This is a genomic window from Herbiconiux sp. VKM Ac-1786 (genome assembly GCF_015350805.1).
Classification (GTDB): domain Bacteria; phylum Actinomycetota; class Actinomycetes; order Actinomycetales; family Microbacteriaceae; genus Herbiconiux.
On sequence record NZ_JADKSG010000001.1, the window covers coordinates 1227675 to 1340427 of the forward strand.

A 112753-nucleotide genomic window follows, 5' to 3' on the forward strand; every position below is an offset into this window, starting at 1 on the left:
GAGCGACCTGCAGATCGAGGTGATCGCGGTCGACGCCGACGACGTCTACCGCATCACGCAGGCGCTGATGGAGTGCCGGGGCATCCGCCGCACCTCGACCGCCATCGTGCTGCGCGAGTTGCTGGGGCGACGGATGCACCAGCTGCTCTAGCCCGCGAGGCGACCCCGCGCGCAGACCGGTGCGCACAGCGCGAGGCCGACGCCGGGGTGTGGGGCCCCGGCGCCGGCGTTCGCGGGGCGCTACTTCGTCGCGGCGGCCAGGGCGTCGACCAGCTGGTCGAGGCCCCAGGGCAGCGACAGCGCGGTGGGCGGCGAGACGGCGGCGATGTACTGCGTGCCCACGAGCTGCGCCACGTTCCCGGCCTGCACGGCGGGGATGACCGAGGTCTGCGGGGCGGTCAGGAACGCGTCGGCCTCGGCCTGCGTGTCGGCGTAGCTCAGCACCACGTCGGCCTTCAGCTGGTCGAGCTGCTCGTAGCTGAGCGTGTAGAAGAAGGTCGAGTCGCCGTTCGCCAGCTCGTCGACCGACGGGGCGCTCTCGAAGCCGAGGTCGAGCATGAACTCGACCCGCGGGTCCTCCTTCTTGTAGACGTAGAAGGTGCCGGCGACGTCCCAGACGGCGGCGATCGTCTTGCCCTCGAACTCCGGATGCGCGGCGGCGGCCTCGGCCAGCTGGTCGTCGATGCCCTGCAGCACCTCGGTGGCCTGCTCGTCCTTGCCGAGCGCCTTGCCGACCGTGGTGACGACGTCGCGCCACGGGGTGCTCCACGCCTGGTCGGGGTAGGCGACCGTGGGGGCGATCTGGCTGAGCGTCTCGTACTGCTCCTCGGTGATGCCCGAGTAGACGGCGAGGATGACGTCGGGGTCGGCCGCCGCGATCGCCTCGTAGGGCGGCTCGTCGTCGGTGGTCTCGGGCAGGACCTCGGGCATCTCGGCGCCGGCCTTCTCGACGGCCTCCTTCACCCAGGGCAGCACGCCCTGGTCGTCGCCCGCGTAGGAGTCGAAGGGGATGGCGACCGGGATGGTGCCGAGCGCGATCGCCGCGTCGGTGCTGCCCCAGCCGAGGGTGACCACGTTCTGCGGGTCGGCGGGCACGGTGGTCTCGCCGAAAGCGTGCTCGATGGTGACGTCGCCGCCGGTCGCGGCGGAGTCGGAGGCGGGGGCGTCACCCGCGGCGCCGGTCGAGCATCCGGCCAGCACCAGGGCTGTGGCGAGGGCGGATGCGGTGAGGGCTGCGAGCTTCAGTCGGCGGGGCACGGGTGTCTCCAGTCGGGGTCTTCAGGATGCTGTGGAGTAAGGCTTGGCTTACCTAACCACCATAGGCCATCGACCCGGCCGCGCAAACAGCTCAGTCGACGCCGCCGTGGAACCGTCCCTTGGGTACGACCATCGGCGATCCGCTCACCGGATCGGGGACGACCAGCGAATCGAGGCCGAACGCGGTGCGCACCGTCTCGGGCGTGATCACGTCGGCGGGCGCGCCCTCGGCGACGATGCGGCCGGCCGACATCACGATCAGGTGGTCGGCGTAGCGGGCGGCGAGGTTGAGGTCGTGCAGCACCATCACGACGGTGATGCCCTGCGTGCGATTGCGCTCGAGCAGCAGGTCGAGCACCTCGATCTGGTGGGTGACGTCGAGGAAGGTCGTGGGCTCGTCGAGCAGTAGCACGTCGGTCTGCTGGGCGAGGGCCATGGCGATCCAGACGCGCTGGCGCTGGCCGCCCGAGAGCTCCTCGACCCGGCGTTCGGCGATGGCGAGGGTGTCGGTGGCGCGCAGGGCCTCGTCGACGGCGCGGTCGTCGTCGGCGGTCCACTGCCGGAACAGGCCCTGGCGTGGGAAGCGGCCCCGGCCGATGAGGTCGGCGACCGTGATGCCCTCAGGCGCGACCGGTTGCTGCGGCAGCAGGCCGAGGCGGGTGGCGAGGCGGCGGCTGGGGAAGCGGTGCACCTCGGTGCCGTCGAGGGTGACGGTTCCGCTCTCGGGGCGCAGCAGGCGCGCGAAGGAGCGCAGCAGAGTGGACTTGCCGCAGGCGTTCGGGCCGACGACGACGGTGACGCGGCCGTCGGGGATCACGACGTCGAGGCCCTCGACGACGCGGCGGCCGTCGTAGGCGAGGGTGAGGGCGTCGGCGCGCAGCTCGTGCGGCTCGGGCAGCGGATGCGCGGCGGCGGGGTCGGGCCCGGTGACGTCGGCGGCGCGGTCGGGCTCCGGATGCGCGGCGGCGGCGGGCGGGAGGGAGGTCATGCGGCTCCTCGGGTGCGGTTGCCCCGCGCGAGCAGGGTGAGCAGGATGGGCGCGCCGACGATGCCGGTCACGATGCCGACGGGCACCTGGAGGCCGGCGACGGCGTGCTGGGCGAGCACGTCGGCGCCGCCGACGACGACCGCCCCGACCAGGGCGCTCGCGACGAGCGCGGGGCCGAGTCCGCCCACGAGGCGCCGGGCGATCGGCGCCGAGACGAACGCCACGAAGGCCACCGGGCCCGCGGCCGCCGTCGCGACCGCGGCGAACGCCACGGCGACGAGGAGCAGCAGCAGGCGCACCGGGGTGACGCGAACCCCGAGGGCGGTGGCGGCCTCGTCGCCGAGCTGGAGCATCCGGAGCCGCGGCGCGAGCAGGGCGAGCGCCACCGACAGGAGCAGCGCCGAGACCGCCGTGACGACGAGCTCCGGCACCTGCACCGTGCCGATGCTGCCGACCAGCCAGAGCAGCGCGCCCTGGGCGTCGCGCACGTCGGCGCGGGTGAGGAGGTAGCCGATCAGGGCCTGGGCGAGGAAGGCGAGGGCGATCCCGATCAGCACGAAGCGCGATCCGGCGGCGCCGCCCGACCCCACCGCGCCCGAGCGGCCGACGCGACCGGCCAGCAGCAGGATGAGGCCGGCGGCGAGCACCGCCCCGCCGAAGGCCGCGCCCGAGACCGCGAGACCGCTCGCGCCGAACAGCAGCACCGCGGTCACGGCGGCGGCGCTCGCCCCCTGGGAGATGCCGATGATGTCGGGGCTCGCGAGCGGGTTGCCGAGCAGGCTCTGGAACACGGCTCCGGCGAGACCGAAACATGCGCCCACGAGCAGCGACAGGGCGAGCCGAGGTGCTCGCAGACCAAGGATGACGAAGCGGTCGCCTCCCGAGCCCTGGCCGACGGCGGCGGCGAGCACGTCCTGCGGGGCCACGACGCGGTCGCCGAGCATCAGCGCCAGCACCGCGATCGCGAGGAGCAGCAGGGCCAGGAGCCCGCACACCACGACGAGCCGGTGCAGGCCGGCAGCGCGCACACGGCGCAGCGCGCCGCCCACGGGCGCGCCGCCCACCGCCGCGCCGCCAGCCGCCGCGCCGCCCGTCGCGTTCCCGCTCACCGCGTCACCGCCCGGTCGCGGCGCACCAGCGCGATCAGCACCGGCGCCCCGATCAGCGCCACCACGATGCCGGCCTCGAGCTCCGCGGGCTGCGCGATCAGCCGCCCCACGGTGTCGGCGAGCACGAGCAGCATGGCACCGAGCGGCACCGAGTACGCCAGGATCCACCGGTAGTCGGTGCCGATCATCCGCCTCGCCAGGTGCGGCACGACCAGCCCGACGAACACCAGCGGCCCGGCCAGCGAGGTCGCCGAGCCGCAGAGCAGGATGATCGCGACCCCCGCCACGACCCGGGTGAGCCCGACCCGCTGCCCCAGCCCGCGCGCCACGTCGTCGCCGAGGGCGAGCCCGTTCAGCCCGCGCCCGAGCACCAGGGCGAGCACCGCGCCGACCACGAGGAACGGGATGAGCGGCAGCACCGTCGACGCGTCGCGGCCGACCAGCGAGCCGACCGACCAGAACCGGTACTGGCCGAGGGTGTCGAGGTCGCGCAGCAGCACGAGGGTGATCAGCGAGGTGAGCACGGCGGTCACGGCGGCGCCGGCGAGGGTGAGGCTGAGCGGCGTCGGCCCGGTGCGCCCCGAGGCGACGGCGTAGACGACGACCGCGGCGACGGCGGCGCCCGCGAAGGCGAACCAGATGTAGCCGATCGGGCTCGCGACGCCGAACACCGAGATCGCGACGACGACCGCCAGCGACGCCCCCGAGTTCACGCCGAGCAGTCCAGGGTCGGCGAGCGGGTTGCGCGTGAGCCCCTGCATCAGTGCTCCGGCCAGGCCGAGCGCCGCGCCCGCGACGAGACCGATGATCGTGCGCGGCACGCGCAGGTCGAGCACGACCATCTGCTCGGTCGACCCATCCGACCCGCTGCCACCCCCGCTCGTCAAGGCGCCCAGCACCGCACCGAAGTCGATCGACCGCGACCCGAGCAGCAGGCTCAGCGCCACCGCCACCACGACCCCGAGCAGCAGCCCGACCAGCCCGAGCACGCGCACCGGCCGGCCCCGCCGTCCCGGTCGGGCAGGGCGAGCGGATGCGGCCGCCGGAGCGGCCCGCGTCATGACCCCTCGGCCTTGCCGAGTCTCCAGTACCCCATGAACGCCACCTTCCGGCGGTCGACCCCGACCTCGCTCACGAGCAGCCGGCGCAGCCCCTTGATGGTCGCCGACTCCCCGGCGAGCCAGGCGTAGAACCGCCCGTGCACGTCGACGGGCGAGTCCCAGAGCATGTCGACGTCCACGTCGATCTCGGCGAGCTCCTGCACGCCGGCGGCCAGGGCCGGCGCGATGGCCTCGCGGTGGGTGTCGAGCCAGCCGCGCACCGCATCCTGCAGCCGGCCGCCCCGGTCGCGGGCGATCCAGGTGACCGACCCCTCGGCGGCGGTCTCGACCGGCTGCTCGTCGGCCGAGCAGGGCACCTCGATGAACGCGTGCGCCCGGGTGCCGGCGGGCAGCGACTCGAGGATGGCGCAGATCGCCGGGGCGGCGGTCTCGTCACCCGCGAGCAGGTAGTCGATGGCCTCGCCGGGCCGCCAGTCGAGGCCCAGGGCGTAGTCGCGGCTGCGGTCGTCGGGGCCGACGATGATCAGCTCGTCGCCCGCGCTCGCACCGGCGAGCCAGGCGGCGGCGGGGCCGTCGGCTCCGGGATGCGCGGCATCCGTGTGCACGACGAAGTCGACGTCGAGCTCCCGCTCGGCCGGGCGGATCGCGCGCACCGTGTAGGTGCGGATGGGGTTCCGCGCCGCCTCCGGCAGCGTGCGCCAGCGCTCGTACCAGGTGCCGTCGGTGAGCACCTCCGGGTCGTCCCAGCCGCAGTCGCCGTAGCTGCCGTCGGCGTGCGGGAGCACGAGCTTGATGCGCTGGTCGAGGCCCGCGGTGCCGAAGTCGCCGAAGTCGGGGCCGGTGAAGGTCACCCGGCGGAAGCAGGGGCTGAGCTCGACGATGCGCACGACCTCGGCCCGGAACGGACGGTACGAGGGGCGGCCGTCGCGGTCCGATTCGGCGCGGGGCACATAGGTAAGCATTACCTAATTATGCACGCTGCTCCCGAGGGCGCGACGGTAGACGGCGGCGTGCGCCTCTCCGATCGAGATCTGCTCGGCGTGCCGCCGGGCCTTCCGCCGGGCGACGACCGCGCGGCGCTCGGGCGATCCGGGCGGGGTCGCGAGCGCGAGGGCGCGGGCGAGGAGCGCCGCCGGCGCCTCCCCCGGAGCGCCCACCACGACGCCGTCGGGCAGCTGCTCGGCGATGAAGCCGTGCCCGTCGTCGACCACGACGGCGCCGAGGTCCCAGCAGAGCTCGGCCCAGCCCGAGTGGGTGCCGTGCGAGTAGGGCATCACGGCGACGTCGAGCCCTGCGATCCAGCGCTCGAGCTCGACGTCGCCCTGGCGGGGGCCGCGCTCGAGGGTGAGGCCGCCGCCGTCCCGCACGAAGCGCTCGAGCTCGGCGGCCGTCGCGGCGTCACGCACCCGCTCGTCGAGCCGCAGCACCGCGTCGACCGGTCGCCCCGCCGCGGCGAGCGCCCGGGCGCCGGCGGCCAGCGAGCGTGCCACCGCGAGCGCGTCGATGTTCGGGCGGAGGTCGCGGAGGTGCGCGCCGAGGCGCGGGCGCGCATCCGGAACCAGGTCGACGAGGGGGTCGTGCTCGGCGATGCGCGGGTGCGGCACGACCGTCGCGGCCCGGCCCCAGCGCTCGCGGATGACGGCGGCGGCACCCGGCGTCAGTGTGATCAGCTCATCGGCGGCGGCGACCATCACGTCGAGCTGCGCCCGGTGCACGGCCTGGTCGGTGAGCTGGGGGTTCTCGAGGTCGTGCACGGTGAAGACGATCGGATGCCCGGCGGCACGCACGAGCGCGAGCGCCTCGACCAGCTGAGCGGTGGGCACCGACTCGAGGCCGAAGTGCACGTGCAGCAGGTCGAAGCCGTCGAGGTTCGCGCGGAGCCAGGACGGGTCGAACTGCGCCGGCGGCCACCACTGCCCCGGCGGCCGGCCGAGCTCGGGGTCGGGCAGCAGACGGGCGACCTCGGGCCCCGGCGCGACGGACCGCACGTACGGATGCCCGGCCGGGACACTGGCCACGCGGATCGGGTTCGGGCGCGCACTCATGTCGGGTTCGACGCTAGGCCGAAGCGGGGGGTTCCGCTCGTGCGGGGCGCTGCCTTTCGGTGGAGAGTGGAGAGAGTGAACCCGACCCTTGACGATGCGCGCCGTCGGCACTACGGCACGTTCTACGCGGCACCCGCGGTCGGCGCCTCCGACACCGTGCTGCTCGCGCTCGGCAACTGCCAGGCCGAGTCGCTGCGTCTCGTGGTGCCGGCCGATACGGCGACGACCGTGCGCATCCCGCCGGTGCACGAGCTCGTCGCCGATGACCTGCCGTTCCTCGCGGCCTGGCTCGAGCGGGCGGATGCGGTGGTCGCCCAGCCGATCCGCGACGGCTACCGCGAGCTGCCGCTGGGCACCCGCGAGCTGTTCGCGCAGACGCGGCCCGGAACGCGGCGGGCCGTGCTGCCGGTCATCCGCTTCGCCGGGTTGTACCCGCGGCACCTGATCATCCGACCGCCCGAGGACCCGTCGGCGACCCCGCCGATCGTCGCGTACCACGACGCCGGAGTGCTGGCTGAGGCGGCGGGGCTGCGGCTGCCCGCCCTGACGCCGGACGCCGTGCGCGCGGTCGCCGCCGAGTCGGTCGCCGCCCTGCGCTCGCGGGAGGAGCGGCACGGGACGGTCGTGGCCTCCGACCTGTTCGCGGCGCCGACGTTCGACCTCATGCGCACGATCAACCACCCGGGCAACCCGGTCTGGGCGGCGCTCGGGGAGCGGGTGCTGGCGCAGCTGGGGCTGCCGGGGCCGGCGGCCGATCCGGGCCTGCCGCTGCTCGACTCGGTGCACGCGCCGCGGGATTCCGCGGTGATCGAGGCGTTCGGGCTGGCCGATCCGCCCGTGGCGGACTGGGTCGTCGAGGGGCGGACCGTCTCGGTGGAGGAGGTGCGGGCGGCGCACCTCGAGTGGTACGCGGGGCATCCGGGGGCGGTCGCTGCCGGGCTGGCGCGGCACGCGTCGACGTTGGGGTTGCTCGGGGTGCGCGAGGGCGCGTCGTGAGCGGCACGCTGCCGCGCCTGCACATCGGGGCCGACCCGCGACACGGGGTGACGCGGTATGCGCAGCAGCTGGCCGACGCGCTCGGGGCCTCGGCGGCGGCCGCGCATCCGCACCGCCGGCATCTGCACTTCACCGACCGGCTGTTCGGCGACGACCCGGGCGCCGCCGCGGCCGCCGTCGAGCGGATCGCCGCGGAGGGCGCCGTGACGGTGACCCTGCACGACGTGCCGCAGCCCTCGGACGGCGACGACGGACTGCGGCTCCGCTCGGAGGCATATCGGCGCGTGGTCGGCGCCGCGGCGGGGGTCGTGGTGAACAGCGAGCACGAGCTGCGGCTGCTGCGGCGGCACACCTCGGGGGCGGCGCGGGCGGCGGTCATCCCGCTGCCGGTGGATCCGCACCCGCCGGTGACGGTCGTGCCGGGCGTGCATCCCACCGTCGGCGTGCTGGGGTTCGTGTACCCGGGGAAGGGGCACGACCGGGTGATCCGGGCCGTGGCCGGACTGGCGGGGGCGGCGGACGTGGAGGTGCTGGGACGGGCATCCGCTGGTCACGAACGCGATCTCGAGGGGCTCGCGGCACTCGCCGGTGAGCTCGGCGTGGGGTTTGTCGTGACGGGCTACCTCTCGGATGCCGAGCTGCTGGCGCGCAGCCGGCGCACGGCGGTGCCGGTGATCGCGCACGAGCACGTGTCGGCGTCGGGGTCGCTCGCGTCGTGGCTGAGCGCGGGGCGGCGGCCGGTGGTGGTGGCGAGTCCGTACATGGAGGAGATGGCCGAGCTGCACGGCGGGTCGCTCACGCTGACGAGCGCGGAGGGGCTGGGATCGGCCATCGCGCACGCCCTCGCCGATCCGGAGAGCACGTGGCTCGACGCCGGCGCGCGGGCGCAGCTGGGGCCCGACACGGCTGAGGTCGCGGCGCTGTACCGGGCGTTCTGGCGGGAGGTCGCGTGGTGAGCGGGGCGGGTGGCGCTGCCGGGGCTGGTGCCGCCGCCAGGGCGGGTGCCGCCGCCGGGGCCGGGGCCGCCGACGGGACCGGGGCCGGTGCCGGGGCAGGGGCGGGTGTGCGGGTGCCGGGGAACGACTGGTCGGTGCTCGATGGAGTGCGGGCCGAGCATCCGCCGCTCGTGTCGGTGGTCGTGGTGCACTACGAGCAGCCGGGCGATCTCGCGCGCACGCTGGGGGCGCTCGCCCGGCAGACCCACCCGGCCGAGCTGCTCGAGGTGATCGTCGTCGACGACGGATCGGCCACGGCACCGGTGGTGCCGCCGGGGGTGCAGCTGATCCGGCTGCCCGATCGGGGGTTCCGGGCGGCGACCGCGCGCAACCGCGGTGCCGCCGCGGCCCGGGGGTCGGTGCTGTGCTTCCTCGACGCCGACACGGCGCCCGAGCCCTCGTACGTCGCCGAGCTCACGCGGCTGCCGGCCGTGCGGGACGACGCCGTGACGGTGGGGCGGCGACGGCACGCCGACTTCGGCGACGCGCCTGCCTCACCCGACGCGGCCGGGATCGACGCGGCCGGAGCCGCCGCAGCCGCTCCCGTCGAGGTCGCCGGCCCGCTCGCCGAGCTGCGCGAACCCGCGTGGCTGCGCGACGCCTACGCCCGGAGCCGCGACCTGCTCGAGGCCGATCAGCGCTCGTACCGCTACGTCATCTCCTCGGTGCTGGCCTGCTCGAGCGCCTTCTTCGCCGCGACGGGCGGCTTCGACGAGAGCTTCGACGAGTACGGCGGCGAGGACTGGGAGTGGGCCCACCGCGCCTTCACCCGCGGTGCGGTGCTCGCCCACGTGCCCTCCGCGGTCGCCTGGCACAACGGCCCCGACGTCAGCGGGCGCAGCGACGACCCCGACGAACTCCGCCGCCGGATGAACCGCGAGACCCTCCTCCTCCTCAACCGCATCGGCGTGCCCGGCTCGGTCGGCCGCGGTCTCCGCAGCGCCTCCCCCGACATCGTCGTCACCCTGCCGCCGGGCACGCCCGCCGCGACCGCCGTCTGCGCCGACCTCCTCCTCGAGGCGCTTCCCGCCGCCCGCCTCGTGCTCGACGACGCGCTGGCCGCACTCTTCCCGGGCGACGACCGCATGCAGGGGCGAACCTCCCCCGCCACGAGCAGAGCGGATGCCCGGGTCACCGTCACCCTCGACTCCCTCGTCACCGTGCCGCGCGCCGACCGCGCCGCCTTCTGCGCCGCCCTGGCCCGGGCGACCGACGACGTGGGCGCCGGCGAACTCGGATGGGTCGAACTGCACGACCCCGCCACCGCCCTCACCGTCACCGTCGCCGCCCAGCGCGCCGAGCACCGCTGCGAGCGCCGCCCCGACGCGCACGAGTTCACGGTCGAACGCCGCTCGGCGCGCCTCCGCGCCCTCCCGCCCGAACCCGAGCTCGCGGCCCACCTCGGCGGCTGGGCCGACTGACCCGCCCCCACCGACGCGTCAGGATGCCAGACCGTCCCGCACCAGCCCGTCAAGACGCGGGACCAGCCCACTCCGGCGGTCAGGACGCCGACCCGCACCGACGCGTAAGGCCACCGGCCCGAACCACACCGTCGCGTCAGCGGGCAGCGCGCCCTCGACGAGCGGCACGCTCGCCACGACGGCGTCGGCCCGGTCGAGCGGGAACGGCGAGCCGCCGAAGTTCGTCACGACCTCCCACCCGTTGGGCCGCCGGAACCGCAGCACGTCGGCGCGCCCGGTCTCGACCCACTCGAGCGACTCGGCGGTCTGCAGCGCGTGCCGCAGCTCGAGCGCCCGCCGGTACAGCGACAGCGTCGAGTCGGGGTCACCCTCCTCGACCGACACAGCGGAGCGGCCGAACCACTCCGGCTGCGGCAGGTGCGAGCCGCCGCTGCCGAACCCGAAGGCGGTCTCCGCCGACGGCTCCCAGGGCAGCGGGACGCGGCACCCGTCCCGCCCGATCTCGGCACCCCGGCTGCGGAAGAATGTCGGATCCTGCCGCTCGGCATCCGGTATCTCGGCCACCTCGTGCAGCCCGAGCTCCTCGCCCTGGTAGAGGTAGCTCGACCCGGGCAGCGCGAGCACGAACAGGGTCGCGGCCCGGGCCCGGCGCTCCCCCGCCTCGCGGTCGAGAACAGGCGAGGTACCGCCCGAGAGCAGCCACTCGCTGCCGTGCTTCTGCGCCGGATGACCGTCGGCCGTGCGCGCCGGATGCGGCAGCCCGTACCGGCTCGCGTGCCGCACCACGTCGTGGTTCGACAGCACCCAGGTGCTCGACGAGCCCGACGCGGCGGCGAGCTCGAGGTTCTCCTGCACCACGGCGCGGAACTGCGCCGCGTCGAAGTCGGCCTCGAGCAGGTCGAAGTTGAAGGCCTGGCCGAGGCTCTCGGGCCGGGCGTAGAGCGGCACGCGCGCCTTGTCGACCCACGCCTCGGCGACGGCGGTGCGCGGCGGGTCGTAGGAGTCGAACACCGCGCGCCACTCGGCGTAGACCTCGTGCACGTCGTCGCGGTCGAGCAACGGGTGATCGCCGTCGCGCGGGATCAGCTCGAGCTCGGCCGCCGAGGGCAGCGGCTCGCTCAGGTCTTTGGTGAGCATGTGGGCGACGTCGATGCGGAAGCCGTCGACCCCGCGATCCGACCAGAAGCGCAGCGTTCGCACGAAGTCGGCCCGCACCTCGGGGTTCGACCAGTTCAGGTCGGGCTGCTCGACCGCGAAGCTGTGCAGGTACCACTGGCCGTCGGCGACGCGCTCCCACGCGGGCCCGCCGAACACGGACTGCCAGTCACTCGGCGGCTCCGCGCCGTCGGTGCCCGTGCCGTCGCGGAAGATGTACCGCTCGCGCGCCGCCGAGCCGCGCCCCGCGGCGAGCGCCTCCTGGAACCAGACGTGGCGGTCGGAGCTGTGGTTCGGCACGATGTCGACGACCACCCGGATGCCCCGCGAATGCAGCGCGTCCAGCATCGCGTCGAAGTCGGCGAGCGTTCCCAGTCGCGGGTCGACGTCGCGGTAGTCGGCGACGTCGTAGCCCCCGTCGGCCAACTCCGACGGATAGAACGGGCTCAGCCAGACCGCGTCGATCCCGAGCCGCTCGAGGTAGTCGGCGCGCGACGTCACGCCCGGCAGGTCGCCGAGCCCGTCACCGTTCGCGTCGGCGAAGCTGCGCGGGTAGATCTGGTACACGGCGGCCTGGCGCCACCAGGGTGCGCCCTCGACGACGGATGCCCGGGCCTCCCCCTCGGCGACCGTCACGGTCTCGTCTTGGCTCACGACTCCTCCTCCACCACCGGCACCCTGCGCGGTCGTGCACCCAGTCGACCACGGGCGACCGACATCGCCACGGGGTGCCACGTCGGAGACCGGGAGGTCAGGCGACGGGCGGGGCCTCGACCGACGGTACGGCCGGCGCCTCGACGAACCGCGCGGCCGGCAGCCGGCGGCGGATCACGTCGATGGCCGCCTCGTTCCGGTCGACCAGCACGTAGTTGCGCCCGAGCGCCGCCGCGACCGCGCCCGTCGTGCCGCTGCCCGCGAAGAAGTCGAGCACCCAGTCGCCCTCACGGCTCGAGGCCTGCAGGATCCGGCGCAGGATGCCCTCGGGCTTCTGCGTCGGGTACCCCGTCTTCTCGCGCCCGGTCGGCGACACGATCGTGTGCCACCAGACGTCCGTCGGCAGCTTGCCCCGCGCCGCGCGCTCGGGCGTCACCAGCCCGGGCGCCATGTAGGGCTCGCGGTCGACGGTCTCCGAGTCGAAGTAGTACGAGGCCGGATTCTTCACGTAGACGAGGATCGTGTCGTGCTTCGTCGGCCACCGGTTCTTCGACTTGGCCCCGTAGTCGTAGGCCCAGATGATCTCGTTCAGGAAGCACTCGCGCCCGAACAGCGCGTCCAGCAGCACCTTCGCGTAGTGGGCCTCGCGGTAGTCGAGGTGCAGGTAGAGCGTGCCGTCGTCGGCGAGCAGCCGCCACGCCTCGACCAGCCGAGGCTCGAGGAACGACCAGTAGTCGTCGAAGCGGTCGTCGTACTGCAGCAGGTCGCCCTTGATGCGGTCGTAGAGGCGGCCCTTGAAGCCGGCGTAGCGGCCGGGCACCGGGTCGGCCGCCCCGAGAGACGCGGGATTGGCCTCGGGCGACGCGGGGACCGCGGTGGGCGACGCGGGGACTGCGGGGGGCGCGCCCGCGGCGGCGACCGGGGTCTCGACGGTGCCGGCGGCATCCGGATGCCCGGCCACCGCTTCGGGCAGCGGCACCCGCTTGACCGTGGTCGAGCGACGCGCCTGCGGGCGGCCGGTGTTGAACGGCGGGTCGAGGTAGATCAGCGTGAATGACCCGTCGGCGAACCCGCCGAGCACGGGCAGGTTGTCGGCGAGGATGACGAGCCCCTCGCCCCGGGCGTCGTCGGCGAAGTCGTCGAGAGGCGATCCGGCGACTGGCATTGTGCAATTCTGGCAGTTCCAAGGTCGGCGGCGTATCGTCGCCCCCGATGAGCACCATGATCCGCAACGAGCCCGGGCAGAACCGCTACACGATCGCCCTCGACGATCAGGTCGCCGGGTTCGCCGACTACCGGCTCGAAGGCTCCCGCATCGTCTTCACCCGCACCGAGGTCGACCCCCGCCGCCGCAAGGCCGGGCTCGCCGGTGCGCTGGTGGAGTACGCCCTCGACGACGTGCGCACCTCGAGCGCTCTCACCGTGGTACCGCAGTGCACCTTCGTCGCGCACTTCATCGACGCCCACCCCGACTACCAGGAGCTGGTCGACCGCGGCTGACCCGCGCGGTCACCCTTCCGACGTCCCCGAACCCCTCCGAGAGGCGGATGCCGATGGCCGAGGAGATCCGTGCGAGCACGGGCGGGTCGTCCGTCCACGACTGGGTGCGTCGGCTCGCGCAGCCGGTGGGCGACCCGGGCGGCGGTGCCGCGTCGGGAGTGATGCTGGCGATGGCCTGCGCGCTGACGTCGATGGTGGCGGGGTACTCGCGGGACGAGCATCCGCTCGAGGCGTCGGCAGTGGCAGAGCGAGCGGATGCCCGCCGCGAACGGGCCCTCGAGCTGAGCGACCTCGACGCCCACGAGTCGGCCGAGTTCGGCGCCGCCTATCACGAGCCGCGCGGCGAGACCCGGGACGCGACGGTGCGCGCAGCCGGATCGGCCGCCGCCCGCACCTCGGCCGACCTCGGCGAGCTCGCGCTGGACGCGCTCAACGACCTGGAGTCGGTGGCCGGCCTCGCGCCGGCCTTCCTGCGGCCCGACGTCGTCGTGGCGGCGGCCGCCCTGCGAGCCGCGCTGACCGGTGCCCGCACGAACCTCGCCGCCGACCTCGACGAGGTCGCCCGTCACGGGGCGTCGGCATCGCCCTCGCTCGCCGACGAGGTGGCCCGTTTCGACCGGGCGCTGGAGCGTCTCTCCGGTTTCGAACTCTTTTCATGATCTTTCCTCATTAAGCGGTAGGGTGGCCCGGTGCCGCCCCCGATCCGCCTTCCGCCCCCGGTCGCCTCGTCGCGGCTTCCGGCGCTCGACGGCCTGCGCGGGCTCGCCGCGCTGGCCGTGGCGCTGGGGCACGCGCTGCTCGTGGTGCGCGAGAACGTCGTGGCCGACTGGTTCGGGCCGTCGGTGCTCGGGGTGTCGACGAACGGCTTCAGCATCGCCGCCTCGCACGCCGTCTGGCTGTTCTTCGTGCTCTCGGGAGTGGTGCTGACGAAGCTCGCGACGCGCGGGCCGCCGGGCGGGTTCGACTACGGGCGCTACACGCTGTCGCGGCTCGCCCGTCTCTATCTGCCCGTCTGGGCGGCGCTGGCGTTCGTGGTGGTGACGGCGCTGCTGATGCGGCGCACGAGCGTCGGCTTCGGGGACTGGGTGGACGGGCATCCGACGCACCTCGACCCCTGGGCGCTGATGAACGACGCGACCCTGCTGACCGGAACGAGCGGCGCGCTCTCACCGCTGTGGACGCTGCAGTGGGAGGTGCTGTTCTCGCTGCTGCTCGTGCTCTACCTCGCGGTGCTGCAGCGCGTCCCGGCACTCGTCTCGCTGCCGCTGCTGCTCGCGACGTCGGCGCTCGGCGGCGTGCTCGGCAATCCGACGCTGCTCTACCTGCCGATGTTTGGGCTGGGCGTGGTGCTGGCGCTCGCCTGGACTCCCCTCGCCGGTGCGGCCTCTGCGTTCGAGACCATCGTGCGACGACGGCGCGGTGGCCTCGTCGTCGCGACGGTGCTCGCACTCGCGGTGACGGCCGAGGCGACCTTCCTGGGATGGCAGCTCAGCGGGGCGCTTCTCATGCCGCCGCCGCTCCGCTCGGCGGTCGAGACCGTCGGCCACCTCGTCGCGGCGATGCTGCTCATCGTGCTGGCCGGCGTCTGGCCGCCCGTCCGCCGCGCCTTCGCGTCGCGCCCGCTGCAGTGGCTCGGCCTCGTCTCGTTCAGCCTCTACCTGGTGCACGAGCCCGTGCTCCTCGCGGTGGTGCGCCTCGCGCCCCCGCTCGCCGACGCGGCCTGCACCGTCGGCCTCTGCCTTCCCACCCCGGCGACGCCCGACGGCGTCGTGGCCGGCTCAGCCCTCGCCGACCTCGGCCCGCTCGGCATCGCGGTGACGGCGGCCGTCGCGATCGCCCTCTCCCTCGCCGCAGCCGCCGCCTTCCACCGCCTCGTCGAGAGCCACGCCCACCGCTTCGCCCAGCGCCTGCGAGCGGCCCCACTCCGCGATGGGCCCGCCATCCACCCGGATGCGGCCAAGACCTCTGTCGCGACCATCGGTGAGGAGCCGGGAACAGGCAGAAAGGCGTGAGCGGGGCTGTGATTGTGGGGCATCCACAGCGACCTGCGAGTGTTGCGAAGCGTGTGGTTCGATTGCCGCATGCTCACCGACGAGAACAACGACCACACCCCGAACGATGACGACGCCAGCGACGGTGCGAACGGGGTTGGCGGCGGGCGGCGGTTCGCCGTGGATGCCGGGGGTGATATCGCCAGCACGCCGCTGCAGCTCGAGGAGGCAGCGCGGGTCGCCGAGCGGGAGGGGTTCGACGGGGTGCTCGTCACCGAGACGCGGCACGATCCGTTCGTGGCGCTGACGCTGGCCGCGCGGGCGACCGAGCGGGTGCGGCTGTCGAGCGCGATCGCGGTGGCGTTCGCGCGCAACCCGATGAACACCGCGATGCTGGCGAACGACCTTCAGCTCGTGTCGGACGGGCGGTTCGTGCTCGGACTCGGCTCGCAGGTGAAGCCGCACATCGAGCGGCGGTTCTCCATGCCCTGGTCGCACCCGGCGAAGCGCATGCGCGAGTACGTCGAGGCGATCCGAGCGATCTGGGCGAGCTGGGAGACCGGCGAGCGGCTGCGCTTCGAGGGCGAGTTCTACTCCCACACGCTGATGTCGCCGGTGTTCAGCCCCGGCCCGAATCCGCACGGCAACCCGCGCATCGCACTCGCGGCGGTCGGCACGCTGATGACAGAGACGGCGGGGGCGGTCGCCGACGGGTTCCTCAGCCACAGCTTCACCACGGCACGGTACCTCCGCGAGGTGTCGTTGCCGGCGCTCGAGCGCGGGCGGGCATCCGCTGGTCGGGTCGGCGAGCCGGTCGAGGTCAGCCTGCCCGCGCTGGTCGCCGTCGGCCGCAGCGATGCCGAGCTCGACACCGCGATCACCGCCATCAAGAAGCAGATCGCCTTCTACGGCTCGACGCCGGCCTACAAGGGCGTGCTCGAGCTGCACGGCTGGGGCGAACTACACGAGCGGATGCACGCGGGGTCAGTGAAGGGAGAGTGGGACGCCATGACGTCCCTGGTCACAGACGAGGTGCTGGCCGAGTTCGCCGTCGTGGGGTCGCCGAGCGAGGTCGCGGCGCAGCTGCGGGATCGCTTCGAGGGCGTCGTGCAGCGGCTGTCGTTCTCGACGCCCTACCCGGTGCAGGCGGATGTCTGGCCCGAGCTGCTGGGTGCCCTGAACAAGTAGCCGGGCGCCGGAATCCCGGATCGCTCGACAGCGAATACGGGTGAATCCGAGTGCATGAACCGAGCTTTCATCAGGGTTTTCTGATAGAATCTCAGTATGCAAACAGACGTCGGCCTCAAGAAGATCGCCAGCGATCTTCGGGTCGCGCTGGGGGCTGCTCGTGCCACGACGGCGGGGCTCTCCGACGACGCGGTGCTGGAGTTGATGGCCGATTTCGAGGCCATCGGGCGGCTGGCCACGGCCGGGCAGGTGCACAGCGCCGGCGAAGTCGGGGTGCGGTCGCGCGCCGAGCTCGGCGACGAGGGCCTGAGCCGGTCGCAGAACTTCACCAGCCCCGTGAAGCTGGTCGCACACGTCACTGGTGCGTCGGCACGCGAATGCAAGTCGCGCCTCGATCTCGGGCAGAAGCTGCGGGGTGCGGTGCTGCTGGGTGGTGGCGAGGGGCCGGCGCCGTTCCCGGTGGTGGGCCGCGTGCTCGATGAGGGCGTGCTCGGGGTCGAGGCGGCGGCGGCGATCGTGAAGCAGTGTGGGGTGCTCGCCGACCGCGGATGCTCGCCCGACGTCGTGAGCCTCGCTGAGGAGACCCTCGTCGACCAGACTCTCTCGTGCCGGCTGTCTGCCGACGAGACCTTCCGGGCCGCGATCCATCTGCGCGAGGTGCTCGACCCCGACGGTGCCGAACCGCGCGACGAGGTGCTGCAGATGCAGCGATCACTGACGATCACGCAATCGGCGGATGGGATGTATCGGGGGAAGTTCGCGCTCACGCCCGAGCAGGGCGGAGTGTGGTCTGCAAGCATCCGGGCGATGCAGAGCCCGCGCGTGGCCGGGCCGCGGTTCGTCGATGGAGACGAGTACGCGACCGCCGATGGTCGCACTCAGGCGCAGAAGAACGCCGACACGGTAACTGAGCTCATCGCTCGCGCGGCCGGCGCCGAAGACATGCCCCGGATCAATGGTGCGATCGCCACCGTGAACGTCCACATGACACTCGACGATCTCGAGAAGGGCCGCGGCGTCGGATGGATCGATGGCCTCGACCAGCCCGTCCCCGCCTCCACCGTCGAGCAGCTCCGGTGCTCATCACCCGTCGCCACCACACTGTTCGGCGACAAGGGCGAGGTGCTCTATCACGGCAAGGCGAAGCGGCTCTTCACCGCGGCGCAGAACCGGGCCCTCGCTGCTCGGGACGGCGGGTGCGTGTGGCCCAGTTGCGACCGGCCACCCTCGTTCTGCGAGACACATCACGCGAACGAGTGGGTCTCGGACGATCATCCGCCCGGCCGAACCGACATCGACAACGGCGTCCTCCTCTGCCACTTCCATCACTCCCACCTGCACAAATCACCATGGAAACTGACCATGCAGAACGGGGTGCCTCACCTCATCCCACCCAGATGGGTGGACACGGAACAGAAGCCGATCCCGACTACCCGGCGACGCACCATCCACAGACCCGCCGCTTAGCCGACCACCGCATCCCGAGGGCAAGCGCGAAGCGCGCGGCAGCACACCCGGCTGCCGCGCGCTGACGCGCTTGCCCGAGATGGGCACGGCCGGGTTACAGAGAGCTAGCGGGCCAGGAACGCGGCTAGTGCATCCGCCGCCAGCTGGTGGTCGACCACGTCGGGTTCGCCCGAGGCCGTGATGGTGCCGAGCAGCTCTCCGCGCACGAAGAGCGGGATGGAGCCGCCGTGGGCGCGCATCACCGCGTGGTCGACCGCGGGCTCGTCGAGCTCGTCGAAGCGCGTGCCGGCCGCCTCGTGGCGACGGCGCACCAGCAACGACGGAACGCCGAAGTAGACCGCGACGGCCGCCTTGCCGGCGAGCCAGAAGTCGTTCTCCGGCCCGGTCGCTCCGAGTTTCGCCCGGAAGACCAGGTCGCCCGCCAGCACGATGTCGACCGCGAGGTCGAGACCGCGAGAGCGCACGAGGTCGGCGGCGATCACACCGAGGTCCAGAGCATCCGACTTCGAGAAGGACTCGGCGTCGAACACCGGCGCCTCCTCGAGGTCGTCCACGGTGAAGACGGGGAGGGAGGAGGAAGCGGCGGCGGCGCTCACGGAACCCGTCCGATCCACTCGGCCGTCGCGAACTTCGTGCGCACCAGCTCCTCGGCGGCGGCCCGCTCGGCCGAGGTGATCGAGTCGGGCACCGCACCGTAGAGCCCGGTGAACGTCGCGATCAGCCGGTCGATGATCTCGGCCCGCGACAGGCCGGTCTGGCTGCGCAGCGGGTCGACGCGCTTGGCGGCCGAGGTGGTGCCCTTGTCGCTCATCTTCTCGCGGCCGATTCTCAAGACCTGAGTCATCTTCTCGCCGTCCATGTCGTAGCTCATGGTGGCGTGGTGCAGCACGGCGCCGTTGCCGAGACGCTTCTGCGCGGCGCCGCCGATCTTGCCCTTGACCGAGGAGATGTCGTTGAGCGGCTGGTAGAACGCCTCGATGCCGAGCGACTTCAGCGCCGTGATGACCCACTCGTCGAGGAAGGCGTAGGAGTCGGCGAAGCTCATGCCCTGCACGAGCGCCGCCGGGGCGTAGATGGAGTAGGTGACGACCGAGTTCGCATCCATGAACATGGCGCCGCCACCCGAGATGCGCCGCACGACCTCGAAGCCGTACTTCGACGCGTTCGCAGGGTCGACCTCGTTCTTCAGCGACTGGAAGCTGCCGATCACGACGGCCGGCTCGTTCCACTCCCAGATGCGCAGCGTGGGCTTGCGGCGCCCCTCACCGACCTCGTTCGTGAGCACCTCGTCGAGCGCGAGCTGCATCTGCGGCGTCTCGGGGCCGGTGTGGATGAGCTGCCACTCGTACGCGTCCCAGCTCGTCGCCCGGGCGAGCGAGCGCCGCACCGCGACGGCCACCGCCTCGGGTGTGAAGCCGAGCAGCACCGCGCCCTCGGGCAGGGCTCCGCGCACGGCGGCCGCGATCGTGGCCGCGTCGCTGTCGGCGGGCAGCCCGTTCACCGCCGCGTCGATCAGCGGCAGAGCGTCGTCGGGCTCGAGGAAGAAGTCGCCGGCCAGCCGGAAGTTCTGGATGCGGCCGTCGACCTCGTCGAGGTCGACCACCACCAGCTTGCCTCCTGGCACCTTGTATTCACCGTGCATGCGTTCAGCGTAGCCCCGGCCCGCGACATGATGCCGGGCGCGAAGGCAGACGAGCGGATGCGCGGCCGCTCACCGCGGCAGCCGGAACCGGTGCTCGGGCCGCCCGGTACTGCCGTACCGCAGCTCGACGAGCAGCTGCCCGTCGTGCGCGAGCGCCGACAGGTACCGCTGCGCCGTCGCACGGGAGATGCCGAGGCGCGATGCGACCACGGGTGCCGACAGCGCATCCGGAGACCCCGCCAGCGTCTCGAGCACCGAGTGCTCGGTGGGCGAGCGCCGCGCCGCCGCATCGCGGGTCGCCGAGCCGTGCAGCACGCGGCGGGCGCGGTCGATGGTCTCCTGGTCGAGCTCGGGCTGGGCGTCGAGCAGATTGCGGTAGCGGGTGTAGCCGCGCAGCACCTCGGCGAGCGCCTCGTCGGCGAACGGCTTCACGAGGTAGGCGATCGCCCCGCGCTGGAACGAGGTGCGCACGGCCGCCGCCGTGACCGCGGCGCTCAGCACGATCGCGTCGAGGTCGTAGCCGCGCACGAGGTCGAGGCCCGAACCGTCGGGCAGGTAGATGTCGGCGAGCAGCAGGTCGGGGCGGGTCTGCTCGATGGCGGTGCGCGCCTCGGCGAGCGACCCGGCGGTCGCGACCACCGTGTAGCCCCCGGCCGCCTCGACGATGCGGGTGTGCAGCCGGGCGACGTGGAAGTCGTCGTCGACGATGACGACGCGCAGCTCGCTCATGAGCCGTCCTCCTTCTCGAACTGGCCGTGCAGCTCGGCGCAGAAGACGGCTCCGTGGTCGGATGCCCCCGCCATCGCCAGCCACAGCCGGCCCCCGTGGCGCCGGGCCACGTCGGCCGAGAGGCGCAGGCCGATGCCGTGGCCGTGCACGGATTCGGGCCACTCGGGCTGGGCGGGCGGCGGGGACGAGGGCCCCCCCGCCCCGTCCCCCGAGTCCATCACCGACAGATGCAGCTCGTCCCCGTGCCGCAGCGCCTCGACCTCCACCCACCGAGGCGTGCGCTCCGAGCGCGCGGCGGCGTCGATCCCGTTGTCGACGAGGTTGCCGAGCACGGTCGTGACGTCCTCCGGATGCACGAGCGAACCCACCACGTCGGCGTCCGGCCCCACCCGCAGCATCACCCCACGCGCCTCGGCCTCGGCCGCCTTGGCGCCGAGGAAGGCCTGCAGGTACGGCTCCCGCACGAGCTGCGCGTTCTCGACCGGGAACCGCACCGGCCCGTGCCCCGCGACCTGATCGAGGTACTCCAGCGCCTGCGCCGTGTCGCCCGCCCGCACGAGCCCCGACACCACGTGGATGCGGTTCGCGAACTCGTGCCGCTGCTCCCGCAGCGCACCCGCGAGCGTGCCGACGGCGCTGAGGCGTCGGGTGAGGTCCTCGACGTCGGTGACGTCGCGCACGATCACGACGCGGCCGAGCAGCCGCGCATCCCGTCGCACCTCGTGCACGTCGACGTAGAGCAGGTGCCCGGCGACGAGCAGCGGCTCGGCAAGCGCCGCAGGCCCTGCACCGGGGCCACCCGCCACCCGCTCCCGCACCCCCGCATCCGTCACCACGTCCTCGAACGCCCGCCCCACCGCGCCCGGCAGCGAGATCCCCAGCAGCGCCGCCGCCCGGTCGTTGCACACCGTCACCACCCCGTCCACCGACAGCCCCACGACCCCGTCGTCGACCCCCTGCAGCACCGCCTGCTGGTCCTGCACGAGGCTGAGCAGCTCCTCGGGCTCGAGGCCGAGGGTGGTCGCGCGCAGGCGCCGGGTGATGAACGCCGCGAGCACCGCTCCGACGCCGAGGGCGAGGGCGGTCGAGAGGCCGACGGGAAGAGCATCCGTCAGCACCGTCGACCACACCTCGGCGGGCGGCAGCCCCACGCTCACCTCGCCGACGACCCGCGTGGGGTCGGCCAGCCCGTAGACCGGAACCTTCGCGCGGGCCGAGTCGCCGAGGGTGCCGCTCTCCCAGCTGACGGTCTCCTGCCCGGCGAGCGCCGCGTCGGGGCTGGTCGAGACCGGGTCGCCGATCTCGTCGGGGTTCGGATGCGCGAGCCGCCGCCCCGTGTCGTCGGTGACCACCACGAACAGTGCTCCGGTGCGCTGCTCGATCGCGCGGGCGTAGTCGTCGACCGTGCCGTCGACCAACTCGGCGTCGGTGGACGGGGTCGGCCGATCGCTCTCGGCCTCCGCCGCCGCCCGCACCGACGGCGTCTCGGCGACGCTCTGGGCGACCCGCAGCGCCGACTCCTGCGTCTGCTGCACGAGCCGGTTGAAGCCGGTGAGCGCGAACAGCGCGACCGTGATCAGCGAGACGAGGATCATCGCCGCCACGATGGAGCGGTTGACCTGCGTGGTGAAGGGGGGCCTCGTCGCCATGCCCGAATGCTAACCCCGCCGCCGACCGCCCCGTGAGCAGAATGCGCAGAACGCGCTCAACGCGCTCTTCGCGGCAAATGCGCAGTAGCGCGCGCCGAGCCGGGCCGTCTTCCTAGTCTTCCGGAAACAGACGAAGGAGTCTCCCGTGCTCGTACTACTCGGATTCGGAATGGTCGCCGCCTTCATGGTGCTGATCATGACCAAGCGCATGACGCCCGTGCTCGCCCTGATCATCGTGCCGACCATCTTCGGCCTGTTCGCGGGCGCCGGGCTCGGCATCGGCGACATGGCGCTCGACGCGATCGGCGGGCTCGCCCCCACCGCGGCGCTGCTGATGTTCGCCATCATCTACTTCGGCCTGATGATCGACGTGGGGCTGTTCGACCCGCTGGTGCGCCTGATCCTGCGGCTCGTCGGCAACGACCCCGTGAAGGTCGTGGTCGGCACCGCGCTGCTGGCCTCGGTCATCTCGCTCGATGGTGACGGGTCGACCACCTTCATCGTCGTCACCAGCGCCCTGCTGCCGATCTACCTGCGCCTCGGCCTCAGCCCGGTGGTGCTGACCTGCGTCGCGGGCCTCGCCAACGGCACGATGAACATCCTGCCCTGGGGCGGGCCCACCGCCCGGGCCGCGGCGGCGCTCGAGCTCTCGCCGAGCGACGTGTTCACGCCGATGATCCCGTCGATGCTGGCCGGGCTCGCCGTGATCTTCCTGTTCGCGTGGCACCTGGGCCGGCTCGAGCGCAAGCGGCTCGGGTCGCTGGCGCTGCCCGGTGAGGAGGGCGAGGTTCCGGATGCCCGTGCCGGCTCGTCCCGCGGCGGCCTGTTCCGCCGCCCGGCGTCGCCCCGCGGCGGCTCGTCCCGCGGCGGCCGCGGCGGTACCGCCACCCAGGTCGAGCGCATCTCGACCGGCGCCCTGCAGGCCCTCGTCAACCCGGCGGACACCGCGATGGCCGACACGATGCTCGACCCGAACCGCCCCACGCTCCGCCCGAAGCTGTTCTGGTTCAACCTCGTGCTGACCGTCGCCGTGATGGTGCTGCTCGTCGCCGACGTGCTGCCGCTCGCCTACGTCTTCATGGCGGGCAGCGCGGTCGCGATCCTGGTGAACTTCCCGCGGGTCTCGCAGCAGGCGGAGCGCATCGTCGCCCACGCCCCCTCCATCGTCGGCGTCGTGTCGATGGTGCTGGCGGCCGGCGTGCTGATCGGTGTGCTCGAGGGCACCGGCATGGTCGACGCGATGGCCGCCTGGGTCGCCTCCTCGATCCCTGCCTCGCTGGGGGCGTACTCGGCCGTGATCATCGGGCTGCTGAGCATCCCGATGACCTTCTTCCTGTCGAACGACGCCTTCTACTTCGGCATCCTGCCGGTGCTCGCCGAGAGCGCCTCGGCCTTCGGCATCGACCCGGTCGACATGGCCCGCGCCTCGATCACCGGCCAGGTCGTGCACATGCAGAGCCCGCTGGTGCCGGCCATCCTGCTGCTCGTCTCGCTCGCCGGGGTGAATCTCGGCGACCACCACAAGAAGGTGCTCTGGCGGGCCGTCGTCGTGGCGCTGGTGATGCTCGCGGTCGGCGTGGGCATCGGCGCCATCGGCATCGGCTGATGCGGCGATCGAAACACGGCGATTACACGTCGTTCACGTCGAGCGCGTAGCGTTTGAGCATGACCGAAACCGCAGTCCGCGACCAGACGCGCATCGCCTCCTCGAAAGCGTTCCTGTTCGACCTCGACGGAGTGCTCACCCCCACCGTCGACGTGCACATGCGCGCCTGGTCCCGGCTCTTCACCCCCTACCTCGAGGCGCAGGGCTCGGCGCCCTACACCGACGACGACTACTACCTCCACATCGACGGCAAGCCCCGCTTCGACGGGGTGAAGTCGCTGCTCGACTCGCGCGGGCTCTCCCTGCCCGACGGCACGCCGGAGGACCCGGCGGGCGAGGGCACGGTGTGGGCGCTCGGCAACCGCAAGAACGACGCCTTCGCCGCCGCCCTGCGCGAGGACGGGATCGCCCCCTACCCGGGCTCGGCCGTGCTGCTCGACCGAGCCATCGCCGCGGGCTACGAGGTCGCCGTGGTGTCGAGCTCGCGCAACGCCGTGGCCGTGCTGACGACGGCCGGCATCCGCGACCGCTTCGACGTGATCGTCGACGGCCTGGTCGCGGCCGCCGAGGGCATCTCGGGCAAGCCGGCGCCCGACACCTACCAGCGCGCCGCCGAGCTGCTCGGGCTCGCGACGAGCGACTGCATCGTGGTCGAGGACGCGCACTCGGGCGTGCAGGCCGGCCGCGACGGCGACTTCGCCCTCGTGATCGGCGTCGACCGCGGGGTCGGTGCGCAGGAGCTGCTCGACTCGGGAGCCGACATCGTCGTGGACGACCTCGACGAACTGCTGCCGTCACTGCGCTGACGCCGCTAGCATCGATCGACCCGTCACCGCGTTCCCTCCCCGAGAAAGCATCCGATGAACCCCATCGCCTCCGACCCGCTCGACCGCAGCCAGTTCCCGCTCGACGAGTGGGCGCTCACCGAAGCCGAGTTCCACACGGCCACGCAGGGCCGCACCGAGACCCTGTTCGCGGTCGGCAACGGCTACCTCGGCCTCCGCGGCAACTTCGAGGAGGGGCACAAGGCCTACGCCGAGGGCACCTTCATCAACGGCTTCCATGACACCTGGCAGATCAAGCACGCCGAGGAGGCGTACGGCTTCGCCCGGGTCGGCCAGACGATCGTCAATGTCCCGGATGCGCGGGTCATCCGTCTCTACGTCGACGACGAGCCGTTCGTGGTGGCCGATGCCGACACCATCGAATACTCGCGCACGCTCGACTTCCGCACCGGCGTGCTCGAGCGGGTCGTGGAGTGGCGCACGCCCTCGGGCAAGCGGGTGCTCATCCGCTCGCGCCGCCTGGTCTCGTTCACCGACCGGCACCTCGCCGTCATCGACTACGAGGTCACCATGCTCGACTCCGACGCCTCGGTGCTCATCTCGAGCCAGATCCTCAACCGGCAGGACCGAGTCGACGAGTACACCCCCGTCGCCGGGGCGGGCGGAGCCGGTATCGGCGACCCGCGCAAGGCGTCCTCGTTCAGCGAGCGGGTGCTGCTCCCGCGCTTCAAGTGGATCCACGAGGGCCGCTACGTGCTCGGCTACCGCACGGCCAACTCGGGCATGACCCTCGCGGTCGGCGCCGAGCACCACCTCGAGACGACGAACGAGTGGGACGAGTCGGCGCAGATCGACGACGACATCGCCAAGCAGGTCTATCGCGTGCGTGCGAAGGCCGGCCAGCGCATCCGTCTGGTCAAGACGATCGCGTACCACACCTCCTCCACCGTGCCCACGACCGAGCTGGCCGACCGCGCGAACCGCACGCTCGACCGCATCCGCGAGACGCCGATCGAAGAGGTGTTCGCGCGGCAGGAGGAGTGGCTGGCCGACTTCTGGCGGCGCTCCGACGTCGTCATCCCGGGGCAGCCGGCCGTCCAGCAGGCCGTGCGCTGGAACATCTTCCAGCTCGCGCAGTCGACCGCGCGCACCGACGGCGGCGGCATCGCGGCCAAGGGCGTCTCGGGCTCGGGCTACGGCGGCCACTACTTCTGGGACACCGAGATCTACGTGCTCCCCTTCCTCACCTACACGTCGCCGCAGGTGGCGCGGAACGCGCTGCGCTTCCGGCAGGGCATGCTGCCCGCCGCCCGCGACCGCGCGGTCGAGCTGAACCAGCGCGGCGCCCTGTTCCCGTGGCGCACGATCAACGGGCTGGAGTCCTCCGCGTACTACGCGGCGGGCACGGCGCAGTACCACATCGACGCCGACATCTCCCACGCGCTCTCGCAGTACGCGGCGGCCACGGGCGACGACGACTTCCTGCGCCGCGGCGCGATCGACATCCTCGTCGAGACGGCGCGCATGTGGGCCGACCTCGGCTTCTGGCGGGGGCGCGAGGGTGACCACGGGCCGCAGACCTTCCACATCCACGGCGTCACCGGGCCTGACGAGTACACCACCGTCGTCAACGACAACCTCTTCACCAACGTGATGGCGCGCGCCAACCTGCGCGCGGCCGTGCGGCAGACCCGGCGGCTGCGCCACGAGTGGCCCGAGGACTACGCGGCCATGGCGAAGCGCCTCGACCTCACCGAGGACGAGATCGAGGAGTGGTCGGAGGCGGCCGAGGCCATGCACATCCTCTTCGACGCCGACCTCGGCATCCACCCGCAGGACGCGCAGTTCCTCGAGAAGGAGCTGTGGGACCTCGAGAACACGCCCGCCTCGAAGCGGCCCCTGCTGCTGCACTTCCACCCGCTGGTGATCTACCGCTTCCAGGTGATCAAGCAGGCCGACGTGGTGCTCGCGCTGCTGCTGCAGGGCGACGAGTTCACCACCAAGGAGAAGCGCGCGAACTTCGAGTACTACGACGCGCTCACCACCGGCGACTCCACGCTGTCGGCGTCGACGCAGGCCATCATCGCGGCCGAGGTGGGCTACCGGGAGCTCGCGCTGGGCTACTTCCAGGCGGCGCTGTTCGTCGACCTCGGCGACCTGCACCACAACACGGCCGACGGCATCCACGTCGCCTCGACCGGTGGCGTGTGGAGCGCCCTGGCGTTCGGCTTCGGCGGCATGCGCGACTACCTCGGCAAGTTCACCTTCGACCCGCGGCTGCCCGAGGAGTGGGAGTCGATGGTGTTCCACGTCACCATCCACGGCTCGCTGATCGAGGTCGACCTGCGTCAGGACGCGATGACCTTCACGATCCTCGGGCCCTCCGCGCCGTCTCCGGCGGCCGCGATCGACGGTGCGCCCGGTGCCGCCGGTGCCGACGCCACGGCGGGCGGGGCGGGCGACACCGCGTCGACCATCGCCTACGCCTCCCCGCACTCGGGCTCGACCCGCTCGGTCGAGGTCTGGGTGCGCGGCGAGCGCGTGCTGCTCACGCCGGGCACGCCGGTCACGGTTCCGCTGGCGGATGACCGGCCGACCATCGAGGGCGCGCCCACCACCTCCGACATCGAGGGCACCGTGCGCGGCGACGGCTCGGTCATCACCGCGTCGATGCCCACGATCGTCTCCGACGTCGAGGACCCGGAGTCGATCGTCGGCTTCGACTAGCCGACCGGCGGTCAGCCCGGCGGCGCGAGCCCCAGCCGCGGGTACAGCAGCCCGAAGCCGTAGTCCATCCCGCCGCGGATGGCGTCCTGCACGTGCCCCGCTCCCGGCACCACGTAGTACGTCGTCTTCCAGCCGGCCGCCGTGGCCGCCTTCGAGGCGCTCTCGGCCTCGGGCATGAAGGCCGGGTCGTTGCCGCCGACCGTGAAGATCGCGAAGGTGTCGGGGTAGGCGTGCGCCCCCGAGGTCAGGATGCTCTCCGGCTTCTGCGCCTCGAAGGCCGCCGCGTCGCCGCCGAAGAGCGTGGCGACGACCTGGTCGGGCTCCTCCGAGCCGGGGTACTCCTCGCCCGAGATGTCGAAGACGTTGCCGAAGATCTCGGGGTACTTCGCGCCGTACTTGAACGCGCATCCGCCGCCGTTGGAGTAGCCCGCGATCGTCGTGTGGGCCGGGTCCTTCAGGATGTTCAGGTTCGAGCGCGCCCAGTTCACCACGTCCTGCGTGATGAACGTCTCGGCGTTACCGAGTGCCGCGGTGTCGGCGCAGACCGGGTCCTGGTTGGGGTCGCCCAGCTGGTCGGCGACGATGACGATCGGTGCCAGGCCGTCGTGCTCTGCGGCGTACTTGTCGAGCGCATCCGCCACGAAGTCGGTCTCGGGATTGCCCGGCTGGCCCATCATGAGCAGCAGGAACGGCAGGGCCGGGGCGCCCTCGACCAGCGCGGCCGGCGGCAGGTAGATGCCGGCGGGGCGCGAGGTGAAGCCGGAGGCCGTGGGCGGGATGACCTGCGTTCCCTGGGTGCCCACCGTCGGCAGGCCGGCCGGCGGCTTCCAGGTCTCGTAGAGGGGCTTGCCCGCATCCGGGTCGTCGGTCGAGGTCGGCTGCGGCGAGTTCGTCGGGATGACGATCGGATGCTCGACCGTGATGCCGAGGAGCGACGCGACCGTCGGATTCAGGCCGAAGTAGGCGTTGACGCCGAGGGTGCCCGACGCCGCGAACAGCAGCACGCCGACGACGGCGATCACCTTGCGCCACCAGCGCGAGCGCCACAGGTTCACCACCGCGACCCCGAGGGCGGCGAAGGTCGCGACCGCGATGGCCTTCACCTGGACGGGAAGCGCGATGCCGAAGGCGTCGGTGAGCTCGGCCCAGGCGATCACCCCGAACGCGACGATCGCCCCGGCGAGCAGACCGATCAGCACGGTCAGCAGCCAGCGGATGCGCGGCGGACGCACGAGCAGGTAGCCGAGCACGACGACCGAGAGGGCGACGACGATCCAGATCAGGGGGCCGTCGATGATGGGCAGGTCGAGCAGGGCGTCCATGGTCTACTCCCCCGCCGTCGGAGATGGCGGTGACGACGGCTCCGTCGACGACGGTGCCACGCGCTGATCGAGCCACGCGAGCAGGTCGCCCACGACCTCGTCTCGATTGGTCTCGTTCAGGATCTCGTGCCGGGCATCCGGATACACATGCAGCTCGACGTCGCTAAGCCCGGAGCGCCCGAGGTAGGCGTTCCGCAGCTTGGTGGCGCTCGCCCGCCCGCCGAGGATGTCGTCGTCGCCGACGATGATCAGCACCGGCACGTCGGCGACCAGGTGCCGGGACGGCCGGCCGAACAGCCGCAGCCCGTCGGCCACGCCGAACAGCTTCAGCACCTCGGCCGGGAACATCAGCTCGTCGGAGGCGGCGCGCTGCTGCGCCTCGACGTCCCGCGAGAGCCACTCGAAGCCGTTGCCGGGTGCGCCCGGGCTGCCCTTCGCAGGGCGGTGCCGTCGGGTCAGGTCTCCGCCGTCCATCGACCCGGGCATCCGGTACGCCGTGCCCACCAGCACGACACCCGCGTAGTGGGCGAGCGCCGGGGTGTTCACGAGGATCTGCACCATCAGCGAGCCCCAGCTGTGCCCGAGAAGCACGAGCGGCACCTCGGGGTGCTCGCGGGCGATCTGCACGCCCAGCTGACGGATGTCGTCGACCGTCGCCCGCAGGCCGCCCGGGCCGAGGCGCCCCAGCTTCGTGCGGTCGCCGCCGTGCTGGGCGAGGCCCGTGGCTCCGTGCCCGCGCTGGTCGGCGGCGTAGACGCTGTAGCCGGCCTCGTTCAGCTCGGCCGCGAGGGCGGCATAGCGCAGGGCGTGCTCGCCGAGGCCGTGCGAGATCTGCACGACGGCGCGGGGCTGCTCGACCGTCCAGCCGTAGTAGGTGATGGCGATGCCCTGCTCGTCCTCGAACACGGCGGTGAAGTGCGCGCTCGGCGGCGGCTGCTCAGGCATACGTCATTGTGGCATGCGGGTCACCGCCGCCCCGGAGCGGCGGCACCCCCATTACGGAGCAGTCGCGCATCCACCCCTCACGACTCGCGGGTGATCTCGACCTTCACGAAGAGCTGCGAGCCGAAGGGGCCGGCGTACACCCCGCGCAGCGGCGCGATGTCGTTGTAGTCGCGGCCGCGGCCGACGATGACGTGCCGCTCGCCGATGTCGATCAGGTTGGTCGGGTCGAAGCCGCGCCACTCGCCGCAGAACCACTCGACCCAAGCGTGCGACTCGCCCGTCACCGTCTCGCCGATCGCGGCGCCCGGCTTCGGGTGCAGGTAGCCCGAGACGTAGCGGGCCGGGATGCCGACCGAGCGCAGGGCGCCGATCGCGATGTGGGTGATGTCCTGGCAGACGCCGCGCTTGTCCTTCCACGACTCGCGCGCCGTCGACTGCACGCCCGTGACGCCCTGCACGTACTCGACCTGGCGGCCGATCTCGGTGCAGATCTCGAGCGCCGCGTCGCACGGCGAGGTGTGGGCCGCGGCGATCGACTCGGCGAGCACGACGAGGTCGTCGGCCGGTGCCGTGAGCCTGGTCTGCTTCGCCTGCTCGACGTAGGTGGTCGACGTCGACGCCTGCGCCGCGAGCCCCGCCCAGTCGAGCGGATGCGGGGCGTGCGGGCGGTTGCGCACCTCGACCAGGCTGGTGGCCGTCAGCGAGAGCTCCTTGTGCGGCGTGAGCACCTCGAACGACGACACCCGCGTGCCCCAGTAGTCGATGTAGCCGTGGTTCGAGGAGACGGGGGCGATCTCGAGCGAGGAGTGCAGCACGAACTGCGCCTCCGAGCTCACGGGCAGCATGCGCGCCTCGTTGTAGGAGGCCTGAACCTCGCCCTCGTAGCGGTACCCGGTGATGTGCCGGATGCGCAGCCGGTTCATGCGCTCTCTCCGATCCAGCTCGGGGCCGTGTTGGTGGGGAAGTAGCGCTGCCGCACGGCTTCGCTGGCGGCGCTCGTGGCGTCCTGCACGCTGTCCATGTGGCGGGGCAGCTCGTGCAGGATGTCGGTGATCGGGCGGTACTCCAGCTGCGAGCGGATCTGCCCGAGCAGCCGCTGCGCGCTGTCGGTGACGCCGAGCCGCTCGTTGCGGGGGCCGAGGTCGCGCAGGCACTGCTCGGCACGCGAGACCGAGTACAGGATGGAGCGGGGGAAGAGGCGGTCCAGCAGCAGGAACTCGGCCGCGTTGCGCGCGCTCGGCACCCCCCGGTAGGTGCGGAGGTAGGCCTCGTAGGCGCCGCAGGAGCGGAGGATCGTCGTCCACGACGGGCCGCTCGCCTCGGTGAGGCTGCGGGTGGCGAGCAGGCGCGCGGTCATGTCGGCGCGTTCGATCGAGCGGCCGAGGGTGAAGAAGTGCCAGGCCTCGTCGCGGCTGGCGCTGGACTCCATGATGCCCACGGCGAGCGCCGAGCGGTCGCGCACCCAGCCGAAGAACTCGTGCGTCTTCTCGCCCGCGATCTTGCGGGGCATCCGGGCGCGGGTGGTGTTCAGGCACTCCCAGAGCTCGGTCGAGACGATCTCGCGGGCCCGCCGGGCGTTCTCGCGGGCGGCGCCGAGCGAGTAGGCGATCGAGGCCGGATGCGTGCGGTCGACCGCGAGCAGCGCGAGCACGTCGGCCCGCGTGAGCGAGCGGTTGTCGTCGGGCACGTCGCTGCCCATCACCGACAGGAGGGAACGGCAGGCGAGGTTCTCCTCGATCCACGGGTCCTCGAGCAGCAGCTGCAGGTGCACGTCGAGGATGCGCGCGGTGCCGTCGGAGCGCTCGATGTAGCGGCCGATCCAGAACAGGGACTCCGCGATGCGGGAGAGCATGGCCATCACACGTCTCCCTTCGTGGCGGGGGCGGGAGGCGCATCCGTCGTCATTCGGCCTTGCTGCTGCTGCTGCGACTGATCGCTGCGCGGGGCGTCCTCGGGTGAGTGGTCGGGCGTGTGCCCGTGCCCGATGATCGGGATGGCCTGGGTGTTCGCGGCCTGCTCGGCGACGAGGCCCTGGATGTCGTGGGCGTCGCGGGAGACGGAGGCGAGGGTCGAGAACGGGTCCTGTCCGACGACCCAGGTGTCCTTCGAGCCGCCACCCTGGGAGCTGTTCACCACGAGCTGGCCCTCGGGGAGGGCCACGCGGGTGAGGCCGCCGGGCAGCACCCAGACGTCGTTGCCGTCGTTGACCGCGAACGGGCGGAGGTCGGCGTGCCGGGGGCGCATGCCGTCCTCGACGAGGGTCGGGATGGTCGAGAGCTGCACCACGGGCTGCGCGATCCACCCGCGCGGGTCGGCGATCAGGCGGTTGCGCAGGGTCTCGAGCTCCTTCGGGGAGGCGTCGGGGCCCACCACGAGGCCCTTGCCGCCCGAGCCGTCGACCGGCTTCACCACGAGCTCGTCGAGCCGGTCGAGCACCTCCTCGAGGGCGCCCGGGTCTTCGAGCCGCCAGGTGTCGACGTTCGGGATGATCGGCTTCTCGCCCAGGTAGTACTGGATGAGATCGGGGAGATAGGTGTAGACGAGCTTGTCGTCGGCCACGCCGTTGCCGACCGCGTTCGCGATGGTGACGTTCCCGAGTCGGGCGGCGAGCAGCAGGCCCGGGCTGCCGAGCATCGAGTCGGCGCGGAACTGGAGCGGGTCGATGAACTCGTCGTCGACCCGGCGGTAGATGACGTCGACGCGGGTGGGGCCGGCGGTCGTGCGCATCCACACCCGGCCGCCCGAGCAGAACAGGTCGCGGCCCTCGACGAGCTCGACGCCCATCAGGCGGGCCAGCAGCGTGTGCTCGAAGTAGGCCGAGTTGTAGACGCCGGGGGTGAGCACGACGACCGTGGGGTCGTCGACACCGGCGGGGGCGGATGCGCGCAGCGCCTGCAGGAGCTTGTTCGGGTAGTCGCCGACCGGTCGCACCCGCATGCTGACGAACAGCTCGGGCAGCGTCTGCGCCATCACGCGGCGGTTCGAGATGACGTAGGAGACGCCGCTCGGCACGCGCACGTTGTCCTCGAGCACGCGCCAGGCGCCGTTCTCGTCGCGGATCAGGTCAATGCCCGAGACCTGGATGCGCACGTTGTTCGGCGACACGATGCCCGCGGCCTCGCGGTGGAAGTGGTTGCTCGAGCTGATCAGCGCCGCCGGGATGACCCCGTCGCGCACCGCGGCCTGCGAGCCGTAGATGTCGGCGAGGAAGGCCTCGAGCGCCTTGACCCGCTGCTTCACGCCGGCCTCGACGTCGACCCACTCGCTCTGCTCGATCACGCGCGGCACGGCGTCGAGCGGGAACGGCCGCTCCTCGCCGGCGAAGTCGAACGTCACGCCCTGGGCGAGGTAGGAGCTGGCCAGCGCGTCGGTGCGGCCGCGCAGCTCCTCCTGCGTCATGCGGGCGAGGGCGTTGTAGATGTCCTTGTAGGCGGCGCGCGCCTCGACGCCGTCCTGCGACTTGGGCTCGGGGAACATCTCGTCCCACGGGCTCGCCCCCGCACGCCGCGATCGCGTGAGCAGAGTGGCACCGTAGCCGTCGAACAGGTCAACCATGCGTCGACCCTACTGCGCGGGTGTTGCGCGGGTGTTTCGGGCAGCCGCGCGCGGGATCCGGGCCCGCCGGCGGGGGTTAACCCCCGGGGGAAGGGGGCGGGACGCCCCATCGTGCCGCGCCGGGGGCCGCCCTAACGTTGGTGGCGTGCGAAAGAGACTGCTGTTCCTGTGGGCCGCTGCGGCCGACCTGGCCATCGACGGCCTGCTGGGCGTGACCTGGCTGACGATCATGCTCAGCCTGCTCGCGACCGGCGTGAGCGCGGTGCCCGCGTTCGGCATCGGCATCGGGCTGCTGTGGCTGACGGTGCAGCTGGGGCGGGGCATCCGCTTCGTCGAGCGGCGCCGCGCCGAGGCGCTGTACGGCGTGGTGATCGTGCCGCCGCCCGCGCGCCCCGCGGCCACCACGTTCGGCGGCTGGCTGGCGGGCACGTTCGTCGAGACCTTCGGCGCGACCCTGTGGAAGGGCATCCTGCACCACCTCACGACCACCGTGCTGGGCCTCGTGTTCTGGGGCCTGATCGGCAGCGCGATCGACCTCGTCGGAGACCTCGCGACCGGCCGGTTCGGCGGCACGCTCGCGAACCCGGCGCTCGTCGCCCTCGCCGCCGTGGTGGCCGCCGCCGTGCTCGTGGCCTACACCGCCGGCGCCGGCCTGCTCGACCGGCACCTGAGCGTCTCGCTCCTGGGGGCGAGCGCCAAGGCGGCCCTCGAGCAGCGCGTCGACCGGCTCCAGGATGCGCGGCAGGGCGCCGTCGACTCCGCCCAGGCCGAGCGGCAGCGCATCGAGCGCGACCTGCACGACGGGGTGCAGCCCCGCCTGGTCTCGGTCGCGATGACCCTCGGACTCGCCCGCTCGAAGTTCGCCGACGACCCCGAGGGCGCGAAGGCGCTGCTCGACGAGGCGCACCGCGAGACCAAGGAGTCGATCACCGAGCTGCGGCACCTCGCCCGCGGCATCCACCCGGCGGTGCTCACCGACCGCGGTCTCGACGCGGCCCTCTCGGCCGTCGCGTCGCATTGCACCGTGCCCACCAGCGTGCGGGTCGACCTGCCCCAGCGCCCCTCGAAGGAGACCGAGGCCGTGCTCTACTTCGCCGTCTCCGAGGCCCTGGCCAACGCGAGCAAGCACTCGAGGGCCTCCGGATGCTCGGTCAGCGTCACCGCGACCCCCACCGCCGTGCGCGCCGTCGTGTTCGACAACGGCATCGGCGGAGCCGCCGTCGGCCGCGGCGGCGGCACCGGACTCTCGGGCATGGCCGACCGCGTGCGCGCGGCCGGCGGCAGCCTCACCGTGGACAGCCCCGCCGGCGGTCCGACCGTTCTCACCGTGGAGGTACCGTGCGCATTCTGATCGCCGAGGACCACGTGCTGCTGCGCGCCGGACTCGAACGCCTGCTCGCCGACGCCGGCCACGAGGTGCTGCCGTCGGCGGCGACCGCCGAGGAGCTCATCCGCGGCGTCGACGCCGACCGGCCCGATCTCGCCGTCGTCGACGTGCGGATGCCGCCGAGCTTCACCGACGAGGGCATCCGAGCCGCGGTGCTGCTGCGCTCCCGTCCCGGCGCCCCGAAGCTGCCCGTGCTCGTGCTCTCGCAGTACGTCGAGGAGCGCTACGCCGCCGAGCTGATCGCCGGCGACTCGGCCGGCCTCGGCTTCCTGCTGAAGGACCGCGTGGCCGAGGTCGACGACTTCCTCGCCGCGGTCGAGACCGTGGGCGGCGGTGGCACGGTGCTCGATCCCGAGGTGGTGGCGCAGATCGTCATCCGCTCCCGGCGCTCCCGCGAGCTCGACACCCTCACCGCCCGCGAGCGCGAGGCGCTGCAGCTGATGGCCGAGGGCCGCTCCAACAGCAGCATCGCCGAGCGGATGCACATCACCCCCGGCGCGGTCGAGAAGTTCATCTCGGCCATCTTCGGCAAGCTCGGCCTGCCCGCCGAGGACAGCGGCAACCGCCGCGTCCTCGCGGTGCTCAAGTACCTCGGCGCGGACGCGCGCTGACTCCCCACCCATCCCTGCGAAAGAAGGAATCATGAGCGTCCAGACCCCCACCCCACCCCCGATGACCGGCGGCCCCTCCCCCGCCCCGACCCCGCCGCCCCGCGACCGCTCGCTGCGCATCGCCCTGCTCGCCATCGGCTCGGCGCTCGTGCTGCTGCTCGTCGGGGTGGGCATGCTGCAGCTCGTGCAGTCGGCGGCGAACGCGAACCGCGGCGACGACTCGGGCAGCTACCCCGCCGCCGGCCCGTTCGACAGCCTCGAGGTCGACGTGAGCGCGGCCTCCGTCACGGTGAGCTACGCCGACGTCGCCGAGCCGCGCTTCGACTTCGACTCGGGCGGCTCGTCGCTGCGCTTCGACCAGCGGATGCTCGGCGACACCCTGCGCGTCACCGTCGGCGATCGCGGCTGGTGGCCGATCCGCCTGTTCGACCTCTCGTCGCTCGGCGACGCGTCGCTCGCGGTGACCCTGCCGCGCTCCGCGGAGCCGGTGGCCCTGGCCGTGGACTCCTCGGCCGGCGCCGTGCGGGTCGACGGCGACTTCGCCGCCCTCTCGCTCGAGAGCTCGGCGGGCGACGTCGAGCTGAGCGGCTCGGCCGACTCGCTGCACCTGGAGACCTCGGCGGGCCGCATCACGGGCACCGGGCTCGTGGTGACCGGCCCGGTGGTCAGCGAGAGCTCGGCGGGCGACACGTCCCTCTCCTTCGCCTCGCTGCCGGCGTCGATCTCGGTGGACAGCTCGGCCGGCTCGGTGACGGTGGCGCTGCCCGACGGGGAGTACGAGCTCCGCACCGACACCTCGTTCGGCCGGGTGCAGCTCGGAGTGCCCAGCACTCCGGGTGCCGACCGCGTGTACTCGTTCGAGACGAGCGCGGGCGACCTGGTGCTCACCCCTGCGCCCTAACGCCCCCACCCGCCCCACCCCTGACCGCGCATCCCGGGCCGGCCTGCCCGGGTCGCGCAAAGGGCCCTTCCCGCCGCGGGGAAGGGCCCTTTGTGCGACCCCGCCCGGGGAGGGTGCGGGGGCGGGGGGCGTCAGCGGCCCGCGGTGGACTCGCGCACCACGAGTTCGGGCTGGAACGCGATGTGGCGGTACTCGCCGCGGCCCGGGTTCTCGATCTCGGCGAGGAGCAGCTCGGCGGCCGCCCGCCCCATCTCCCGGGCCGGCTGCCGTATCGAGGACAGCGGGATCGCCGCGTTCGCCGCGAACGAGATGTCGTCGTAGCCGATCAGCGCGATGTCGTCGGGCACCCGCACCCCGGCGTGGGTGAGGGCCTGCAGCAGTCCGATCGCGATCAGGTCGTTCGCCGCGAACACGGCGTCGGGGCGGTCGGCGGCGGGCAGGGCGAGCAGCTGCTCCCCCGCCGCGCGGCCGGCCTCGGCCCGCATGGTGTCGAGCTCGAGCATCCGGATGCGCCCCGCATCGCGCTCGAGCACCGCCTGCTGCGCCCCGCGTGCGCGCTGGGACACCTGCAGGATCTCGGGCGGGCCCCCGACGAACGCGAGGTTGCGCCGGCCGAGGTCGAGCAGATGGCCCGCCGCGAGCTCGCCCCCGCGGAGGTCGTCGACCGAGACCGAGCTGAAGCTCTGCGCGTTATCGTGCCGGTCGACGAGCACCACGGGCGAGCCGCGCTCGCGCAGCCGCTCGAGCCGGCGCTGCACCTGCCCGACGGGCGTGATGAGGAGCCCCGAGACCCGCTGCTCCTCGAACAGGTCGAGGTAGGCGAGCTCGCGGGTGATCGACTCGCCGCTGTTGCCGAGGATGAGCGGGCGGCCGTGCTCGCCGAGCAGGTCCTCCGCCCCGCGCTCGACGTCGGCGAAGAACGGGTTGGACACGTCGAGCACCATCATGCCGACCGTGCGGCTCTGGCCGACCCGCAGCTGGCGCGCGGCGTCGTTGCGCACGAAGCCGAGCTTGTCGATCGCGTCGAGCACGCGCTTCGCGGTGTCGGCCGCCACGGGCTTGGACCGGTTCAGCACGTTCGACACGGTGCCCACCGACACCCCGGCGAGGGCCGCGACATCGCGCACGTTGGCCGTGGTCATGCACACCTCAAGGGTTCGGCGCCGTCGTCCCGGCGATGGGTAGAACGTTTCACGAGAGTAGCGCAGGGCCGGTGCTGGCGCATCGGGGCGATCGATGGTTAAATCGATTCACCAGACTCGACGACGAGGGGATGCACGATCATGACGGCCGAGACGATGGAACGTGTCTGCTTCCAGCTGCAGGTGAAGCCCGAGCGCATCCCCGAGTACACCGAGCGCCATCGCGCGATCTGGCCCGACATGGCCGCCGCCCTCAAGGCGACCGGGTGGAACAACTACTCGCTGTTCCTCCGCGACGACGGGCTGCTGATCGGCTACTTCGAGACACCCTCGCTCGCCGAGGCGCAGTCCGGGATGGCGGCCACCGAGGTCAACGCGCGCTGGCAGGCCGAGATGGGCGAGTTCTTCGTCGCGCTCGAGGGAGCACCCGACACCGGGTTCCTCCGGCTGACCGAGGTCTTCCATCTCGAGGACCAACTCGCGTAGTATTGAATCGTTTCACGCTCCCTTCGACGACGACAGGACGAATTTCCCATGGTGCAGTTCAGCGACATCGCCTCCGAGCTCGAACGCCAGGCGATCGAGCTCCCCTCCTGGGCCTTCGGCAACTCCGGCACCCGCTTCAAGGTGTTCGGCACGCCGGGCACCCCGCGCACTCCTGAGGAGAAGATCGCGGATGCAGCAGAGGTCAACCGCTACACGGGCCTCGCCCCGAAGGTGGCGCTGCACATCCCGTGGGACAAGGTGTCCGACTACTCGGCCCTCCGCTCCTACGCGAACGACCTCGGCGTCGAGCTCGGCACCATCAACTCGAACACCTTCCAGGACGAGGCCTACAAGTTCGGCTCGCTCACCTCGAGCGACCCGGCCACCCGCCAGAAGGCGATCGACCACCACCTCGAGTGCATCGAGATCATGCACCTCACCGGCTCGCAGGACCTCAAGATCTGGCTCGCCGACGGCACGAACTACCCGGGGCAGGGCGACATCCGCTCGCGTCAGGACCTGCTGGCCGCCTCGCTCGAGACCATCTACGGCGCGCTCGGCGAGGAGCAGCGGCTCGTGCTCGAGTACAAGTTCTTCGAGCCGGCTTTCTACCACACGGATGTTCCCGACTGGGGCACCTCGTACGCCCACGTCGCGGCGCTCGGCGACCGCGCGTTCGTCTGCCTCGACACCGGCCACCACGCGCCCGGCACGAACATCGAGTTCATCGTCGCGCAGCTGCTGCGCCTCGGGAAGCTCGGCTCGTTCGACTTCAACTCGCGCTTCTACGCCGACGACGACCTGATCGTCGGTGCGGCCGATCCGTTCCAGCTGTTCCGCATCCTCTACGAGGTCGTGCGCGGCGGCGGCTACGACGTCGACTCCCCGGTGGCGTTCATGCTCGACCAGTGCCACAACGTCGAGGAGAAGATCGTGGGCCAGATGCGCTCGGTGCTGAACGTGCAGGAGATGACGGCGCGCGCGCTGCTCGTCGACCGCGCCGCGCTGCTCGAGGCGCAGAACGCGAACGACGTGCTGGGGGCGAACGCCATCCTGATGGACGCCTTCTACACTGACGTGCGGCCCTCGCTCGCCGCCTGGCGTGAGTCGCGCGGCCTCGCCGGCGACCCGATCGCGGCCTTCAAGGCCTCCGGGTACCAGGAGCGCATCGTCGCCGAGCGCGTCGGCGGCGCCCAGGCCAGCTGGGGCGCCTAGCCCCTGTCCTGCGGCGCTCCGGCGCCGCACCCCCGAGCCGCGGCCCGGGTCTCCGGTGGTGGGAGACCCGGGCCGCTTCCGCGCGCCCGCAGAGGCCGTAGGGTCGGAGGGTGAAGGACGAGGCGGCAGCGGCACGGGGGCGGACGACCGCAGGGGCGGCCACCCAGCTCGGCACCGAGGTGAGCATCAACCTCGGCTCGGCACTGGCGGGCCTCGTGATCCCGGTGGTGGGCGCCTTCGTCGTGGTGGCCGCGCGGCAGCTCGTGATGGCGGCCGTCGTGCTGCCGTTCTACCGGCCGAAGCGGGCCGAGCTGACCTGGGCGCGGCTGTGGCCGGCCCTCGCCCTCGGCGTCGCGCTCGCGGTGATGAACGTCTCGTTCTACCAGTCGGTGCATCTGCTCGGCCTCGGCATCGCGGCGACGATCGAGTTCCTCGGCCCGCTGACGCTCGCGCTGGTGGCGAGCCGGCGGCTGCTCGACGTGGTCTGCGCGGTGGCCGCGGGCATCGGGGTCGTGATGCTCACGGGGCTCGACGGCACGATCGACGGATGGGGCGTGCTGCTCGCCCTCACCGCGGCGGCGGCCTGGGCCGCGTACATCGTGCTGACGAGGCGCGTGGCCGTCGGCCTCCCGGGGCTCGAGGGGCTGAGCGTGGCGGGCATCGTCAGCCTCGTGCTCCTGCTGCCGTTCGCGATCGCCACGTTCGACGCGGGGGCCTTCGACTGGGGGGTCGTCGCCCTGCTGGTCGGGGTGGGCATCCTGTCGTCGGCCCTGCCCTACAGCCTCGACACGTTCATCCTGCGTCGCATCACGCCCCGCCTCTACGCGATCATCACCGCGTTCGGCCCGGTGGTGGCCGCGGTGTTCGGCTGGCTCATCCTGAGCGAACAGTTCACCGTGCTGGAGGTGATCGCGATCGCGCTGGTCTGCGTGGCGGCCGGAACCGCCATCGCGACGCAGCGCGACCGCCCCCGGCCGCCGCTGGAGCGCGTGGCCGAGATCACGCCCTAGCCGGTCGAGCCGGAGCCAGGGAGCGACCGGTTCAGAACCCGATCGACGGGTCGATGAACTCGTTCGTCACGATCGTCTCGGGCGCGACGTCGGGCGCGGTGGTCGCCCCCTGCTTCTCGAACAGCGGCGTCGTGATGTCGATGATCTTCTGCACCCGGTCGAGGTCGAAGTTCCCGACCGTGTCGTCGTCGCCGTTGCCCACGAGCCCCAGCGAGACCTGGGTCGCCGCCGAGTAGTCGGCCACGCCCTGGGTGTAGACCCACCCGTTGTCGAACTCGTCGACCGCCTTCAGGATGAGCGCGTTGGTGGCCGCCGGGTCGGCGTAGTAGTCGACGGTCGCCTGCTGGATGACCGGCACCAGCTTCGTCAAGCAGGGCGAGAGCGACTCGAGGTCGCCGCTCCGCACCGAGAGCGCCGAGGCGTAGATCGGGTAGCCCGCGTCGTGGATCAGCTGGTACGCCACAGGCTTCCGCCAGTCCTCGAGCTCGTTCTCGTAGACGTAGGGCTCGACGGTGGCGAAGCCCTGCTGCGCGTCGGCTCCGTCGGCCGCCACGAAGCTCGCGGGGGTGCCGTCGTAGCCCCCGTCGACGTGGTCGAGGGGCAGGATGCCCGACCCGGTCAGGTAGTCCATGTACGTCGCCCCGCCGAAGTACCGCACCACCGCATCCGTCTCGCCGAGCTCGGCGATGGTCTTCACGTCGGGATAGGTCGCCGGATCCCACATGATGATCTGCGGCCCGACCTCGAACGGCGCGAAGACCGCCGTGGTGGGCATGTCGGCCGAGAGCTGCACGGCCTCGTCGGTGTTGGCGTAGCCGAGCGTGATGCTCGGGTCGGAGTACTGCTGGCTGGTCACGCTCTGGAAGCCGATCGCCGGGCCGCCCGAGCGCACCTCGACGTCGACGCCCGTGTACTCGCCCGAGGCGAACAGGGGGCCCGAGACCGACTTGGCCCCGGCGTCGACGCGGGCATCCGGGCCGATCAGCTGGTAGAGGTCGCCCTGCTCGGCCTCGGGGTTCCAGTCGGTCTGGATCACGACCGTCGCGGGGCAGTCGGCCGAGAGGTCGACCGAGCCGATGGTGAGCGAGGGGTCGGGGCTCGCCGAGTCGGTTCCGGATGCGGTGGCCGAGCAGGCGGTCAGTGCGGCCACCGAGACGACGAGCACGCCGGCGGCGAGGGCGGTGCGGGTGCGGGACATGGGTTCTCCTTGAATGGGGTGGAGCACGAGATGGAGCGGGAGGTCAGAGCTCGTCGACCGTGGTCGACGTGGCGGCGCCGCCGACCGTGAAGCGGTCGCGGGTGGTCGTGTAGAAGCTGGCGCCGAACCGGGCGACGGGCGCGTAGCCGGCGAGCCGCACCCGCCAGGTCTCGGTGTCGATCAGGTCGTCGCGGGTGTGCAGCGAGACGATCCGCCCGAAGAACACCTCGCGGCTCGCGGTCTCGAGCTTCTCGTGCAGCACGCACTCGAGCGCGACGGGGGCGGCCTGGATGGTCGGCGGCGCGACCACGAGCGACGGCGTCGTGGCGAGCCCCACCGCGGTCAGCTCGCTCACCCCGTGCGGCAGGTTCTCGCCGCAGCGGTCCGCGGCCTCCGTGAGCGGCTCGTCGACGAGGTGCACGACGAACTCCCCGCTCGCGTCGATGTTGCGGGCGGTGTCGCGGCGGCCGGTGGGGCTCGTGCGGTTCAGGCTCAGCATCACGAGCGGGGGCTCCTCGCCGATCATCCCGAACATGCTGAAGGGGGCGGCGTTGACCACCCCGCCCGCGTCGACCGTGGTGACGAGCGCGATCGGGCGCGGCACGATCAGGCTCGCCATCAGCTTGTAGCGCTCGTACTCGCCGAGCACCGTGAAGTCGACGTCAGGCACGGTGCGCCGCCGCCCACCACGCGAGCAGCACGTCGCGCAGGGCGTCGCCCGCCGAGGTGTAGAGGTCGCGCCGCCAGAGCCGCTCGAGCAGCTCGGCCGAAGCCTCCGAGAGCACGACGGGCACCGCCTCGTACCGGATCGGCGTGTTCACGAACGCCGGTACGTAGGACGGGTCGCGCGTCAGCGCCCGCTCGGTGCGGATCACGGGCTGCCGGAACTGCGCCGGCGTGCGCTGCGTGTCGTAGGCCTTCAGCTCGGGCACGGCCGCGAGGTCGGCGGCGGATGCCCGCCAGCGCGTGATCCGCACCGGCTTGATCGCGAAGTTGCTCGTCTTCATCACGTCGGCGCCGCAGATGTTCGGCACGGCGAGCACGTCCATCACCGCGAGCAGCTCGACGTGGTCGCCCGGCTGCGACGACTGGTGGTGGATGGCGGGCATCCCCCCGTCGACCGTCGTGCTCATGAAGAGGTTGAAGGAGTCGTGCACGTCGTCGGGGGTGAGCCCGTACTCGCGCTGCGCCTCGGCCTGGATGTCGGCGCAGTTGGTGTGCGCCGCGAAGCCGTAGGCCGTCTCGTAGAGGTTGGCGCTGCAGCGCGGGAACACCACGTCGTTGACGTGCACGGTGTCGGTGAGGATGAACATCATCGCCCGCTCCCGCGGCGGCGACGACCACAGGAAGTCGCCCGCCCCGGGGTTGATGCCGTGCAGCGTGCGGGTGCGGCCGGTGTGGAAGAACTCCCGGTAGTCGTGAAGGTTGAAGACGTTGAAGTCGACGCACTGGGCCCCGTCGAGCTGCTCGACGCGCAGCAGCTCGCCGGCCCGCACCTCGACGGCCTTGCCGGTTCCGGGCTCGAGCACGAACTCCTCGAGCAGCTCGCGCTCGTCGGCGACCGGATGCTCGATCCGGCTCGTCCAGTCGTCGACCCGCCCCGTCACGGCCGGCACCGGCAGCGGCACGATCGCGTCGTCGGCGCTCTCGCGCAGCGCCCGCGCCACGAGGCCGGACAGGTCGTCGGCCTCCCCGGCGGTGAGGCTGCGGTCGAGCAGTTCGCGCTGCTGCTGGTTGAGGCTGAGTTCGAGGCGGGTGAGGAGATCGGTCATGCATTCAGTATGCGGTACAGAGCGTTTTGGTATACGTAAACTCTGCGTTTCGTGCACGTTACAGGCGGGGCGCGACCGCTGCCGCCGTATACTCGCAGCATGCCCCGCGCCGAGAACGCCTACGCCGCCCTGCGCGAGGCGATCATGGAGAATGCCCTCAAGCCCGGCACGAAGCTGCCCGAGAGCGACCTCGGCGAGCACTTCGGGGTCAGCCGCACGCTCATCCGCGCCGCCCTCGCCCGGCTGGCCGGCGAGGGGCTCGTCGACATCGGCAAGACCAAGTCGGCGACGGTCGCGCAGCCGAGCCGGGAGGAGGCGCTCGACGCCTTCGAGGTGCGCCGCGCCCTGGAGCGGGAGGTGGTGCGACTCGTCGCCCTGCGCTGGAGCGACGAGGGCGAGCGCATCCTGAGCACGCAGATCGACGAGGAGCGGCTCGCGGCCGACGAGGGCGACCACAAGCGCTCGGTGCGGCTCGGGGCCGAGTTCCACATGCTGCTCGCGGGGCTGACGGGCAACGCGCTGCTGCGCCGCTACCTCGAGGAGGTGGTGGGGCGCACGACGCTGATCCTCGCGGTGTACGGGCAGGCGCATCCGCAGCACGACAGCCTCGCCGAGCACGTCGCCCTGGTCGAGGCGCTGCGGGCGGGCGACGGCGACGAGGCCCAGCGGCTGGTCGACGGGCACATCGCCGCGGTCGAGCAGCGGGCCCTCACGCAGGATGCCGGCGAGTCCGAAGACCTCGCCGGCATCCTGAGCCGTTTCACCCAGCGCTAGCGCCGGGCCGGGGGGCGGGGCGCGCTAGGAGCGGGCGCCCGTGAGGTGCTCGAGCGCGAGCTGCTGCAGGCGCACGAAGCCGAAGCCCTTGCCGTTGAAGTACGCGTCGGCGTCGAACTCCTCGTAGGCCGCGGTGTCGGCCAGGAACGCGTCGTACGACTCGCCCTCGCCGAGGGTCGGCACCGAGAGCTCGGGCACGCGCGAGGCGGCGAGCGCCTCCTGCACCTCGGGGTCGGCGCGGAAGGCCGCGGCGCGCTCCTTGAGGATGAGGTAGGTGCGCATGTTGGCCTTCGCCGACTCCCAGACGCCGGTCTCGTCCTCGGTGCGCGAGGGCTTGTAGTCGAAGTGGCGGGGGCCCTCGTAGGACGGGCCGCCGTTGGGGCCGCCGTTCTCGAGCAGGTCGACCAGCGCGAAGGCGTTGTGCAGGTCGCCGTGGCCGAACACGAGGTCCTGGTCGTACTTGATGCCGCGCTGCCCGTTGAGGTCGATGTGGTAGAGCTTGCCCTGGTAGAGGGCCTGGGCGATGCCGGCCGCGAAGTTCAGGCCCGCCATCTGCTCGTGGCCGACCTCGGGGTTGACGCCGACGAGCTCGGGGCGCTCGAGGGTCTCGATGAACGCCAGCGCGTGACCGACGGTCGGCAGCAGGATGTCGCCGCGGGGCTCGTTGGGCTTGGGCTCGATGGCGAAGCGGATGTCGTAGCCCTTGTCGGTGACGTAGTCGCCGAGCAGGTTCACGGCCTCGCGGTAGCGCTCGAGGGCCGAACGGATGTCCTTCGCGGCGTCGTACTCGGCGCCCTCGCGGCCGCCCCACATGACGAAGGTCTTGGCGCCGAGCTCGGCGGCCAGGTCGAGGTTGCGCAGCACCTTGCGGAGCGCGAAGCGGCGCACGGCGCGGTCGTTCGAGGTGAAGCCGCCGTCCTTGAAGACGGGGGCCGAGAACAGGTTCGTGGTGACCATCGGCACGATCACACCCGTGTCGGCGAGCACCTGCGTGAGGCGGTCGATCTGGGTCTGGCGCTCTGCATCCGTCGAACCGAAGGCGAACAGGTCGTCGTCGTGGAAGGTGAGGCCGTAGGCACCGAGCTCGGAGAGCTTCTCGACGGCGTGCACCACGTCGAGGGGGGCGCGGGTGGGGCCGCCGAACGGGTCGGCGCCGTTGTAGCCGACGGTCCACAGACCGAAGGAGAACTTGTCGTCGCGGGTGGGGGTGTAGGACATGGCGGAGCTCCAGTTCAACGTCTTTGGTGAGTCGCTCCGGCGAGGAGCGCGCGCAAAAGTTATCGGTCCCAACATATTCGGAACGAGCATCCGGTGTCAAAGATCACGATTCGGAAACAGGATGATCGCGCTCTATCAAAGCTTTGCGTTGCGCTCGACAGGGGTATATGTTTCGTGAGTCAACAAAGATGCACCAGGAGTTGACGCCTTACAAGGGAGTAATGGCTTCATGCCTTCCCCTTCACATCACGAAAGGGACTGACACCACCATGTCAATGACGAAGAAACTGATGGCGCTCGCCGTCGTCGGCGGTCTCGCCGCCAGCCTCGCCGCCTGCAGCTCGGGCGGCTCCACCGACGCCGGCAGCACCGGCGGCGCCCAGGTCGCCGACTGCAACGTCGGCATCTCCATGCCGACCCGCAGCCTCGAGCGCTGGATCAACGACGGCGAAGGCCTGCAGAAGAAGCTCCAGGACGCCGGCTGCACCGTCGACCTGCAGTACGCAGACAACAAGACCGAGCAGCAGATCTCGCAGATCCAGAACCAGGTCGCCGGCGGATCGAAGATCCTCGTGGTCGCCGCCATCGACGGCGAGACGCTCGGCCCGGTGCTCGCCGACGCCAAGAAGCAGGACATCACGGTCATCGCCTACGACCGCCTGATCAACGGCACCCCCGACGTCGACTACTACGCGACCTTCGACAACTACAAGGTGGGCCAGCTCCAGGGCCAGTACATCGAGGAGCAGCTGGGTCTGAAGGACGGCAAGGGTCCGTTCAACCTCGAGCCCTTCGCCGGCAGCCCCGACGACAACAACGCCGGCTTCTTCTTCCACGGCGCGTGGGACGTGCTGCAGCCCTACGTCGACAGCGGCAAGCTGGTCATCCCCTCGGGCAAGAACCCCGAGGGCGAGGACGGCTGGAAGGCCATCGGCATCCTCGGCTGGGGCTCGGACGACGCCCAGGCCGAGATGGACAACCGCCTCTCCTCCTTCTACACGGGCGGCGAGAAGGTCAACGTGGTGCTCTCCCCCAACGACAGCCTGGCCCTCGGCATCGAGGCCTCGCTGAAGTCGGCCGGCTACACCGCCGGTGCCGACTACCCGGTCATCACCGGTCAGGACGCCGACAAGGCGAACGTCGAGGCCATCCTCAACGACCTGCAGTCGATGACCGTCTGGAAGGACACCCGTGCCCTCGGTGACCGCGTCTTCGACATGGTCCAGTCCATCGCCGCCGGCGAGGAGGTCGAGGTCAACGACACCGAGACCTACGACAACGGCGAGAAGGTCGTGCCGGCCTACCTGCTCGACCCCGAGGTGGTCGTGAAGGACGACGTGCAGACCAAGCTCGTCGACTCCGGCTTCCTGAAGGCCTCGGACATCGGTCTCTGACCTGCGCTGAAGCGCTGACACCATCGGCGGCGGCCTCCCTGAGGCCGCCGCCGATCATCCTGTTCAACCCCCCTTTGCTTGAAGAGAGCGACGCGACCCATGAGCAACGCGATTCTGTGGATGCGCGACATCACCAAGGACTTCAACGGTGTGAAGGCGCTCGACGGCGTCTCGATCGTCGTGGAGCGCGGTGAGGTGCACGCCATCTGCGGTGAGAACGGCGCCGGAAAATCCACCCTGATGAAGGTCCTGTCCGGCGTGTACCCGCACGGCAGCTACGGCGGATCCATCGAGTTCGAAGGCCACCCGACCGCCTACAAGACCATCAACGACAGTGAGCACGACGGCATCGTGATCATCCACCAGGAGCTCGCCCTGAGCCCCTACCTGTCGATCGCCGAGAACATCTTCCTCGGCAACGAGAACGCCAGCCGCGGCATCATCGACTGGAACAAGACCAACCGCGAGGCGGCCGTGCTGCTCGCCCGCGTCGGCCTGAACGAGAACCCGGCCACGCCGGTGCTCGAGCTCGGCGTCGGCAAGCAGCAGCTGGTCGAGATCGCCAAGGCGCTGTCCAAGCGCGTGAAGCTGCTCATCCTCGACGAGCCGACCGCCGCGCTGAACGACGACGACTCCGAGCACCTGCTGACCCTGATCAACCACCTGCGCGAGCAGGGCATCACCTGCATCATCATCAGCCACAAGCTGAAGGAGATCCGCAAGATCGCCGACACCGTCACGATCATCCGCGACGGCAAGACGATCGAGTCCTTCTCGATGAAGGAGGCGGATGCGACCGAGTCGCGGATCATCCGCTCGATGGTCGGCCGCCCCCTCGACAACCAGTTCCCGCCCCGCACGCCGAACATCGGCGAGGAGTACTTCCGGGTCGAGAACTGGACGGCCTACCACCCGGTCGACACCGAGCGGAAGGTCGTCGACGACGCCTCCTTCACCGTGAAGGCGGGCGAGATCGTCGGCTTCGCCGGACTGATGGGCGCCGGGCGCACCGAGCTCGCGATGAGCATCTTCGGCCGCTCCTACGGCACGAACATCTCGGGCAGGGTCTTCAAGGGCGGCAAGGAGATCCAGACCCGCACCGTGAGCGAGGCCATCCAGAACGGCCTGGCCTACGCCACGGAGGACCGCAAGAAGTTCGGCCTCAACCTGATCGGCGACATCTCCGAGAACATCTCGGCCGCCGCGCTGAACAAGCTCGCCAAGGGCGGGGTGGTCGACCGCAACCAGGAGAACAAGGTGGCCGACGGCTACCGCGCCTCGATGAACATCAAGGCGCCCTCGGTGTCGTCCATCGTGGGCAAGCTCTCGGGCGGCAACCAGCAGAAGGTCGTGCTGTCGAAGTGGATGTTCACCGGCCCCGACGTACTGATCCTCGACGAGCCCACCCGCGGCATCGACGTGGGAGCCAAGTACGAGATCTACGGCATCATCAACCAGCTCGCCTCCGAGGGCAAGGCGGTCATCGTCATCTCCTCGGAGCTGCCCGAGCTGATCGGTCTCTCCGACCGCATCTACACCATCTCCGAAGGCCGGATCACCGGCGAGGTCGTCCGTGAGGACGCGACGCAGGAAACACTCATGCACTACATGACCGCGGGAAGGGACTGACCCCGATGACGAACACAGCCACCGAAGCACCGACCGAGCCCTCGGGCCCGGCCCCGGTCAAGTCGCCCCGCCGGATGCGGGTCGACCTCCGTCAGTACGGCATCCTCGCCGCCCTGGCGATCATCATCCTGCTGTTCGAGGTGCTCACCAACGGGCGCCTGCTGATGCCCGGCAACATCAACAACCTGATCCAGCAGAACTCCTACGTGCTGATCCTCGCGATCGGCATGGTGATCGTCATCATCGCCGGCCACATCGACCTCTCGGTCGGCTCGGTCGTCGCGCTGGTGGGAGCGGTCGCGGCCCTCGCCATGAACAGCTGGGGCCTGCCGTGGTGGGCCGCCGTGCTGCTCGCCCTCGTCGTCGGCGCCGTGATCGGTGCCTGGCAGGGCTTCTGGGTCGCCTTCGTCGGCATCCCGGCGTTCATCGTGACCCTCGCGGGCATGCTGATCTTCCGCGGCCTGACCCTCGTGCTGCTCACCGGCGGCACCATCTCGGGCCTGCCCGACGAGTTCACCGCCATCGGCGCCGGCTGGCTGCCGCCGTTCCTCGGTGAGGCGCTCGACGGCCGCGACACCCTGACGCTCGTGCTCGGCGTACTGGCCTCGGCCGCCTTCATCGTGCAGCAGGTGCGCACCCGCGCCACCCTGCGCAAGCTGGAGCTGCCGCGCGAGCCCGCCGTCTCGGCGATCATCAAGAGCGCCATCCTGGTCATCGCCGTGATGGCGCTGGCCTGGCAGCTGAGCGCCTACTCGGGCACCCCGATCATCCTGATCATCCTCGCCGTGCTCATCCTGCTGTACACCTTCGTGCTCAACCGCACCGTGTTCGGCCGGCACGTCTACGCGATGGGCGGCAACCTGTTCGCCGCGCAGATGAGCGGTGTGAAGACCCAGTGGGTGAACTTCTTCATCTTCGTGAACATGGGAGTGCTCGCCGCCCTCGCCGGTGTGGTCGCCACCGCCCGCGCAGGATCGGCGGTCGCGAGCGCCGGCCAGAGCTACGAGCTCGACGCCATCGCCGCCGTGTTCATCGGTGGAGCGGCCGTTCAGGGCGGTGTCGGAACCGTCGTCGGCGCCGTCATCGGTGGTCTCGTGATGGGCGTGCTGAACATGGGCCTGTCGATCCTCTCGGTCGACGCCGCCTGGCAGCAGGCCATCAAGGGCATGGTGCTGCTGCTCGCCGTGGCGTTCGACATCATCAACAAGCGGCGGTCGGGCCGCTGACACGCGCGCCGGTCACCCGGCGTTAAGCTTCGGGGGCGGTCGTCACAGCGGCCGCCCCCTTCGCATCCCCACCGTCCGCACCATCCCGCTGTCCGCCCACCCGCTCATCCGTCGCCGCTCGAGGAGGTCGCCGTGTCCGTCCTCGGTACTCCGCGCCCGGTCAGCGCCGGCGTCGGCAACAGCAACGACCAGACCCGCCGGCACAACCTGTCGACCATCCTGACCACCCTGCACCACGGCGGGGCGCAGACGCGGGCCGACCTCACCCGGCGTCTCGGCCTGAACCGCTCGACGATCGCCGCCCTCGTCGGCGAGCTCGTCGACCTCGGCCTCGCCCACGAGACCGCGAGCACCGAGCACGGCGGCGTCGGCCGGCCGAGCCCGACCGTGACGCCCTCGGAGCAGATCGCGGCCATCGCGGTGAACCCCGACACCGACGCCATCATCATCGGCCTCGTGGGGCTCGGCGGCGTCGTGCACAAGCGCATCCGCTACGAGACCGCGGGCGTGCCGACCGTGCGCGAGACGGTCAACATCGTCAAGGCCGTGATCGACGGGATGCGCAGCGAGCTCGACGCCTCCTTCCGCATCGCGGGCGTCGGCATCGCGGTGCCCGGCCTGGTGCGCGCCGGCACCGGCGTGGTCACCCTGGCCCCGCACCTCGACTGGCACGACGAACCGCTCGCCGAGCTGGTGACCGAGGCGCTCGGCTACCCCGCCACCGTCGCCAACGACGCGAAGGCGGGCATCATCGCCGAGAGCGTCTACGGCGCCGGACGCGGGATCGACGACCTCGTCTACGTCAACGGCAGCGCCAGCGGCATCGGCGGCGGCGTGCTCGTCGGCGGCGTGCCGCTGCGCGGGGCCCAGGGCTACGCCGCCGAGCTCGGCCACATCAGCGTCGCCGGCAGCGGCATCGACTGCCACTGCGGCCGGGTCGGCTGCCTCGAGACCGAGGTGCACCTCGCGGGGCTCCTCGCCGCCATGGGGCGCGACCACCTTGACGCCGACGAGTTCGACCAGCTGCTGCTGACCAGCTCCGACCCGGCCGTCGAGGCCGAGATCACCCGGCAGCTCGACGTGCTGACGCTCGCGCTGGCAGACTTCGTGAGCGTGTTCAACCCCTCGCGCATCCTGCTCGGGGGGTTCCTCGGGTCGCTGTTCGCCGCGCATCCGGAGCGCATCGTCGAGGGCGTGCGGGCCGCGTCGTTCGCCCAGCTCGCCGACGAGCTCACCATCGAGCGGGCCCAGCTGCGCTCGCGCCTGCTCGTTGTGGGCGCGGCCGAGATCGCCTTCGAGCAGCTGCTCGCCGACCCGGCGGGCATGTGGGCGTGAGCGCCCGCGTGATCGCAGTGATCGGGGTGCCTCTGTGATCGGGGCCGAGCGCCGCGAGCTGCTGCTGGCGCGGCTCGCCGAGCACGGCATCATCCGGCTCGAGGAGTCGGCGGCCGCCCTCGGCGTCTCGACCATGACGGTGCGCCGCGACCTCGAGGCGCTCGAGCACGAGGGCGTCGTCGCCCGGGTGCGCGGCGGGGCCGTCGCGACCGTGAAGGCCCGCTCCTTCACCGAGCGGCAGGGCGTCGACGACGCCGCGAAGACCGTCATCGCCCAGAAGGCGCTCGACCTCGTGCCCGCCACCGGGTCGATCGCGGTCGACGCCTCCTCCACCTCGGGCCACCTGCTGGCGCAGCTGCGCCCGGCCACCGATCTCGTGGTCGCCACCAACTCGGCGCACAACCACGCCCGCGCCCGCGCCGTGCGGGGCGTGCGCGCCGTGCTGCTCGGCGGCGAGCTCGAGCCCCGCACCGAGAGCTTCGTCGGCCCGATCGCCTGCGCCGCGGCCGGCATGCTCACCTACGACCGCTTCTTCACCAGCGCGAGCGCCGTCGACGCCGAGCACGGCACCACCGAGACGATCATCGAGGAGGCGCAGGTCAAGCGCGAGCTCGTGCGCGCCGCCCGCGAGACCGTGCTGCTGCTGGACTCCTCGAAGCTGTCGCGCCGGGCCATGGCCGTGGCCATCCCGTGGTCGGGCATCTCGATCCTCGTCACAGAGCTCGATCCGGCGGATGCGCGGCTCGACCCGCTCCGCGACCTCGTCGAGCTGCGCTGAACCGACCGCCGTTTCGACCGCTCCCGGTGCCCGCCCGTTGACCGCCGCGCGGCCCGGTGTTATGTTTTGTGAAGTTCACACGCCATGACATCCGATGGAGCATCCATGACCTCGCAGGCCGCCGCCGATCTGATCGCGCGCTCGAACCGACTCGGTTCCGACCCGAAGAACACCAACTACGCCGGCGGCAACACCTCCGCCAAGGGCCTCGAGGTCGACCCCGTGACGGGCGAGGACGTCGAGCTGATGTGGGTCAAGGGCTCCGGCGGCGACCTCGGCACCCTGACCGAGTCGGGCCTCGCCGTGCTGCGCGTCGACCGCCTGCGCGCGCTCGTGAACGTCTACCCCGGCGTCGACCGCGAGGACGAGATGGTCGCCGCCTTCGACTACACGCTGCACGGCAAGGGCGGCGCCGCCCCCTCGATCGACACGGCGATGCACGGCCTCGTGGACGCGAACCACGTCGACCACCTGCACCCCGATTCGGGCATCGCGATCGCCACGGCGGCCGACGGCGAAGAGCTCACCCGCACCATCTTCGGCGACAAGGTGGTCTGGGTGCCGTGGCGCCGCCCGGGCTTCCAGCTCGGCCTCGACATCGCCGCCATCAAGGCCGAGAACCCCGAGGCGATCGGCTGCATCCTCGGCGGCCACGGCATCACCGCCTGGGGCGACACCAGCGAGGAGAGCGAGCGCAACTCGCTCTGGATCATCGACACCGCCGCCGAGTACATCGCCGCGCACGGCCGGCCCGAGCCGTTCGGCCCCGCGCTCGACGGCTACGGCGCCCTCGAGCCCGCCGAGCGTCGCGCCAAGGCCGCCGCCCTCGCGCCGACCATCCGCGGTCTCGCCTCGACGGACAAGGCGCAGGTCGGTTCCTTCACCGACGCCGACGTCGTGCTCGACTTCCTGGCGAGCGCCGAGCACCCGCGCCTCGCCGCGCTCGGCACCAGCTGCCCCGACCACTTCCTGCGCACCAAGGTGAAGCCGCTCGTGCTCGACCTGCCGGCCGACGCGAGCGTCGAGGACTCGATCGCCCGCCTGAAGGAGCTGCACGCGGCCTACCGCGAGGACTACGCCGCCTACTACGACCGCAACGCCGTCGAGGGCTCGCCCGCCATGCGCGGCGCCGACCCCGCCATCGTGCTCGTGCCGGGCGTCGGCATGTTCAGCTACGGCGCGAACAAGCAGACCGCCCGCGTCGCCGGCGAGTTCTACATCAACGCGATCAACGTGATGCGCGGCGCCGAGGCGCTCAGCACCTACGCGCCGATCGACGAGGCCGAGAAGTTCCGCATCGAGTACTGGGCGCTCGAGGAGGCCAAGCTGCAGCGCCTGCCGAAGCCGAAGTCGCACGCCACCCGGGTGGCCCTCGTGACCGGTGCCGCATCCGGGATCGGCAAGGCCATCGCCACCCGTCTCGCCGCCGAGGGCGCCTGCGTCGTGATCGCCGACCTCGACCTGGCCAAGGCCGAGGCGGCGGCCGCCGAGCTCGGCGGCACCGACGTCGCGATCGGCGTGCAGGCGAACGTCACCAGCGAGGCCGAGATCCAGGCCGGCATCGAGGCGGCGCTGCTGCAGTTCGGCGGCCTCGACCTCGTCGTGAACAACGCCGGCCTGTCGATCTCGAAGCCGCTGCTCGAGACCACCGAGAAGGACTGGGACCTGCAGCACGACGTGATGGCCAAGGGCTCCTTCCTCGTCTCGAAGGCCGCCGCGAAGGTGCTGATCGAGCAGGAGATGGGCGGCGACATCATCTACATCTCGTCGAAGAACTCGGTCTTCGCGGGCCCGAACAACATCGCCTACTCGGCGACGAAGGCCGACCAGGCCCACCAGGTGCGGCTGCTCGCGGCCGAGCTCGGCGAGTACGGCGTGAAGGTCAACGGCATCAACCCCGACGGCGTCGTGCGCGGCTCGGGCATCTTCGCCGGCGGCTGGGGCGCCAAGCGTGCCGCGGTCTACGGCGTGCCCGAGGAGGAGCTCGGCGCCTACTACGCCCAGCGCACGCTGCTGAAGCGCGAGGTGCTCCCCGAGAACGTGGCCAACGCGGTCGCGGTGCTCACGGGCAGCGACCTCACGCACACCACGGGCCTGCACATCCCCGTCGACGCGGGCGTCGCCGCGGCCTTCCTCCGTTAGGCTCCGGGCATGACGGCAGCGGTGGCCGCGGTCGACCTCGGGGCGACCAGCGGGCGGGTGATGCTCGGCTACGTCGGGCACGACGAGCTGCGGCTCGTGCCCGTCGCGCGCTTCCCGAACACCCCCGTGCGGGTGATCGACGGCCTGCACTGGAACATCCTCGAGCTCTACCGCAGCGTCACCGCCGGCCTCGCGTCGGCGCTGCGCGAGGAGCCCGACGTGCGCAGCATCGCGGTCGACTCCTGGGCGGTCGACTACGCGCTGCTCCGGGGCGGGCGGATGCTCGGCACCCCGTACCACTACCGCGACGACCGCACGGCCGAGGGTGTCGAGGCCACGCACGCCCTCGTCTCCCCCGCCGAGCTGTACGCCGCGAACGGCCTGCAGTTCCTCGCCTTCAACACGCTGTACCAGCTGGCCGCCGACCGCGCATCCGGAACCCTCGATCTCGCCGACGGGATGCTGCTCGTACCCGACCTGGTGAACTTCTGGCTCACCGGCGAGCGGCGGGCCGAGGTCACGAACGCGTCGACGACCGGACTGCTGAACGTGCACTCGGGCGCGTGGGACGGGGAGCTCGTCGAGCGCCTCGGGCTGCCGGCGGGCATCCTGCCGCCGCTCGTCATGCCCGGTTCGACCGTCGGAACGCTGCTGCCCGCGGTGGCCGCGGAGCTCGGCGCCCCGGCGTCGCTCCCGGTGAGCGCGGTCGGCTCGCACGACACCGCGTCGGCGGTGGTCGCCGTGCCGTCGACGGCCGAGGACATCGCGTACATCTCCAGCGGCACGTGGTCGCTCGTGGGGGTGGAGCTCGAGCATCCGGTGGTCTCGGAGGAGGGGCGCCTCGCGGGGTTCACCAACGAGGGCGGAGTGGACGGGCGCATCCGCTACCTGCAGAACGTCTCGGGGCTCTGGCTGCTGTCGGAGTCGGTGCGCACCTGGGAGCGCGACGGGGTGCCGATCGACCTGCCGACGCTGATCGCCGAGGCCGCGGCGGTCACGACGGAGGTGCCGGTGTTCGACGCCGGGGACGCCGTGTTCGTGGCGCCGGGCGACATGCCCGCGCGGATCGCGGACTGGTTCGGCTCGCGGGGGATGCCCGCACCGCAGTCCCGGGCCGAGTTCGTGCGGAGCATCCTGGAGAGCCTCGCCGCCGCCTACGCGCAGTCGATCGAGGCGGCCACCGCGCTCTCGGGGCGCGCGGTCTCGGCCATCCACGTGGTGGGCGGCGGGTCGCAGAACACCCTGCTCTGCCAGCTCACCGCCGACCGCACCGGGCGCCCGGTGCTCGCCGGGCCGGTCGAGGCGACCGCGATCGGCAACGTGCTCGTGCAGGCGCGGGCGCAGGGCCTCGTGGCCGGGGACTCCTCGCTCGAGGCGCTGCGGTCCCTGGTGGCGCGCACCTTCCGCCCGGTGCGCTACGAGCCTGCTCGCGGGCGGCACTCAGGGTAGAGGTCGTCCGGCCGTGACAGAATCGTGACCACAGCCGGGCGACCCGTTCGCCGAACCGATCGGCTGAGGCGACAGAAGGTGCGTGCCCGACGACCATGCGACGTGAACTGAACATCATCAGTTACAACCTCCGCAAGCACCACGCGAGCGGAGAGCTGATCGACCTCTCGAAGCTCTACGACGTCGACATCCTCTGCCTGCAGGAGTGCGACACCGAGGACATGCCCCCGGTGATCGAGCACCTCGTGCTGGCCGACTCCACCAAGACGAACCGGCTCGGGCTCGCGATCTACTTCCGCGCCGACCGCTTCGAGCTGCGCGGCACGCGCGTGTTCGCCCTGCGCAAGTCGATGCACGACCGCGTGATGGCGCCGGCGCACGAGCGGCTGCTCGCCGCGAAGCTGTACGACCACTCGCTCGGCAAGGAGATCCTCGTCGGCTCGTTCCACGCGGCCCCGCTCACCGCCACGAACTCGCTGCGGCGCAAGCAGATCGCGGCCGCCCACGGCGCGCTGCGGGTGATGGGGCCGGGCCTGCCGACCGTCATGGTCGGCGACTACAACTACCCATGGTTCCGCAGCAACCTCAGCGAGCGCATGGAGGAGTCGGGCTACCTGCTCTCCTTCAGCGACAAGCCGACCTACGCGCGGTACAAGTACTTCAAGGGGCACTTCGACTTCGTAACCTCGGCGCACACCCGCATCGACTCGATCGACACGCTGCCCCAGGGCGAGAGCGACCACCTGCCGATCCTGGTGGTCGCGGGGGTCGAGGACTAGCGCCTCCCACTGCCGCCCGACCGCTCCCGATCGCTCAGCGGCGGCGGCGGGCCGCCTCGGCGCGCACGGCCTCGGGCACGAGCTGCAGCAGCTGGTCCTGCCTGAGGGGCAGGTCGAGCAGGCTCAGTTTCACACGTCCGCGGCTCGCGTGCCGTTCGGCGTCGAAGCGGATGACCGTGGCCGCGTCGGCCCGCAGCCGCACCTGCACCAGATCACCCGCCGACACCTCGGCCGCCACCCTCCCGTCGATCTCCACCGCGGCCCCGCGGGTGCCGTCGCCCAGCTCGAACTCCATCGGCTCCCGCGCGCTCAGCACCACGGCGCGATCGATGCCGGTCATCGGAGCGACCGGGCTGATCACCGCCGCCACGAGCGACGGCGACATCACGGGGCCGCCGGCCGCGTAGTTGTAGGCGGTGGAGCCCGCACTGGTCGCGACCACCACGGCGTCGCCCCGGTAGTAGCCGTAGGGTCGGCCGTCGACACGGAGGTCGGCCGTCACGACGCCGGCCCCGGGCATCCGGGCCACCGCCACGTCGTTGAAGGCGAGCGACTCGGCGCGCACCGCCCCGTCGGCGCCCCGCACCACGACCTCGAGCGCGTGGTGGCCCTCGAGCTGGAAGTCGTCGGCCGCCAGGCGGTCGAGCGCCTCGGGCAGCTCGGCCGGCTCGACCTCGACGAGGAAGCCGAGGTTGCCGTAGTTGACGCCCAGCACCGGGGTGGCCGGTTCGTGCCCGGCCACCAGCCGCATCGCGCCGAGCATCGTGCCGTCGCCGCCGAGCGCGACCACCGCCTCGGCGCGATCGAGGAACGCCGCCTCGGTCACCAGCTCGATGCCGTCGCCGACCCGTGCGGCGTCGCTCTCGAGCGCGATCAGGGTGGCCGGATGCGCGGCGTCCCACTCCCGGAGCAGCCGGATCGAGCGCGTCACGTCCTTGCTCGGGTGCGGGATGAGACCGATCGTCGCGAGGGGCATGCGGCGAGGGTAGCGGATGCGGGTGGGCCGGGCCCAGGTCGCGGGCGTAGCGTGAGAGGACTGCTCATCCTCGGAAGGACACCATGACCTCGCTCGACTTCGGACCCCTCGTGCTCGGCGGCAACACCTTCGGCTGGACCTCGGATCGGGACGAGTCGTTCGCCGTGCTCGACGCCTTCGTCGAGGCCGGCGGCCGCTCGATCGACACCGCCGACGTGTACTCGGCCTGGGTGCCGGGCAACTCCGGCGGCGAGTCCGAGACGGTGATCGGCGAGTGGTTCGCGCGGAGCCGCCACCGCGACGACGTCGTGATCGCCACGAAGGTCTTCTCGCTCGCCGAGCGCCCCGGCCTGTCGGCGGCCAACGTGCGCGCCGCCGTCGAAGACTCGCTGCGGCGGCTGCAGACCGACCGGATCGACCTCTACTACGCCCACCGCGACGACGACTCGGTCGCCCAGGAGGAGTACGTCGGCGTGTTCGACGAGCTCGTGCAGGCGGGCAAGATCCTCGAGGCGGGGGCCTCGAACTTCTCGGCCGACCGGCTGCGCTCGGCGGTGTCGATCGCGAAGGACGCCGGGCTCGCGGCCTTCACCGTGGCGCAGGACCAGTACAACCTCGTCGACCGCTCGTTCGAGACCTCGCTGCGCGACACGCTCCAGGACCTCGGGATCGTCGAGCTGCCCTACTCGGGACTCGCGAGCGGGTTCCTCACCGGGAAGTACCGGCCGGGCCAGGCCGTCGACTCGGCACGGGCGGGCGGAGCATCCGCGTACCTGGACGACCCCGCGAACGTGGAGCTGCTCGGCACCCTCGACGCCATCGCGGCCGACCGCTCGGTGCCCGTGGCGGCCGTGGCGCTCGCCTGGCTGCGGCAGCAGAGGACCGTCGCGGCGCCCATCGCGAGCGCCCGTACGGTGGAGCAGCTGCCGGCCCTGGTGCAGTCGTTCGGGCTCGAGCTGTCCGGGGAAGAGCTCGCCCGCCTCGGCTGACGGTCAGCTCGGAGTCGGGACGGCCCGCGGGTCGGTCGCGAACGAGGGCGTCACCGACCCGTACCCGACCCGCGGCGGCGGGAAGCCGTGCCAGGCCAGCAGACCGGGCTCGTAGACCGACGCGCGCCCGCCCAGGATGAACGCCCACACCACCGTCAGGAAGATGCCGAGCACCAGGAAGCCCGACTCCTGCCGGAACGCGAGCCCGATGCGGTAGATCGCGAGGTAGAGGAAGACACTCGTCACCGTGCCGCCGCCCACCAGGCTCAGCAGCGACACCCAGCCGGGCTGCCCGCCGAGCTCGAGCCAGACCCAGGTGCGGTAGACCGGCACCCACGCGATCCACGGCTTGACGCCGGTCTTGCGGAACAGGCCCATCAGCGCGAAGCCCATCAGCACCCAGCCGAGCACGACGGCTATGGCGAGGGCGCCCACCGAGACGCCCACCACCGTGAGCACGATCTCGATCGCCTGCTGCGGGGTCACGCCCGCGGGGTCTGGTCGCATCGCGCCAGCCTAGTGCTGGGGGCGGCCGGGCCGTAGGATGCGGGTCAGCCCGCTGCGCCGTCGCCGCGAGGTCGTGCCGCGCACCGCCCCTCCGGGAGACCGCCCATGAGAACGTCGCTCCGCTCGCTCGCCCTCGGAACGGTCGCGGCTCTCGCGCTCGGGCTGTCCCTCGCCGCCGGGACGGCGACCGCGACCGCCGCCGCGCCCGCCGCCCCCGCTGCGCCCGACGGATCGGGGACCGTCACCGTCGAGGGCCTGGTGCGGGTGGTGCCGAAGGAGGCGCCGGTCTTCGTCACCGACGACCCGGCGGCGGTGCCGCCCCCGGCGCCGACGGGATTCGACTACTCGATCGTCACCGACAGCGGCGTCGCCGTGCCGCTGCCCGACGCCCCGGCCGGCACGGCCACCGGCGACCGGGTGCAGGTCGAACTCGCGCAGCCCGACGACAGCACCGCCGGAGCGGACGAGCCCGAACCCGCACCCGCACCCGCACCCGCACCCGCACCCGCGATCATCGAGTGGACGACCCTCGCCACCAAGGGCCAGGCCGCCGCTACCGCCGCCGCGCCCAAATCCCACGTGCTCAACGTCGCGGTGATGACGCAGCCCGGCGAGAACTCGGCCGCCGTCTTCCCCGACAGCGTGCTGAACCGCATCGTCGGCGACCTCGGCGCCTTCTGGGTGCAGCAGTCGGGCGGCCAGGTCTCCTCCCTCGCCGCCACGGGCGGCTACAAGCGCTTCAGCCAGACCGGCTGCGACGTCGGCGCGGCCTGGTCGAAGGCCGCCGGCTCGTTCGGCGCCTCCGAGCAGTCCTACTGGGACGGCAGCCGCGGCACCCCCGCCCACCTCGTCGTGATCGCCAGCGCGGCTTGCGGTGCGGGCACCGGGCTCGGCACGGTGGGGGCGGGCATCCACGACGGCGGCGAGATCTGGGCCGTCGTCGACCCCGGCCTCGACGAGCTCCAGGTGACGGCGCACGAGTTCGGCCACAACATCTCCCTCGGCCATTCCAACACCGTGGTCTGCCCCGGCTCGCCCGGCACTCTCGAGAGCGCGCCCCCGTGCGCCGACCAGAGCTACGGTGACTACTACGACGTGATGGGCGGCGGCTTCCGGCTGCAGACCTCCACGGGAACGGTGCTGGCCACGACCGAGGAGGTCCCGGCGCTGAACGTGACCCACCGGGTGCACCTCGGCGTGCTCGCCCCCGGCAAGGGCCTGCAGACCGTCGCCCTGCCGAGCGGCCAGGCGGCGTCGACCGTCTCGGCGACCCTGGCCGCCGCCTCGTCGACCTCGGGCACCCGCGGCATCGCCGTCACCGACCCGAGAACCGGCGACAGCTACTACCTCGAGTACCGCTCGGGCACCGGCACCTCGGTGGCGAACGGCCGCGACGCCGAGACCTACTACCGCACCGTCGGGTCGTACGATCCGAGCTTCGGTGTCGGTGTGCGGGTGCTCCGCCTGCGCGTCGAGCGGTTCGAGGGGGGCTTCGTCGACGAGTCGTCGGCCGCGCTCTTCGACACGGCGGCCAGCGAGTCGGAACGGCGCCGCTTCCTGGCCGCCGGCGACAGCCTCACCACCGACCTGGGCGGCCTCACGGTGTCGGTCGGCGCGCTGACCGCCTCGAGCGCGACCGTGTCGATCACCCTCGGCGCCGTCGACGTCTCGGGCGTGACGACCCGTGACCGCCTCTCGGGCGCCGACCGCTACGGCACCGCGATCGCGCTCTCGAAGGCGGCCTTCCCGGTGCACGCGCCCGTCGTCTACCTGGCCACCGGCACGACGTACCCGGATGCCCTCGCCGCCGGTCCCGCCGCCGCGAAGCAGGGCGGCCCGCTGCTGCTCACCACCCCGGGGGCGCTGCCGCCCGCCGTCCGCACCGAGCTCCAGCGGCTCGATCCCGACCGCATCGTCATCGTCGGAGGACCGAACAGCGTCTCGGCCGCCGTCGCCGACGCCGCGAAGGCGATCGCTCCCGTCACGCGGCTCGCGGGCGACGACCGCTACGCGACCGGCCGCGCGATCGTCGCCGCCGCCTTCCCCACCGCCCCGTCGGTCTTCCTCGCCACCGGCTCGAACTTCCCTGACGCCCTCTCGGCCGGAGCGGCGGGTGCGAAGTCGGCCATGCCGGTGGTGCTCGTGAACGGCTCGGGCGGGCTCGACGCGGCGACCACCTCGCTCCTGACGAAGCTCGTCACGACCGACACCGCCATCGTCGGCGGTGAGCTCACCGTCTCGTCGCAGTTCGAGAGCGACCTCTACCAGGTGCCCACGATGCAGCGCATCACGCGCCTCGCCGGCGACGACCGCTACGCCACGAGCGCGGCGATCAACGCCGCCTACTTCGCGCCGCCGACGGCGCGGGTGCTGCTGGCGAGCGGCTCCGGGTTCGCGGACGCCCTGGCCGGCGGCCCCGTCGCAGCCCGCTTCGGCGCCCCGCTCTACGTGGTGCAGCCCTCGTGCGTGGCCAACGACGTGCTGGCCGCTCTCGACCGCTTCGACACCGATCACGTGACGCTCGTCGGCGGCCCGGCGTCGCTCGGCGCGGAGGTGCTGGCCCTCAAGCGCTGCTGACCGCGCCCACGTCCGGACGAGTCGGCGGAAGCGCCTGCCCGCCCGCTCCGCTCGTTCGCTCTGCCCGCTCCCGGGCGGCTCGGGCCGGGTTCCCAGCCTCGGGGTCGAGACTGCGAGACGTGCGGAACGAGCGACGTCAGCGGGGTCGCCGCCCGGGCGTCCGCCGCCTCGCCCTGGCCGCGTCCGTGGTGACGGCGATGCTGCTGAGCGGATGCTCGGCCCTCGCCGCGGGCACGCCCGAGTTCGGGGCGACCGGCCCCGCGCCCGCCGGCCCGTGGGTGATCGACGCCGGCGGCGACGCTCCGGCATCCGGCCCCGGCGCGCAGGAGATCGTCACGATCGGCGACTCGATCATGTCGGGCAACGGGCTCGAGACCGACGAGGCCTGGCCGGCCGTGCTCGCCCGCGCCGACGGCTGGCAGCTCACGAACCTCGCCGAGGACGGCTCGGGCTTCGTGCAGCCGGGCGACGACGGCCGCACCTTCGCGGAGCAGGTGACGCAGACGATCGACGAGGTGCCCGCCGGCGCGGAGGCGCCCGCCCTGATCATCGTCTCGGCCAGCAGCAACGACCTCGGCCACGACCCGGGGAAGGTCGAGCACGGCGCCAAGAAGGCGTTCACCGCGCTGCACCGCGCCTTCCCCGACACCGCCCTGGTGGGGCTCAGCGCCATCTGGGGTGACCAGGCGCCGCCACCCGAGCTCGACGAGATCAACGACGCGGTGCGCTCGGCCGCCGAGGCCGAGGGCGCGGACTGGCTCGACGTCGGCGAGCCGCTGGCCGGCCGGTTCGACCTGATGCAGTTCGACGACACGCATCCGACCGCCGCCGGACAGCGGGTGCTCGCCACCGCGGTCGACGAGCGGCTCCGCGCCCTGCTCGACCACGCTGACAGCTCCGCGCCTTTCTGATACCGTGTGGTCAGACCACATGGTCAGACCACACGAGCCGTCGAGGAGGACCGCGTGAGCGCCGTCGCCGAGGTCACCCCCGCCGCCGACGGGGCGCGGGCGTGGGAGGTCGTGCTGCGGCGGATCGAGGGCGACCTCGTGGCGGGCATCCTGAAGCCGGGCGACCATCTGCCCGCCGAACGCGCCCTCGCCGCAGAGCTCGGGGTGGGGCGGTCGAGCGTGCGCGAGGCCATCCGGGTGCTCGAGGTGCTCGGGCTGATCAGCACGCGGGCCGGGTCGGGCCCGCAGTCGGGGGCCGTCATCATCGCGCGGCCGACCGGCGGCATGAGCGCGCTGGTGCGGCTGCAGGTCGCGGCGCAGGGCTTCGCCGTGCCCGACGTGGTCGCCACGCGCGTGGTGCTCGAGTCGGCCGTGGTCACCGAGCTGAGCGCTGGCCGGCCGCCGCTGACCGAGGCGCGCGAGCTGCTCGACGCGATGGAGCAGCCGGGGGCGGACGGGGGGCCGCTCGCCCGCGACGAGTTCCTCACCCTCGACCAGGCCTTCCACCTCGCCCTCGCGGCCGCCTCGGGCAACGCGGTGATCGCGTCGATGATGTCGGGGCTCCGCGACTCGATCGAGCAGTACATCCGCGTCGGCGCCTCGGTGCTGCCCGTCTGGGCGGCGACGCAGGAGCGGCTGGCGCGGGAGCACCGCGCCATCGTCGGCGCCATCGACGAGGGTGACGCCGAGGGGGCGCGGACGCGCATCCGGAACCACATCGAGACCTATCACGCCGAGACGAACGTCTCGAGCATCCACGACCACTGACACCCACTCACCCAGAACGAAGGAAAGCGATCCCCATGGTCCAGCGCCGCATCCCCAAAGTCCGCGACCTCGCGCCGCTCATGCAGTTCAAGGCGCCCGACCTGCAGGCCAAGCGCCGCCGGCTTAACGCAGCGCTGACCATCGACGACCTGCGCACCATCGCGAAGCGCCGCACCCCGAAGGCCGCCTTCGACTACACCGAGGGCGCGGCCGAGGCGGAGATCAGCCTGCAGCGGGCGCGTCAGGCTTTTCAGGACATCCAGTTCAACCCCGCGATCCTGCGGGACGTGTCCACGGTGTCGACCGGGTGGGACGTGCTCGGCGCGCCCGTGTCGCTGCCCTTCGGCATCGCGCCCACCGGATTCACGCGCATGATGCAGACCGAGGGCGAGATCGCGGGGGCCGGCGCGGCCGGGGCGGCGGGCATCCCCTTCTCGCTGTCGACCATGGGCACCACGGCCATCGAGGACGTGAAGAAGGCGAACCCGACCGGGCGCAACTGGTTCCAGCTGTACATGTGGAAGGACCGCCCGCGGTCGATGGCACTCGTCGAGCGCGCCGCCGCCGCCGGGTTCGACACGCTGCTCGTGACGGTCGACGTGCCCGTGGCCGGCGCGCGGCTGCGGGACAAGCGGAACGGCTTCTCGATCCCGCCGCAGCTCACCCCCGGCACCGTGATCAACGCGCTGCCCCGGCCCGAGTGGTGGATCAACTTCCTCACCACCGAGCCGCTCTCGTTCGCCTCGCTCGACCGCTGGTCGGGCACGGTCGGCGAGCTGCTCGACACCATGTTCGACCCGACGGTGACCTTCGAGGACCTCGAGTGGATCAAGGAGCAGTGGCCCGGCAAGATCGTCGTCAAGGGCGTGCAGTCGATGGGCGACGCGCAGCGCCTGGCCGAGCTCGGCGTCGATGCGATCACGCTGTCGAACCACGGCGGCCGGCAGCTCGACCGGGCGCCGATCCCGTTCCACCTGCTGCCCGACGTCGCGCGGGAGTTCGGCTCGGAGTACGAGGTGCACCTCGACACCGGCATCATGTCGGGCGCCGACATCGTGGCGTCGGTGGCGCTCGGGGCGCGGTTCACGCTCGTCGGGCGGGCCTACCTCTACGGGCTGATGGCCGGCGGGCGCGAGGGCGTCGACCGGATGATCGGGATCCTCGGCGAGCAGATCTCGCGCACGATGCGGCTGCTCGGCGTGAACTCGCTGGAGGAGCTGAACCCGTCGCACGTGACGCAGCTGGAGCGGCTGGCGCCGCGGGCGGTGTCGCCGGCGGTGGCGGCGGCGGCTTCTGAGGCGCCGGCGCGGGCTCGGGCCGTGAAGGCGCGGTCGGGTTCTGCGGGGTCGAGCGCTTCGGGTTCGGGCGCTTCCCGCGCCTCGGCGGCGGCCTCCAAGCCCGCCACCTCCACCACGAACACGGCGCGCAAGCCGGCCAAGCCCGTGACGGCCGCCGAGGCCGCGACCGGCGCCGACGCCTGATGGGTTCGGGGGTCGGTGGCTCGGCCGACGGCGCTTCCCCCGGTGCCGCGTTGCGGGTCGTGGTCGCGCCCGACTCGTTCAAGGGGTCGGCGAGCGCGGTCGCGGTCGCGTCGGCCCTGGCCGCAGGCTGGCGGTCTGCGCGCCCGGGCGACGAGCTCGTGCTGCGCCCGATGGCCGACGGCGGCGAGGGCACGCTCGACGCGCTGGCGGTGGCGAACCCGACAGCCCAGCGGATGCCCGTCACCGTGCTCGGCCCCGCCGACGCCCCGGTGGCGGCGCACTGGCTGCTCGTCACGGCGTCCGACGGAACCCGCACCGGCATCGTCGAGCTCGCGGGCACCAGCGGGATCGAACTGCTCACGTCGCTCCGCCCCCTCGACGCCCACACCCTCGGCTTCGGTCAGGCGATCGCGGCCGCCCTCGACGCGGGGGTCGACCGCCTGGTGCTCGCCATCGGCGGCAGCGCCTCGACCGACGGCGGCACCGGTCTCCTCACGGCGCTCGGCGCCCGGCTGACGGATGCCGCCGGCACCCCGATCCCCGCCGGCGCCCGCGGCCTCGACTCCCTCGCGCAGGCCGACCTCTCGGCGCTCCGCCCGCTGCCGCCCGGCGGCGCGATCGTGCTCACCGACGTCACCTCGCCGCTCCTCGGCCCGGCCGGCGCCGTCGCGGTCTTCGGCCCCCAGAAGGGCCTCACCCCGGCCACCTCCCCCACGGTCGAGACGTCCCTCACCCGTTACGCGCAGCTCCTCGCGCCCACTGCCCTCTCGACGACGGAGGGCGCCGGGGCCGCCGGCGGCGCGGGCTTCGGGCTGCTCGTCTGGGGCGCGACCCTCGAGCCCGGGGCCGCGGCCGTCGCCCGGGAGCTGCGCCTGGCCGAGGCGATCGCCGGAGCCGACGTCGTGATCACCGGCGAGGGCCGCTTCGACGGGCAGTCGGAGGCCGGCAAGGTGCCGACGCACGTGCGGGAGCTCGCCGCGGCGGCCGGCGCCCGACCCGCTCTCGTGGCCGGGCTGATCGACGCGGAGCCTGCGGGCTTCGCCGCATCCGTCGCCCTCGTCGACCCCGTTCTCGCGGGCAGCGCCGCCGCCTCGCTCGCCGACCCCCTGCGCTGGCTCACCGAGGCCGGCGCCCGCCTGGCCCGCACGCTCGCCCCCTGAACCGCGCCACCGCCGCCGCGTCGGGCCGCCGGGTCGGGCCGCCGGCGGATCAGGCAGCCGGTCTCAGGCCGCCCGCGCGAGCAGGCCGCGCCGCCAGAGCAGCGCCCCCACGGCGAGCGCCACGAGAGCCGGCACCCCGCCCGAGACGAGCATGCCGAGCTGCGGCCCGACGTGCTCCACGAAGGCACCCATCAGCGGCCCGCCCACGGCCTGGCCGCCGAGCAGCACGAGCATGTACAGCGCCATCACCCGCCCGCGCACCCCCATGTTCGTCGACATCTGCACCAGCGAGTTCGCCGCCGTGATGAACAGCAGCCAGCCGAAGCCGAGCAGCACCAGCGCGATCGAGAACGGCAGCTGCCCGGGCATCAGCCCGCAGAGGGCCTGCACGACGCTGTACCCGATCGCCGCGACCACCACCGTGCGCAGCTGCACCGCCCGCCGCCGGGTCGACAGCAGCGCGCCCGTCAGCGCCCCCACCGCCACCAGCGAGTTGAACAGCCCGTAGCCGCCCGCGCCGGTGGCGAAGACGTCGTCGGCGTACGCGGCGAGCAGCACCGGCAGGTTCTGGGCGAACACCGCCAGCACGGCCAGCAGCACGAGCGTGTACAGGATGGCCGGCTTCCCGATCGCGTAGCGCACCCCCTCCCGCAGCTGCCCCTTGGCTCGCGGCGAGCGCGGGGCGCGATGCAGCTCGGCCGGGTTCATCCGGGTCAGCGCCACCACCACCAGCGCGCAGGCGAGCGCGTTGATCGCGAACGACCAGCCCGCGCCGACGGCCACCAGCAGCGCTCCACTCAGCGCCGGGCCGATCAGCGCCCCGAGCTGGAACGTCGAGGAATTGAGGCTGATCGCGTTCCGCAGCATCGACGGCCCGACCAGCTCGTTGGTGAACACCTGCCGCGCCGGGTTGTCGACGACGGTGATCAGCCCGAGCACGACGGCGACGACGTAGACGTGCCACACCTCGATCCAGCCGGTGAGCGCGAGGATCGCGAGCGCCGCACTCGTCAGCACCGAGGCGCTCTGCGTGATCATCAGCAGCACGCGCTTGGGGTAGCGGTCGACGATCAGTCCGCCGAAGAGGCCGAGCACCAGCATCGGTGCGAACTGCAGCGCCGTGGTGATGCCGACGGTGACGACGCTGCCCGAGAGCTGCAGCACGAGCCAGTCCTGGGCGATGCGCTGCATCCAGAGCGCGGTGAGGGCGACCAGCGAGGTGCCGGCGAAGATGCGGTAGTTGCGCACACTCAGCGAGAGGAGCGTGTGCCGCCAGGGCGGAGGGGCGCTGAGGACGGTTATGGGTTCGGTGGCGGGAGCGGGGGAAGCGAGAGTCGAAGTCACGTATGAAGATTCCTGTGGTCGTGGGTCACCTTCGACGGTACGCTCGGCAGGGTCATTGATCGAGCCGATCAACGCTATGACTGCCATTGGTTCTTCGAATACCGACCGCCGGGAGCCCCGTGTTCGACCCCGCTCTGCTCGCCACCTTCCTCGCCGTCGCCGAGACCCGCAGCTTCACCCGGGCCGCCGAGCAGCTCGGTCTCAGCCAGCCCACGGTGAGCCAGCAGGTGCGCCGGCTCGAGACGGCGGCCGGGCGCATCCTGCTCTCGCGCGACACGCACGGCGTCTCGCTCACCGACAACGGCGAAGCGATGGCGGGGTTCGCCCGCACGATCCTCGCGGCCGAGGCGGCGGCCACGAGCTACTTCTCGGGCTCCGCGATGCGGGGGCGCCTGCGGTTCGGCGCCGCCGACGACCTGGCCGCGACGCAGCTGCCGCGCATCCTGAGGCATTTCCGGCAGCTGCACCCGCAGGTGAACCTCGAGCTCACCGTGAACCAGAGCCTGCCGCTGTACCGGCGCCTCAAGTCGGGGCACCTCGACCTGATCTTCATCAAGAAGATCCCGGACGCGCGCGACGACCTCATCCCGGAGACGGGAACGATCGTGCGCCGCGACACCCTCGTCTGGCTCGCGGAGGAGCGCACCCTGATCGAGCCGGGCGAACCGGTGCCGCTGATCACGTACCAGACGCCGTCGATCAGCCGCCGCCTCGCGATCGAGGCGCTGGAGGCCGCGGGCCGCACCTGGCGCATCACCTGCAACACCCGCGAGGTGAACGGGATGCTCGCCGCCGTGCGCGCCGGGCTCGGGATCGCCGCGCACCCGCACACGCTCATCCCCGACGACCTCGTGAAGGTGAGCAACCGGTTCTCGCTGCCCGACCTCGGTGAGGTGGACTTCACCCTGCTCTCCAACCCCTCGGCACCGCCCGACGCGGTCGCGGCCCTCACCTCGGCCATCATGGGCCGGGCACTGGCGCGCACCTGACGCCGCCTGCCTCATAGCCTCCGTGAGCATCTCTCATCGATAGGGTGCTCCGGTGACCGATTTCACCAAGACGACCGATTCGAAGTTGAAGAGGCTGTATCAACGGAAGTCGGCGCTGGTCGCGTTCCTCGACGAGAGCTACTTGTCCGTCCCGGTAGCGGGCGTTCCGTTCTACTACGCGATGACAGCGGTCCTCATCCCGTCCGACGACCTCGACTCCGTGCGGTGGGCGTACGCCGAACGCGCCGGCCATGAGAAGTGGCACACGACGGAGAGGTTCCGAGACGGCCGCAGCCACGAGATCGCAGAATTCGTCGACCTCCTCGTGGCCGAAGCGGACCCGGTGGTGATCGTCGTCCAGATCGACGCAGGACCGGATCGGGACGACGTCGAGAGCGCTCGTCGTGTGTGCTTCACGACGATGGTCGAGATCCTGCACGATGAGCACGACGTGGAGCTCGTCGTCTATGAGCGACGCCGACCCGGGACGGAGCAGGGCAATGACAGCGAGACGGCGACCGCCCTGCGCAAGAGCCTCGAGCGCCTGACGATCGTCGACGCCTGGTCGGGGTCGGAACCCCTCCTGTGGGGGCCGGACATCGTCGCGTGGACGCTGCAACGACGACTCGTGCGCGACGAGGCCTGGTTCGATCCGCTCTTGAGCGTGACGACGATCTATCGAGTCGACGGCTCAGGGATGACGGGCACCGCGTCATCGCTTAAATGAAACAGCCCCTCGGTGGACGGACCTGAACCGAGGGAGCCCGCGCATCGAGAGGGCCGGTGTACGGCTGTCACGACGCGCGTTGTCTCTGCACGAATTATAGCGACTCCTGCTGATGAAGGGAACGATCGCAGTGCGGTCGTCATTCCCTGCCGACCGGGGGGCGGGGTCAGTCGGCGATGTCGGCGCGGGTGGGGGGGTTCGCGCCGGGGCGGGAGACGGTGATGGCGGCGCAGCGGACCGCGAAGTCGCCGAGGAGGCCGAGGCGGCCCGAGTCGAAGGCGTGGCCGTCGCGGAGCGACTCGAGGGGGACGCCCTCGTCGACGAGGCTCGCCAGGCGGTCGATCAGCGCGCTCATGAAGGAGTCGCCGGCGCCGATGGTGTCGGCCACCTCGACCGCGATGCCCTCCACCGCGCGACGGTGCTCGGCCGCCGCGAGCAGCGCGCCGTCGCCGCCGCGGGTGACCGCGACGAGGCCGGGGCCGAGCGCCAGGATGCGGTCGGCCGCCTCGTCGGCGTCGGCGCCCGGGTAGAGCCAGGCGGCGTCTTCGTCGCTGAGCTTCAGCACGGCGGCGAGCGCGGCGAGCTCCTCGAAGCGGGCCAGCACCGCCGCATGGTCGGGCACGATCGAGGGGCGGATGTTCGGGTCGAAGGTGATCAGCGGCGCCGCGTCGCTCGCGGCGAGCGCGGCGAGCAGCGCCGCCACCTCGGAGCCGCCCGGCTCGAGGAACGCCGCGATCGAGCCGGCGTGCACGATGCCGGCGGCCGCCAGCGCGGGGTCGGCAGCCGTGAGGCCGGCGGGGAGGGACCAGCGGAGGTCGAACGTGTAGGAGGCGGAGCCGTCCACACCGAGGTGGGCCGTCGCCGAGGACGTCGGCTCGTCGCGGATCGACCCGGGCGCGAGCGACACCCCGGCCGAGCGGAGGTGCTCGGCGATGGCGGCACCCCGGGCATCCGTGCCGATCTCGGTGACCAGCGTCACCGGACGCCCCAGGCGGGCCAGCCCGAAGGCGATGTTCATCGGCGAGCCGCCCGGGTGCTCGACCGACTCGGCGCCCGGGCGCGCGACGACGTCGACCAGGGCCTCGCCGATCGCGACGATCGCGGTGGAGCCCGCGATCGGGGCGGTGGACTGCGGGGCGGGGGTGACGTCGCTCATGCCGGGCCTCTCTGCTGCCGGCGGCCGCTCGCGCCGAACGCCGCCAGTCTAGGGCGCGACGACCGGCCGGCATGGCAGGATCGAGCCGAGCTGAGGGGGGGTGTGCATGAACGCACGGGATGTGCAGGAGAAGACGTTCGCCGTCACGAAGTGGCGTCAGGGCTACGACATGGACGAGGTGGACGCGGTGCTCGAGCGGGTGTCGACGACGCTGGCCGAGCACGAGCAGGGGCGGCCGGCCGCGGTCGACGCGATGACCGCCGACGAGGTGGTGAACGCTCGGTTCGCGCCGACGAAGTTCCGGCAGGGGTACGACCAGGATCAGGTCGACGACTTCCTCGACAGGGTGGCCGTGGCGCTGCGCGAGCTCGCGGCGCGCTGAGCGGATGCGCGGCGGCGGCCTGGCTGCCACGTAGCCTTGGGCGGTGCCCGACTACGACCGCTACGGATCCGACGTTCTCGCCGACTACAAGCGCCGCGCGAAGCCCGTGGTGCTGCCCAAGGTGCCGGCCGAGTTCGACCTCGTCGTCGAGGAGGTCGCCACCGACTTCTGCGGCAGCGTGACCCGGGTCGAGGGCCGCACGGTCGAGCTGGAGGACCGGCACGGCAAGCGCCGCGTCTTCCCCCTCGGGGCCGGGTTCCTGCTCGAGGGGCGGGCGATCGAGCTGGTGCATCCGGTGGTGGCGAGCCGCGCATCCGCCCCGAAGCGCACCGCGTCAGGCAGCATCGCCGGGCCCGAGGAGCGCGCGCGGGTGGCCCGGCCGAGCCGCATCTACGTCGAGGGCCGGCACGACGCCGAGCTCGTCGAGAAGGTCTGGGGCGACGACCTGCGCGGCGAGGGCGTCGTGGTGGAGTACCTCGAGGGCGTCGACGACCTCGACGCCATCGTGCGCGAGTTCGCCCCCACGCGCGATCGGCGCATCGGGGTGCTGGTCGACCACCTCGTCGCGGGCTCGAAGGAGAGCCGGATCGCCCAGGCGGTGCAGCGCGGGCCGTTCGGGAAGCACGTGCTCGTGGTGGGGCACCCGTTCGTCGACATCTGGCAGTCGGTGACGCCGAAGGCGATGGGCATCACGGCCTGGCCGACGGTGCCGCGGTCGATCGAGTGGAAGCACGGCATCTGCGAGGCCTTCGGCTGGCCGCACGAGGAGCAGGCCGACATCGCGCGGGCGTGGAAGCGCATCCTGTCGCGGGTGTCGACGTACACCGACCTCGAGCCGGTGCTGCTCGGGCGGGTCGAGCAGCTGATCGACTTCGTCACCGAGCCGCAGTAGCCCGGCGGCGGGTCAGTTCGGCGAAGGTGGGCGGGTCGGCGCCCGGGCGGGACACCGTGATCGCCGCGGCGCGCACCGCGAAGTCACCGATCTCGGCGAGGACGGCCGGGTCGAGAGCACTCCCGTCACGCAGCGCCCCGACCGGCACGCCCTCGTCGAGCAGCGCGGCCAGCCGGTCGATCAGCGCGCTCATGAACGAGTCGCCCGCACCGATGGTGTCGGCCACGGTCACCGCGATCCCGGGCACCGAATGCCGTGCCGTGCCCGTGGCGAGCAGGGCCCCCTCCCCGCCCCGGGTCACGGCGACGAGGCCGGGGCCCAGGCGCAGGATGCGATCGGCGGCCTCGTCGGGGTCGGCTCCGGGATAGAGCCAGTCGGCATCCTCGTCGCTGAGCTTCACCACGGCGGCCGACCCGGCGAGCTCTCCGAAGCGCTCGAGCACCGCGGCGCGATCGGGCACGATCGAGGGGCGGATGTTCGGGTCGAGCGTGATCAGCGGCGCCCGGCCAGAGGCGCCGGTGCCGGTGCGGGTGCCGGTGCCGGCCAGCTCCCGCAGCAGCCGGCAGACGGCCGTCGCGCCGGGTTCGAGGAACGCCCCGATCGACCCGGCGTGTACGATGCCCGCCGAGGCCAGCACGGGATGCGCCGCCGACAGCCCGGCGGGCAGCGACCACCGGAGGTCGAAGGAGTAGCCGGCCGACCCGTCGGGGGCGAGCCGGGCCGTGGCCGTCGAGGTCGCCTCGGGCCGCGTCGAACCGGGAGCGAGTTCGACCCCGGCGGAGCGGAGGTGGGTGGCGATCGACTCGCCCCGCGCATCCTGACCGATGCGGGTGATCAGCGTCACCCGGCGACCGAGACGACCGAGCCCGAGCGCGATGTTCATCGGCGAGCCGCCCGGGTGCTCGACCGGTCGGGTGCCGGGCCGCAGCACGACGTCGATCAACGACTCGCCGATCGCGACGACGGAGGTGGGGAGGGGGGACACGACGGGGCCTTCCGGGCGTGGAGACGGCTCCGCCCGCGCGCGGGTCGCGGGCGGAGCCGTCGGTCGGGGTCAGCCTGCGAGGGGCCGGAGAAAGGTGAGCTGCGATCCGTCCTCGACGATCAGCGGCCCGAGCCGGGCGTTGAACTCGGCGCCGTAGGGAGCGTCGAGGTGGGCCCGGAAGGCCTTCTCGTCGCGGTAGACCTCGTAGACGAGGAACCGCGAGGGCCGATCGGCGTGCCGGGTCGGCGCGAACTCGAGGCACCCGGGCTCTGCCCGCGCCTGCTCGGCGAGGTCGCCGAGCAGTACGGCCACGGTCTCCTCCTCGCCCGGCAGCGCCGTGAATTCGGCGACGAGCACCGTCATGCCGTGGCCGCGCCCGTCATGATCGCCACGGCGTCGGTCATCGAGTGAGACTGCGGCGTGATGGTCGCCGCGCGCTTGCCGAGGCGCTGGATGTGGATGCGGTCGGCGACGTCGAAGACGTGGGGCATGTTGTGGCTGATCAGGATGACCGGCACCCCCCGGTCGCGCAGGTTGCGGATGAGCTCGAGCACCTGGTTCGACTCGCGCACACCGAGCGCGGCGGTGGGCTCGTCGAGCACCACGACCTTCGAGCCGAACGCGGCGGCGCGAGCGACCGCGACGGCCTGACGCTGACCGCCGGAGAGGTTCTCGACCGGCACCGTGACGTCCTGCAGGGTCGAGATGCCGAGGGTGGTGAGCTCGTCCTTCGCCGCCTTGCGCATGCCGGCGGTGTCGAGCATCCGGAACACCGAGCCCAGGATGCCGGCCCGGCGCTTCTCGCGACCGAGGTACAGGTTCGAGGCCACGTCGAGCGCCGGGGAGACGGCGAGGTTCTGGTACACGGTCTCGATACCGGCACCCCGTGCATCCTGGGGCCGCTTGAACGACACCTTCTTGCCGTCGAGGAAGAGTTCGCCCTCGTCGGGGATCTCGGCGCCGGTGAGGCACTTGATCAGGGTCGACTTGCCGGCGCCGTTGTCGCCGATGATCGCGAGCACCTCGCCCGGGTAGAGCTCGAGGCTCACCCCGTCGAGGCCGACCACCCGGCCGAAGGTCTTCACCAGGCGGCGGGCCTGCAGCACCGGGGTGCGCGTCTGGGCCTCGGGGGAGCTGTTGTCGGTGAGAGTCACTTGCGTACCTTTCGGATCCACTGGTCGACCGAGACGGCCACGATGATCAGGACGCCGACGGCCAGCGTCTGGTAGAGCACGTCCAGACCCGCGAGCGACAGCCCGTTGCGGAACACGCCCACGATGAGGGCGCCGAGCAGGGTGCCCCAGACCGTTCCGCGGCCACCGAAGAGGCTGGTGCCGCCGATCACGACGGCGGTGATGGAGTCGAGGTTGAGGTCGGCTCCGGCGTTGGGGCTGGCCGCGTTGGTGCGGCCGATCTGGATCCAGGCGCCGATCGCGAGGATCGCTCCGGCGGCGAGGTACACGCTGAGCAGCACGCGGTTCACGCTGATGCCCGCCAGGCGGGCCGCCTCCTTGTCGTCCCCGACGGCGTAGACGTGCCGGCCCCAGGCGGTCTTGCCCAGGATGAACGCGACGACCACGTAGAGCACGAGCATGATCACCACGCCGAAGCTCACCCGCACCCCGAAGAGGTCGAAGGTCTGGCCGGTCCAGGGCAGCAGGCCCGGCATGTCCGACCCGCGCACGGTCGAGCCGCCCGAGTAGAGCAGCGTGAGTGCGACGAAGATGTTCAGCGTGCCGAGGGTGACGATGAAGGGCGGCAGCTTGAGCCGGGTCACGAGCAGACCGTTGAACAGTCCTGCGGCGAGGCCGACGATCAGCCCGATCACGAGCGCCAGCACGGCCGGCACCCCGTTCTGAGTGGCCGTCTGCGCCATCACCATCGAGGCGAGCACCATCACGGCGCCGACCGAGAGGTCGATGCCGGCGGTGAGGATGATCAGGGTCTGGGCCACGGCCAGGGTTCCGACGACGGCGACCTGCTGGGTGATCAGCGAGAGGTTCGCCGGGGCGAGGAAGCGGTCGTTCAGGATGCCGAACACGATGATCGCGACGACGAGCACCACGGCCGGGCTGACGGCCGGGTAGCGGTGCAGCACGCCGCGGATGCGGTCGAGCGGTGTGCGGCGGTCGAGGAATTCCGACGCGAGGTCGAGCGAGGAGGTCGGCGGTGTCGACGCCGGTGTCTGAGTGCTCACGGGAGCCTTTCTGGAGGAGGGGAAGCGGGAGGGGGCCGGAGGGCGCGGTTCACGCCCTCCGGCCGGGGATCACTCACCCCAGCAGAGGTCGGTGGCCGCCTCGGAGGTGATGCTGTCGAGGCCGTCGACCGGAGTGTCGGTCACCAGCTGCGAACCGGTGTCGAAGAAGTCGAGGCCGTCGCTGGTCTCGGGCTTCGTGCCGTCGGTGGCGAGCTTCGCGATCGCCTCGACGCCGAGCTCGGCCATCTTCACCGGGTACTGCTGGGCGGTGGCGCCGATGACGCCCTCGGAGACGTTCTTCACGCCGGCGCAGCCTCCGTCGATGGAGACCAGCAGCACGTCCTTCTCCTTGCCCGCCGCCTGGAGCGCCTGGTACGCGCCGTAGGCCGCCGGCTCGTTGATCGTGTAGACGACGTTGATGTCGGAGTTCTTCGACAGCAGCGTCTCCATCGCGGTGCGTCCGCCGTCCTCGGCGCCGTTGGTGGCCTCGTTGCCGACGATCTCGTAGTCGCCGCCGCTGTACGACCCGCTGGCGGCCTCGTCGCCGTTCTTCTCGGCGTCGGCGGTGTCGATGCCCATGCCGGTGAGGAAGCCCTGGTCGCGGTTGTAGTCGACCGAGACGACCTTGTCGTCGAAGAGGTCGAGCATCGCGATGGTGGCCTTCTTCCCGTCGAGCTGCGCGGCGGTCCACTTCCCGATCGACTCACCCGCGGTGAAGTTGTCGGTGGCGAAGGTGATGTCGACCGCGTCGGTCGGGTCGGGAGCGGTGTCGAGGGCGATCACGAACAGTCCGGCATCCCGCGCCTTCTGGATGGCGTCGACCACCGACGGGCCGTTGGGGGTGATCAGGATGCCCTTGTCGCCCTTGGAGATGGCGTTCTCGATCGCCTGGATCTGGGTGTCCTCGTCACCATCCTCCTTGCCGGCCGCCAGCGTGAGGCTGACTCCGTTCGTGTCGGCGGCCGCCTTGGCGCCGTCCTCCATGGCGACGAAGAAGGGGTTGGTCGTCGTCTTGACGATGAGCGAGACGCCCACGTCGCCGGCCGAGCCGGAGTCGGAGGTGCCGCTGCTGCTGCCGCTCGAGCAGGCCGCGAGGCCGACCGAGGCCACGAGCGCGATGGAGGCCAGGCTGCCCAGCCGGGCGGAGGTCGACGTGCGATTCTTCATTGAAGTCCTCTTCTGCAATCGGGAGACCTGTCGTCTCCGACAACGATGTCAGATCTAGGTATAGACCGGGTCGGCCGATAGAGTCAACCCTGGAAAGCAAGCAGGAAGCGCGTTTATGACATCGTTATCAGATTCGGGTCGCCCTCGAAAGCGCCCCACCATGAAGAACGTGGCCGACCTCGCCGGGGTCGGGGTGAAGACGGTGTCCCGAGTGATCAACCAGGAGCGCTACGTCTCGGCCGACACCATCGCGCGGGTCATGCGGGCCGCGGAGCAGCTGCAGTACCAGCCCGACGTGCAGGCCGGCAATCTGCGCCGCGCCGATCGCCGCACCGACACCCTGGGCCTCCTGGTCGGCAGCGTCGCCAACCCGTTCTCGGCCGCGGTGCACCGGGCGGTCGAGGACGCCGCCGTGCAGCGCCACGTGGCCGTGTTCGCCTCGAGCCTCGACGACGATCCCGAGCGCGAGCGGGCCTCGGTCGAGGCGTTCCTGCGGCGGCGCGTCGATGGCCTGATCCTCACCACCATCCAGCCCAGTCAGGCCTATCTCTGGCCCCAGCTGGAGCAGGGCATGCCCGTGGTCTTCGTCGACCGCAAGCCGAACGGCGTGATGGCCGACACGGTGCTGACCGACAACCTCGACGGCGCCGCGCGGGCGACCCGCCACCTGCTCGACGCCGGCCACCGCCGCATCGCCTTCCTCGGCGACAGCGAGGAGATCTACACCGTGAAGGAGCGCCGGAGAGGCTACCTCGACGCACTCCGCGCTGCGGGCATCGCCCCCGACCCGCGCCTCGTGATCGAGAACCTCGGCGACGAGGTGCAGGCCGAATCCGCCGTCCGGTCCCTCCTCGCGCTCGACGATCCCCCCACGGCGATCTTCAGCGCCCAGAATCTGATCACGATCGGGGCGATCACGGCCCTGCGTGCGCACGGGGTGTCCGACCGGGTGGCGCTGGTCGGATTCGACGACGTCCCGATGGCATCGCTGCTCTCCCCGGCCGTCACGGTCATCGCCCAGGACCCGTCGGCGATCGGCGCTCTCGCCGCCCGGCGCATCTTCGAGCGGCTCGACGGCGAGACCGAGGCCGCCCGGGACTTCGTCGTGCCGACCCGCCTGATCGAGCGGGGGTCCGGCGAGATCCGGCCCGCGTAGTCGTCGCGGCGGCGGCCCTCGTCACCACCCCGTCGTCAGCACCCGATCCAGCGCGTCGACGAAGTAGTCGGCCGACTCGGCCGTCACGCACAGCGGCGGCTTGATCTTCAGCACGTTCTGGTGGTCGCCCGTCGGCTGCATGATGACGCCCAGTTCGAGCAGCCGGTCGCAGATGCCGGCCGTCTCGGCGGTCGCGGGCTCGAGGGTCGCCCGGTCGCGCACGAACTCGACCCCGAGGTAGAGGCCGTCGCCGTGCACGGTGCCGATCAGCGCGTGCCGCTCGCCGAGCTCGCGCAGCCGCGACTTCAGGTGGGCCCCCACGACCCGCGCGTTCTCCTGCAGCCCCTCGTCCTCGATGATGTCGAGCACGGTCAGCCCCGTCACCGACGACACCGGCGATCCCCCGGTCGACGAGAAGAAGTAGCCCTGCGTGCGGTACCGCTCGGCGATCGCGCGGCTCGTGACGACGACACCGAGCGGATGCCCCGCCCCCACCGACTTCGCCACCGCCACGATGTCGGGCACCACGCCCTGCTGCTCGAAGCCCCAGAACCAGCTGCCGAGGCGGCCGAAGCCGACCTGCACCTCGTCGGCGATCACGAGCCCGCCGACCTCGCGCACCGCGGCGTAGACCTCCCGGAGGTACCCGTCGGGCAGCGCCACCCCGCCGGCGTTGCCGAAGTAGGTCTCGCAGATGAAGGCGGCGGGCGGGCGGCCCGACGCGGCGAGGGCACGGATGCGCGCCGCCGCCGCCGGGGCGTAGCGCGCCGCCTCGGCACCGCGGTGCTCCCCGCGGTAGCTGTTCGCCGCGGCCACGGTGTGCACCCAGTCCGGACGGGAGGCGAGGGCGTTCGGGTTGTCCGCGATCGACGTGGACACGGCATCGCTCGCGTAGGTCCACCCGTGGTACGCCTCGGTCATGGCCACGACGTCGCGCCGACCGGTGCTCGCGAGGGCGAGCCGCAGCGCGAGGTCGGTCGCCTCCGAGCCCGAGTTCACGAAGAAGACCGTGTCGAGCCCCTCGGGAAGCAGGCCGACGATGCGCTCGGCGTACTCGGCCACGGCGGCGTAGTTGAAGCGCGAGTTGGTGTTCAGCAGCCGCAGCTGGCGGCCGACGGCGTCGGCGATCCGCGGATGCGCGTGCCCGACGCTCGCCACGTTGTTGACCATGTCCAGATAGACCCGACCGTCCGTGTCGGCGAGGTACTCCTTCCAGCCGCGCTCGATCTGCGGCGGGTCGGCGTAGTAGTGCTCCTGCACGTCGGCGAGCACCCGGTCGCGGCGCGCGAGCAGGTCGCGGGCCGGCGGCGGGAGCGTCTCGGTGACGCCGAGCGCCGGTGACGGGTCGCCGAGCAGCGTTCGCCAGCCCGGCAGCAGCGCGGCCTCGATCTGCGGCGGGGCATCCGGAGCCCCCACGGTCGTGAGGGAGACCTCGACGGGCGTGCGGGCCGGCAGCTCGAACGCGCGCCCGGCTGGTGCAGCGGATGCGAGGCGGAACCGGAGGACGGTGCCACCGTGGCGCAGGCCGACGCCGTCGGGCTCCTCGAGCAGCTCGACACCGTGGGGCGGCGTGACGGCGGCCGCCCGCGCGAGCCAGAGGCGGCTGGACGTGGGGACCGTCGCCGGGGAGCCGGGCGTGCGCCGGGGAGCGCCCGTCAGCACGGGCCGCAGGCCGGGCAGCAGCACGAGCCCGGCGCCCCCGTCGAGCAGCCGCAGCGCCGCGTCGTCGAGCGTTCCGGCGTCGAGCCAGGCGCCGTCGTCGTTGAGGGGCGCCGTGGTGGAGGCGTCGAGCAGCACGGCCGGCCCGCGCCCGCCGGCGGGCTCGGGGTCGTCGCCCGTGCCGCCGCCCCGGCCGCCGCCGTCGCCGCCCACGCTCAACACCGCGCCCGCCGCCCACACCGGCGGCTCGACGGCCGTCGCCACCCCCAGCGCATCGCGGATGACCGCCTCCATCACCCCGCACGGCACCGACACCGCCCGCTCGAGGATCTCGAACTCCCGCTCCAGCGCCCCGCTCGCGTAGTCGTTCGCCGCGTCGAGCCGCACCTGCTGGCGCCCGCTCAGCACGAGCACCGCCCCGCGCAGCACGACGAGCGGCCAGAGCGCCGCGAGCTCGTCGTCGGACAGCGGCCGCAGGGCGTGGAACGCCCGGATCGCGGGAAGCGCGCTGAGCGCCGTGGCCCCGTCGTGATGCAGCAGCGACGAGACGGTCACCGCGATCTCGCCCACCGCCCACGACTCGATGACGTCGCCGAAGTCGATCACCGCATCCGGCAGCGCACCCCCCTCGGGACGCAGCACGTTGTCGTCGGTGAGGTCGAAGTGCCCGAGCTGACGCGGCAGCCGGTTGCCGACGGCCGCCACCAGGGCGCGCGCCGGGGCCACGGCCCGCTCGACGAACGACCGGATCCCCTCATCCGGTTCGTCGGCGAGGAGGAGGTCGATCACCCGCTCGGCGTGCTGCGAGTCCCACTGCAGCGTGCGGGCCGCCGCCGGATGCGCGAAGCCGGCGAGCGCCCGGCTGACCCGCCCGGCGAGCTCGCCCAGGCGCTCGGCGACCCGCGGCGACAGGTAGCCCGACCCCGTCAGGGTCGACCCGGCCATGAACTCGATCACTCGGGCGTGCACGCGCCCCTCGGTGGTCGACCACCACGCCTCCAGCGGCCCGTCGCGCCCCTCGACGATCACGGGGATGCGCAGCGACGGCTCGCGCTCGGCCACCACGGCGGCGGCGAGGGTCTGCAGCTCGATCTCGGCCTCGCTGAAGACCGGGTTGCTGATCTTCAGGATGCCGAGCGGCGCCCCGTCGGCGACCGCCCGCACCACGAAGTTCTGATCCTGCTGGCTGCCGAGCGCCTCGAGCCGGGCGTCGAGGCCGAACACCGACCGCGTGAGCTGCTCGGCCTCCTCGATGCCGAGGGTCGGCGTCGGCAGCTCGGGCGTCGAGAAGTAGTCGAAGAGGGTGTCGGCCACGGCGGTGGCGTCAGCGCTGCAGAGCGAGGTCGACGAGCCCCACCACGATCGGGGCGACCACGACGACCGCGGCGAGATACGACAGCACGAGCCCCGCGAGTGCCCGCAGGCTCCGACCCTCGCGGCGGCGGGCGACGTGACCCACGACCACGCCCGCGACGGGCAGCAGGTAGGTCAGGATCGTCATGACGGTGATCGCCGTGAGCGACCCGGGGGCCGCGACGAGCGGCACCCAGCCGAACGAGGCGACGACGATGGCGGCGAGGCCGACGACGAGAGCGGTCGTGCCGAGCGGACGGGACGATGTCGAGACTGCGACGTTTCCGGACATGCCCTCACGATAGCGGGCGGCCTCCGCGCCCTCGGCGGGTACGGAGGAAAGGCTCAGAGCCGCGCGTAGCGGGCGCGCACGAAGGTGTAGACGCCGTAGGCGATCAGGCCGACCCCTACCGCGACCAGGATGACCACGCCGAACGGCAGCGACGCCAGCGACTTCAGCGCCCCGTCGAGACCCGTCGAGCTGCTCGGGTCGACCGTCACGGCCGCGACCACGATCAGCACGCCCATCACGAACACCGCGACACCCTTCGCGACGTAGCCGACCACCCCGAGCACCCGCACGGCCTTGCCCGCGGTGCCGGAGGGCATCCTGAGGTCCTCCTCGAACTTGCGGGTGACGCCCTTGAACGCGAAGTAGCCGCCGATGCCGGCCGCGGCGACGCCCACCACGCCGAGCAGCAGCGGCCCGCCGGGCAGTGACAGGATGCTCGCGCTCGCCTGCTGCGTCGAGTCGCTGTTGCTCGTCGAACCACCCTGCGCGAACGTCAGCGCGGTGACCCCGAGCGCGATGTACGCGACGGCCTTGCCGGCGGGGATGAGGCTGCGCACCCAGCGCTTGTCCGAGGTGGAGCCGATGCCGAGCACGGCCTGCACGATCAGCCAGAGGCCGAGGGCGAACAGGCCCACGACGACGACCCAGATCACGATCGCGCCGCCCGGCAGCTTGGTGATCTCGGCCATGGCGCCGGACTGGTCGGACGACTCGCCACCCTGGTTCACGGCCACGCGGATGGCGAGGTAGCCGAGCAGCAGGTGCACCAGCGCGCTGGCGCCGAAGCCGACGCGGGCGAGGATCTGCAGGGCCCGGCTGTTGCCGGCGCTCGAGGCGGCGCGGCGGGCGGTGGAACCGGCACGTGTGCTCATGGGATGCCTTTCAGGGAGGGTCAGGAGAGGGTCAGGTGCCGTCGCGCTGGGGCTGCGAGGCGGGCCCGGTGACGGGTTCGCCCGCGATGCGCACGGTGCGGTGGGTGTCGACGGCGATGATCGCGCCGAGGATGACGAGGGAGAGGGCGACCGAGGCGGTGGTGTCGCTGATCCAGTGGTAGCCGAGGTAGAGGCGACTGACGATCTGGGCGGCGATCGCCACGACTGCCACCGAGAAGGCGGCCACGGTGAACCAGGTGCGCTGCAGCCGGCTCGCCAGGAGGTACGCCGTGATCAGCAGGAAGTCGCAGGTTCCGAGTACATGCCCCGAGGGGAATGAGAACGATCGGTCGGGCCCGAAGAGCATCTCGCCGATGGGCGGCCGCGGGTGCTCGACGATCGGCGCAATCACCTGCGCCAGCACGACACCGGTCACCATCCCGATGGCCAGGAGGAACGGGCGCCAGAGATGGCGGGCCGCGACGATCCAGCCGATCAGCACCACGAGGATGATGATCGGCAGCGCCACCGGCCCGAACACCACGGCGAGCACGATCATGAACGACGTGGTCGACTCGCGCACGGTGGAGTCGAACCAGTCCTCGACGGGCTGGTCGAGGCGCTCGAAGCCGGTCTGGGTGACGACGCCCGCGAGCAGGGCGACGAACGCGATCGCCCCGACGATCATCAGCACGACGGCGGTGACGTAGAGCCGGTGCCGGGCGGCGGCCGGAAGGTAGCGCTCCTCCACGATGAACTTCTCGTTCCACACGGCCAGGCGGCCCGACCGCAGCGTCGTCATGGCACCGCCCTCTCGCCGTCCGGCCTCACGGGCCGAAGCAGCCTCGAGTCCTGCCTACCACGGTTCGGTCAATCACGGTTGACCGATTCGAGCCGGAACGAGCGAGAACGAGAACGAGCGGATGCGCGGCGGGGCCTCAGTCGTCGCCGAGGAGGATGGCGGCCGCGGCGATCATCTCGAGCATCCGCTCTCTCATGTGCCCGATGTGCTTCTTGACCGCCGGCTCGATGCCCGCGTAGTCGTGGGCGACGATCGCCTGGTAGAGCTCGTCATACTCCTCGGCGCAGGAGAGCAGCCGGCTCTGCAGCGAGGCGGCGCGCAGCCAGAAGCGCTGGATACGGCGGCGCGTCTCACGCACCGTCTCGGCCACGAGCACGTTGCCGGCGAGCGCGTTCGCCTTGCGGTGGAAGAGCTGGTCGGCCAGCGCCCAGGAGGCCCGGTCGTCGTTCGAGGCCGCGCGGTACATGTCGTCGACGTAGCCCTTGAGGGCGGCGGCGCCCTCGTCGGTGAGCGTCGAGGAGGCCTTCCGGGCGATGTAGGTGTCGAGCACCTCGAGCAGGTCACAGGCGTCGTTGACCTCGGTGGCGGTGAGCTGGGAGACCGTGAAGCGCGCATTGTCGGTGCGCTTGACGAGCCCCTCCTTCTCGAGCCGCTGCAGGGCCTCGCGCACCGGGGTGCGGCTGATGCCGAGCTGGTTCGCGAGGCGGTTCTCCGACAGGGGCGACCCCGACCGCAGCCGGAACCCCGTGATCTCGGCGAGCAGCCACTCGTACGCGTCGTCGACGCGGCTGCCCGTCTCGGTGCCCGTGGCCATCCATCACCTGCCTTCGGGTCGATTCTACCCGCGGTTCCGGGGGTGGGGCCCGGTGCGGTGCCGTCGCATGCGGTGACGGATGCGGCACTGCATTCAGAGGGCGCGTTCCCGGGCACCGGGGCCAGAATGGTGCGCATGGCCCAGCAGATCCAGTACCGCACCCTCGGCGGCCCCGAGGTGCTCGAGTTCGTGACCGTGCCGACCCCCGTCGCGCCGCCCGGCGGCGTGGTCGTGGAGACCCGCGCGATCGGCGTGAACCCGATCGACCTGAAGCTCCGGTCGGGGCTGCGGCCGAGCCCGCCGATCACCGAGCCGCGGGTGCCGGGGTCGGATGCTGCCGGCGTGGTGGTGTCCGTCGACGGGTCGGCCGGCGACCGGTGGCAGGTCGGCGACGAGGTCATCGTGCGCGACGCCGCGGGGGCGTACCGCACGCACCTGCCGGCCGACGCCTCGCAGCTCGTCGCGAAGCCCGCCGCGGTCGGCTGGAACGAGGCCGCCGGCATCGGCATCCCCGTCGGCACGGCCTACCAGGCGCTGCGTTCGCTCGGCGTCACGGCCGGTCAGACCCTGCTCGTGCACGGCGGCTCGGGCGCGGTCGGCCAGGCGGCCATCCAGTTCGCGCGCGACTGGGGGGCCACCGTCGTCGCCACGGCGAGCGCCCGCAACCTCGACCGCCTCCGGGCGCTCGGCGCGATCGCGGTCGAGTACGGCGAGGGCCTGCTCGAACGGGTTCAGGATGCTGCTCCCGACGGCATCGACCGTGTCCTCGACGCCGCAGGCACCGACGAGGCGCTCGACGTCTCGTTCGCCGTCGTCGACGACCGCTCGCACATCGGCACCATCGTGGTCGGAGCCAAGGCCGACGCCCTCGGCATCCGCGCCTGGATGGGCGGCAGCCCGCACCCCCTCACCGACCAGGAGCAGGCCTGGCGCCGTGAGGCCTACGGCGTGGCCGCCGACCTCATCGCCGAGGGCCGCTTCGAGATCGAGATCGCGGCGGTGTACCCCCTGGCGGAGGCGGCCGCCGCGCAGAGCGCCCTCGCCTCGGGCGACCTCCGCGGCAAGCTCATCCTCGACCCCCGCCCCTGACGGCGCCCGTCACTCCGCGGCGCGGGCGGCGCGGGCGGCGTCGGCGGCTCCGGCCGCGGCCGAGGAGCCGAGGTCGCCGCCCGGGAGTTCGGCGCCGGAGGTGAGAGCGGCCGCCCAGGCGTCGGTCGTCGCGACGCGCGCCCAGCTCGAGCCGAGGAGCGTCATCAGGGTCTCGTGCACCGTGCGCGCATCCGCCGACCCCGCCGCATTCGAGAGGTGGATCGCGCCCGTCGCGTCGGACAGCACCTCGATCGTGAAGCCGAGGTACTCGGCCTCGACCGCCGAGGCGAGCACGCAGTTGTTGGTCATGTAGCCGACGAACGTCACGGTGTCGACGTCGCGCTCGCGCAGCCACGCGGCGAGGTCGGTGCCCGCGAACACCGACGAGTACTCCTTCGTCAGCAGCTTCCAGTCACCGGATGCGCGGCTCTCGATCTCGGGCCGCAGCACGAACTCGGCCGACTCCGGGTCGAAGACGGGGGCGCCCGCCCCCGAGCTGTGCTGCACGGCCACGATCGGGATGCCGGCCGCAACCGCCGCGTCGACGGCCTCGACGATCCGCGGTAGGGAGGAGGCGTGCGGTGGGTACTGGATCTCCAGCAGACCGTCGAAGTACTGCTGCTGCACGTCGATGATCACGAGGGCGCGGCGGGGTGCGGTCATGGGCGGAGCTCCTGTCAGCGGCCGGCGGGCCGGGCGTGCTCCTATCGTGGCCCGGCGGGGGTCGAGCCGCGAGGCGCGGCGGGGCGCAGACGCCGGATCCGGGCGGGGCGGCTCAGGCCGCGAGCAGCAGGGCGGATGCGCCCCGGCTCTCCGCGGCCGGGCCGGCCAGGGCGTGGGCGGGCCCGAGATCCAGGCGCAGCACCGGCGCGACCGTGCGGGCGCTGCGCGCATCGTCCTCGGCGAGCACCGCGGCGGACGCCGTGAGCAGCTCGCCCGCCGACACGTCGAGCACGCGGCAGAGCACGGCGAGGATCTCCGACGACGCCTCCTTGCGACCCCGCTCGATCTCGGAGAGGTACGGCAGCGAGATGCGCGACCGTTCGGCGAGGCCGCGCAGCGTCAACCCGCGCTCCAGACGCAGTCGTCTCAGCACGTGCCCGATCGCGTGGCGCAGCAGCATGAGGTCAGGCTAGGCCCCGAAGGGCGGGACGCGCATCCGCTCGCCCCGCCCTTCTGCTCACAGCAGAACCCGCCCGGCCGACCGCGGTCGCGCAAACGGCCCTTGCGCTCGCCCGGAAGGGCCGTTTGCGCGACCCGGGCCTAGACCGTGGCGGGCTGGGAGTGCTGCGCGTGGAGGGAGGTGAGCACCTCGGCCAGCTGGTCGACCGCCCAGTCGAGCTCGTGCTGCTCGACGACGATGGGCGGCGCGAGGCGGATGGTGGAGCCGTGGGTGTCCTTCGCGAGCACGCCCCGCTCCATCAGCAGCTCGCAGACCGCGCGGCCGGTGGCCAGTTCGGGGTCGATGTCGATGCCCGCCCAGAGGCCGGCGCCGCGCACGGTGACGACGCCCCGGCCGACGAGCTCCTCGAGACGGATGCGCAGGTGCTCGCCGAGGCGGGCGGCGCGCTCCTGGTACTCGCCGGTCGCCAGCATCCGCACCACGGCGAGGCCGACGGCGGCCGCCAGCGGGTTGCCGCCGAAGGTCGAGCCGTGCTCGCCCGGGTGCAGCACGCCGAGCACGTCGCGGTTCGCGACGACCGCCGACACCGGCACGATGCCGCCGCCGAGCGCCTTGCCGAGCAGGTACACGTCGGGCACGACGCCCACGAGATCGCACGCGAACGTGGCACCGGTGCGGCCGAGACCCGACTGGATCTCGTCGGCGATGAAGAGCACCTCGTGCTCGGTGCAGAGCTCGCGCACGCGCGGCAGGTACTCGGCCGGCGGCACGATGATGCCGGCCTCGCCCTGGATGGGCTCGAGCAGCACCGCCACGGTGTCGGGATTCGCGGCCAGGGCGGCGGCCAGAGCATCCGCGTCACCGTAGGGCACGCGCACGAAGCCCGGGGTGAACGGGCCGAAGCCGTCGCGGGCGGTGGCGTCGTCGCTGAAGCTGATGATCGTGGTCGTGCGGCCGTGGAAGTTGCCGTCGGCCACGATGATCGTCGCCCGGCCCTCGGTCACGCCCTTGACACGGTAGCCCCAGGCGCGGGCGACCTTGATGCCCGACTCGACGGCCTCGGCACCGGTGTTCATGGGCAGCACCATGTCCTTGCCGGCGAGCGCCGCCAGCTCCTCGACGAAGGGGCCGAGGCGGTCGGAGTGGAACGCGCGGCTGGTCAGGGTGACGCGGTCGAGCTGCTCCTTGGCGGCGTCGACGAGCAGCGGATGCCCGTGCCCGAAGTTCACCGCCGAGTACGCCGCGAGGCAGTCGAGGTAGCGGCGGCCCGTGACGTCGGTGACCCAGGCACCGTCGCCGGTGGCGACCACGATGGGGAGGGGGTGGTAGTTGTGGGCGGCGTGCTCGTCGACCTGGCGGATGGCCTCGGTGGCGAGGGCCTGGCCGGTCGCGGCGCTCATGCGCGCAGCTCCAGGGTGCAGCACTTCACGCCGCCGCCGCCGAGCAGCAGCTCGGACAGGTCGACGCCGATCGGGTTGTAGCCGCGCTCGCGCAGCTGCTGCTCGAAGCCGGTCGCGCGGCGGGCGATCACGACGTTCAGGCCGTCGGAGATGGAGTTCAGGCCGAGCACCGAGCCGTCCTCCTCGGAGACCAGGATCGCATCCGGATACAGCTGCTCGAGCTTCGCCCGGCTGGCGTCGTCGAAGGCGCTCGGCAGGTAGGCGATGTTCGCGGTGACGTCGTCGGTGAGCGGGTCGAGCACCGAGATCGCGGTGTCGAGGTGGTAGAAGTTCGGGTTCACCAGGGTGAGGCTGACGACCTCGCGGTTGAACAACGCGGCGACCTCCTCGTGGCTGCGGGTGGCGCTGCGGAAGCCGGTGCCCGCGAGGATGCGCGAGCCCACGAGCAGGAAGTCGCCCTCGCCCTCGTTGACGTTCTGCGGGTCGACGACGCGGTAGCCGCGCTGCTCGAACCAGCGCATGAAGGCGGGGCCCTCGGGCTGGCGCTGCTCGTGCGTGAAGCTGGCGCCGTAGGCGATGCCGTCGATGACGAAGCCGCCGTTGGCCGTGTAGACCATGTCGGGCAGACCTTCGATCTGGTCGATCAGCTCGACGGTGTGGCCGAGGCCGACGTAGGTGTCGTAGAGGGTCTGCCACTGGCGCACCGCGAGGGAGGTGTCGGTGGGGACGGCCGGGTCCATCCAGGGGTTGATGCGGTAGGCGACCGTGAAGTGGTCGGGGCGGCACATCAGGTAGTGGCGGGGGCTCGCGGTGCGGGCCTCCGGCGTCTGATGCGTGGTCTCTTCGAGCGTGGGCGTCGACATACGTTCTCCTACAGGGTGAAGTGCGAGAGGCGGATGGCGGACCAGCGTGCTGTCCTGAGGCCCCGACCGGGGCACGCCGCTCCCAGTGTCGCACGCACGATCCGACGGATGCCGCGCATCCGGCTCGCGTTTCATGCGTGTGGTGCGGGTTGACGCACGAATCTGCCGTAGGCTCGTCGATCATGGACGCCCTGGACCACCGCATCATCGACCTCCTCAAGATCAACTCCCGCAGCGGCTACGGCGACATCGGGCAGGTCGTCGGCCTCTCGGCCTCGGCGGTGAAGCGGCGCATCGACCGGCTCGTGGCCGACAACGTGATCACGGGCTTCACGATCCAGCTCAACCCGGCGCTCGACGGCACGGTCACCGAGGCGTACGTCGAGCTGTTCTGCCGGGGCACGGTGGCGCCGGCCGAGCTGAAGCGCATCCTCGCAGGGGTGCCCGAGGTGGTCGACGCCGGCACCGTGACGGGCAGCGCCGACGCGATCGTGCACATCCGCTCGCGCGACATCCCCAGCCTCGAGGATGCTCTCGAACGGGTGCGCATCGCCCCGAACGTCGACCACACGCGCAGTGCCATCGTGCTCTCGAACCTGATCAGGCGGTGAGCGGATGCCCGCCGCGACCCCGCCCGTCTTCTCGCTGACCATCGACCACGGCGTCTCGACGCCTCCGTTCGAGCAGCTGCGCACGGGCATCCGTGACGCCATCGTCTCGGGGTCGCTCGCCGCGGGAGCCCGGCTGCCGACCGTGCGCACCCTCGCCGCCTCGACCGGGGTCGCGGTGAACACCGTGGCGCGGGCGTACCGGGAGCTCGAGGCGGATGCGTTGATCGAGACCCGGGGGCGGCTCGGCTCGTTCGTGGCGGCCACGGGGTCGCCCGTCGAGCGGGAGATGCAGACGGCGGCGCGGGCCTACGCCGACCGCGCGGCGGCCCTCGGGGTGGCGCCCGCGGAGGCGGCGGCGCTCGTGGCAGCCGCCCTCGGCCTTCGCCCCTGACCGGCACCTTCATTCCGCGGACAACGCCAGATCTGGGCGAACAGCGGGCCGCCGCCTACGGCCGCGGGCCGCGGCTAGAGGAGGCCGTCGAGGAGCGGGGTGGGGTTGCCGAAGCGGTGGGCCGTCGCCGAGACCGCCTGCTCGCGCAGGAACGGGAGCAGCTCGAGGCGGCCGGCCCGGGTGACCTCGCCCGCGTGCACCGCCAGCTCGGGCGAGCCGTCGAGGGCCACGGCGAGCGCCCCGGCATCTCCGCCGATGAGCCGGATGCGCGGCACCTCCCCCACGAACTGCGGCGCCCGCTTGATCCACGCGGCGTCCTTCTCGATCACGACCTTGACGCCCCGCTCCTTCAGCAGCACCCGGAGCGGCCGCGGCAGCTTGCTCGCCGAGCTCACCGACACCCTCGCCCCGGCGAGGGTGGCTGCGGCCAGAACGCGCACGAGCTCGTGCAGCGGCCGCCCCTCCGACAGCCGGATGGCGACCGGCACCGGTCGGTAGCGCAGCACGTTGCGCTCGATCCCGAGCGCCGACGGGTCGCTCGGCGCGAAGAAGGACGTGATGGCGGCCTGGTCGCTCTTGGCCCCGCGGCGGGCGAAGTCGAAGTCGGCCCAGTCGAGACCGGCGGTCGCCGACTCCAGCAGCTGCACGACCGACGGCACGAGACCCGCCAGGTTCGGGCCCTCACCGGGCTCGCCCGGCTCGGTGCGCCAGTCGCCGAGGTGCACGAGGTAGTTCGGCCCGCCGGCCTTGGCGCCCGCACCCACCGACGACTTCTTCCAGCCACCGAAGGGCTGTCGCCGCACGATCGCGCCCGTGATGCCGCGGTTGACGTAGAGGTTGCCCGCCTCGACCTTCGCGAGCCACTGCCGGATCTCGTCGGAGTCGAGCGAGTGCAGCCCAGCGGTAAGCCCGTAGGGAACAGAGTTCTGCAGCTCGATCGCCTGCTCGAGGCTCGTGGCGTGCAGGATGCCGAGCACGGGCCCGAAGTACTCGGTGAGGTGGAAGTCGGAGTTCGGCAGCACGCCCTCGCGCACGCCGGGCGACCAGAGCCGCCCGCTGCCGTCGAGCTGCTTCGGCTCGACGAGCCAGCGCTCGCCCGGCCCGAGGGTCGTCAGCGCCTCGGCGAGCTTGCCGCTCGCCGGCTCGATCAGCGGGCCCATCCGGCTCTCGGGGTCGGTGGGCCAGCCCACCTTCAACGAGGTGACGGCGTCGACGAGCTGGCGCCGGAAGCGCTCCGAACGCGCCACCGAGCCGACCAGAATGACGAGGCTCGCGGCCGAGCACTTCTGACCCGCGTGCCCGAAGGCGCTCGACACGAGGTCGGCGACGGCGAGGTCGAGGTCGGCGCTCGGGGACACGACGATCGCGTTCTTGCCGCTCGTCTCCGCGAGCAGCGGGAGGGTCGGCCGCCACGAGCGGAACAGGGCCGCCGTGTCGTACGAGCCGGTGAGGATGAGCCGGTCGACCCGCTCGTCCGACATCAGCTGCTTCCCGAGGTCGCCCTCGTCGACGTCGACCAGCGTGAGGAGTTCGCGCGGGATGCCCGACTCCCAGAGCGCCTCGACCATGACCGCCGCCGAGCGACGAGCCTGCGGAGCGGGTTTGATGATCACGGCGCTTCCGGCGGCGAGCGCCGCGAGCACCCCACCGGCCGGGATGGCGACCGGGAAGTTCCACGGCGGCACCACCACCGTGAGGCGCGAGGGCACGAACACCGCGCCGTCGACCGTGTCGAGCTCGAGAGCGGTGTGGGCGTAGTAGCGGGCGAAGTCGATCGCCTCGCTGACCTCAGGGTCGGCCTGGTCGATGGTCTTGCCCGTCTCCGCAGCCATCACCTCGATCAGCCGGTCGCGGTTCGCCTCGAGCGCGTAGCCGGCCCGGCGGATGTACCCGGCGCGCTCGGCGGCACTCCTGGCTCCCCACCGCTCCCCGGCGGCGACCGCGGCCGTGACGATCCCGTCGAGCTGCACCTCGTCGTCGACCCGCGCGGACTCGATCGTCTCGGCCCCGAGCGTCGACCCCGCCACCCGCGCGAGGATCCGCGCCCCCCACACCCGGTTGGCGGCCAGCGATGTGTCGGTGTCGGGCGTGTTCCGGAACTCGGCCGCCGCCGGCTCCAGATCGCCCGTCATCCGATCCTGCGTCCGCCGCGCCCCCAGCGGCGCACCCGCCCCACCGCCCACTGCTCCGAGAGCCCCCGGAGCCCCCGGCCCACTGACCTCGAACTCCGAATCGCCGGCGCCCGACGCAGCCCGACCGGTCGAACCGGTGGAGGCGGAGGCTGACTCCGCCACTCCGGCCGGTGAGCGTTCGCCCACCGGTCCGTCCGCCGCGACCGCGGCCGAGGCGCTCGAGCCCCCACCCGCGATCTCCGCGGCCGGCTCCGACGCATCCTCGCCGCCCTCGTCGTCCAGAACGATCGCCGCGGTCTCCGCCCGCAGCTCGGCGAGCGACACCTGCCGTGCCTGCTCGGCCTCCAGCTCCGCCAGCGCCACGCGAAGCGCCTCCCGGGCCTCCCGCTCCAGCTCCGACAGCTCCGCTTCCCCGACCACGGCGCCCGCATCGACTTCGTCCACCGGCGACTCAGCACAAGCACCGTCGCCCGCCACCGGCGACTCAGCAGAAACACCGTCGCCCGCCACCGGCGACTGCACCCCATCGACGTCAGCAACCGACAGCAGCGCCGCGTCCTCCTCGGCCAGCGGTGGGCGCTCCGCATCGGCGTCACCCGCCGGGTCCGAGAACGGCGCCGCGTCAGCGGCAGCGGCGGAACCCAGTTCCGCCTCGAGGTCGGCGAGCGACGCGAGGAAGCGGTCGCGCTCCTTGTCGAAAGCCGACGGGGTGGAGGCCAGCTCGAACAGCGACGACATGAAGTTCGCGTCCGACGCGTTCTCCTCCAGCCGGCGCACCAGGTAGCCGATGGCGACGTCGAACTCCTTCGGCGCGACGACCGGCGTGTAGAGCAGCAGTGAGCCGACCGTCTTGCGCACGGCCTCGGCCTGCCCGGTCGCCATGCCGAGGAGCATCTCGACGTCGACCGCCTCCGTCACCCCGCGCCGCTCAGCGAGCAGCCAGGCCCAGGCGAGGTCGAACAGGTTGTGCCCGGCGACCCCGATGCGCACCGCGTCGACGTGCTCGGGTCGCAGCGCCCAGTCGAGCACCCGCTTGTAGTTGGTGTCGGTCTGCTGCTTCGAGTCGTACGTGGCCTGGGGCCAGCCGTGCAGCACGGCGTCGACGTGCTCCATCGCGAGGTTCGCGCCCTTCACGACGCGCACCTTGATCGGTGCTCCGCCGCGGCTGCGACGTTCGGCGGACCACTCGTGCAGGCGCTGGAGCGCCGGCAGCGCATCCGGCAGATAGGCCTGCAGCACGATGCCGGCCTCGAGGTCGAGGAAGTCGGGCTCGTCGAGGATGCGCTGGAAGACCGCGATCGTCAGGTCGAGATCGCGGTACTCCTCCATGTCGAGGTTGATGAAGGTGCGATCCAGATGCTCGCCCGGCGCCTCGAGCCCGAGCGGGCTCTTCTTCGCCGCGATGCGGTAGAGCGGGATGAGCGTCTGCGCCACCCGCTCGACCGTCTCGTCGAAGGCCCACATGGACAGCTGGGCCGCGACCGAGGAGACCTTCACCGAGACGTAGTCGACGTCGGGCCGCTGCAGCAGCTTCTTCGTGCCGTTCAACCGGTTCTCGGCCTCACGGTCACCCAGCACGGCCTCGCCGAGGAGGTTGATGTTGAGGCGCACGGCACCGTCGCCGGCCTCGCGCAGCTTGGCGACGGCGGGCCCGAACTTGGAGGGCCGGGAGTCGACGATCAGGTGACCGACCATGGCCCGCAGCACGCGCCGGGCCAGCGGCACCACCGCCTGCGGCAGCACCTCGCCGACGGCACCGCCCGTGACGACCGCCGCCCGGAGCGCGGGCGGGAGGAAGTGCGGCACCCGCTCCGCCAGCCGCTTCAGGTTCTTCGCGGCGACCGCGAGGTCTTCGGGCCGCGCCACACCGTCGACGAAGCCCACGGTGAAGCCCAGCCCGTCGGGGTCTTTCAGCACCCCGGCCAGCCGCGCCGCCGCCGGATCCACCGGCGCCCCCGCGCTCTCGTCGACCCACCGCCGCGCCAACGCCACCGCCGCCTCGGCGAGCGGCACCGACGAGTCGACGACCGATGCATCGACGGCCGCCGCATCGCCAGCCACCGCGGCGACGACCCCGGCGTCACCCCCCGCCTCACCCGCACCGTCGACCCGCAGGGCACCCGCCGCCGTCCCGTCGTCCGAAGGCTCGCCCGAAGCAGGCTGGGACGGGTGGGAGTGCAGCTCGGTCATGCTCCGAGGATAGATCGGGTGCACCGCCGTTAGGCTCAGGGCATGCCCGCTGTGCAGAACTTCGACGTCGTGGTCGTCGGTGGAGGACACAACGGCCTCGTGGCCGCCGCCTATCTCGCCCGAGCCAGCCGCTCCGTCTGCGTGCTCGAGAAGAACTACGTGCTCGGCGGCGCCGCCGTCTCGGCGTATGCCTTCGACGGCATGGAGGCCCGCCTGAGCCGCTACTCCTACCTCGTCAGCCTCCTCCCCAGCTCCATCATCGACGACCTCGGGCTCGACCTCGAGCTGGTGCGCCGCCGCTACTCCTCCTACACTCCCGAACCCGGATCCGACCGCGGCCTCCTCATCGACAACCATGACCCGGCGGCCACCCGAGCATCCTTCGCCGACATCGGAGCCGGGCACGACGCCGACGCATTCGACGCCCTGACCGCCGACCTCGCCCGGGTCGCCGCGGCCGTCTGGCCCACGATGACCGGCCCGCTGCCCACCGAGTCCGAGGTGCGACGGATGCTCGGGGACGACGCCCTGTGGATGGAGCTGTTCGAGCATCCACTCGGCCGCACCCTGCGCGACCGCTTCGAGAACGACCTGGTGCGCGGCGTGGTCGCGACCGACGGCCTGATCGGCACCTTCGCCTCGCTCGACGACCCGTCGCTGCAGCAGAACATCTGCTTCCTCTATCACGTGATCGGCGGCGGCACCGGGGACTGGGACGTGCCCGTCGGGGGCATGGGGGCCGTGACCGGCGAGCTCGAGCGGGTGGCGCGCGAGGCGGGCGTCGAGTTCCGCACGGGCGCCGAGGTGCTGGCCGTGTCACCCACCGGCACGGTCACGTACCGCGCCGGAAGCGTGGACGACCGTGAGGTGCACGGCGACCACGTCCTCGCCAACGTGGCCCCCTCCGTGCTCGCCCGCCTCCTCCCCGGCGACGAGACCGTGCAGACCGGGCCGAGCGAGCCCAGCGCAGAACCCGAAGGCGCCCAGACCAAGGTCAACCTCCTCCTCCGCCGCCTCCCCCGCCTGCGCGACGACGCGATCGCCCCCGAGGCGGCCTTCGGCGGCACCTTCCACATCAACGAGCTCGCGTCCCAGCTCGAGCAGGCGGTGCGCGACGCCGAGGCCGGACGCGTTCCGAGCCCCGTGCCCGCCGAGATCTACTGCCACTCGCTCACCGACCCAAGCATCCTGTCGCCCGAGCTCCAGGAGCAGGGCGCGCAGACCCTGACCGTCTTCGCCCTGCACACCCCGCATCGCCTCGCCGCCTCCCGCGCCGAGCTGCAGGCCGCCGTGCTCGCCTCGCTGAACAGCGTGCTCGCCGAACCGATCGAGCCCCTGCTGCTCACCGACGCGGCCGGCCGCCCCTGCATCGAGACGAAGACCACGGCCGACCTCGAGCAGGCGCTCGGCCTGCCCGGCGGGCACATCTTCCACGGCCCGCTGAGCTGGCCCTTCCTGTCCGACGACGCCCCGCGCAGCACCCCCGCCGAACGCTGGGGCGTCGCGACCGGGCACGCGCGCATCCTGCTCTGCGGCGCCGGCTCGCGTCGCGGCGGCGGCGTCTCGGGCCTCGGCGGCCACAGCGCGGCGATGGCCGTGCTCGAAGCCACCGCCTGACCCCGCCCGACACCGGCCGCCACCTCCGACAAAGAGCCCCACTCCCCGTGACCACCGACCCGAAGCAGATTCCGGATGCCCGCCCCCTTCGATCGCCCCACCACCCACCATCTCCCCGCGCTCCGCCACCTCACGGTGACCGCCGTCACCCGCATCACCCCTGTCTTCGCGCGCGTCACCCTCACCGGCCCCGACCTGGACGCGTTCCCCACCACCGGCCCCGACGACCACGTCAAGGTCTTCTTCCCCCACCCCGAGACCGGCGACATCACGGTGCCGAGCCCGCGCCTCCCCGGCGCCGACCTCGAGACCCCACGCGCGGAGGTCCTCGCCCGCGACTACACCCCGCGCGCCTTCCGCCCCGCCACCGAGGCCCGCCCGGCAACCGCCGACCACCCCGCCACGGAGGCCTGCCCCGCCGAACTCTACCTCGACATCCTCCTCCACGGCACCGGCGTCGCCTCCACCTGGGCCGCCTCCGCCCGCCCCGGCGACCGCCTCGTGGTCGGCGGCCCCCGTGTCTCGAAGGCCCTCCCCGCCGACACCGGATCGGTGCTCCTCCTCGGCGACGAGTCCGCCCTCCCCGCGATCGCCCGCTGGCTCGAACAGCTGCCCGAGGGCACGCCGATCACCGCCCTGCTCGAGGTCACCGACGCCCGAGCCCGCTCCTACTTCCCCGACGAGCTCCGGATGCGCGCCGACATCCTCTGGCTCCTCGGAGAGCACGGCGCCGGCCAGCTCCTCGCGGCACTCCGCGGCCTCGGCCCCCTCGACGCGCACACCTTCGTCTTCGGCGCGGGCGAGGCCGCCGCCCTCGTCCCCCTCCGCCAGCACCTCCGCAAGGACCTCGCCCTCCCGGCCGCCCAGGTCGCCCTCAACGGCTACTGGAAGACCGACGCCTGACTCAGCTCCAGTCGCTGCGCGCCGGCACCTTCGTCGACGGCAGCTGCGTGCCGTCGGCCCAGCCCGCGATCCACGACGGCATCCGCCCGTCCGACGGCGCCGCCCCCACCCCGGGGAGCCCCATCACCTCCGGCACCGTCACGATCCCCCCGGCCCGCTTCAGCAGCCGCGCCCGGATGAACGCCCGCGCGTACACCTCCCCCTTCACCACGAACCGCTGCTCGACGTAGAGCGAGCGCTCGTCGAACCCGAGCATCCGGGTCTCGACCTCGAAGCGCTGCCACAGCTCGAGCGACCGCCGGAAGCTCATCGTCTCCGCCACCACCACCGGGTACCACCCGCGTCGCTGCAGCTCGGGCCACAGCCCGCTGCGGGTGAGCAGGTCGAGCCGGGCGATGTCGAGCAGCGAGAAGTAGACCCCGTTGTTCATGTGCCGCAGCACGTCGAGGTCGGTCGGCAGCACGCGGAACGGCCGGCTCCCGACGTCCCAGATGCCGAGCGGGGAGCGCAGGCGCGCGCTGAGCATGCCGACCAGGGTCCGGAAGAAGAAGTGCACGCAGCGATCGTAGACATCCTGCGGCAGACCAGACCGACCGCTGTGAACACCTACAAAAAGAGAGGGCGCCGAGGGCCCGGTCGTCCAGCCCCGACGACTAAAATCAGCGGATGCCCGTGCCGAAGATCATCCTCTACTACGTCTTCGCGCCCGTGCCCGACCCCGACGCCGTGCGGCTGTGGCAGCGCGACCTGGCCGAGTCGCTCGGGCTGCGGGGGCGCATCCTGATCTCGGCCGACGGCATCAACGGAACGCTCGGCGGCGAGCTCGACGCGGTGAAGCGCTATGTGCGGAAGACCCGGGAGTTCGCGCCGTTCGCAGGCCTCGACGTGAAGTGGAGCGAGGGCACCGGGCTCGAGGAGGGGCCGGCCTCGAAGCACACGGTGTACCGGGCGAGCATCGACTTCCCGCGGCTGAGCGTGAAGGTGCGCAACGAGATCGTCAGCTTCGGCGCCCCGGGCGAGCTGACGGTCGACGCGGGCGGCGTCGTGGGCGGCGGCACCCGTCTCGCACCCGAGGCGCTGCACGAGCTGGTCGAGGCCAAGCGCGCCGCGGGCGAGGAGGTCGTGTTCTTCGACGGCCGCAACGCCTTCGAGGCCGCGATCGGCCGCTTCGAGGGAGCGGTCGTGCCCGACGTGGCGACCACCCGCGACTTCGTCGCCGAGCTCGACAGCGGCAAGTACGACCACCTCAAGGACAAGCCGGTCGTCACGTACTGCACCGGCGGCATCCGCTGCGAGGTGCTCTCGGCGCTGATGACCGCGCGCGGCTTCGGCGAGGTCTACCAGCTCGACGGCGGCATCGTGCGCTACGCCGAGGCCTTCGCCGACCGGGGCCTGTGGAAGGGCGCCCTCTACGTCTTCGACGGCCGCGGCTCGCTCGGCTTCGGCCGCGACCCGGCCCCGATCGCTCGCTGCACCGTCTGCGACGCCCCCACCTCGACCCTGCGCAACTGCGCCGACCCCTCCTGCCGCGAGCAGCTCGTCGCCTGCGCCGCCCACCCTCCGCTGCACTGCGCCGCCCACGCCCCGACCCCCGCCTGAGATCGCCGGATGCGCTGGCCGCCGCAGAAGTGTACGGTGTCCACATGACTGCCACCGTGACCCCGATCCTGGTCGGCACCCTGCTCGCCGGCGACGAGCGGATGCCCATGTACGTGCACCTCGTCGACCACCCCCTCGGGCGGGTGCTCGTCGACACCGGCCTGACCGAGCTGCACCCCGCGGTCGCCGACATGGATCCGCAGTTGCAACCCCTCTCGGACGAGCGCCTCGACCTCGCGAGCGTCACCGCGGTGGTCAACACCCACCTGCACTTCGACCACTGCGGCGGGAACCACCTCTTCGCCGGCACGCCGGTGCACGTGCAGCGCCGGGAGCTCGAGGACGCCCGCGCGCTCGACGACTACACGATCCGGGAGTGGGTGGAGGCACCCGGAGTGGACTACACCGAGGTCGACGGCGAACTCGAGCTCCTGCCCGGGGTGCGGCTGCTGCCCGCGCCCGGCCACACGGCGGGCTCGCAGATCGTCACCGTCGAGACCGACCGGGGCCTCGTCGTGATCGCGGGCGACACCGCCGTCTGGGGCGGTGAGCTCGACGAGCCGACCACCGAGGGCCAGCGGCTCATCCTCGCGCTCGACCCGCACGAGGTCTGGCTCAGCCACGCCGACGAGCCCTGGGTGCCGCGGCCGAGCTGAGCGGCCCGGCATCCGACCCGACACGAGCGCCGACCCGGCACGAGCCACGACCCGAGCCGTATGCTCGCACCATGACCGACCCGCAGCGCACCACCGCCGCCGGCAGCGCCGACGCCTACGACCCCGCCGTCGCCCACCCCAGCCACGAGCTCGTGCACGACCGCGCCGACGCCCTGCTCGCGCTGCACCACGCGCCCGAGATCCTCACCGTGGTCAACGTCTGGGACGTCGCGAGCGCGAGCGTGCTCGCCGACCTGCCCCAGACGAAGGCGCTGGCCACGGCCAGCCACGCGATCGCCGCCTCGTACGGCTACGAGGACGGCGAGCGCATCCCCGTCGACCTGATGATCGAGGCCGTCGGCCGCATCGCGCTGTCGACGTCGCTGCCCGTGAGCGCCGACCTCGAGGCCGGCTACGGCGACCCGGGCGAGACCGTGCGGCGCGCGATCGGCGTGGGCGTGGTCGGCGCGAACCTCGAGGACGCCATGCGCCCGCACATCGAGTCGGTCGAGAACGTCGCCGAGGTGGTCAAGGCGGCCGAGGCCGAGGGCGTGCGCTTCGTGCTCAATGCGAGAACGGATGCTCTGCTGCTGCGTGGCGACCGACCGCTCGACGACGCGGTGGCCGACGCCATCGAGCGCGGGCGGGCGTACCTCGACGCGGGCGCCGCCTGCGTGTTCGTGCCCGGCCTGATCGACGAGGAGCTGGCCGCCCGGCTCGTGGAGGGCATCGGCGAGCGCCGCGTGAGCGTGATCGGTGTGCCCGGGTCGCTCTCGCCGAAGCGCTACGAGGAGCTCGGCATCGCCCGCATCTCGTACGGGCCGTGGCCGCAGCGGGTGGCCCTGACCGCCCTCCAGCAGTCGGCCCTCGAGCTCTACGCGGGCGGCCAGCTGCCGCCGGGCACGCAGCTGCTCACCTGAGCCGCCGCGCCGCCGCGCCGCCCGCCCCCCGCGCCGCCGGTCAGCGACCGCGCCGCGCCGCCCGGGCCTCGCGCCGTTCGAGCGCCCGACGGTGCGAGAACCGCCGCGCATCCGTGCCCGACAGCGCCAGCAGCACCAGCACGTCGAACGACAGCCCCACCAGGTTCGTCTGCAGCGTGATCTGCGGCCCCCCGCCGAAGAAGTCGACCGCGGTGATCAGGATGGCGGTGGTGCCGAGCCCCATCGCCGTGAACCGCGCCCAGTTGTGCCCGTGGAAGATCAGGAACGCCAGCACCGAGTACAGCGCGCTGATCACGAGCGCGAGCGCCACGAACACGGCCGCCACGAGCGACGACAGATACGCGGAGTCGGCGGGCGTCAGCGCCCCGGTCAGGGTGCGGAAGTCGAGCTGCCCGTCGCCGATCGAGAACGCCACGACGATCACCGCGATCAGCGCCGCGACCACCCGCGCCGCCATCAGCAGCACCCCGAGGTAGATCGAGGCCGGCCGCCCGGTGCCGGCGATGGGCGACTCCGAGAAGACGGCCGCGGGGCTCGGCGCCACCGGCTTCTCGGCGTGCGGCAGCCCGTCGGCCGCGGCCTCGTCGGAGCTCGGCAGCGGAACCACGGTCAGGTCGACGACGGGCAGGTCGCCGTCGGTGACGATGGCGTCGCCGCCGCCGTTGATGTGGTGGTAGCCGGTGGAGAAGTTGCGGATGAGCTCGACCGACGCATCCGGATTGCCGTCGACCAGCGTCGAGACGATGTGGTCGCGCTCCTTGTCGGTCTCCTTGTCGATGCGGTGGGTCACCTGCAACGTGAAGAAGGAGATGCCGATGCTGCGGTCGTAGGTGCCGGCCGCGAGCCAGTCGGCCTCGTGCCCGCCGGGCAGCAGCCAGCCCGCGGGGCAGCGCCAGAACCGCACGTGGTGCCGCTTCGAGGGGGTGCCCTCGACCTCCTGCTGGTAGGTGAAGGCCTGCACCGTGCCGAAGAGGTAGAGCCGTGAGACGGGCGCGCCCGGGTAGCTGCGGTTCAGCAGCGTGCCGCGCACGGTGCGGAGCGCCGAGGTGAGCCCCATGTCGTCGGCCCGGTGCCAGCCGGCCCGGATCATCGCCTCGTGGATCTGCTCCTCGCTGCCCCGAAGCGCCACGTTGACCGGGTCGCCGAGCAGCCCCTCACGCGTGCGGGCCCGCCCGATGAAGTAGTCGGGCACGTAGAACAGGGTCAGGATGCTGTGCACCCGCGGGAGCAGTAGGTACGCCACGACCACCCAGAACACCAGCAGGAACCACAGCTGCTGCCAGCCCCGGGCGAACGACTCGGTCACCACCAGGAAGGCGAGCCAGCCGATCGAGACGGTGCCGAAGAAGAAGAACACGCTGTCGACGACGAGTCCGACGGAGGCGCGCAGGGTACGGCGACGGATGTGCTCGGCGAGCGAGGAGTCCTCGAGCTCGCGCTCAGCCGCGTCGGCGTCCCGTGGAGCCATCCACAGCATCCTTTCGTCTCTGGGATTCTCTCAGATTCCCGGGATTCCTGTGACAAGCCGCGACCGCCACCCTAGGCTGGATGAGCGGTGGCGGCCGCGCGTTCCCCTTCCGGACACCGACAGGACAGGCATCCATGCCCACCGGCGTACCCATCGAATTCTCAGGCCTCACGAAGCGGTTCGGCTCGGTGGCTGCGGTCTCCGACCTCACCTTCACCGTCGAACCCGGGCAGGTCACCGGCTTCCTCGGGCCGAACGGCGCGGGCAAGACCACCACGCTGCGCATGCTGCTCGGCCTCGTGCAGCCCAGCGCGGGCAGCGCGAGCTTCGGGGGCACCGCCTACGCCAAGCTCGATTCGCCCCTGTCGACCGTGGGCGCGTCGCTGGAGGCCGCGAGCTTCCATCCCGGCCGCTCGGCCCGCAATCACCTCGCGGTGTACGCGCAGGCCGCCGGCCTGCCGAAGACGGCTCCGGATGCGGCGCTCGAGAAGGTGGGCCTCGCCGGCTATGCGAACCGCCGGGTGGGCGGCTACTCCCTCGGCATGCGCCAGCGCCTCGGCCTCGCCTTCGCCCTGCTCGGCGACCCGGGCGTGCTGGTGCTCGACGAGCCGATCAACGGCCTCGACCCCGAGGGCATCAAGTGGATCCGGCTGCTCCTGCGCGCCATGGCCGCCGAGGGCCGCACTGTGCTGATCAGCTCGCACCTGCTCAGCGAGGTGCAGCAGACCGTCGACGAGGTCGTCATCATCTCGCACGGCACCCTGGTGCACCGCGGCGAGCTGTCGACCCTCGACACCTCCGACACGAAGCAGGTGCAGGTGAACGCCGCCGACCGCGACCGACTGGCCGAGATCCTCCGCGAGGCGGGCTACACCGTCTCGAACCTGCGCTCGGGGGTGCTCGTCGACAACGCCGAGGCCGGCGAGATCGGGCGGCTGGCGTTCGACGCGGGCATCCCGCTGACCGGCTTGTCGCAGAAGCGCACGGGGCTCGAGGAGAGCTTCCTGACGCTCGTCGGAGAGGAGGGCTCGCTGTGAGCCTCGTGCACACGGTCCGCTCCGAGACCACCAAGATCACCAGCACGCGCCTGTGGTGGGTGCTGGCCCTCATCATGGTCGGCTACGTCGGCCTCTGCGCCGGCGGGCTCGGCGCGATCTTCGGCGGCCTCGGCACCAACACGACCGGGCCGGTGCTGCCCGATGCGCAGATCCCGCTGCTCATCTACAGCTTCGCCACCTCGGTCGGCTACGTCTTCCCGGTGCTGTTCGGCGCCCTGGCGGTCACGAGCGAGTTCCGCTTCCAGTCGCTCACCCCCACCTTCCTCGCGATCCCGCGCCGCGGCGTGGTGCTCACGGGCAAGCTGATCACGCTCTTCCTCGCGGGCGCCGGCTTCGGCGTGCTCGCGCTGATCGCCTCCATGGGCGCGGGGGCGGCCGTGCTCGCGGGCTTCGGCATCGATCCGCTGCTCGGCGACCCCGACACCTGGGCCTTCGTCGGCCGCTCGCTGCTGGCGATGGCGCTCTGGGCCGCGATCGGCGTCGGTCTCGGCACCCTCGTGCCGAGCCAGGTCGCCGCGATCGTGATCGTGCTGGCCTTCACCCAGTTCGTCGAGCCGCTGCTGCGCCTGGGCTCCACCATCACCGACTGGTCGGCGCAGATCGGCCAGTTCCTGCCCGGGTCGGCGAGCGACGCGCTGGTGGGGTCGAGCATCTACACCGCGATGTCGGGCACCACGTCGGTGGCACTGGAGTGGTGGCAGGGCGGGCTCGTGCTCGCCGCCATCGCCGCGGTCGCCACCCTGATCGGCTCCGCCACGAGCTGGCGGCGCGACGTCTCCTGACCCTGCGGCATCCGTCGCTCCGACCGTCCCTACCGCTCCGATTCGAGGAGGAATCATGTCCCGTGCCTACCTGGTGACCGAGAAGGGTGCGGCGGCCGAGCTGGTCGACCGCGACCTGAGCGAGATCTTCGGCGACGACGAGAGCGGCGCCGGCACCGTCGACCTCGACGTGCTCGCCACGAGCATCAACTACAAGGACGGCATGGCGCTGACCGGCAGGCCCGGCATCGTGCGCCGCTACCCCCTCGTGCCGGGCATCGACGTGGTCGGGCGGGTCACGGCGTCCCGCGCATCCGCCTTCTCGGTCGGAGACGTGGTGCTGCTGAACGGCGACGGTCTCGGCGAGACGCGGCACGGCGGGCTGGCCGAGCACGCGCGGGTGCGGGCGGATGCTCTGCTGCCCCTGCCCGCCGGCCTCACCCCCGAGCAGGCCGCCGCCGTCGGCACCGCCGGTTTCACGAGCATGCTCGCCGTGCTGGCGCTGGCCGACGCGGGCGTGCAGCCGGGCGACGGCGAGGTGCTCGTGACGGGCGCCGCCGGCGGGGTGGGATCGATCGCGATCGCGCTGCTTGCGGGCCGCGGCTACACGGTGGTCGCCTCCAGCGGCCGCGCCGAGGCGGAGGGCGACTACCTCCGCCGGCTCGGGGCGTCCCGCGTGATCGACCGCTCCGCGCTCTCGGAGGAGGGCGGGCCGCTGCAGAAGGCCACCTGGGCGGGCGCCGTCGACAGCGTCGGCAGCCACACCCTGGCGAACGTGCTCGCGCAGACGCGCTACGGCGGCACGGTGGTGGCGTGCGGGCTGGCGCAGGGCTCGGAGCTGCCGACGACGGTGCTGCCGTTCATCCTGCGCTCGGTCACGCTCACCGGCGCCAACTCGGTCGAGGCCCCGCGGGCGCTGCGGGAGCGCGCCTGGGCCGCCCTCGCCGGGGAGCTCGACCTCGCGCTGCTCGACTCGCTCACGACCAGTGTCGCGTTCGAGGACGTGCCGGAGGTGGCCGAGCGCATCCTCGCCGGCGAGGTGCGGGGGCGCACCGTGGTGACCGTCGGCAGCTGACCACGGGGTCGGGCTCGGATTCCGGCGACGCCGGCCGCTGCTACTGGATGACCTCGGTGCCCTCCAGCGGGGGCAGCCGCAGCGCGCGCAGCAGCTGGATCGAGTGCGACGTCGTGACGATGATGCGCGAGAACTCCTGGCCCTCGAGGTCGATGACCACCGAGGTGCGGGTGCCCTTGACGAGCAGGAAGTCCTTGCCGTCGTGGAACTTCCAGGTGCCCACCGCGAGCGTCAGCGGCACGGCGGCCCCGGGCGCCCGGATGCCGCGCACCCACACCCACGGGTCGTCGGTGAGCGCGGCCGAGCGGATGCTGTCGAGGGGCACCACGATGTCGGTGCGGCGGAACGACAGCACCTTCTCGGCTCGCGTGAGACGGATCTCGAGACGATCGGTGTGGACGAAGAGAACGGCCATGCCTCTATCCTGCCGTGGGCGACCCGGCGAGCGGGAGGCTCCGGCCCGAGTATGCGGTAACGATTCGAGGGATCGGCGGGACCGTGGGCGACACCGGCATCAGGTTCAGCGTCATCGTCGGCATCAGGCGGGCGTCGCGGCGGCGGCCGCGCGGGCGGCGGCGGGCAGGGCATCCACGATGCGGCCGATGGCCGTGTCGTCGTGGGCCGCCGAGACGAACCACGCCTCGTAGACCGAGGGCGGCAGCGAGACGCCCGCGTCGAGCATGCTGTGGAAGAAGGGCGCGTAGCGGAAGGCCTCCTGGCGCTGCACGTCGGCGTAGTCGCGGGGGGCGACGTCGGAGCCGAAGGTGAAGCTGAACAGGCTGCCCGCCCGCTGCAGGCTGTGCGCGACGCCGGCCTCGGTGAACGCGGCCGAGACGGCGTCGGAGATGATCAGCGACGCCGCGTCGAGCTTTTCGTAGACGGCCGCGTCGGCCAGGCGCAGGGTGCTGAGCCCCGCGGCCACCGCGATCGGGTTCCCCGAGAGGGTGCCCGCCTGGTAGACGGGGCCGAGGGGCGCCAGGTGGTCCATCACGTCGGCCCGGCCGCCCAGGGCGGCGAGGGGCATGCCGCCGCCGACGACCTTGCCGAAGGTGACGAGGTCGGGGGTGTACGGATGCACGACCACACCATCGGGGGCGGGAGCGTTCTCGAGCCCCCACCAGCCGGCGGAACCGACCCGGAACCCGGTGAGCACCTCGTCGACGATCAGCAGCGCGCCGTGGTCGTGGGCGAGGCCGGCGAGCGCCGCGTTGAACCCCGGAGCCGGCGGCACGACGCCCATGTTGGCCGGAGCGGCCTCGACGATGATCGCGGCGATCTGCTGACCGAACTCCTCGAAGGCGGTGCGCACGGCGTCGAGGTCGTTGTACGGCAGCACGATCGTGAGCGCGGCGGTGGCCGCCGGCACGCCCGCGGAGGCGGGGAGCGCCAGGGTGGCGAGACCCGAGCCGGCCTCGGCCAGCAGCGGATCGGAGTGGCCGTGGTAGTGGCCGGCGAACTTGATCAGCACGTCGCGTCCGGTGAAGCCGCGGGCGAGGCGGATGGCCGTCATGGTGGCCTCCGTGCCGGTCGAGACGAGCCGCAGCTTCTCGATCGGGGCGACGCCACCGGCCGTGACGCGGGCCCGTACGAGCTCGGCGAGGTCGGTCTCGGGCGGGGTGGTGGCCCCGAACGAGAGACCGCGGGCCGCCGCATCCTGAACCGCCTTGACGACCTCGGGATGCGCGTGCCCGAGCACCGCGGGGCCCCAGGAGCAGACCAGGTCGACGTACTCGCGGCCCTCGGAGTCCGTGATGTACGGGCCCTGGGCCGAGACCATGAAGCGGGGCGTGCCGCCGACCGAGCGGAAGGCCCGGACGGGGGAGTTCACGCCGCCGGGGATGGAGCGCTGGGCGCGGGCGAACTCGCGGGCGTTGGCGCCCTGTTCGGGCGCTGCTGGGCTGACGCCCGCAGTCGTGGTGCCGCTCGCGTCGGTGCCGCTCGTGTCGGTGCCGCCCAGGTCGATCTCGCTCGTCATCACAGGCCCTTCAGGGTTCGGGCGACCTCGACCGCCCAGTAGGTGAGCACGGCCTCGGCGCCGGCTCGACGGATGCTCGTGAGCGACTCGAGGATCGCCCGCTCCCGGTCGATCCAGCCGTTGGCGGCCGCCGCCTCGATCATGGCGTACTCCCCCGACACCTGGTACGCCCAGACCGGCACGGGCACCGCGGCGGACACGTCGGCGACGAGGTCGAGGTAGCTGAGCGCCGGCTTCACCATGACGATGTCGGCGCCCTCCTCGACGTCGAGCACGGCTTCGCGGATGCCCTCGCGGCGGTTCGCGGGGTCGAGCTGGTAGGTCTTGCGGTCGCCGCGGAGCGTCGAGCCGACCGCCTCGCGGAACGGGCCGTAGAACGCCGAGGCGTACTTGGCGGCGTACGCGAGGATCGCGACGTCCTGGAAGCCCTCGCCGTCGAGGGCGTCGCGCACGGCGGCGACCTGGCCGTCCATCATGCCGGAGAGGCCGAGCAGGTGGCTGCCGGCGCGGGCCTGCTCGAGGGCCATGTCGCGGTAGCGCACGATGGTGGCGTCGTTGTCGACGGCTCCCCGCGCATCCAGCACCCCGCAGTGGCCGTGGTCGGTGAACTCGTCGAGGCAGAGGTCGGTCTGCACGACCAGGGCGTCGCCGGCCTCCTCGACCGCGATGCGGGTGGCGGCGTTCAGCACGCCGTCGGGGTCGGTGGCGGCGGTGCCCACCGCGTCCTTGTCGGCGTCGGCGGGGACGCCGAAGAGCATCACGCCGCCGAGCCCGACCTCGGCCGCCTCGGCGACCGCGCCGCGGAGGCTGTCGAAGGTGTGCTGCAGCACGCCGGGCATCGAGTTCAGCGGAACGGGGGCGTCGACGTCGTCGCGCACGAACAGCGGGAGCACGAGCTGGGCGGGGTCGATACGGGTCTCGGCGACCAGGCGCCGGAGCGCCGGAGTGCCGCGCAGCCGGCGCGGTCGGATCTCGGGGAAGGAGCCGGAGTTCATGACCTCCAGCTTAGATCGGCCTGCCTGGATCGATGCCGGGCTACTAGAACACATGTTCGAATGTGCGTAGGATCGAAGACATGAACATCGACTTCCAGACCTCGCTCTTCGACGACCTCGACGCCGACCCCGGGCTCGAGCCGCTGGGGGGCACGGTCGAGCGCACGATGCTCGGCGACGGCGCCTGGGTCGACCTCCGGCCGGGCTGGGTCACGAACTCCGACGCGCTGTTCGAGCGGCTCGCGGTCGACGTGCCGTGGCAGGCCGACAAGCGCGAGATGTACGACCGGGTGATCGACGTGCCGCGGCTCGTATCGCGCTTCGGCGTCGGCTCGCTCTATCCCGACCTGGTGCTGACGCGCGCGCAGGATGCTCTGAACGACCACTACGGGCGCCCTCCGGGCCAGGTGTTCGAGACCGCCGGGCTCTGCTTCTACCGCACGGGCGGCGACAGCGTGGCCTGGCACGGCGACCGGGTCGGCCGCACGATCGACCGCGACACCATGGTGGCCATCGTCTCGGTGGGAGCGGCGCGCACGCTTTCGGTGCGGGCGAAGCCGGTGAACGGCCGGGCGGTGGGCGAGACGCTGCGCTTCCCCGTGGGCCACGGCGACCTCATCGTCATGGGCGGCAGCTGCCAGCGCACGCACGAGCACGCCATCCTCAAGACGAAGCAGGCCGTCGGCCCCCGCATCAGCATCCAGTTCCGCCCCAACTGGCCCCGCTGACCCCCCCTCCCTCCCCCACCCACCCCTCGGGGTAGCGCAAAGGCCCCCTCGTGGAGCTGTAAAGGGCCATCTGCGCGACCCGGCGAGCCTCACGCCCCTCCACCCACCCCTCGCCACCCCTCGGGGTCGCGCAAAGGGCCCCTCGTGGGGACGGGAAGGGCCGTTTGCGCGACCCGGTCGGTGGGATGCGCGGGGCGTGGGGCGCGCGGGACGTGGGAGGCGCGCGACGGGGGGCGCGGGAGTCCGAGGTGCGCGGGACGCGGGCGCGGGTCAGTCGGCGTCGTCGTCGGCCGCGCGGCGCGACTTGGCGACCTCGATGACCGCGTTGATCAGCGACTCGGCCGAGCGGCCCTTCGCGATCACGTCGACCCGCAGCCCGTAGGCCCGGGCGTCCTCGGCCGTGCGCGGGCCGATGGCCGCCACGAGGGTCGACGACGGGATCGGCCCGAGCTGCAGCTGCACCTGCTCGGCCACCGAGCCGGAGGTCACGAAGATCGCGTCGATCGACCCTTCGGCCACGTCGGTGCGGATCTGCGGATCGACCGCGACGCCGACCGTGCGGTACGCCACGACCGACTCCACGGTGTGCCCGCGCGCGATCAGCCCCTCTGTGAGCACCGGCTTCGCGATGTCGCTGCGCAGCGTCAGCACCTTCAGCTCGGGCCCGAACTGCTCGAAGCGCTTGAGCTCGCGCAGCAGTCCGGCCGCCGAGTTGTCCTCCGGCGGAACCAGGTCGACCTTGTAGCCGGCCGCCGACAGTGCGGCGGCGGTGGTCTCGCCGACCGCGGCGATATGGGTCTCGGGCGGCACGACCGCCTGGTGCGCGGTGAGCACGTCGACGGTGGTCGCACTGGTCATGGTGAGCCAGTCGAAGCGGCCGTCAGCAAGCGCCTGCAGCGCCTGCTGCAGGGTCTCGTCGTCTTCGGTGGGCGCGAAGTTGATCATGGGGGCGACGATCGGCTTGGCCCCGACGGCACGCAGATCGGCCGCGACGCCGTGGCCCCAGGGGCCGCCGCGCGGAACGAGGATGCGCCAGCCGCCGAGCGGCCGCTGCGCCCAGGCCGTCATTCGGTGCCGCCCGGCCAGCGCGCGGCGGTGGTGGGGTCGGCTCCGCCGTCGGCCGCGGGGCCGACGGGTGCGAGCTCGGCCGCGCCGTCGTCGAGCAGCTGCCGCGCCACGGCCTCGCCGAGCAGCGACGCCACGTGGATGTCGTCTCCGAGCAGCCGCGCCGACCGCTCGCAGCCGAGCTCGACGGCCCCGTCGGCCTGGTAGACCGTGGCCGAGAGCATCAGCTCATCGCCCGAGACGGTGGCCGTGGCGCCGATCGGGGCGGCGCAGCCGGCCTCGAGGGCGGCCAGCACCGAGCGCTCGGCGAGCACGGCCGTGCGCGTCGGCGGGTGTTCGATGCTGAGCAACTCGGGAATGCTGTCTCCCTCTCGGGTCTCGATCGCGAGGGCACCCTGACCTGGCGCCGTCGGCCAGAGGTCGAGGGCGAAGATCTCGGATGCTGCGTCTAGCCTATCGAGCCTGGTGAGCCCCGCTGACGCCAGCACCACCGCGTCGAGGTCGCCGTCGCGCACCCGGCCGAGTCGCGTGTCCACGTTGCCGCGGATGTCGACCACGGTGAGGTCGGGCCGGAGCGCCCGCAGCTGGGCCACGCGGCGGGGCGATCCGGTGCCGACCCGGGCGCCCTCGGGCAGCTCGTCGAGCGTGAGGCCGTCGCGGGCGCAGAGCACGTCGCGCGGGTCCTCGCGCAGCGGGACGGCCCCGATCACGAGCCCCTCGTAGCGGGCGGTCGGCAGGTCTTTGAGAGAGTGCACGATCATGTCGCACTCACCCGCGACGAGCGCCTCGCGCAGGGCGCTGGCGAACACTCCGGTGCCGCCGAGCGACGACAGCGACTCCTTCGAGCGGTCGCCCTCCGAGGTGATGATGACCGTCTCGACCTCGACCCCGGTGGCCTCGATCAGCGCCGCGACGACGTGCCCGGTCTGGGCGCGCGCGAGCGCGCTCCCTCGCGTCGCGACCCGAAGCTTCCTGTTCACGATGACTGCTGTTCCTTCATACCTCTGTTGATGCGACTGCGGCGGTGCTCAGGGGGTCAGCCCCGACACGGCCGGCTTGAAGCCGAGCCGCACGTTCTCGCAGCAGCCCGCGCGGCACACGTCGTACCACGGGCCGAGCTCGGTGACATGCGGTCGTGACGCGGCCGGCGTGCCCTCGATGCGCTCGATCACGAGATCGACGAGACCGGCGACGTAGGCCGGATCGACGCCGGGCGTCGGCGTACGAACACCGTACAGGCCGTGCTCGGCGCAGCTCTCGAGGGCCTCGTTGTCGAGGTCCCACATGACCTCCATGTGGTCGCTGACGAAGCCGAGCGGCACGATCACGACGGCCCGGATGCCGCGGGCGGGCAGCTCGGCGATCGCGTCGTTGATGTCGGGCTCCAGCCACGGCTGCGTGGGCGGGCCCGAGCGCGACTGGTAGACGAGCTGCCACGGCACGTCGGGCTGACCCTCGAGCCCGGAGGTCGCCGCCATCAGCACGACCTCGGCGACCGCCTTGTGCTGGGCCGCGTAGGCGCCCTCGGGGCCGAGCTCGCGGAAGGACGGACCCGAGCGCTCCGCGTCGGCGCTGGGGATCGAGTGGGTGCTGAACAGCACCTCCACCTCGGTCGACAGGTCGATGTCGTCGAACTTCTCCCGGATGCCGGTGAGTGCCGCGCCGAGGCCGTCGATGAACGGCTGCACGAATCCGGGGTGGTCGAAGAACTGGCGCACCTTGTCGATCGTCATGGTCGACGCGAGGCCGGTCTCGTCCAGCGCCATGGCGAAGTCCTCGCGGTACTGCCGGCACGAGCTGTAGGAGCTGTAGGCACTGGTGGCGACGGCGATCAGGGTGCGCAGCCCCCGGGCATCCGCTTCTCTCAGCACCGAGGGGAGGTAGGGGTCCCAGTTGCGGTTGCCCCAGAGCACGGGCAGGTCGATGCCGCGGGTGGCGAGTTCGGCCTCGAGCGCCGCCTTGAGCGAGCGGTTCTGCGCGTTGATCGGGCTGACACCGCCGAAGGCGCGGTAGTGGTGCGCCACCTCCTCGAGGCGCTCGTCGGGGATGCCCCGGCCGCGCGTGACGTTGCGGAGGAAGGGGATGACGTCGTCCTGCCCCTCCGGCCCGCCGAAGGAGGCGAGCAGGATGGCGTCGTACGCCGTCGGCTCCGAGACGTGCTCGGGCCCGGCCGCCGCAGCGGGGCTCGCGTTCCGCACCGCGGGAACGGCTTCGGGGGACAGGGTCACTGGAGCACCTCGACGATCTCGGCGGCGTCGATGCGCCGGCCCGTGTAGAACGGCACCTCTTCGCGCACGTGGCGGCGCGCCTCGGTCTGGCGGAGGGCCCGCATCATGTCGACGAGGTTCGTGAGCTCATCGTCCTCGAGCGCCAGGATCCACTCGTAGTCGCCGAGGGCGAACGAGGCGACCGTGTTGGCGAGCACCGAGCGGAACGCGCCGCCCTTGCGGCCGTGGTCGGCGAGCATCGCACGCCGCTCCTCCTCGGGCAGGATGTACCAGTCGTACGAGCGCACGAACGGGTAGACGGTGACCCACGCGCGGGGCTCCTTGCCGCGCATGAACGCGGGCAGGTGGTTCGACGAGAACTCGGCGTCGCGGTGCACGCCCATCGCGTTCCAGGTCGGCAGCAGCGGGGTGAACAGCTGCGTGCGGCGCAACTGGCGGAGGGCCCACTGCAGGGTCTCGGGCACGCTGCCGTGCAGCCAGACCATCACGTCGGCGTCGGAGCGCAGGCCCGAGACGTCGTAGAAGCCGCGGACCATGACGTCCTCGGCCTCGATCGTGGCGACGGCCCCGTCGAGCTCGGCCACCGCATCCGGAACCTCGCTGCCGTCGAGCACCAGAGCGCGCTCGGGGTTGCGGCGGAAGACCGCCCAGAGCGTGTAGCCGAGCGCGGGCACCTCCTCCGAGTCCTCGACGTCACGGGTGGTCTCGTCGGTTCGGACTGTCGGGTCAGTCATGATCCCTCTTCGTTTCGCTGGCGGTACGCGAGGCGGTGGCGCGCCCGTACGACCGGTTCGAAGCCGGTTCAGACGGGCCGGGGCGAGCGGATGCCCGGGCCTCGACTACAACGCTACCCCTTCGAAGCGGCACGGAAGCCGAGAACGGCCACTCCGGCCAGCACCGCGACCGCACCGCCGATGCCCGCGTAGACCGCGACCGGATTCTCGGCGCGGAGCCGGTTGAAGCGGCTCTTCAGCCGGTGCGCGGCGTGGCGGGCCTGCTTCGGCACGTTCAGCTTGAACTCGATCGCGTCGAGGGTCGACCGCAGGTCGTCGCGCGTCTTCTGGATGTCGGCGTGCAGGGCGGGCGTGCTGCGCTCGGCGGGGGCCTTGTCGCTCACTGGCCGAGACCCTTCACGGTGTTGACGTCCTTCTTCAGGCTCTCGATGGTCTGCTCCGGCACCGGCGGCAGGCCCTTCTTCAGCGACCGCACCCCGATGAGCACCAGGATGCCCGCGATCAGCAGCAGGGCGACGCCCACGATCAGCGCCGAGAGCCAGGCCGGCAGCGCGGTGGCGATGCCGAGCACGGCGGCGGCGATCAGGGTGGCGAAGGCGAAGAACGCCAGCAGGGCGGCGGCGACGAACAGGCCGACACCGATGCCGAGCTTGGCGAGCTTGGCGGTGATCTCGCGCTTGAAGTTCTCGAGCTCGTCCTTCAGCAGCTGGATGATCAGGGTGGGCAGCTCGGCCAGCAGCGAGACGAGCGAGCGTCGGGCCTTCTTGTCGCGTTCTTCGGTCACGATCGGCGTCCTTCTGGTCGTCTAGTCGTCGGAGGGCTGGGTGGTGGAGGTGCTGGGCTGGGTGGTGGAGGTGCGGGGCTTCGTCGCCGGCTTCGCGGGGGCGGGCTTCGTCGCGACGGGCTTCTTCGGAGCCGGCGTGCGCGGCGCGGTCGAGCCGGCCTTCGCGGCGGCGGCGCTCTGCTGGGGGCCGTCGAGCGGCTCGCGGCCGATGAACGCGGCGAGCGCCTTGCGCGCCTTCTTCGACAGCTCGACCTTCACGGAGTCGACCCGGGCACCGGCGAACTCCTGCACCTTCGCGACACCCGACTGCACGACGGGAGTGCTCCACACCTTGTCGGCGCCGGCCTTGATCTGCTCGTAGCGCTGACGGCCGGCCCGCGTTCCGAGCACGTAGCCCGTCGACAGCCCGACGACGAAGATGATCTTTCCGCGCATGTGTGAACTCCGATAGGTCGGGGACAGGGTGCTCCAAAGCGTAGTCCCCCCGTCCCGCACCCGCATGGGCGCGGTCGGCGGCGGCTCTAGCCGGGAAGTCGGTGGTCGCCGCGCAGCTCGGCGGCGACCACCGAGGCGCTCGCCTTCGCCTGCTCGACGGTGGCGGCGAGGCCCGTGCCCGACACCCAGGCGCCGACGACGTCGAGGCCCGGAACGGCCGAGACGGCCTCTGCGAGCTGCGCGACCCGGGCCTTGTGACCCACGGTCGCGAAGGCGAGCGAGTCGTCCCAGCGCACAAGGTCGGAGTCGACGACGTCGGCACGCGAGAGCGGCACGCCGAGCAGGGTCGACGCGTCGGCGAGCACCGTGCCGAGCTCCGGCTCCACCAGGGTCTCGCCGCCGCGGCCGTAGCTCAGCCGCAGCACGTGGCGGTGCGGCGGCAGCCGGGCGGCGAGCCAGGACCACTTGGCGGTCGAGTGGGTCAGCGCCTTCGCGGTGACGCCGGTGGTGCCGGGCGCCACGAGCACGCCGGTGCCGCGGGGGTGGGCGTCGAGCCGGGCGTCGTCGACCACGATCGTCGCGATCGCGACCGAGGCGGGCTCGGGCCAGGCGTCCGCCGCGGGCAGGGCGGCGACCCCGGCGTCGGACAGGAGCGCCAGCGCGGGCCGGAATCCGGCGGCCACGACGAGGGCACGGGCCGTGAGGCGGCGCGGGGCGGACGGCGGCGCGGACTCAGGCGAGGCGGCCGAAGGCGACACCGACGAAGGCACAGGCGCCGGCGCGGACGGCGCGAGCTCCACGCTCCAGCGCGGCCGCGCATCCGCCCCCTCGTCGGGGCCCTGCTCACCGAGCCGCTGCAGCGAGACCACCCGCGTGCCCGTCTCGAGGGTGCCGCCGTAGAACGCGAGCTGCTCCTCGAGGGCGGCGATCAGCCGGTGCATGCCGCCGACGACCCCCTGCACCTGGCTGCCGGCCGGCGCCTGCTCGCGCAGCGCCATCACGGCGCCCGAGAGCGATCCCTGGGTCGTCATCGCCTGGGTGAGGCCGGGTGCGACCGTGCGCACGTCGACGTCGGAGGGGTCTGCCGAGTGCACGCCCGCGACCACCGGGGTGACAAGCCGGTCGAGCACGCGGCGGCCCATCCGCCGGCGCACGATGTCGCCGAGGTCGTGCTCCGGTCGCACGCGGAGAAGCGGCATGAGCCGGTCGAGGTAGGCGCGCAGGCTGCCGCCCCAGCCGATCACCCGGCGCACGTCGTCGGCCAGCGGAACCCCGGGGATGCCCAGGATGCCCGCTGCCGGCAGCGGCGCGGTGCCGCCGTTCCAGCGCACCCACGCGCCGGCCCGGTTCGGCGCCACGACCTCGTCGCCGAGCCCCACCTCGGCGGCGAGCGCCGCCACCGTCCCCTTGCGGGTGGCGAAGCTCTCGGCCCCCGAGTCGAGGCGGATACCCGCCAGCTCGTGCGCGCCCACGAAGCCGCCCGGCTGCTCGCGGGCCTCGACGACGTGCACCGAGTGGCCGAGCTTCGCGAGCTGCAGCGCGGTGACGAGCCCGGAGGCCCCGCCGCCGATGACGAGCACGTCGACGTCGGTCACGCCGCCCTCGGTCACGCCGGTGTCAGGCCCGGTCATCGCGACTCCTCGGCCGCCGCCCCGCCCCGCTCGTGCACGAGCTCGACGATGCGCGTCAGCACGTCGGGGTCGGTCTCGGGCGGCACCCCGTGCCCCAGGTTCAGCACGTGCGCGGGAGCGCTCCGGCCGCGGCGCAGCACGTCGAGCACGTGGGCCTCGAGCACCGGCCAGGGCGCGGCGAGCAGCGCGGGGTCGACGTTGCCCTGCAGGGTCACGCCGCCGCCGAGCCGCCGCGACGCCTCGTCGAGCGGCAGCCGCCAGTCGACGCCCACGACGTCGGCGCCGACGTCGTGCATCGGTGCGAGCACCTCACCGCTGCCGACACCGAAGTGCACGACCGGCACGTCGAGGTCGCGGATCGGCTCGAGGGCCAGCTTCGAGAACGGGGCGACCCGCTCGACGTAGTCGGCCTTCGAGAGCGAGCCGACCCAGGAGTCGAACAGCTGCGCGGCGCTCGCCCCGGCGAGCAGCTGGGCGCGCAGGAAGCGGCCGGTGACCGCGGCGGCCCAGGAGAGCAGCCCCTCCCAGGCCTCGGGGTCGGCGTGCATCAGGGTGCGGGCGCGGATGTGGTCCTTCGACGGTCCGCCCTCGACCAGGTAGGCCGCGAGGGTGAAGGGGGCGCCGGCGAAGCCGATCAGGGGGGTGCTGCCGAGCGCGGCGACCGTGAGTGCGACGCCCTGCTCGATGGCCGTGAAGTCGGCGCCATCCGGATCGGGGAGGGCCGAGACGTCGGCGAGCGTGCGCACGGGCGTGCCCAGAACCGGGCCACGGCCGGGGACGATCTCGACGTCGACGCCCGCGAGCTTCAAGGGGATGACGATGTCGCTGAAGAAGATGCCCGCGTCGACACCGTGCCGCCGCACCGGCTGCAGC

At 72.3% G+C, this 112753-nt stretch carries 104 protein-coding genes and 2 pseudogenes (2 of these 106 only partly in view); 51 read left to right on the plus strand and 55 right to left on the minus strand.

All coding sequences use genetic code 11. The annotated features are described in order from the left end of the window. Positions 1-151, plus strand: the final stretch of a protein-coding gene (locus tag ITJ64_RS06165; RefSeq protein WP_194679832.1) for an Lrp/AsnC family transcriptional regulator. It extends 350 nt beyond the left edge of the window; only the last 151 of its 501 coding nucleotides appear in the window; its start codon lies beyond the left edge, outside the window; its stop codon occupies positions 149-151. 89 nt (positions 152-240) lie between these two features. Here ITJ64_RS06165 and ITJ64_RS06170 read toward each other — a convergent pair whose 3' ends face one another. The 6 genes from ITJ64_RS06170 to ITJ64_RS06195 all read right to left on the minus strand — a co-directional run bounded on the left by ITJ64_RS06170 (position 241) and on the right by ITJ64_RS06195 (position 6460). Continuing rightward, a complete protein-coding gene (locus ITJ64_RS06170; RefSeq protein WP_194679833.1) occupies positions 241-1257 on the minus strand; it encodes an iron-siderophore ABC transporter substrate-binding protein in 1017 nt (338 codons plus the stop codon). Between the two features lie 91 nt (positions 1258-1348). Further along, positions 1349-2245: an ABC transporter ATP-binding protein gene (locus ITJ64_RS06175; protein WP_194679834.1), complete on the minus strand. Its 897-nt coding sequence runs from the start codon at positions 2243-2245 to the stop codon at positions 1349-1351. After that, positions 2242-3354: a FecCD family ABC transporter permease gene (locus ITJ64_RS06180; RefSeq protein WP_370545060.1), complete on the minus strand. Its 1113-nt coding sequence runs from the start codon at positions 3352-3354 to the stop codon at positions 2242-2244. Before ITJ64_RS06180 ends, ITJ64_RS06175 begins: the two co-directional genes overlap by 4 nt. Beyond that, entirely contained in the window at positions 3351-4415 is a 1065-nt protein-coding gene (locus tag ITJ64_RS06185) for an iron ABC transporter permease (protein ID WP_194679835.1), read from the minus strand. Before ITJ64_RS06185 ends, ITJ64_RS06180 begins: the two co-directional genes overlap by 4 nt. Continuing rightward, entirely contained in the window at positions 4412-5377 is a 966-nt protein-coding gene (locus ITJ64_RS06190; RefSeq protein WP_194679836.1) for a siderophore-interacting protein, read from the minus strand. The genes ITJ64_RS06185 and ITJ64_RS06190 overlap by 4 nt, the downstream gene beginning before the upstream one ends. Positions 5378-5380: 3 nt before the next feature. Beyond that, positions 5381-6460, minus strand: coding sequence for a glycosyltransferase (locus ITJ64_RS06195; protein ID WP_194679837.1), 1080 nt, complete (start codon positions 6458-6460; stop codon positions 5381-5383). 75 nt (positions 6461-6535) lie between these two features. Here ITJ64_RS06195 and ITJ64_RS06200 point away from each other — a divergent pair, with 75 nt between their 5' ends. The 3 genes from ITJ64_RS06200 to ITJ64_RS06210 are packed head-to-tail and all read left to right on the plus strand — an operon-like array spanning position 6536 to position 9872. Further along, the gene (locus ITJ64_RS06200) at positions 6536-7456 is read left to right on the plus strand and encodes a WcbI family polysaccharide biosynthesis putative acetyltransferase (protein ID WP_194679838.1); all 921 of its coding nucleotides are present in this window, start codon (positions 6536-6538) and stop codon (positions 7454-7456) included. Beyond that, positions 7453-8412 (plus strand): hypothetical protein, encoded by a 960-nt coding sequence (locus tag ITJ64_RS06205; RefSeq protein WP_194679839.1) that lies wholly within the window; start codon positions 7453-7455, stop codon positions 8410-8412. The genes ITJ64_RS06200 and ITJ64_RS06205 overlap by 4 nt, the downstream gene beginning before the upstream one ends. Continuing rightward, a complete protein-coding gene (locus ITJ64_RS06210) occupies positions 8409-9872 on the plus strand; it encodes a glycosyltransferase family 2 protein (RefSeq protein ID WP_370545062.1) in 1464 nt (487 codons plus the stop codon). The genes ITJ64_RS06205 and ITJ64_RS06210 overlap by 4 nt, the downstream gene beginning before the upstream one ends. Before the next feature lie 18 nt (positions 9873-9890). Here ITJ64_RS06210 and ITJ64_RS06215 read toward each other — a convergent pair whose 3' ends face one another. After that, entirely contained in the window at positions 9891-11663 is a 1773-nt protein-coding gene (locus tag ITJ64_RS06215; RefSeq protein ID WP_194680769.1) for a glycoside hydrolase family 13 protein, read from the minus strand. Between the two features lie 115 nt (positions 11664-11778). Then, complete coding sequence (locus ITJ64_RS06220; RefSeq protein ID WP_194679840.1) at positions 11779-12846, minus strand: site-specific DNA-methyltransferase; 1068 nt, start codon at positions 12844-12846, stop codon at positions 11779-11781. A 47-nt stretch (positions 12847-12893) separates the two neighbouring features. On the opposite strand from ITJ64_RS06220, the gene ITJ64_RS06225 reads away from it, so the two are divergent. The 5 genes from ITJ64_RS06225 (at position 12894) to ITJ64_RS06245 (ending at position 17827) form a co-directional block, all read left to right on the plus strand. Then, positions 12894-13181, plus strand: a complete 288-nt coding sequence (locus ITJ64_RS06225) for a GNAT family N-acetyltransferase (RefSeq protein ID WP_173181938.1) — start codon at positions 12894-12896, stop codon at positions 13179-13181. Between the two features lie 53 nt (positions 13182-13234). Then, the gene (locus tag ITJ64_RS06230; RefSeq protein WP_194679841.1) at positions 13235-13840 is read left to right on the plus strand and encodes a cyclodeaminase/cyclohydrolase family protein; all 606 of its coding nucleotides are present in this window, start codon (positions 13235-13237) and stop codon (positions 13838-13840) included. Positions 13841-13870: 30 nt separating this feature from the next. Then, positions 13871-15193 carry an acyltransferase gene (locus ITJ64_RS06235; protein WP_194679842.1) on the plus strand — a complete coding sequence of 441 codons (1323 nt, stop codon included), beginning with the start codon at positions 13871-13873 and terminating at the stop codon, positions 15191-15193. A gap of 69 nt (positions 15194-15262) precedes the next feature. Next, a complete protein-coding gene (locus ITJ64_RS06240; protein WP_194679843.1) occupies positions 15263-16360 on the plus strand; it encodes an LLM class F420-dependent oxidoreductase in 1098 nt (365 codons plus the stop codon). 96 nt (positions 16361-16456) lie between these two features. Continuing rightward, positions 16457-17827, plus strand: a complete 1371-nt coding sequence (locus tag ITJ64_RS06245; protein WP_194679844.1) for an HNH endonuclease signature motif containing protein — start codon at positions 16457-16459, stop codon at positions 17825-17827. A gap of 104 nt (positions 17828-17931) precedes the next feature. On the opposite strand, the gene ITJ64_RS06250 is transcribed toward ITJ64_RS06245, so the two are convergent. The 4 genes from ITJ64_RS06250 to ITJ64_RS06265 form a co-directional block, all read right to left on the minus strand. Beyond that, positions 17932-18423, minus strand: coding sequence for a heme-binding protein (locus ITJ64_RS06250; RefSeq protein ID WP_194679845.1), 492 nt, complete (start codon positions 18421-18423; stop codon positions 17932-17934). Continuing rightward, positions 18420-19469: a biotin/lipoate A/B protein ligase family protein gene (locus ITJ64_RS06255; protein ID WP_194679846.1), complete on the minus strand. Its 1050-nt coding sequence runs from the start codon at positions 19467-19469 to the stop codon at positions 18420-18422. Before ITJ64_RS06255 ends, ITJ64_RS06250 begins: the two co-directional genes overlap by 4 nt. 69 nt (positions 19470-19538) lie before the next feature. Further along, positions 19539-20198 (minus strand): response regulator, encoded by a 660-nt coding sequence (locus tag ITJ64_RS06260; protein WP_194679847.1) that lies wholly within the window; start codon positions 20196-20198, stop codon positions 19539-19541. Beyond that, on the minus strand, positions 20195-21847 hold the full coding sequence (locus ITJ64_RS06265; RefSeq protein ID WP_194679848.1) for a sensor histidine kinase: 1653 nt from the start codon (positions 21845-21847) through the stop codon (positions 20195-20197). The genes ITJ64_RS06260 and ITJ64_RS06265 overlap by 4 nt, the downstream gene beginning before the upstream one ends. A gap of 169 nt (positions 21848-22016) precedes the next feature. Here ITJ64_RS06265 and ITJ64_RS06270 point away from each other — a divergent pair, with 169 nt between their 5' ends. From ITJ64_RS06270 to ITJ64_RS06280, 3 genes are read left to right on the plus strand one after another with little or no spacing between them, the layout of a single operon-like run. Continuing rightward, on the plus strand, positions 22017-23453 hold the full coding sequence (locus ITJ64_RS06270) for an SLC13 family permease (RefSeq protein ID WP_228508281.1): 1437 nt from the start codon (positions 22017-22019) through the stop codon (positions 23451-23453). Between the two features lie 59 nt (positions 23454-23512). After that, entirely contained in the window at positions 23513-24259 is a 747-nt protein-coding gene (locus ITJ64_RS06275; RefSeq protein WP_194679850.1) for an HAD family phosphatase, read from the plus strand. A gap of 54 nt (positions 24260-24313) precedes the next feature. Further along, entirely contained in the window at positions 24314-26965 is a 2652-nt protein-coding gene (locus tag ITJ64_RS06280; RefSeq protein WP_194679851.1) for a glycoside hydrolase family 65 protein, read from the plus strand. Positions 26966-26976: 11 nt separating this feature from the next. Here ITJ64_RS06280 and ITJ64_RS06285 read toward each other — a convergent pair whose 3' ends face one another. The 5 genes from ITJ64_RS06285 to ITJ64_RS06305 form a co-directional block, all read right to left on the minus strand. Continuing rightward, positions 26977-28287, minus strand: a complete 1311-nt coding sequence (locus tag ITJ64_RS06285; RefSeq protein WP_194679852.1) for an alpha/beta hydrolase-fold protein — start codon at positions 28285-28287, stop codon at positions 26977-26979. A 3-nt stretch (positions 28288-28290) separates the two neighbouring features. Continuing rightward, positions 28291-29232, minus strand: coding sequence for an alpha/beta fold hydrolase (locus ITJ64_RS06290; protein ID WP_194679853.1), 942 nt, complete (start codon positions 29230-29232; stop codon positions 28291-28293). Positions 29233-29309: 77 nt separating this feature from the next. Continuing rightward, entirely contained in the window at positions 29310-30155 is an 846-nt protein-coding gene (locus tag ITJ64_RS06295; protein ID WP_194679854.1) for a transglutaminase family protein, read from the minus strand. After that, complete coding sequence (locus ITJ64_RS06300; RefSeq protein WP_173182862.1) at positions 30152-31084, minus strand: alpha-E domain-containing protein; 933 nt, start codon at positions 31082-31084, stop codon at positions 30152-30154. The genes ITJ64_RS06295 and ITJ64_RS06300 overlap by 4 nt, the downstream gene beginning before the upstream one ends. A 5-nt stretch (positions 31085-31089) precedes the next feature. Next, positions 31090-32787 (minus strand): circularly permuted type 2 ATP-grasp protein, encoded by a 1698-nt coding sequence (locus ITJ64_RS06305; protein WP_194679855.1) that lies wholly within the window; start codon positions 32785-32787, stop codon positions 31090-31092. Between the two features lie 145 nt (positions 32788-32932). Between ITJ64_RS06305 and ITJ64_RS06310 the strand changes: the two genes are divergently transcribed. The 3 genes from ITJ64_RS06310 to ITJ64_RS06320 are packed head-to-tail and all read left to right on the plus strand — an operon-like array spanning position 32933 to position 35686. Continuing rightward, positions 32933-34138 (plus strand): histidine kinase, encoded by a 1206-nt coding sequence (locus ITJ64_RS06310; protein ID WP_194679856.1) that lies wholly within the window; start codon positions 32933-32935, stop codon positions 34136-34138. Further along, positions 34126-34785, plus strand: coding sequence for a response regulator transcription factor (locus ITJ64_RS06315; protein WP_194679857.1), 660 nt, complete (start codon positions 34126-34128; stop codon positions 34783-34785). Before ITJ64_RS06310 ends, ITJ64_RS06315 begins: the two co-directional genes overlap by 13 nt. A gap of 31 nt (positions 34786-34816) precedes the next feature. After that, entirely contained in the window at positions 34817-35686 is an 870-nt protein-coding gene (locus ITJ64_RS06320; RefSeq protein ID WP_194679858.1) for a DUF4097 family beta strand repeat-containing protein, read from the plus strand. 131 nt (positions 35687-35817) lie between these two features. On the opposite strand, the gene ITJ64_RS06325 is transcribed toward ITJ64_RS06320, so the two are convergent. Then, on the minus strand, positions 35818-36828 hold the full coding sequence (locus ITJ64_RS06325) for a LacI family DNA-binding transcriptional regulator (protein ID WP_194679859.1): 1011 nt from the start codon (positions 36826-36828) through the stop codon (positions 35818-35820). 141 nt (positions 36829-36969) lie between these two features. Here ITJ64_RS06325 and ITJ64_RS06330 point away from each other — a divergent pair, with 141 nt between their 5' ends. From ITJ64_RS06330 to ITJ64_RS06340, 3 genes are all read left to right on the plus strand, one after another. Beyond that, positions 36970-37314: an L-rhamnose mutarotase gene (locus ITJ64_RS06330; RefSeq protein WP_228507712.1), complete on the plus strand. Its 345-nt coding sequence runs from the start codon at positions 36970-36972 to the stop codon at positions 37312-37314. Between the two features lie 48 nt (positions 37315-37362). After that, on the plus strand, positions 37363-38529 hold the full coding sequence (rhaI, locus tag ITJ64_RS06335; RefSeq protein ID WP_194679860.1) for an L-rhamnose isomerase: 1167 nt from the start codon (positions 37363-37365) through the stop codon (positions 38527-38529). Positions 38530-38639: 110 nt separating this feature from the next. Continuing rightward, positions 38640-39539, plus strand: coding sequence for an EamA family transporter (locus ITJ64_RS06340; protein WP_194679861.1), 900 nt, complete (start codon positions 38640-38642; stop codon positions 39537-39539). 31 nt (positions 39540-39570) lie between these two features. On the opposite strand, the gene ITJ64_RS06345 is transcribed toward ITJ64_RS06340, so the two are convergent. The 3 genes from ITJ64_RS06345 to ITJ64_RS06355 are packed head-to-tail and all read right to left on the minus strand — an operon-like array spanning position 39571 to position 42509. Further along, positions 39571-40737, minus strand: a complete 1167-nt coding sequence (locus ITJ64_RS06345) for an ABC transporter substrate-binding protein (protein ID WP_194679862.1) — start codon at positions 40735-40737, stop codon at positions 39571-39573. A gap of 43 nt (positions 40738-40780) precedes the next feature. Further along, a complete protein-coding gene (locus ITJ64_RS06350) occupies positions 40781-41407 on the minus strand; it encodes a flavin reductase family protein (protein WP_370545064.1) in 627 nt (208 codons plus the stop codon). Next, positions 41400-42509, minus strand: a complete 1110-nt coding sequence (locus ITJ64_RS06355; protein ID WP_194679863.1) for a DUF1989 domain-containing protein — start codon at positions 42507-42509, stop codon at positions 41400-41402. Before ITJ64_RS06355 ends, ITJ64_RS06350 begins: the two co-directional genes overlap by 8 nt. A 99-nt stretch (positions 42510-42608) precedes the next feature. Between ITJ64_RS06355 and ITJ64_RS06360 the strand changes: the two genes are divergently transcribed. Further along, positions 42609-43283, plus strand: coding sequence for a GntR family transcriptional regulator (locus tag ITJ64_RS06360; RefSeq protein ID WP_194679864.1), 675 nt, complete (start codon positions 42609-42611; stop codon positions 43281-43283). Positions 43284-43307: 24 nt separating this feature from the next. On the opposite strand, the gene xylA is transcribed toward ITJ64_RS06360, so the two are convergent. After that, positions 43308-44501, minus strand: coding sequence for a xylose isomerase (gene xylA, locus ITJ64_RS06365; RefSeq protein WP_194679865.1), 1194 nt, complete (start codon positions 44499-44501; stop codon positions 43308-43310). A 269-nt stretch (positions 44502-44770) separates the two neighbouring features. On the opposite strand from xylA, the gene chvE reads away from it, so the two are divergent. From chvE to ITJ64_RS06405, 8 genes are all read left to right on the plus strand, one after another. Beyond that, on the plus strand, positions 44771-45895 hold the full coding sequence (gene chvE / locus ITJ64_RS06370) for a multiple monosaccharide ABC transporter substrate-binding protein (protein WP_194679866.1): 1125 nt from the start codon (positions 44771-44773) through the stop codon (positions 45893-45895). 99 nt (positions 45896-45994) lie between these two features. After that, the gene (mmsA, locus tag ITJ64_RS06375) at positions 45995-47524 is read left to right on the plus strand and encodes a multiple monosaccharide ABC transporter ATP-binding protein (protein WP_194679867.1); all 1530 of its coding nucleotides are present in this window, start codon (positions 45995-45997) and stop codon (positions 47522-47524) included. Positions 47525-47529: 5 nt separating this feature from the next. After that, positions 47530-48750 carry a multiple monosaccharide ABC transporter permease gene (mmsB, locus tag ITJ64_RS06380; RefSeq protein ID WP_194679868.1) on the plus strand — a complete coding sequence of 407 codons (1221 nt, stop codon included), beginning with the start codon at positions 47530-47532 and terminating at the stop codon, positions 48748-48750. Between the two features lie 132 nt (positions 48751-48882). Continuing rightward, positions 48883-50085, plus strand: coding sequence for an ROK family transcriptional regulator (locus ITJ64_RS06385; protein ID WP_194679869.1), 1203 nt, complete (start codon positions 48883-48885; stop codon positions 50083-50085). A 34-nt stretch (positions 50086-50119) separates the two neighbouring features. Further along, on the plus strand, positions 50120-50863 hold the full coding sequence (locus ITJ64_RS06390) for a DeoR/GlpR family DNA-binding transcription regulator (RefSeq protein ID WP_194679870.1): 744 nt from the start codon (positions 50120-50122) through the stop codon (positions 50861-50863). 105 nt (positions 50864-50968) lie between these two features. Continuing rightward, the gene (locus ITJ64_RS06395; protein ID WP_194679871.1) at positions 50969-53005 is read left to right on the plus strand and encodes a bifunctional aldolase/short-chain dehydrogenase; all 2037 of its coding nucleotides are present in this window, start codon (positions 50969-50971) and stop codon (positions 53003-53005) included. 9 nt (positions 53006-53014) lie between these two features. Next, complete coding sequence (locus ITJ64_RS06400; protein WP_194679872.1) at positions 53015-54454, plus strand: rhamnulokinase family protein; 1440 nt, start codon at positions 53015-53017, stop codon at positions 54452-54454. Positions 54455-54549: 95 nt separating this feature from the next. Then, positions 54550-55233, plus strand: coding sequence for an endonuclease/exonuclease/phosphatase family protein (locus tag ITJ64_RS06405; protein ID WP_228507714.1), 684 nt, complete (start codon positions 54550-54552; stop codon positions 55231-55233). A gap of 34 nt (positions 55234-55267) precedes the next feature. Here ITJ64_RS06405 and ITJ64_RS06410 read toward each other — a convergent pair whose 3' ends face one another. Beyond that, a complete protein-coding gene (locus ITJ64_RS06410; protein ID WP_194679873.1) occupies positions 55268-56209 on the minus strand; it encodes an NAD(+)/NADH kinase in 942 nt (313 codons plus the stop codon). An 83-nt stretch (positions 56210-56292) separates the two neighbouring features. On the opposite strand from ITJ64_RS06410, the gene ITJ64_RS06415 reads away from it, so the two are divergent. After that, complete coding sequence (locus ITJ64_RS06415; protein ID WP_194679874.1) at positions 56293-57198, plus strand: aldo/keto reductase; 906 nt, start codon at positions 56293-56295, stop codon at positions 57196-57198. Between the two features lie 3 nt (positions 57199-57201). Here ITJ64_RS06415 and ITJ64_RS06420 read toward each other — a convergent pair whose 3' ends face one another. Continuing rightward, entirely contained in the window at positions 57202-57705 is a 504-nt protein-coding gene (locus ITJ64_RS06420; protein WP_194679875.1) for a DUF5684 domain-containing protein, read from the minus strand. Between the two features lie 105 nt (positions 57706-57810). On the opposite strand from ITJ64_RS06420, the gene ITJ64_RS06425 reads away from it, so the two are divergent. The 5 genes from ITJ64_RS06425 to ITJ64_RS06445 all read left to right on the plus strand — a co-directional run bounded on the left by ITJ64_RS06425 (position 57811) and on the right by ITJ64_RS06445 (position 64641). Further along, positions 57811-60282, plus strand: a complete 2472-nt coding sequence (locus ITJ64_RS06425) for a cell wall-binding repeat-containing protein (protein ID WP_194679876.1) — start codon at positions 57811-57813, stop codon at positions 60280-60282. 119 nt (positions 60283-60401) lie between these two features. Continuing rightward, positions 60402-61193 (plus strand): SGNH/GDSL hydrolase family protein, encoded by a 792-nt coding sequence (locus tag ITJ64_RS06430; RefSeq protein ID WP_194679877.1) that lies wholly within the window; start codon positions 60402-60404, stop codon positions 61191-61193. Positions 61194-61247: 54 nt separating this feature from the next. After that, entirely contained in the window at positions 61248-62000 is a 753-nt protein-coding gene (locus tag ITJ64_RS06435; RefSeq protein ID WP_370545065.1) for a FadR/GntR family transcriptional regulator, read from the plus strand. Positions 62001-62035: 35 nt separating this feature from the next. Beyond that, positions 62036-63481, plus strand: a complete 1446-nt coding sequence (locus tag ITJ64_RS06440; protein ID WP_194679878.1) for an alpha-hydroxy acid oxidase — start codon at positions 62036-62038, stop codon at positions 63479-63481. Continuing rightward, the gene (locus tag ITJ64_RS06445) at positions 63481-64641 is read left to right on the plus strand and encodes a glycerate kinase (RefSeq protein ID WP_194679879.1); all 1161 of its coding nucleotides are present in this window, start codon (positions 63481-63483) and stop codon (positions 64639-64641) included. Before ITJ64_RS06440 ends, ITJ64_RS06445 begins: the two co-directional genes overlap by 1 nt. A 63-nt stretch (positions 64642-64704) precedes the next feature. On the opposite strand, the gene ITJ64_RS06450 is transcribed toward ITJ64_RS06445, so the two are convergent. Further along, a complete protein-coding gene (locus tag ITJ64_RS06450) occupies positions 64705-65985 on the minus strand; it encodes an MFS transporter (protein ID WP_370545066.1) in 1281 nt (426 codons plus the stop codon). 119 nt (positions 65986-66104) lie between these two features. Here ITJ64_RS06450 and ITJ64_RS06455 point away from each other — a divergent pair, with 119 nt between their 5' ends. Continuing rightward, positions 66105-66974: a LysR substrate-binding domain-containing protein gene (locus ITJ64_RS06455; protein ID WP_194679881.1), complete on the plus strand. Its 870-nt coding sequence runs from the start codon at positions 66105-66107 to the stop codon at positions 66972-66974. A 52-nt stretch (positions 66975-67026) separates the two neighbouring features. Then, the gene (locus tag ITJ64_RS06460) at positions 67027-67701 is read left to right on the plus strand and encodes a hypothetical protein (RefSeq protein ID WP_194679882.1); all 675 of its coding nucleotides are present in this window, start codon (positions 67027-67029) and stop codon (positions 67699-67701) included. 166 nt (positions 67702-67867) lie between these two features. On the opposite strand, the gene ITJ64_RS06465 is transcribed toward ITJ64_RS06460, so the two are convergent. Next, positions 67868-68857 (minus strand): PfkB family carbohydrate kinase, encoded by a 990-nt coding sequence (locus tag ITJ64_RS06465; protein WP_194679883.1) that lies wholly within the window; start codon positions 68855-68857, stop codon positions 67868-67870. Between the two features lie 106 nt (positions 68858-68963). Between ITJ64_RS06465 and ITJ64_RS18835 the strand changes: the two are divergent. From ITJ64_RS18835 to ITJ64_RS06475, 3 genes and pseudogenes are all read left to right on the plus strand, one after another. Continuing rightward, a pseudogene (locus ITJ64_RS18835) lies at positions 68964-69059 on the plus strand (DivIVA domain-containing protein); the annotation flags it as partial. A 51-nt stretch (positions 69060-69110) separates the two neighbouring features. Continuing rightward, positions 69111-69227 (plus strand): annotated as a pseudogene (locus tag ITJ64_RS18840) (DivIVA domain-containing protein); the annotation flags it as partial. Between the two features lie 55 nt (positions 69228-69282). Next, entirely contained in the window at positions 69283-70131 is an 849-nt protein-coding gene (locus ITJ64_RS06475; protein WP_194679885.1) for a DUF3097 domain-containing protein, read from the plus strand. On the opposite strand, the gene ITJ64_RS06480 is transcribed toward ITJ64_RS06475, so the two are convergent. The 5 genes from ITJ64_RS06480 to ITJ64_RS06500 all read right to left on the minus strand — a co-directional run bounded on the left by ITJ64_RS06480 (position 70115) and on the right by ITJ64_RS06500 (position 74480). Further along, positions 70115-71116 (minus strand): carbohydrate kinase, encoded by a 1002-nt coding sequence (locus ITJ64_RS06480; protein ID WP_194679886.1) that lies wholly within the window; start codon positions 71114-71116, stop codon positions 70115-70117. The two genes, ITJ64_RS06475 and ITJ64_RS06480, sit on opposite strands and share 17 nt — an antisense overlap. A gap of 69 nt (positions 71117-71185) precedes the next feature. Then, positions 71186-71479, minus strand: coding sequence for a putative quinol monooxygenase (locus ITJ64_RS06485; protein ID WP_194679887.1), 294 nt, complete (start codon positions 71477-71479; stop codon positions 71186-71188). Continuing rightward, on the minus strand, positions 71476-72270 hold the full coding sequence (locus tag ITJ64_RS06490; RefSeq protein ID WP_194679888.1) for an ATP-binding cassette domain-containing protein: 795 nt from the start codon (positions 72268-72270) through the stop codon (positions 71476-71478). The genes ITJ64_RS06485 and ITJ64_RS06490 overlap by 4 nt, the downstream gene beginning before the upstream one ends. Continuing rightward, a complete protein-coding gene (locus tag ITJ64_RS06495; protein ID WP_194679889.1) occupies positions 72267-73313 on the minus strand; it encodes an ABC transporter permease in 1047 nt (348 codons plus the stop codon). The genes ITJ64_RS06490 and ITJ64_RS06495 overlap by 4 nt, the downstream gene beginning before the upstream one ends. A 69-nt stretch (positions 73314-73382) precedes the next feature. Further along, positions 73383-74480 (minus strand): substrate-binding domain-containing protein, encoded by a 1098-nt coding sequence (locus tag ITJ64_RS06500; protein ID WP_194679890.1) that lies wholly within the window; start codon positions 74478-74480, stop codon positions 73383-73385. A 160-nt stretch (positions 74481-74640) separates the two neighbouring features. Between ITJ64_RS06500 and ITJ64_RS06505 the strand changes: the two genes are divergently transcribed. Further along, the gene (locus tag ITJ64_RS06505) at positions 74641-75636 is read left to right on the plus strand and encodes a LacI family DNA-binding transcriptional regulator (RefSeq protein ID WP_194679891.1); all 996 of its coding nucleotides are present in this window, start codon (positions 74641-74643) and stop codon (positions 75634-75636) included. Positions 75637-75657: 21 nt separating this feature from the next. On the opposite strand, the gene ITJ64_RS06510 is transcribed toward ITJ64_RS06505, so the two are convergent. From ITJ64_RS06510 to ITJ64_RS06530, 5 genes are all read right to left on the minus strand, one after another. Further along, a complete protein-coding gene (locus ITJ64_RS06510; RefSeq protein ID WP_194679892.1) occupies positions 75658-78609 on the minus strand; it encodes an aminotransferase in 2952 nt (983 codons plus the stop codon). A 10-nt stretch (positions 78610-78619) separates the two neighbouring features. After that, positions 78620-78940, minus strand: coding sequence for a hypothetical protein (locus ITJ64_RS06515; protein ID WP_194679893.1), 321 nt, complete (start codon positions 78938-78940; stop codon positions 78620-78622). A 53-nt stretch (positions 78941-78993) separates the two neighbouring features. Further along, the gene (locus ITJ64_RS06520) at positions 78994-79812 is read right to left on the minus strand and encodes a DUF1206 domain-containing protein (RefSeq protein WP_194679894.1); all 819 of its coding nucleotides are present in this window, start codon (positions 79810-79812) and stop codon (positions 78994-78996) included. 31 nt (positions 79813-79843) lie between these two features. Further along, the gene (locus ITJ64_RS06525; RefSeq protein WP_194679895.1) at positions 79844-80614 is read right to left on the minus strand and encodes a phosphatase PAP2 family protein; all 771 of its coding nucleotides are present in this window, start codon (positions 80612-80614) and stop codon (positions 79844-79846) included. 136 nt (positions 80615-80750) lie between these two features. Further along, positions 80751-81428, minus strand: coding sequence for a GntR family transcriptional regulator (locus ITJ64_RS06530; protein ID WP_194679896.1), 678 nt, complete (start codon positions 81426-81428; stop codon positions 80751-80753). Positions 81429-81563: 135 nt separating this feature from the next. On the opposite strand from ITJ64_RS06530, the gene ITJ64_RS06535 reads away from it, so the two are divergent. Further along, positions 81564-82517 carry an NADP-dependent oxidoreductase gene (locus tag ITJ64_RS06535; protein WP_194679897.1) on the plus strand — a complete coding sequence of 318 codons (954 nt, stop codon included), beginning with the start codon at positions 81564-81566 and terminating at the stop codon, positions 82515-82517. Between the two features lie 9 nt (positions 82518-82526). Here ITJ64_RS06535 and ITJ64_RS06540 read toward each other — a convergent pair whose 3' ends face one another. The 4 genes from ITJ64_RS06540 to ddaH all read right to left on the minus strand — a co-directional run bounded on the left by ITJ64_RS06540 (position 82527) and on the right by ddaH (position 85903). After that, the gene (locus ITJ64_RS06540; RefSeq protein WP_194679898.1) at positions 82527-83180 is read right to left on the minus strand and encodes an isochorismatase family protein; all 654 of its coding nucleotides are present in this window, start codon (positions 83178-83180) and stop codon (positions 82527-82529) included. Between the two features lie 112 nt (positions 83181-83292). Next, a complete protein-coding gene (locus tag ITJ64_RS19190) occupies positions 83293-83640 on the minus strand; it encodes a helix-turn-helix domain-containing protein (RefSeq protein ID WP_194679899.1) in 348 nt (115 codons plus the stop codon). Positions 83641-83780: 140 nt separating this feature from the next. Continuing rightward, on the minus strand, positions 83781-85040 hold the full coding sequence (gene rocD / locus ITJ64_RS06550) for an ornithine--oxo-acid transaminase (protein ID WP_194679900.1): 1260 nt from the start codon (positions 85038-85040) through the stop codon (positions 83781-83783). Beyond that, on the minus strand, positions 85037-85903 hold the full coding sequence (gene ddaH / locus ITJ64_RS06555; protein WP_194679901.1) for a dimethylargininase: 867 nt from the start codon (positions 85901-85903) through the stop codon (positions 85037-85039). Before ddaH ends, rocD begins: the two co-directional genes overlap by 4 nt. A 182-nt stretch (positions 85904-86085) precedes the next feature. On the opposite strand from ddaH, the gene ITJ64_RS06560 reads away from it, so the two are divergent. Beyond that, positions 86086-86514, plus strand: coding sequence for an Lrp/AsnC family transcriptional regulator (locus tag ITJ64_RS06560; RefSeq protein WP_194679902.1), 429 nt, complete (start codon positions 86086-86088; stop codon positions 86512-86514). Between the two features lie 4 nt (positions 86515-86518). After that, positions 86519-86905, plus strand: coding sequence for a GntR family transcriptional regulator (locus ITJ64_RS06565; protein WP_194679903.1), 387 nt, complete (start codon positions 86519-86521; stop codon positions 86903-86905). A gap of 74 nt (positions 86906-86979) precedes the next feature. Here the strand turns inward: ITJ64_RS06565 and ITJ64_RS18850 are convergent, their stop codons facing one another. Continuing rightward, positions 86980-91227 (minus strand): bifunctional proline dehydrogenase/L-glutamate gamma-semialdehyde dehydrogenase, encoded by a 4248-nt coding sequence (locus ITJ64_RS18850; protein WP_228507716.1) that lies wholly within the window; start codon positions 91225-91227, stop codon positions 86980-86982. A gap of 42 nt (positions 91228-91269) precedes the next feature. Here ITJ64_RS18850 and ITJ64_RS06580 point away from each other — a divergent pair, with 42 nt between their 5' ends. Both ITJ64_RS06580 and ITJ64_RS06585 read left to right on the plus strand, forming a co-directional pair. Beyond that, positions 91270-92844, plus strand: a complete 1575-nt coding sequence (locus tag ITJ64_RS06580; protein ID WP_194679904.1) for an NAD(P)/FAD-dependent oxidoreductase — start codon at positions 91270-91272, stop codon at positions 92842-92844. A gap of 75 nt (positions 92845-92919) precedes the next feature. Further along, positions 92920-93747, plus strand: coding sequence for a siderophore-interacting protein (locus ITJ64_RS06585; RefSeq protein WP_194679905.1), 828 nt, complete (start codon positions 92920-92922; stop codon positions 93745-93747). A gap of 1 nt (position 93748) precedes the next feature. Here the strand turns inward: ITJ64_RS06585 and ITJ64_RS06590 are convergent, their stop codons facing one another. Next, positions 93749-94303 (minus strand): acyl-CoA thioesterase, encoded by a 555-nt coding sequence (locus ITJ64_RS06590; RefSeq protein ID WP_194679906.1) that lies wholly within the window; start codon positions 94301-94303, stop codon positions 93749-93751. 110 nt (positions 94304-94413) lie between these two features. Between ITJ64_RS06590 and ITJ64_RS06595 the strand changes: the two genes are divergently transcribed. The 3 genes from ITJ64_RS06595 (at position 94414) to ITJ64_RS06605 (ending at position 96922) form a co-directional block, all read left to right on the plus strand. Beyond that, the gene (locus ITJ64_RS06595) at positions 94414-95346 is read left to right on the plus strand and encodes a rhodanese-related sulfurtransferase (RefSeq protein WP_194679907.1); all 933 of its coding nucleotides are present in this window, start codon (positions 94414-94416) and stop codon (positions 95344-95346) included. A 44-nt stretch (positions 95347-95390) separates the two neighbouring features. Beyond that, entirely contained in the window at positions 95391-96002 is a 612-nt protein-coding gene (locus ITJ64_RS06600) for an MBL fold metallo-hydrolase (RefSeq protein ID WP_194679908.1), read from the plus strand. Between the two features lie 71 nt (positions 96003-96073). Continuing rightward, positions 96074-96922: an isocitrate lyase/phosphoenolpyruvate mutase family protein gene (locus ITJ64_RS06605; RefSeq protein WP_194679909.1), complete on the plus strand. Its 849-nt coding sequence runs from the start codon at positions 96074-96076 to the stop codon at positions 96920-96922. A gap of 40 nt (positions 96923-96962) precedes the next feature. Here ITJ64_RS06605 and ITJ64_RS06610 read toward each other — a convergent pair whose 3' ends face one another. Then, positions 96963-98411 carry an LssY C-terminal domain-containing protein gene (locus tag ITJ64_RS06610; RefSeq protein WP_194679910.1) on the minus strand — a complete coding sequence of 483 codons (1449 nt, stop codon included), beginning with the start codon at positions 98409-98411 and terminating at the stop codon, positions 96963-96965. A gap of 134 nt (positions 98412-98545) precedes the next feature. Between ITJ64_RS06610 and ITJ64_RS06615 the strand changes: the two genes are divergently transcribed. From ITJ64_RS06615 to ITJ64_RS06625, 3 genes are read left to right on the plus strand one after another with little or no spacing between them, the layout of a single operon-like run. Continuing rightward, the gene (locus tag ITJ64_RS06615; RefSeq protein WP_194679911.1) at positions 98546-99448 is read left to right on the plus strand and encodes an ATP-binding cassette domain-containing protein; all 903 of its coding nucleotides are present in this window, start codon (positions 98546-98548) and stop codon (positions 99446-99448) included. After that, positions 99445-100251: an ABC transporter permease gene (locus ITJ64_RS06620; protein ID WP_194679912.1), complete on the plus strand. Its 807-nt coding sequence runs from the start codon at positions 99445-99447 to the stop codon at positions 100249-100251. Before ITJ64_RS06615 ends, ITJ64_RS06620 begins: the two co-directional genes overlap by 4 nt. Positions 100252-100306: 55 nt before the next feature. Beyond that, positions 100307-101305, plus strand: coding sequence for an MDR family oxidoreductase (locus ITJ64_RS06625; RefSeq protein WP_194679913.1), 999 nt, complete (start codon positions 100307-100309; stop codon positions 101303-101305). A gap of 40 nt (positions 101306-101345) precedes the next feature. Here ITJ64_RS06625 and ITJ64_RS06630 read toward each other — a convergent pair whose 3' ends face one another. From ITJ64_RS06630 to hemB, 3 genes are all read right to left on the minus strand, one after another. Next, positions 101346-101720 (minus strand): hypothetical protein, encoded by a 375-nt coding sequence (locus tag ITJ64_RS06630; RefSeq protein WP_173182048.1) that lies wholly within the window; start codon positions 101718-101720, stop codon positions 101346-101348. Positions 101721-101843: 123 nt separating this feature from the next. Further along, positions 101844-103280, minus strand: coding sequence for a glutamate-1-semialdehyde 2,1-aminomutase (gene hemL, locus ITJ64_RS06635; RefSeq protein ID WP_194679914.1), 1437 nt, complete (start codon positions 103278-103280; stop codon positions 101844-101846). After that, complete coding sequence (hemB, locus tag ITJ64_RS06640) at positions 103280-104275, minus strand: porphobilinogen synthase (RefSeq protein ID WP_194679915.1); 996 nt, start codon at positions 104273-104275, stop codon at positions 103280-103282. The genes hemL and hemB overlap by 1 nt, the downstream gene beginning before the upstream one ends. 80 nt (positions 104276-104355) lie before the next feature. Here hemB and ITJ64_RS06645 point away from each other — a divergent pair, with 80 nt between their 5' ends. After that, positions 104356-105003, plus strand: a complete 648-nt coding sequence (locus ITJ64_RS06645) for an alpha-ketoglutarate-dependent dioxygenase AlkB (RefSeq protein WP_194679916.1) — start codon at positions 104356-104358, stop codon at positions 105001-105003. A 270-nt stretch (positions 105004-105273) separates the two neighbouring features. On the opposite strand, the gene ITJ64_RS06650 is transcribed toward ITJ64_RS06645, so the two are convergent. The 9 genes from ITJ64_RS06650 to hemE all read right to left on the minus strand — a co-directional run. Beyond that, positions 105274-106071, minus strand: coding sequence for a uroporphyrinogen-III synthase (locus tag ITJ64_RS06650; RefSeq protein ID WP_194679917.1), 798 nt, complete (start codon positions 106069-106071; stop codon positions 105274-105276). Next, positions 106068-107048 (minus strand): hydroxymethylbilane synthase, encoded by a 981-nt coding sequence (gene hemC / locus ITJ64_RS06655; protein WP_194679918.1) that lies wholly within the window; start codon positions 107046-107048, stop codon positions 106068-106070. The genes ITJ64_RS06650 and hemC overlap by 4 nt, the downstream gene beginning before the upstream one ends. A 48-nt stretch (positions 107049-107096) precedes the next feature. Further along, positions 107097-108290 carry a ferrochelatase gene (locus ITJ64_RS06660; RefSeq protein ID WP_228508326.1) on the minus strand — a complete coding sequence of 398 codons (1194 nt, stop codon included), beginning with the start codon at positions 108288-108290 and terminating at the stop codon, positions 107097-107099. Positions 108291-108292: 2 nt separating this feature from the next. Then, a complete protein-coding gene (hemQ, locus tag ITJ64_RS06665; RefSeq protein WP_194679919.1) occupies positions 108293-109030 on the minus strand; it encodes a hydrogen peroxide-dependent heme synthase in 738 nt (245 codons plus the stop codon). Positions 109031-109143: 113 nt separating this feature from the next. Beyond that, positions 109144-109413, minus strand: coding sequence for a DUF3618 domain-containing protein (locus ITJ64_RS06670; protein WP_194679920.1), 270 nt, complete (start codon positions 109411-109413; stop codon positions 109144-109146). Further along, positions 109410-109814 carry a phage holin family protein gene (locus ITJ64_RS06675; RefSeq protein WP_370545068.1) on the minus strand — a complete coding sequence of 135 codons (405 nt, stop codon included), beginning with the start codon at positions 109812-109814 and terminating at the stop codon, positions 109410-109412. The genes ITJ64_RS06670 and ITJ64_RS06675 overlap by 4 nt, the downstream gene beginning before the upstream one ends. A 21-nt stretch (positions 109815-109835) precedes the next feature. Further along, positions 109836-110249, minus strand: coding sequence for a YtxH domain-containing protein (locus ITJ64_RS06680; RefSeq protein ID WP_194679921.1), 414 nt, complete (start codon positions 110247-110249; stop codon positions 109836-109838). 86 nt (positions 110250-110335) lie between these two features. Then, positions 110336-111880: an NAD(P)/FAD-dependent oxidoreductase gene (locus ITJ64_RS06685; RefSeq protein ID WP_194679922.1), complete on the minus strand. Its 1545-nt coding sequence runs from the start codon at positions 111878-111880 to the stop codon at positions 110336-110338. Beyond that, a protein-coding gene (gene hemE, locus ITJ64_RS06690; RefSeq protein WP_194679923.1) for a uroporphyrinogen decarboxylase crosses the window boundary here: on the minus strand, positions 111877-112753 show its 3' portion. Its footprint extends 206 nt past the window's final position; 877 of the gene's 1083 nt are visible here — the last part of the coding sequence; its start codon lies off the right edge, out of view — the gene reads right to left on this strand; the stop codon is at positions 111877-111879. Before hemE ends, ITJ64_RS06685 begins: the two co-directional genes overlap by 4 nt.

Excerpts from the sequence above, each read along its gene's own strand:
- rocD (WP_194679900.1), bottom strand. The coding sequence starts at position 85,040 with ATGAGCGCCGCGACCGGCCAGGCCCTCGCCACCGAGGCCATCCGCCAG.
- ITJ64_RS06265 (WP_194679848.1), bottom strand. The coding sequence starts at position 21,847 with ATGGCGACGAGGCCCCCCTTCACCACGCAGGTCAACCGCTCCATCGTG.
- ITJ64_RS06355 (WP_194679863.1), bottom strand. The coding sequence starts at position 42,509 with ATGACCGATCTCCTCACCCGCCTCGAACTCAGCCTCAACCAGCAGCAG.
- ITJ64_RS06360 (WP_194679864.1), top strand. The coding sequence starts at position 42,609 with ATGCCCCGCGCCGAGAACGCCTACGCCGCCCTGCGCGAGGCGATCATG.
- ITJ64_RS06630 (WP_173182048.1), bottom strand. The coding sequence starts at position 101,720 with ATGGCCGTTCTCTTCGTCCACACCGATCGTCTCGAGATCCGTCTCACG.
- ITJ64_RS06440 (WP_194679878.1), top strand. The coding sequence starts at position 62,036 with ATGGTCCAGCGCCGCATCCCCAAAGTCCGCGACCTCGCGCCGCTCATG.
- ITJ64_RS06525 (WP_194679895.1), bottom strand. The coding sequence starts at position 80,614 with ATGACGACGCTGCGGTCGGGCCGCCTGGCCGTGTGGAACGAGAAGTTC.
- ITJ64_RS06540 (WP_194679898.1), bottom strand. The coding sequence starts at position 83,180 with ATGACCGCACCCCGCCGCGCCCTCGTGATCATCGACGTGCAGCAGCAG.
- ITJ64_RS06415 (WP_194679874.1), top strand. The coding sequence starts at position 56,293 with ATGACCTCGCTCGACTTCGGACCCCTCGTGCTCGGCGGCAACACCTTC.
- ITJ64_RS06195 (WP_194679837.1), bottom strand. The coding sequence starts at position 6,460 with ATGAGTGCGCGCCCGAACCCGATCCGCGTGGCCAGTGTCCCGGCCGGG.
- ITJ64_RS06280 (WP_194679851.1), top strand. The coding sequence starts at position 24,314 with ATGAACCCCATCGCCTCCGACCCGCTCGACCGCAGCCAGTTCCCGCTC.
- ITJ64_RS18850 (WP_228507716.1), bottom strand. The coding sequence starts at position 91,227 with ATGACCGAGCTGCACTCCCACCCGTCCCAGCCTGCTTCGGGCGAGCCT.
- ITJ64_RS06625 (WP_194679913.1), top strand. The coding sequence starts at position 100,307 with ATGTCCCGTGCCTACCTGGTGACCGAGAAGGGTGCGGCGGCCGAGCTG.
- ITJ64_RS06645 (WP_194679916.1), top strand. The coding sequence starts at position 104,356 with ATGAACATCGACTTCCAGACCTCGCTCTTCGACGACCTCGACGCCGAC.
- ITJ64_RS06275 (WP_194679850.1), top strand. The coding sequence starts at position 23,513 with ATGACCGAAACCGCAGTCCGCGACCAGACGCGCATCGCCTCCTCGAAA.
- ddaH (WP_194679901.1), bottom strand. The coding sequence starts at position 85,903 with ATGTCGACGCCCACGCTCGAAGAGACCACGCATCAGACGCCGGAGGCC.
- ITJ64_RS06500 (WP_194679890.1), bottom strand. The coding sequence starts at position 74,480 with ATGAAGAATCGCACGTCGACCTCCGCCCGGCTGGGCAGCCTGGCCTCC.
- ITJ64_RS06245 (WP_194679844.1), top strand. The coding sequence starts at position 16,457 with ATGCAAACAGACGTCGGCCTCAAGAAGATCGCCAGCGATCTTCGGGTC.
- ITJ64_RS06225 (WP_173181938.1), top strand. The coding sequence starts at position 12,894 with ATGAGCACCATGATCCGCAACGAGCCCGGGCAGAACCGCTACACGATC.
- ITJ64_RS06320 (WP_194679858.1), top strand. The coding sequence starts at position 34,817 with ATGAGCGTCCAGACCCCCACCCCACCCCCGATGACCGGCGGCCCCTCC.
- ITJ64_RS06685 (WP_194679922.1), bottom strand. The coding sequence starts at position 111,880 with ATGACCGGGCCTGACACCGGCGTGACCGAGGGCGGCGTGACCGACGTC.
- ITJ64_RS06425 (WP_194679876.1), top strand. The coding sequence starts at position 57,811 with ATGAGAACGTCGCTCCGCTCGCTCGCCCTCGGAACGGTCGCGGCTCTC.
- ITJ64_RS06240 (WP_194679843.1), top strand. The coding sequence starts at position 15,263 with ATGCTCACCGACGAGAACAACGACCACACCCCGAACGATGACGACGCC.
- ITJ64_RS06560 (WP_194679902.1), top strand. The coding sequence starts at position 86,086 with ATGGACGCCCTGGACCACCGCATCATCGACCTCCTCAAGATCAACTCC.
- ITJ64_RS06325 (WP_194679859.1), bottom strand. The coding sequence starts at position 36,828 with ATGACCACGGCCAACGTGCGCGATGTCGCGGCCCTCGCCGGGGTGTCG.
- ITJ64_RS06175 (WP_194679834.1), bottom strand. The coding sequence starts at position 2,245 with ATGACCTCCCTCCCGCCCGCCGCCGCCGCGCATCCGGAGCCCGACCGC.
- ITJ64_RS06260 (WP_194679847.1), bottom strand. The coding sequence starts at position 20,198 with ATGAGCGAGCTGCGCGTCGTCATCGTCGACGACGACTTCCACGTCGCC.
- hemQ (WP_194679919.1), bottom strand. The coding sequence starts at position 109,030 with ATGACTGACCCGACAGTCCGAACCGACGAGACCACCCGTGACGTCGAG.
- ITJ64_RS06485 (WP_194679887.1), bottom strand. The coding sequence starts at position 71,479 with ATGACGGTGCTCGTCGCCGAATTCACGGCGCTGCCGGGCGAGGAGGAG.
- ITJ64_RS06465 (WP_194679883.1), bottom strand. The coding sequence starts at position 68,857 with ATGAGCGACGTCACCCCCGCCCCGCAGTCCACCGCCCCGATCGCGGGC.
- ITJ64_RS06270 (WP_228508281.1), top strand. The coding sequence starts at position 22,017 with ATGGTCGCCGCCTTCATGGTGCTGATCATGACCAAGCGCATGACGCCC.
- ITJ64_RS06185 (WP_194679835.1), bottom strand. The coding sequence starts at position 4,415 with ATGACGCGGGCCGCTCCGGCGGCCGCATCCGCTCGCCCTGCCCGACCG.
- hemL (WP_194679914.1), bottom strand. The coding sequence starts at position 103,280 with ATGACGAGCGAGATCGACCTGGGCGGCACCGACACGAGCGGCACCGAC.
- ITJ64_RS06445 (WP_194679879.1), top strand. The coding sequence starts at position 63,481 with ATGGGTTCGGGGGTCGGTGGCTCGGCCGACGGCGCTTCCCCCGGTGCC.
- ITJ64_RS06295 (WP_194679854.1), bottom strand. The coding sequence starts at position 30,155 with ATGAACCGGCTGCGCATCCGGCACATCACCGGGTACCGCTACGAGGGC.
- ITJ64_RS06285 (WP_194679852.1), bottom strand. The coding sequence starts at position 28,287 with ATGGACGCCCTGCTCGACCTGCCCATCATCGACGGCCCCCTGATCTGG.
- ITJ64_RS06330 (WP_228507712.1), top strand. The coding sequence starts at position 36,970 with ATGACGGCCGAGACGATGGAACGTGTCTGCTTCCAGCTGCAGGTGAAG.
- ITJ64_RS06420 (WP_194679875.1), bottom strand. The coding sequence starts at position 57,705 with ATGCGACCAGACCCCGCGGGCGTGACCCCGCAGCAGGCGATCGAGATC.
- ITJ64_RS06610 (WP_194679910.1), bottom strand. The coding sequence starts at position 98,411 with ATGGCTCCACGGGACGCCGACGCGGCTGAGCGCGAGCTCGAGGACTCC.
- ITJ64_RS06505 (WP_194679891.1), top strand. The coding sequence starts at position 74,641 with ATGAAGAACGTGGCCGACCTCGCCGGGGTCGGGGTGAAGACGGTGTCC.
- ITJ64_RS06345 (WP_194679862.1), bottom strand. The coding sequence starts at position 40,737 with ATGTCCCGCACCCGCACCGCCCTCGCCGCCGGCGTGCTCGTCGTCTCG.
- ITJ64_RS06290 (WP_194679853.1), bottom strand. The coding sequence starts at position 29,232 with ATGCCTGAGCAGCCGCCGCCGAGCGCGCACTTCACCGCCGTGTTCGAG.
- ITJ64_RS06600 (WP_194679908.1), top strand. The coding sequence starts at position 95,391 with ATGACTGCCACCGTGACCCCGATCCTGGTCGGCACCCTGCTCGCCGGC.
- ITJ64_RS06605 (WP_194679909.1), top strand. The coding sequence starts at position 96,074 with ATGACCGACCCGCAGCGCACCACCGCCGCCGGCAGCGCCGACGCCTAC.
- chvE (WP_194679866.1), top strand. The coding sequence starts at position 44,771 with ATGTCAATGACGAAGAAACTGATGGCGCTCGCCGTCGTCGGCGGTCTC.
- ITJ64_RS06615 (WP_194679911.1), top strand. The coding sequence starts at position 98,546 with ATGCCCACCGGCGTACCCATCGAATTCTCAGGCCTCACGAAGCGGTTC.
- ITJ64_RS06515 (WP_194679893.1), bottom strand. The coding sequence starts at position 78,940 with ATGTCCGGAAACGTCGCAGTCTCGACATCGTCCCGTCCGCTCGGCACG.
- ITJ64_RS06400 (WP_194679872.1), top strand. The coding sequence starts at position 53,015 with ATGACGGCAGCGGTGGCCGCGGTCGACCTCGGGGCGACCAGCGGGCGG.
- ITJ64_RS06395 (WP_194679871.1), top strand. The coding sequence starts at position 50,969 with ATGACCTCGCAGGCCGCCGCCGATCTGATCGCGCGCTCGAACCGACTC.
- ITJ64_RS06530 (WP_194679896.1), bottom strand. The coding sequence starts at position 81,428 with ATGGCCACGGGCACCGAGACGGGCAGCCGCGTCGACGACGCGTACGAG.
- ITJ64_RS06585 (WP_194679905.1), top strand. The coding sequence starts at position 92,920 with ATGCCCGCCCCCTTCGATCGCCCCACCACCCACCATCTCCCCGCGCTC.
- ITJ64_RS06680 (WP_194679921.1), bottom strand. The coding sequence starts at position 110,249 with ATGCGCGGAAAGATCATCTTCGTCGTCGGGCTGTCGACGGGCTACGTG.
- hemB (WP_194679915.1), bottom strand. The coding sequence starts at position 104,275 with ATGAACTCCGGCTCCTTCCCCGAGATCCGACCGCGCCGGCTGCGCGGC.
- ITJ64_RS06255 (WP_194679846.1), bottom strand. The coding sequence starts at position 19,469 with ATGCACGGTGAATACAAGGTGCCAGGAGGCAAGCTGGTGGTGGTCGAC.
- ITJ64_RS06405 (WP_228507714.1), top strand. The coding sequence starts at position 54,550 with ATGCGACGTGAACTGAACATCATCAGTTACAACCTCCGCAAGCACCAC.
- ITJ64_RS06410 (WP_194679873.1), bottom strand. The coding sequence starts at position 56,209 with ATGCCCCTCGCGACGATCGGTCTCATCCCGCACCCGAGCAAGGACGTG.
- mmsA (WP_194679867.1), top strand. The coding sequence starts at position 45,995 with ATGAGCAACGCGATTCTGTGGATGCGCGACATCACCAAGGACTTCAAC.
- ITJ64_RS06565 (WP_194679903.1), top strand. The coding sequence starts at position 86,519 with ATGCCCGCCGCGACCCCGCCCGTCTTCTCGCTGACCATCGACCACGGC.
- ITJ64_RS06220 (WP_194679840.1), bottom strand. The coding sequence starts at position 12,846 with ATGCCAGTCGCCGGATCGCCTCTCGACGACTTCGCCGACGACGCCCGG.
- ITJ64_RS06305 (WP_194679855.1), bottom strand. The coding sequence starts at position 32,787 with ATGGTTGACCTGTTCGACGGCTACGGTGCCACTCTGCTCACGCGATCG.
- ITJ64_RS06650 (WP_194679917.1), bottom strand. The coding sequence starts at position 106,071 with ATGACGGCCTGGGCGCAGCGGCCGCTCGGCGGCTGGCGCATCCTCGTT.
- mmsB (WP_194679868.1), top strand. The coding sequence starts at position 47,530 with ATGACGAACACAGCCACCGAAGCACCGACCGAGCCCTCGGGCCCGGCC.
- rhaI (WP_194679860.1), top strand. The coding sequence starts at position 37,363 with ATGGTGCAGTTCAGCGACATCGCCTCCGAGCTCGAACGCCAGGCGATC.
- ITJ64_RS06230 (WP_194679841.1), top strand. The coding sequence starts at position 13,235 with ATGGCCGAGGAGATCCGTGCGAGCACGGGCGGGTCGTCCGTCCACGAC.
- ITJ64_RS06190 (WP_194679836.1), bottom strand. The coding sequence starts at position 5,377 with ATGCTTACCTATGTGCCCCGCGCCGAATCGGACCGCGACGGCCGCCCC.
- ITJ64_RS06595 (WP_194679907.1), top strand. The coding sequence starts at position 94,414 with ATGCCCGTGCCGAAGATCATCCTCTACTACGTCTTCGCGCCCGTGCCC.
- xylA (WP_194679865.1), bottom strand. The coding sequence starts at position 44,501 with ATGTCCTACACCCCCACCCGCGACGACAAGTTCTCCTTCGGTCTGTGG.
- ITJ64_RS06580 (WP_194679904.1), top strand. The coding sequence starts at position 91,270 with ATGCCCGCTGTGCAGAACTTCGACGTCGTGGTCGTCGGTGGAGGACAC.
- ITJ64_RS06535 (WP_194679897.1), top strand. The coding sequence starts at position 81,564 with ATGGCCCAGCAGATCCAGTACCGCACCCTCGGCGGCCCCGAGGTGCTC.
- ITJ64_RS06300 (WP_173182862.1), bottom strand. The coding sequence starts at position 31,084 with ATGCTCTCCCGCATCGCGGAGTCCCTGTTCTGGATCGGCCGCTACATC.
- ITJ64_RS19190 (WP_194679899.1), bottom strand. The coding sequence starts at position 83,640 with ATGCTGCTGCGCCACGCGATCGGGCACGTGCTGAGACGACTGCGTCTG.
- ITJ64_RS06520 (WP_194679894.1), bottom strand. The coding sequence starts at position 79,812 with ATGAGCACACGTGCCGGTTCCACCGCCCGCCGCGCCGCCTCGAGCGCC.